Origin of the sequence: Nostoc paludosum FACHB-159, assembly GCF_014698835.1 — a bacterium.
Lineage (GTDB): Bacteria > Cyanobacteriota > Cyanobacteriia > Cyanobacteriales > Nostocaceae > Nostoc > Nostoc paludosum.
Genome location: NZ_JACJTU010000010.1, coordinates 1 through 115343, shown reverse-complemented (window position 1 = coordinate 115343; position 115343 = coordinate 1). Strand labels below are relative to the sequence as shown.

Annotated in this window: 103 protein-coding genes and 3 pseudogenes (1 of these 106 running past the window's edge); 62 read left to right on the top strand and 44 right to left on the bottom strand. The window is 41.6% G+C overall.

The annotated features are described in order from the left end of the window. Positions 1 to 179, top strand: partial view of an S-layer homology domain-containing protein gene (locus H6H03_RS12815; protein WP_190955478.1) — the final stretch only. Its footprint begins 1063 nt before the window's first position; only the last 179 of its 1242 coding nucleotides appear in the window; its start codon lies off the left edge, out of view; it ends in the stop codon at positions 177 to 179. 121 nt (positions 180 to 300) lie between these two features. Here the strand turns inward: H6H03_RS12815 and H6H03_RS12810 are convergent, their stop codons facing one another. Continuing rightward, on the bottom strand, positions 301 to 1650 hold the full coding sequence (locus H6H03_RS12810) for a GAF domain-containing sensor histidine kinase (RefSeq protein ID WP_190955477.1): 1350 nt from the start codon (positions 1648 to 1650) through the stop codon (positions 301 to 303). A gap of 287 nt (positions 1651 to 1937) precedes the next feature. On the opposite strand from H6H03_RS12810, the gene H6H03_RS12805 reads away from it, so the two are divergent. Beyond that, positions 1938 to 2255 carry a DUF3155 domain-containing protein gene (locus H6H03_RS12805; RefSeq protein ID WP_096534956.1) on the top strand — a complete coding sequence of 106 codons (318 nt, stop codon included), beginning with the start codon at positions 1938 to 1940 and terminating at the stop codon, positions 2253 to 2255. Between the two features lie 447 nt (positions 2256 to 2702). On the opposite strand, the gene H6H03_RS12800 is transcribed toward H6H03_RS12805, so the two are convergent. Next, positions 2703 to 3233 carry a cofactor assembly of complex C subunit B gene (locus H6H03_RS12800; RefSeq protein WP_190955476.1) on the bottom strand — a complete coding sequence of 177 codons (531 nt, stop codon included), beginning with the start codon at positions 3231 to 3233 and terminating at the stop codon, positions 2703 to 2705. Between the two features lie 52 nt (positions 3234 to 3285). Beyond that, positions 3286 to 3633: a PadR family transcriptional regulator gene (locus H6H03_RS12795; RefSeq protein ID WP_190955475.1), complete on the bottom strand. Its 348-nt coding sequence runs from the start codon at positions 3631 to 3633 to the stop codon at positions 3286 to 3288. Positions 3634 to 4295: 662 nt separating this feature from the next. Between H6H03_RS12795 and H6H03_RS12790 the strand changes: the two genes are divergently transcribed. From H6H03_RS12790 to rpsN, 6 genes are all read left to right on the top strand, one after another. Continuing rightward, complete coding sequence (locus H6H03_RS12790; RefSeq protein WP_190955474.1) at positions 4296 to 4874, top strand: DUF3611 family protein; 579 nt, start codon at positions 4296 to 4298, stop codon at positions 4872 to 4874. A 244-nt stretch (positions 4875 to 5118) separates the two neighbouring features. Beyond that, positions 5119 to 5319, top strand: a complete 201-nt coding sequence (locus H6H03_RS12785) for a hypothetical protein (protein WP_096534960.1) — start codon at positions 5119 to 5121, stop codon at positions 5317 to 5319. 147 nt (positions 5320 to 5466) lie between these two features. After that, the gene (gene serS, locus H6H03_RS12780; protein WP_190955473.1) at positions 5467 to 6747 is read left to right on the top strand and encodes a serine--tRNA ligase; all 1281 of its coding nucleotides are present in this window, start codon (positions 5467 to 5469) and stop codon (positions 6745 to 6747) included. A gap of 242 nt (positions 6748 to 6989) precedes the next feature. After that, positions 6990 to 8090, top strand: coding sequence for an RIP metalloprotease RseP (gene rseP, locus H6H03_RS12775; RefSeq protein ID WP_190955472.1), 1101 nt, complete (start codon positions 6990 to 6992; stop codon positions 8088 to 8090). A 24-nt stretch (positions 8091 to 8114) separates the two neighbouring features. Then, a complete protein-coding gene (gene nth / locus H6H03_RS12770; protein WP_190955471.1) occupies positions 8115 to 8786 on the top strand; it encodes an endonuclease III in 672 nt (223 codons plus the stop codon). Between the two features lie 210 nt (positions 8787 to 8996). Further along, positions 8997 to 9299 carry a 30S ribosomal protein S14 gene (gene rpsN / locus H6H03_RS12765; protein WP_096534964.1) on the top strand — a complete coding sequence of 101 codons (303 nt, stop codon included), beginning with the start codon at positions 8997 to 8999 and terminating at the stop codon, positions 9297 to 9299. Positions 9300 to 9367: 68 nt separating this feature from the next. On the opposite strand, the gene H6H03_RS12760 is transcribed toward rpsN, so the two are convergent. Further along, the gene (locus H6H03_RS12760) at positions 9368 to 9697 is read right to left on the bottom strand and encodes a hypothetical protein (protein WP_096534965.1); all 330 of its coding nucleotides are present in this window, start codon (positions 9695 to 9697) and stop codon (positions 9368 to 9370) included. Between the two features lie 95 nt (positions 9698 to 9792). Between H6H03_RS12760 and aat the strand changes: the two genes are divergently transcribed. Genes aat through H6H03_RS12745 form a run of 3 tightly spaced genes read left to right on the top strand, consistent with a single transcriptional unit; the run spans position 9793 to position 10819 of the window. Beyond that, the gene (gene aat / locus H6H03_RS12755) at positions 9793 to 10368 is read left to right on the top strand and encodes a leucyl/phenylalanyl-tRNA--protein transferase (protein ID WP_190955470.1); all 576 of its coding nucleotides are present in this window, start codon (positions 9793 to 9795) and stop codon (positions 10366 to 10368) included. 53 nt (positions 10369 to 10421) lie between these two features. Next, positions 10422 to 10604: a type II toxin-antitoxin system HicA family toxin gene (locus H6H03_RS12750; RefSeq protein ID WP_390842243.1), complete on the top strand. Its 183-nt coding sequence runs from the start codon at positions 10422 to 10424 to the stop codon at positions 10602 to 10604. Further along, positions 10601 to 10819 carry a type II toxin-antitoxin system HicB family antitoxin gene (locus H6H03_RS12745; RefSeq protein WP_190955469.1) on the top strand — a complete coding sequence of 73 codons (219 nt, stop codon included), beginning with the start codon at positions 10601 to 10603 and terminating at the stop codon, positions 10817 to 10819. The genes H6H03_RS12750 and H6H03_RS12745 overlap by 4 nt, the downstream gene beginning before the upstream one ends. Positions 10820 to 11036: 217 nt before the next feature. Here H6H03_RS12745 and H6H03_RS12740 read toward each other — a convergent pair whose 3' ends face one another. Genes H6H03_RS12740 through H6H03_RS12730 form a run of 3 tightly spaced genes read right to left on the bottom strand, consistent with a single transcriptional unit; the run spans position 11037 to position 13393 of the window. Next, a complete protein-coding gene (locus H6H03_RS12740; RefSeq protein ID WP_190955468.1) occupies positions 11037 to 11600 on the bottom strand; it encodes a Uma2 family endonuclease in 564 nt (187 codons plus the stop codon). Positions 11601 to 11640: 40 nt separating this feature from the next. Beyond that, the gene (locus H6H03_RS12735) at positions 11641 to 12447 is read right to left on the bottom strand and encodes a DUF3598 family protein (RefSeq protein WP_190955467.1); all 807 of its coding nucleotides are present in this window, start codon (positions 12445 to 12447) and stop codon (positions 11641 to 11643) included. Between the two features lie 43 nt (positions 12448 to 12490). After that, on the bottom strand, positions 12491 to 13393 hold the full coding sequence (locus H6H03_RS12730) for a cell division protein FtsX (RefSeq protein ID WP_190955466.1): 903 nt from the start codon (positions 13391 to 13393) through the stop codon (positions 12491 to 12493). Between the two features lie 212 nt (positions 13394 to 13605). Between H6H03_RS12730 and def the strand changes: the two genes are divergently transcribed. Together def and H6H03_RS12720 are read left to right on the top strand one after the other, a co-directional pair. After that, positions 13606 to 14169 carry a peptide deformylase gene (def, locus tag H6H03_RS12725; protein ID WP_190955465.1) on the top strand — a complete coding sequence of 188 codons (564 nt, stop codon included), beginning with the start codon at positions 13606 to 13608 and terminating at the stop codon, positions 14167 to 14169. A gap of 10 nt (positions 14170 to 14179) precedes the next feature. Continuing rightward, the gene (locus H6H03_RS12720) at positions 14180 to 14383 is read left to right on the top strand and encodes a hypothetical protein (RefSeq protein ID WP_096534973.1); all 204 of its coding nucleotides are present in this window, start codon (positions 14180 to 14182) and stop codon (positions 14381 to 14383) included. 63 nt (positions 14384 to 14446) lie between these two features. Here H6H03_RS12720 and H6H03_RS12715 read toward each other — a convergent pair whose 3' ends face one another. Further along, positions 14447 to 18022 (bottom strand): WD40 domain-containing protein, encoded by a 3576-nt coding sequence (locus H6H03_RS12715; RefSeq protein ID WP_190955464.1) that lies wholly within the window; start codon positions 18020 to 18022, stop codon positions 14447 to 14449. 689 nt (positions 18023 to 18711) lie between these two features. On the opposite strand from H6H03_RS12715, the gene H6H03_RS12710 reads away from it, so the two are divergent. The 6 genes from H6H03_RS12710 to recJ all read left to right on the top strand — a co-directional run bounded on the left by H6H03_RS12710 (position 18712) and on the right by recJ (position 25382). After that, positions 18712 to 18951, top strand: coding sequence for a hypothetical protein (locus tag H6H03_RS12710; RefSeq protein WP_190955463.1), 240 nt, complete (start codon positions 18712 to 18714; stop codon positions 18949 to 18951). A gap of 115 nt (positions 18952 to 19066) precedes the next feature. Then, positions 19067 to 19300 (top strand): hypothetical protein, encoded by a 234-nt coding sequence (locus tag H6H03_RS12705; RefSeq protein WP_190955462.1) that lies wholly within the window; start codon positions 19067 to 19069, stop codon positions 19298 to 19300. A gap of 59 nt (positions 19301 to 19359) precedes the next feature. Continuing rightward, on the top strand, positions 19360 to 20160 hold the full coding sequence (locus H6H03_RS12700; protein WP_190955461.1) for a PD-(D/E)XK nuclease family protein: 801 nt from the start codon (positions 19360 to 19362) through the stop codon (positions 20158 to 20160). Positions 20161 to 20345: 185 nt separating this feature from the next. Continuing rightward, positions 20346 to 20987, top strand: a complete 642-nt coding sequence (locus H6H03_RS12695) for a GNAT family N-acetyltransferase (RefSeq protein WP_190955460.1) — start codon at positions 20346 to 20348, stop codon at positions 20985 to 20987. A 148-nt stretch (positions 20988 to 21135) separates the two neighbouring features. Further along, the gene (locus H6H03_RS12690; RefSeq protein WP_190955459.1) at positions 21136 to 22695 is read left to right on the top strand and encodes a cytochrome P450; all 1560 of its coding nucleotides are present in this window, start codon (positions 21136 to 21138) and stop codon (positions 22693 to 22695) included. A gap of 296 nt (positions 22696 to 22991) precedes the next feature. Continuing rightward, positions 22992 to 25382, top strand: coding sequence for a single-stranded-DNA-specific exonuclease RecJ (gene recJ, locus H6H03_RS12685; protein ID WP_190955458.1), 2391 nt, complete (start codon positions 22992 to 22994; stop codon positions 25380 to 25382). A 208-nt stretch (positions 25383 to 25590) separates the two neighbouring features. Here recJ and H6H03_RS12680 read toward each other — a convergent pair whose 3' ends face one another. Both H6H03_RS12680 and H6H03_RS42000 read right to left on the bottom strand, forming a co-directional pair. Then, the gene (locus H6H03_RS12680; RefSeq protein ID WP_190955457.1) at positions 25591 to 25815 is read right to left on the bottom strand and encodes a DUF6887 family protein; all 225 of its coding nucleotides are present in this window, start codon (positions 25813 to 25815) and stop codon (positions 25591 to 25593) included. Further along, positions 25815 to 25991 (bottom strand): DUF6888 family protein, encoded by a 177-nt coding sequence (locus H6H03_RS42000; RefSeq protein ID WP_390842237.1) that lies wholly within the window; start codon positions 25989 to 25991, stop codon positions 25815 to 25817. The genes H6H03_RS12680 and H6H03_RS42000 overlap by 1 nt, the downstream gene beginning before the upstream one ends. A 516-nt stretch (positions 25992 to 26507) precedes the next feature. Between H6H03_RS42000 and H6H03_RS12675 the strand changes: the two are divergent. Then, positions 26508 to 26780 (top strand): annotated as a pseudogene (locus tag H6H03_RS12675) (DUF4351 domain-containing protein); the annotation flags it as partial. Positions 26781 to 26865: 85 nt separating this feature from the next. On the opposite strand, the gene H6H03_RS12670 reads toward H6H03_RS12675, so the two are convergent. The 4 genes from H6H03_RS12670 to H6H03_RS12655 form a co-directional block, all read right to left on the bottom strand. Further along, positions 26866 to 32040 (bottom strand): WD40 domain-containing protein, encoded by a 5175-nt coding sequence (locus H6H03_RS12670; RefSeq protein ID WP_190955455.1) that lies wholly within the window; start codon positions 32038 to 32040, stop codon positions 26866 to 26868. After that, positions 32016 to 33347, bottom strand: a complete 1332-nt coding sequence (locus H6H03_RS12665) for a P-loop NTPase fold protein (RefSeq protein WP_190955454.1) — start codon at positions 33345 to 33347, stop codon at positions 32016 to 32018. The genes H6H03_RS12670 and H6H03_RS12665 overlap by 25 nt, the downstream gene beginning before the upstream one ends. A 413-nt stretch (positions 33348 to 33760) precedes the next feature. Further along, positions 33761 to 34621 carry an SDR family oxidoreductase gene (locus tag H6H03_RS12660; RefSeq protein ID WP_190955453.1) on the bottom strand — a complete coding sequence of 287 codons (861 nt, stop codon included), beginning with the start codon at positions 34619 to 34621 and terminating at the stop codon, positions 33761 to 33763. Between the two features lie 283 nt (positions 34622 to 34904). Next, positions 34905 to 35132: a hypothetical protein gene (locus tag H6H03_RS12655; protein WP_190955452.1), complete on the bottom strand. Its 228-nt coding sequence runs from the start codon at positions 35130 to 35132 to the stop codon at positions 34905 to 34907. 412 nt (positions 35133 to 35544) lie between these two features. Between H6H03_RS12655 and tatC the strand changes: the two genes are divergently transcribed. The 6 genes and pseudogenes from tatC to H6H03_RS12625 all read left to right on the top strand — a co-directional run bounded on the left by tatC (position 35545) and on the right by H6H03_RS12625 (position 41002). Then, positions 35545 to 36339, top strand: a complete 795-nt coding sequence (gene tatC, locus H6H03_RS12650; protein WP_190955451.1) for a twin-arginine translocase subunit TatC — start codon at positions 35545 to 35547, stop codon at positions 36337 to 36339. Between the two features lie 43 nt (positions 36340 to 36382). Then, positions 36383 to 36718 carry a tRNA-binding protein gene (locus H6H03_RS12645; protein WP_190955450.1) on the top strand — a complete coding sequence of 112 codons (336 nt, stop codon included), beginning with the start codon at positions 36383 to 36385 and terminating at the stop codon, positions 36716 to 36718. A 347-nt stretch (positions 36719 to 37065) separates the two neighbouring features. Continuing rightward, the gene (locus H6H03_RS12640; RefSeq protein WP_190955449.1) at positions 37066 to 38361 is read left to right on the top strand and encodes an AAA-like domain-containing protein; all 1296 of its coding nucleotides are present in this window, start codon (positions 37066 to 37068) and stop codon (positions 38359 to 38361) included. A gap of 145 nt (positions 38362 to 38506) precedes the next feature. Then, entirely contained in the window at positions 38507 to 38917 is a 411-nt protein-coding gene (locus tag H6H03_RS12635) for a hypothetical protein (protein WP_190955448.1), read from the top strand. Between the two features lie 92 nt (positions 38918 to 39009). Continuing rightward, positions 39010 to 39702: pseudogene (locus H6H03_RS12630) on the top strand (AAA-like domain-containing protein); the annotation flags it as partial. 301 nt (positions 39703 to 40003) lie between these two features. Further along, on the top strand, positions 40004 to 41002 hold the full coding sequence (locus tag H6H03_RS12625; protein ID WP_190955446.1) for a WD40 repeat domain-containing protein: 999 nt from the start codon (positions 40004 to 40006) through the stop codon (positions 41000 to 41002). A gap of 72 nt (positions 41003 to 41074) precedes the next feature. Here the strand turns inward: H6H03_RS12625 and H6H03_RS12620 are convergent, their stop codons facing one another. The 3 genes from H6H03_RS12620 to H6H03_RS12610 all read right to left on the bottom strand — a co-directional run bounded on the left by H6H03_RS12620 (position 41075) and on the right by H6H03_RS12610 (position 42148). Further along, on the bottom strand, positions 41075 to 41362 hold the full coding sequence (locus H6H03_RS12620) for a DUF5615 family PIN-like protein (protein WP_190955445.1): 288 nt from the start codon (positions 41360 to 41362) through the stop codon (positions 41075 to 41077). After that, positions 41355 to 41672, bottom strand: a complete 318-nt coding sequence (locus H6H03_RS12615) for a DUF433 domain-containing protein (RefSeq protein WP_190955444.1) — start codon at positions 41670 to 41672, stop codon at positions 41355 to 41357. Before H6H03_RS12615 ends, H6H03_RS12620 begins: the two co-directional genes overlap by 8 nt. A 167-nt stretch (positions 41673 to 41839) precedes the next feature. Beyond that, on the bottom strand, positions 41840 to 42148 hold the full coding sequence (locus tag H6H03_RS12610) for a DUF3067 family protein (RefSeq protein ID WP_190955443.1): 309 nt from the start codon (positions 42146 to 42148) through the stop codon (positions 41840 to 41842). Positions 42149 to 42377: 229 nt separating this feature from the next. On the opposite strand from H6H03_RS12610, the gene petC reads away from it, so the two are divergent. From petC to H6H03_RS12590, 4 genes are all read left to right on the top strand, one after another. Then, entirely contained in the window at positions 42378 to 42917 is a 540-nt protein-coding gene (gene petC, locus H6H03_RS12605; protein ID WP_190955442.1) for a cytochrome b6-f complex iron-sulfur subunit, read from the top strand. Positions 42918 to 43022: 105 nt separating this feature from the next. Then, positions 43023 to 44024, top strand: coding sequence for a cytochrome f (petA, locus tag H6H03_RS12600; protein ID WP_190955564.1), 1002 nt, complete (start codon positions 43023 to 43025; stop codon positions 44022 to 44024). Between the two features lie 181 nt (positions 44025 to 44205). After that, complete coding sequence (locus H6H03_RS12595) at positions 44206 to 44913, top strand: Uma2 family endonuclease (protein ID WP_190955441.1); 708 nt, start codon at positions 44206 to 44208, stop codon at positions 44911 to 44913. A 195-nt stretch (positions 44914 to 45108) separates the two neighbouring features. After that, complete coding sequence (locus tag H6H03_RS12590; RefSeq protein WP_190955440.1) at positions 45109 to 45336, top strand: photosystem II protein, Psb35-related; 228 nt, start codon at positions 45109 to 45111, stop codon at positions 45334 to 45336. A gap of 92 nt (positions 45337 to 45428) precedes the next feature. Here H6H03_RS12590 and H6H03_RS12585 read toward each other — a convergent pair whose 3' ends face one another. From H6H03_RS12585 to grpE, 11 genes are all read right to left on the bottom strand, one after another. Then, entirely contained in the window at positions 45429 to 45626 is a 198-nt protein-coding gene (locus H6H03_RS12585; RefSeq protein ID WP_190955439.1) for a DUF6887 family protein, read from the bottom strand. Then, positions 45610 to 45801: a DUF6888 family protein gene (locus H6H03_RS12580; RefSeq protein ID WP_190955563.1), complete on the bottom strand. Its 192-nt coding sequence runs from the start codon at positions 45799 to 45801 to the stop codon at positions 45610 to 45612. The genes H6H03_RS12585 and H6H03_RS12580 overlap by 17 nt, the downstream gene beginning before the upstream one ends. 74 nt (positions 45802 to 45875) lie before the next feature. After that, positions 45876 to 47465, bottom strand: coding sequence for a glycoside hydrolase family 57 protein (locus H6H03_RS12575; protein WP_190955438.1), 1590 nt, complete (start codon positions 47463 to 47465; stop codon positions 45876 to 45878). A gap of 363 nt (positions 47466 to 47828) precedes the next feature. Further along, entirely contained in the window at positions 47829 to 48398 is a 570-nt protein-coding gene (locus H6H03_RS12570; RefSeq protein ID WP_190955437.1) for a Uma2 family endonuclease, read from the bottom strand. Between the two features lie 132 nt (positions 48399 to 48530). After that, positions 48531 to 49673 carry an IS4 family transposase gene (locus H6H03_RS12565; protein WP_190955436.1) on the bottom strand — a complete coding sequence of 381 codons (1143 nt, stop codon included), beginning with the start codon at positions 49671 to 49673 and terminating at the stop codon, positions 48531 to 48533. Between the two features lie 397 nt (positions 49674 to 50070). Further along, positions 50071 to 51249, bottom strand: coding sequence for a small ribosomal subunit biogenesis GTPase RsgA (gene rsgA / locus H6H03_RS12560; RefSeq protein ID WP_190955435.1), 1179 nt, complete (start codon positions 51247 to 51249; stop codon positions 50071 to 50073). Further along, positions 51246 to 51503 (bottom strand): sulfurtransferase TusA family protein, encoded by a 258-nt coding sequence (locus H6H03_RS12555; RefSeq protein ID WP_099068110.1) that lies wholly within the window; start codon positions 51501 to 51503, stop codon positions 51246 to 51248. The genes rsgA and H6H03_RS12555 overlap by 4 nt, the downstream gene beginning before the upstream one ends. Next, complete coding sequence (gene dnaJ / locus H6H03_RS12550; protein WP_190955434.1) at positions 51503 to 52636, bottom strand: molecular chaperone DnaJ; 1134 nt, start codon at positions 52634 to 52636, stop codon at positions 51503 to 51505. The genes H6H03_RS12555 and dnaJ overlap by 1 nt, the downstream gene beginning before the upstream one ends. Before the next feature lie 405 nt (positions 52637 to 53041). After that, entirely contained in the window at positions 53042 to 53299 is a 258-nt protein-coding gene (locus tag H6H03_RS12545; RefSeq protein WP_190955433.1) for a hypothetical protein, read from the bottom strand. 23 nt (positions 53300 to 53322) lie between these two features. Then, on the bottom strand, positions 53323 to 55281 hold the full coding sequence (dnaK, locus tag H6H03_RS12540) for a molecular chaperone DnaK (protein ID WP_190955432.1): 1959 nt from the start codon (positions 55279 to 55281) through the stop codon (positions 53323 to 53325). Between the two features lie 299 nt (positions 55282 to 55580). After that, positions 55581 to 56330, bottom strand: coding sequence for a nucleotide exchange factor GrpE (gene grpE, locus H6H03_RS12535; protein ID WP_190955431.1), 750 nt, complete (start codon positions 56328 to 56330; stop codon positions 55581 to 55583). Positions 56331 to 56763: 433 nt separating this feature from the next. On the opposite strand from grpE, the gene H6H03_RS12530 reads away from it, so the two are divergent. Next, a complete protein-coding gene (locus H6H03_RS12530; protein WP_190955430.1) occupies positions 56764 to 58776 on the top strand; it encodes a GspE/PulE family protein in 2013 nt (670 codons plus the stop codon). A 63-nt stretch (positions 58777 to 58839) separates the two neighbouring features. Further along, positions 58840 to 59970: pseudogene (locus H6H03_RS12525) on the top strand (type IV pilus twitching motility protein PilT); the annotation flags it as partial. On the opposite strand, the gene H6H03_RS41260 reads toward H6H03_RS12525, so the two are convergent. After that, a complete protein-coding gene (locus H6H03_RS41260; RefSeq protein WP_277927366.1) occupies positions 59967 to 60098 on the bottom strand; it encodes a hypothetical protein in 132 nt (43 codons plus the stop codon). The pseudogene H6H03_RS12525 and the gene H6H03_RS41260 overlap by 4 nt on opposite strands. A gap of 21 nt (positions 60099 to 60119) precedes the next feature. Here H6H03_RS41260 and H6H03_RS12520 point away from each other — a divergent pair, with 21 nt between their 5' ends. Both H6H03_RS12520 and H6H03_RS12515 read left to right on the top strand, forming a co-directional pair. Then, the gene (locus H6H03_RS12520; RefSeq protein ID WP_190955428.1) at positions 60120 to 61343 is read left to right on the top strand and encodes a type II secretion system F family protein; all 1224 of its coding nucleotides are present in this window, start codon (positions 60120 to 60122) and stop codon (positions 61341 to 61343) included. A gap of 200 nt (positions 61344 to 61543) precedes the next feature. Then, a complete protein-coding gene (locus H6H03_RS12515) occupies positions 61544 to 62104 on the top strand; it encodes a hypothetical protein (RefSeq protein WP_190955427.1) in 561 nt (186 codons plus the stop codon). A 205-nt stretch (positions 62105 to 62309) separates the two neighbouring features. Here H6H03_RS12515 and H6H03_RS12510 read toward each other — a convergent pair whose 3' ends face one another. The 5 genes from H6H03_RS12510 to pilM all read right to left on the bottom strand — a co-directional run bounded on the left by H6H03_RS12510 (position 62310) and on the right by pilM (position 68126). Then, a complete protein-coding gene (locus tag H6H03_RS12510) occupies positions 62310 to 62552 on the bottom strand; it encodes a DUF2281 domain-containing protein (RefSeq protein ID WP_190955426.1) in 243 nt (80 codons plus the stop codon). Between the two features lie 163 nt (positions 62553 to 62715). Continuing rightward, a complete protein-coding gene (locus H6H03_RS12505; RefSeq protein ID WP_190955425.1) occupies positions 62716 to 65043 on the bottom strand; it encodes an AMIN domain-containing protein in 2328 nt (775 codons plus the stop codon). Positions 65044 to 65327: 284 nt separating this feature from the next. Continuing rightward, complete coding sequence (locus H6H03_RS12500; RefSeq protein ID WP_190955424.1) at positions 65328 to 66095, bottom strand: pilus assembly protein PilO; 768 nt, start codon at positions 66093 to 66095, stop codon at positions 65328 to 65330. Continuing rightward, positions 66092 to 66868: a PilN domain-containing protein gene (locus tag H6H03_RS12495; RefSeq protein WP_190955562.1), complete on the bottom strand. Its 777-nt coding sequence runs from the start codon at positions 66866 to 66868 to the stop codon at positions 66092 to 66094. Before H6H03_RS12495 ends, H6H03_RS12500 begins: the two co-directional genes overlap by 4 nt. A 151-nt stretch (positions 66869 to 67019) precedes the next feature. Then, positions 67020 to 68126: a type IV pilus assembly protein PilM gene (pilM, locus tag H6H03_RS12490; protein WP_190955423.1), complete on the bottom strand. Its 1107-nt coding sequence runs from the start codon at positions 68124 to 68126 to the stop codon at positions 67020 to 67022. A gap of 237 nt (positions 68127 to 68363) precedes the next feature. Between pilM and H6H03_RS12485 the strand changes: the two genes are divergently transcribed. Beyond that, positions 68364 to 69656, top strand: coding sequence for an ABC transporter substrate-binding protein (locus tag H6H03_RS12485; protein WP_190955422.1), 1293 nt, complete (start codon positions 68364 to 68366; stop codon positions 69654 to 69656). A 36-nt stretch (positions 69657 to 69692) separates the two neighbouring features. On the opposite strand, the gene H6H03_RS12480 is transcribed toward H6H03_RS12485, so the two are convergent. From H6H03_RS12480 to H6H03_RS12470, 3 genes are all read right to left on the bottom strand, one after another. Next, a complete protein-coding gene (locus H6H03_RS12480; protein WP_190955421.1) occupies positions 69693 to 70991 on the bottom strand; it encodes a bifunctional folylpolyglutamate synthase/dihydrofolate synthase in 1299 nt (432 codons plus the stop codon). A gap of 203 nt (positions 70992 to 71194) precedes the next feature. After that, positions 71195 to 71320: a photosystem II protein Y gene (locus H6H03_RS12475; protein ID WP_096535012.1), complete on the bottom strand. Its 126-nt coding sequence runs from the start codon at positions 71318 to 71320 to the stop codon at positions 71195 to 71197. Between the two features lie 310 nt (positions 71321 to 71630). Continuing rightward, complete coding sequence (locus tag H6H03_RS12470; protein WP_190955420.1) at positions 71631 to 72158, bottom strand: gamma carbonic anhydrase family protein; 528 nt, start codon at positions 72156 to 72158, stop codon at positions 71631 to 71633. Between the two features lie 303 nt (positions 72159 to 72461). Here H6H03_RS12470 and H6H03_RS12465 point away from each other — a divergent pair, with 303 nt between their 5' ends. The 3 genes from H6H03_RS12465 to H6H03_RS12455 all read left to right on the top strand — a co-directional run bounded on the left by H6H03_RS12465 (position 72462) and on the right by H6H03_RS12455 (position 76684). After that, positions 72462 to 72971, top strand: a complete 510-nt coding sequence (locus H6H03_RS12465) for a TIGR02652 family protein (protein WP_449289992.1) — start codon at positions 72462 to 72464, stop codon at positions 72969 to 72971. 200 nt (positions 72972 to 73171) lie between these two features. Then, complete coding sequence (locus H6H03_RS12460) at positions 73172 to 73600, top strand: VOC family protein (protein ID WP_190955418.1); 429 nt, start codon at positions 73172 to 73174, stop codon at positions 73598 to 73600. Positions 73601 to 73921: 321 nt separating this feature from the next. Beyond that, on the top strand, positions 73922 to 76684 hold the full coding sequence (locus H6H03_RS12455) for a M16 family metallopeptidase (protein ID WP_190955417.1): 2763 nt from the start codon (positions 73922 to 73924) through the stop codon (positions 76682 to 76684). A 214-nt stretch (positions 76685 to 76898) separates the two neighbouring features. On the opposite strand, the gene H6H03_RS12450 is transcribed toward H6H03_RS12455, so the two are convergent. Beyond that, positions 76899 to 77450, bottom strand: a complete 552-nt coding sequence (locus H6H03_RS12450; RefSeq protein ID WP_190955416.1) for a YciE/YciF ferroxidase family protein — start codon at positions 77448 to 77450, stop codon at positions 76899 to 76901. Between the two features lie 269 nt (positions 77451 to 77719). Here H6H03_RS12450 and H6H03_RS12445 point away from each other — a divergent pair, with 269 nt between their 5' ends. Together H6H03_RS12445 and H6H03_RS12440 are read left to right on the top strand one after the other, a co-directional pair. After that, positions 77720 to 78400, top strand: a complete 681-nt coding sequence (locus H6H03_RS12445; protein WP_190955415.1) for a HEAT repeat domain-containing protein — start codon at positions 77720 to 77722, stop codon at positions 78398 to 78400. A 75-nt stretch (positions 78401 to 78475) separates the two neighbouring features. After that, positions 78476 to 79042, top strand: coding sequence for a phycobiliprotein lyase (locus tag H6H03_RS12440; RefSeq protein ID WP_190955414.1), 567 nt, complete (start codon positions 78476 to 78478; stop codon positions 79040 to 79042). A gap of 648 nt (positions 79043 to 79690) precedes the next feature. Here H6H03_RS12440 and H6H03_RS12435 read toward each other — a convergent pair. Beyond that, positions 79691 to 81214 carry a site-2 protease family protein gene (locus H6H03_RS12435; protein WP_190955413.1) on the bottom strand — a complete coding sequence of 508 codons (1524 nt, stop codon included), beginning with the start codon at positions 81212 to 81214 and terminating at the stop codon, positions 79691 to 79693. 194 nt (positions 81215 to 81408) lie between these two features. Between H6H03_RS12435 and H6H03_RS12430 the strand changes: the two genes are divergently transcribed. The 3 genes from H6H03_RS12430 to H6H03_RS12420 all read left to right on the top strand — a co-directional run bounded on the left by H6H03_RS12430 (position 81409) and on the right by H6H03_RS12420 (position 89663). Next, on the top strand, positions 81409 to 82128 hold the full coding sequence (locus tag H6H03_RS12430) for an MBL fold metallo-hydrolase (protein WP_190955412.1): 720 nt from the start codon (positions 81409 to 81411) through the stop codon (positions 82126 to 82128). A 211-nt stretch (positions 82129 to 82339) separates the two neighbouring features. Then, a complete protein-coding gene (locus tag H6H03_RS12425) occupies positions 82340 to 88705 on the top strand; it encodes an ATP-binding sensor histidine kinase (protein WP_190955411.1) in 6366 nt (2121 codons plus the stop codon). A gap of 142 nt (positions 88706 to 88847) precedes the next feature. Beyond that, positions 88848 to 89663, top strand: coding sequence for a response regulator (locus H6H03_RS12420; protein WP_190955410.1), 816 nt, complete (start codon positions 88848 to 88850; stop codon positions 89661 to 89663). Between the two features lie 97 nt (positions 89664 to 89760). Here H6H03_RS12420 and ctpA read toward each other — a convergent pair whose 3' ends face one another. Continuing rightward, positions 89761 to 91002, bottom strand: coding sequence for a carboxyl-terminal processing protease CtpA (gene ctpA, locus H6H03_RS12415; RefSeq protein ID WP_190955409.1), 1242 nt, complete (start codon positions 91000 to 91002; stop codon positions 89761 to 89763). 514 nt (positions 91003 to 91516) lie between these two features. On the opposite strand from ctpA, the gene petB reads away from it, so the two are divergent. The 6 genes from petB to H6H03_RS12385 all read left to right on the top strand — a co-directional run bounded on the left by petB (position 91517) and on the right by H6H03_RS12385 (position 97245). Beyond that, a complete protein-coding gene (gene petB / locus H6H03_RS12410; RefSeq protein WP_096534690.1) occupies positions 91517 to 92164 on the top strand; it encodes a cytochrome b6 in 648 nt (215 codons plus the stop codon). A gap of 252 nt (positions 92165 to 92416) precedes the next feature. Beyond that, a complete protein-coding gene (petD, locus tag H6H03_RS12405; RefSeq protein WP_096534689.1) occupies positions 92417 to 92899 on the top strand; it encodes a cytochrome b6-f complex subunit IV in 483 nt (160 codons plus the stop codon). 702 nt (positions 92900 to 93601) lie between these two features. Next, positions 93602 to 94051: an ATP-binding protein gene (locus H6H03_RS12400; protein ID WP_190955561.1), complete on the top strand. Its 450-nt coding sequence runs from the start codon at positions 93602 to 93604 to the stop codon at positions 94049 to 94051. Positions 94052 to 94581: 530 nt separating this feature from the next. Next, on the top strand, positions 94582 to 95571 hold the full coding sequence (locus H6H03_RS12395) for a GDP-mannose 4,6-dehydratase (protein WP_190955408.1): 990 nt from the start codon (positions 94582 to 94584) through the stop codon (positions 95569 to 95571). A gap of 10 nt (positions 95572 to 95581) precedes the next feature. Further along, complete coding sequence (locus H6H03_RS12390; protein ID WP_190955407.1) at positions 95582 to 96826, top strand: glycosyltransferase; 1245 nt, start codon at positions 95582 to 95584, stop codon at positions 96824 to 96826. A 47-nt stretch (positions 96827 to 96873) separates the two neighbouring features. Next, entirely contained in the window at positions 96874 to 97245 is a 372-nt protein-coding gene (locus H6H03_RS12385; protein ID WP_190955406.1) for a hypothetical protein, read from the top strand. 173 nt (positions 97246 to 97418) lie between these two features. Here the strand turns inward: H6H03_RS12385 and H6H03_RS12380 are convergent, their stop codons facing one another. Further along, on the bottom strand, positions 97419 to 97850 hold the full coding sequence (locus H6H03_RS12380; protein WP_190955405.1) for a hypothetical protein: 432 nt from the start codon (positions 97848 to 97850) through the stop codon (positions 97419 to 97421). 443 nt (positions 97851 to 98293) lie between these two features. Between H6H03_RS12380 and H6H03_RS12375 the strand changes: the two genes are divergently transcribed. The 10 genes from H6H03_RS12375 (at position 98294) to proB (ending at position 107341) form a co-directional block, all read left to right on the top strand. After that, positions 98294 to 98641, top strand: coding sequence for a hypothetical protein (locus H6H03_RS12375; protein ID WP_190955404.1), 348 nt, complete (start codon positions 98294 to 98296; stop codon positions 98639 to 98641). A gap of 55 nt (positions 98642 to 98696) precedes the next feature. Continuing rightward, on the top strand, positions 98697 to 100853 hold the full coding sequence (locus tag H6H03_RS12370) for a pentapeptide repeat-containing protein (protein WP_190955403.1): 2157 nt from the start codon (positions 98697 to 98699) through the stop codon (positions 100851 to 100853). 128 nt (positions 100854 to 100981) lie between these two features. Further along, positions 100982 to 101470, top strand: a complete 489-nt coding sequence (locus H6H03_RS12365; protein ID WP_190955402.1) for a hypothetical protein — start codon at positions 100982 to 100984, stop codon at positions 101468 to 101470. A gap of 152 nt (positions 101471 to 101622) precedes the next feature. After that, positions 101623 to 101829: a hypothetical protein gene (locus H6H03_RS12360; protein WP_096534681.1), complete on the top strand. Its 207-nt coding sequence runs from the start codon at positions 101623 to 101625 to the stop codon at positions 101827 to 101829. Positions 101830 to 102033: 204 nt separating this feature from the next. After that, the gene (locus H6H03_RS12355) at positions 102034 to 103290 is read left to right on the top strand and encodes a GNAT family N-acetyltransferase (protein ID WP_190955401.1); all 1257 of its coding nucleotides are present in this window, start codon (positions 102034 to 102036) and stop codon (positions 103288 to 103290) included. Position 103291: 1 nt separating this feature from the next. Next, entirely contained in the window at positions 103292 to 103747 is a 456-nt protein-coding gene (gene ruvX / locus H6H03_RS12350; RefSeq protein WP_390842217.1) for a Holliday junction resolvase RuvX, read from the top strand. A gap of 141 nt (positions 103748 to 103888) precedes the next feature. Beyond that, complete coding sequence (locus H6H03_RS12345; protein WP_190955399.1) at positions 103889 to 104461, top strand: DUF3727 domain-containing protein; 573 nt, start codon at positions 103889 to 103891, stop codon at positions 104459 to 104461. Positions 104462 to 104623: 162 nt separating this feature from the next. Continuing rightward, complete coding sequence (locus H6H03_RS12340) at positions 104624 to 105250, top strand: hypothetical protein (RefSeq protein WP_190955398.1); 627 nt, start codon at positions 104624 to 104626, stop codon at positions 105248 to 105250. Between the two features lie 54 nt (positions 105251 to 105304). After that, complete coding sequence (locus H6H03_RS12335) at positions 105305 to 105844, top strand: YqeG family HAD IIIA-type phosphatase (RefSeq protein WP_190955397.1); 540 nt, start codon at positions 105305 to 105307, stop codon at positions 105842 to 105844. 387 nt (positions 105845 to 106231) lie between these two features. Then, positions 106232 to 107341 (top strand): glutamate 5-kinase, encoded by a 1110-nt coding sequence (gene proB, locus H6H03_RS12330; RefSeq protein WP_190955396.1) that lies wholly within the window; start codon positions 106232 to 106234, stop codon positions 107339 to 107341. A gap of 410 nt (positions 107342 to 107751) precedes the next feature. On the opposite strand, the gene H6H03_RS12325 is transcribed toward proB, so the two are convergent. Continuing rightward, entirely contained in the window at positions 107752 to 108696 is a 945-nt protein-coding gene (locus H6H03_RS12325) for an ROK family protein (RefSeq protein WP_190955395.1), read from the bottom strand. A 112-nt stretch (positions 108697 to 108808) separates the two neighbouring features. Here H6H03_RS12325 and H6H03_RS12320 point away from each other — a divergent pair, with 112 nt between their 5' ends. Then, positions 108809 to 109042 (top strand): hypothetical protein, encoded by a 234-nt coding sequence (locus H6H03_RS12320; RefSeq protein WP_190955394.1) that lies wholly within the window; start codon positions 108809 to 108811, stop codon positions 109040 to 109042. Positions 109043 to 109053: 11 nt separating this feature from the next. Here H6H03_RS12320 and H6H03_RS12315 read toward each other — a convergent pair whose 3' ends face one another. After that, positions 109054 to 109806 carry a Mut7-C RNAse domain-containing protein gene (locus H6H03_RS12315; protein WP_190955393.1) on the bottom strand — a complete coding sequence of 251 codons (753 nt, stop codon included), beginning with the start codon at positions 109804 to 109806 and terminating at the stop codon, positions 109054 to 109056. A 958-nt stretch (positions 109807 to 110764) separates the two neighbouring features. Here H6H03_RS12315 and H6H03_RS12310 point away from each other — a divergent pair. Next, positions 110765 to 111742, top strand: a complete 978-nt coding sequence (locus H6H03_RS12310; RefSeq protein WP_190955392.1) for a sucrase ferredoxin — start codon at positions 110765 to 110767, stop codon at positions 111740 to 111742. A 159-nt stretch (positions 111743 to 111901) separates the two neighbouring features. Here the strand turns inward: H6H03_RS12310 and H6H03_RS12305 are convergent, their stop codons facing one another. Further along, a complete protein-coding gene (locus H6H03_RS12305) occupies positions 111902 to 113491 on the bottom strand; it encodes a helix-turn-helix domain-containing protein (protein WP_190955391.1) in 1590 nt (529 codons plus the stop codon). A 1055-nt stretch (positions 113492 to 114546) separates the two neighbouring features. Between H6H03_RS12305 and fdxB the strand changes: the two genes are divergently transcribed. Then, positions 114547 to 114840 carry a ferredoxin III, nif-specific gene (gene fdxB / locus H6H03_RS12300; RefSeq protein WP_190955390.1) on the top strand — a complete coding sequence of 98 codons (294 nt, stop codon included), beginning with the start codon at positions 114547 to 114549 and terminating at the stop codon, positions 114838 to 114840. Positions 114841 to 115343 lie beyond the last annotated feature (503 nt).

Below are 115343 nucleotides of genomic sequence, written 5' to 3'. Positions count from 1 at the left end.
CGGTATCTGCCGTCACAGGCGATCGCGCCATCGCCACAGAAGAAGTCTTAGGTGGTGCAGGTATCGGTGCGTTGATTGGTCTATTCTTCGGTAGAAATAGTGTTGACTTAATCGCAATTGACCCAAATACCGATTTACAAATGACAATCAATCAAAATTTGTTGGTTTCACTAAGGTAGTTAGGAGTGAAGAGTTATGAGTTATGAGTTGAAGATAGTAAAAAGTTAGGAATTAAAAGTTTTGACGAACCAATTAAAGCAAAGGTTTAATTCTCAACTCCTAACTCCTAATTCCTAACTCCTAACTCTCAACTTGAGGTAACCAAATAATAAATGTAGTTCCTGGTCTACTAGGTGAAGTTAATTTAGAGTTGATTGCAGGGCTGAAAACCTCGATTTCGCCCTGCATTTGTTCGATTAACTGTTTAGCGATCGCTAACCCTAGACCTGTACCGGGAATTTCTGTTTGCGCTTGTACGCCCCGGTAATGTCGTTCTCCAAGATGCTCTAAATCTTCAGGTGGAATGCCAGGCCCGTTGTCACTGATAACAATTCCTTGAAGATTACCTTTTTGTTGCCCAGCTTGAATCACAATTTTACCACCACTAGGAGTGTATTTCAATGCATTATCGATGATGTTATTTAAGACTTCTCGTAATGCTTTGATGTTGGCACGTACTAAAGGTAAATTGTGCTTAAATTCGGTTATTAGCTTTAATTTGCGCTCTTGTGCTATTGCTTTAGCTGATATTAATAATGGTTCTAATATATCTGCTACCGAGCAATCAACTGCTTGATCTCCGGTTCCCGGCAATAACAGGGGCGGCTTAGCATCTTTTTGCACAGATGCTTCTACAAATACTTCATTTGGCAGATGTAGTGGTGCTAAATCTGTGTCTGCCAAGTCAATTACTTGCTCAAATTGTTGGAGTAATTCTTGTAGGCGATCGCTTTCTCGCACTATGCTATTTGCTACATCCCGATTAGGATCTGCTGGTCGCAGTCGCTTTAATAAAAGTTTACCAAAAGTCCGTAATGCTGTTAATGGGTTACGAAACTGATGCAATAGGTTATCTAACAAATCCTGCTGTTTTTCTTGAAGAATTTGTTGTTCGTGCAGTTGGTGTTGTAACCATGCTCGTCGCTGATCTAAAATGCAAGCGATCGCTAGTGTTTGGGCTATGTGTTGAATCTGACTTTGCTCGTGTTCATTCCATTCTCGGTCTTTTCTACCAGTTACTAGCAACCCCATCATCACACCTTCATAGACCAAAGGTAAAACAATTTGGTTACCACTCAGTAGATATTCCTCTTGTAAATGAGGCCCAGATGCATCCGGTATCTGAGATTCCGGCGACGAAGTTGAAGATTCCAATCCTGGTGTTAATAACCTTTGGTGATGATTGGGTAGTACCAATGCATTACCAACTCGAAGCTGCTTAGGTAATGTGGTGGCACTTTCCTCTGCTTGCGGTAATAATGCTGTTTCCGGATAAATCATTACAGGAATCAGTTTTGCTTCACCAGAGGGAGTCTCTACCAATTCTTGTGTTAGGTACACAATACTTAAAGTTGCTCCCAGCCCTTGGGCCAGCAGTGCTATTTGCTCTCGGCACAGAGCAAGAAAATCAGAACTGGCAGACATTAACATTTTTTAGCTCTTGCTCAAGATTACAGATTATGAGGCATGATTAAGAGAGGATAGCTAGTTTTTACCTCATTGTTTTAATACAGCTTAACTGAAATCTTCTGAGTGATGTTTTGTACCAGCGGATTATTATGCTTAGAAAATTTTGTTTGATCTATACCTCTAAAGATATTAATTTTATTGGATCAAAAGTTAAAAAACTATTGATTTTTTGAACTAGAACTTCTATAATTACGACGGATTTTGTAGCTATCACTACAATCTATAGCTTGAAAGAGGAGGACAATAGGTTGGCAAGGAGACGCAAAAGAAAAAGTCGTCGTCGTCAGGAAGGACGGCGTATTCTGGAACATGTGCCTCAATATAGCATCGAGAGTGGTGAAGAAAAACCTGTGACAGCAGCGAGAAGGTTCATTCAAGCTGAAGGTATTTTGCCACCGGCACTTCTACTCGTAAAGCGAAACGAACACACCACAGACCGCTATTTCTGGGCAGAAAAGGGACTGTTTGGTGCCCAATACGTAGAGGAAAACCATTTCTTGTTTCCTAGCCTGAGGACTTTAGAGGCTCCTACAGGTCAAGAAACCCTTGCTTTAACTGCTCGATAACAAATTGGTCATCTCAGGCATTGAATGTGGCCCCTGACTATTAATTAACTGGCAAAATTGCTAAGTTTATGCAAAATTTAATTTTTTTTTAGTTTGTAGGTGATTTGCCAGTCAACCTATTCTGGGCACTTGAAAAGCAAATATGTGTCAAACCACGCTAGTTTGCATGGTTTGGTACTTGTCTCTTAACATGCATAAAGGAGTGGATATAGAGCCAAGCGCATCCAAAAGCGCTAGTGAAGTTGCGTTCTTATCCAAATAGATTGGAAGACAAGCTTTGTCAAAGAATTGAAATCAATTCAAAATTTTACCTATAACTTAAGTTACGGATAAAATTGGCAAAGCAGCAGTCTTGATTTCCTCCTTATACTTTTCATTGCTTCAAGAGTAGGTCAGGTCAGAAAGGGAACACCTCATAAGTTAAGAGATGGTCATAAAAACCAACAATTATTCCCCAGCCTTTAACTGTAGAGTCTTCCGTAACTGGGTGAGTTCATCTCGATGGGCAACTACAGTAACCTTACTTGAGGGGGTTTGTTGGCTCTGAGTTGTTTCTACTTTGAGCAAAACCTTCTCAAGTCTTCCAGATTTTTTCCAATAAAAAACACCACTCAAAGGTGACAGTAGTACCAGAGCTAGAATAAACCTACTCAGGTTAGGAAAAAGTAGGTATACCACCAGTGACAGGCAAACAATCCCAGTAGCTGCCAGTAGGGTGAGGAATATAGCTAAGAACCAGCTAGGGCGAACATTACCTTCAAAAGTCACTTGGTTTTGTTCTCGGTCTACCGCTGCCACTCGGTAAGACCGCGATCGAAAATACTCTCTTAATTGAGACATAAAAGCGGCTTCGTCTTGTTCGGATACTAAGTGCGCTGTTTCTGTACGGTCTTTAGTAGAAGCACGAATAAAGAAAAACAGCCCAACCGATAACAACAAAGTTAGCAGCAAGGTAGATGGCAGAATAGGAGTATCCATAACTAATTGTTATTGTTTGACTGGAGGAGACTTATTCATTATCAATTATTCGTTACTTTGTTCGCCCGTTGATGTAGTCTTGCCAAAGAAAAGCTAAATTCTGCGCTGGAACTTGCCATTCTGGAGAAACTTGGTACATCCGCCTGGGCCGTCCCCGTCCTTCGAGTTTTTTCCAATATCCATTAATTGCCCTTTCGTCTTCCAGAAACTTGATTGCACTGTAAAGTACAGTATCCGAAAGCCTATAGGTGGGATATTCAGTTTCTAATCGTTGGATTAACTCGGTGCCGTAGGATTCACCTTCTAACAAAATAGACAGTATGTAACAAACTGCTAATTCCTGACAAAGGTAAGTTGGCGGAGGATTTTCAAAGAATTGATATATATCCTCAAGTTTCATGGTTAGGGAATGGCTAAAAAAATGCCTTAGGGTAAGGTCTACAATCCTCGTAGTCAGTATATACTGCTACTCTAAAATGAGTAATATATAAAGCTACTTAAGCTAGATTTCCAAAGCGAAAACACCAAATGATTACCCACGCCTTTGAAGTTGTGGGAATAGTTCGTGAGTTTCAGGGTACAAGATAGTATGCTCCTACCCAAGCTAAATCAGGTATGGTGAGGAGGGAACAGACAGTGGCAAAGTCACTGTTTTGGTGTTAAGCGATGCCGAGTTTATTAGAACTGCTTAAGCAATAAGATGCCATCGAAGAAATTTTACAGGTAAAATGCTATTTTGTCTGTAGAACTTAATAAACACTTTTTTTTACAGTGATTTTCCCAATGCAAATTTTAAAAATTTAAGCTAAAGGATATGTTTAAGTTCAAACTGCTACGCTTGTAAACACACCTGGGTAGCAAGTATTAATAATTTTGTAGTCTTGAGATCCTCTTGTGCTATCTGGTAAATGTGATAGTAAATTTATCAAAAAAATAGGGCATGGGGCATGGGGCATTGGTCATTAGTTATCTCTCTGGCTCCCTCATCTCCCTCATCTTCCCCATACTTCGGCTCCGCTCAGTACAAGTCTCCCCATCTCCCAATCTCCCTTATGATTTAGTATGTCACAAACTCCCGATGCCCCATCGTCTTCTTCTAATCTCCGGGCAATTGCCCAAACCTTTCGCCTTGCAGGTTGGATTAGCTTTTGGATTCAGTTAGTACTAGGTGTTGTTTCTGGCATAATTGTGCTGCTGTTCGGCATCTTTAGTCAAAGGACTGGCAGCCCTAGTAACAATCCTGGGACTGGCTTTGGTGTATTTTTAGCAGTTTGTGGATTGGTGATTTTAGGTGTGGGGATTTACTTAGCTTACCGTTACACCAGAATCGGTAGGCAACTGGAATCCTCCAATCCCAGCAACCGCCCTCGCAAAAGCGAGACTGTGCAAATATTACGCTTAGGACTGTGGGTGAATTTAGGCGGAACACTGGTGACTCTTTTGGGGGCGCAGGCGATCGTTGGTACGCTGGTAGCAAGATCTATATCTCCCCAAGCGATAACTACCCAATTTTTTGACCCCACTCGAATTATTAGCGGTCTAGATATGCTTGTTGTACAGGCAAACACTAACACTGTCTCAGCTCACTTTGCAGGGCTTGTAGCGTCCCTTTGGCTACTTAATCGCATCAATAAACCCTAGAAAAACGAGTCATTATCAAAAATTTACCTAAAAATCTATACTTCTCTTGAATTATTTTTTGTGTAACCTTCCGTCGTTTTGGAAGGCTATATAGCGAATAATTCAAATGTATTCGTAGTGCTTTTCCGAAATTTTCAAAATACAACGTGAAGACTAACACCAGTTGCTTCTATTAACATCCACCTACAAGGTGATATCTGAACTGTTATCAGATGAAATTAATTTGGATTTGAGGTCTTGCACTATGAAAAAATTAGAAATTTGGAAATTTGGTATACAAGTGTTTTTTAGTACCTTAATGATTGGATTGTGTAGTTCCCTAATATTTATGGAGCGCCAGAATAGCCAAAACCAGGCAGTGTACTGGAGTGGTTTATCCGGTGTACTTGCCTACTGGCTACCTTCACCTGCCAGTGCTGGGGAGTCTAGAAAATCAGAGGATTAACACTAATTTTGGATTTAAATTTTTATTGCCCTGGCAAGATTGGCAGAGCTAAATTTTTATGTTTGCTTTTCTGCTCATGGCAAGGCAAAATCAGTATATGCTGGGGTGTTGGCAGGAAGATAATAGGCTAAAAACTGAGAAAAATCTGTGCTGGATATCAAGCAAATACGGGAAAATCCGCAATTAGTTCAAGAACGATTGAACAGTCGTAGTGGTAAATACGACATTGAACCGATATTACAGTTAGACCGGCAACAACGGGAATTAGAGGGGACGCGTAGTCAACTCCAAGCCCGTAGCAACGAAATTGGGAAAATTGTCGGGCAAAAGCTCAAGTCTGGTATCAATGCTCAAGACCCAGAAATCCAAGCTTTGCGGGATGAAGGTAACTCTGTCAAAGCTAAATTGAGCGAACTAGAACCCCAAGAAAAAGATCTCAAAGCTGAAATTACCCAGCTTATTTTGGCACTTCCCAACTTACCAAGCGACTCTACACCAATTGGCAAGAGTGAAGAAGATAACGTAGAAGTGCGGCGTTGGGGTGATGAGTATATTCCCCAAAACCCGAATATTCTCCCTCATTGGGAAATAGCTGAAAAGCTAGGTATTCTCAACGTTGAGCGGGCTGTGAAAGTTGCCCAAAGTCGCTTTGTGACATTGATAGGCGCTGGTGCAGCACTGGAGAGAGCATTAATTCAATTGATGCTGAGTGTCCATACCCAAGCTGGTTATGTGGAAATTAGTCCACCGCTGTTGGTGAATACCGACTCCTTGACGGCGACTGGCCAGTTACCTAAGTTTGCTGAAGAAAGCTTCAAATGCGCTGATGACGACTTGTGGCTAATTCCTACAGCCGAAGTTCCAGTTACTAATCTTTATCGGGGGGAAATTCTCACTGCTGAAGATTTGCCTCTCTACCACTGTGCTTATACCCCTTGTTTTCGTCGGGAAGCTGGTAGTTATGGGCGCGATATGCGGGGTTTAATTCGCCTGCATCAATTCAACAAAGTCGAATTGGTGAAATTTGTCGAACCCAGCAGTTCTTTTGATGAACTAGAAAAATTGGTGGGGAGTGCAGAATCAATTTTACAGGCTTTGCAGTTGCCTTATCGAGTGATGAATCTCAGTAGTGGGGATTTGGGATTTGCTTCTGCAAAAACATACGATTTAGAGGTTTGGTTGCCTTCTTCTGGCAAATACCGTGAAATTTCCAGCTGCTCTAATACTGTAGACTTTCAGGCGCGACGGGCTGATATTCGTTTCAAAGAGGCGGGGAAGAAAGGCACCCAGTTTGTGCATACTCTCAACGGTTCAGGTCTGGCAGTGGGACGAACGATGGCAGCAATTTTGGAGAATTATCAACAACCCGACGGAACAGTGAAGATACCAGAAGCGCTGCAACCATACTTGGGGCGTGAAGTTTTGTAATTGGGCATGGGGCATGGGGCATTGGGCATTGGGAGTGCTAAGTTGCAAAAAAATTGTAGGTTGGGTTGAACGAAGTGAAACCCAACATAGATATTCGTGTTGGGTTTCGTTCCTCAACCCAACCTACATCTAATGATACTTGTCCCTTTGTCCTCTTCTCATGCCCCACGCTCCATGCCCTATGCCCAATGCCCAATTAGAATGGAGATAACAATAGCTTAATATCTTCACTAATTTGCTTTATGTCAGTTTTAGCAGCGATCGCAGTCTTGGCTGTTCTGATCTTGGTACACGAGTTGGGACATTTTGTTGCAGCACGTTCTCAAGGCATTCTCGTTAACCGTTTTTCTTTGGGTTTTGGCCCAGTTCTTTTTAAGTATCAAGGATCGCAAACTGAATATGCTGTCCGCGCTTTTCCCTTGGGCGGCTTTGTGGGCTTCCCGGATGATGACCCAGATAGCGATGTTCCACCCAATGACCCAAATCTGCTGCGTAATCGTCCAATTTTAGACCGGGCGATCGTCATCAGTGCCGGAGTGATAGCAAATTTAATATTTGCCTATTTAGTACTTGCTCTGCAATTGGGTATTGTGGGTATTCCTGAGAAATTAAACTATCAACCTGGTGTCATTGTACAACCTGTTAATGAAGAATCCATTGCCTACCAAGCAGGAATTAGGGAAGGAGATATTATTCTGGCTGTTAACGGTCAGGAACTTCCTGCTTCTGATAAATCAACCACTTTGCTGACAAAAGAAATTCAAACTCATCCTAATCAGCAAATCGAACTAAAAATACAGCGTGAAAATCAACAACAATCCCTAAAATTAACACCAAAACTGGGAGCTGATGGCAAAGGTGTAGTTGGTGTGGCACTTAGTTCAAATGCTACGGCAGTTTATCGCCGTCCTAATAGTCCTTTTGAAATTTTCGGCATTGCCGCTAACAGGTTTCAACAATTATTTGTGGGAACACTCAGCGGTTTTGGTCAGTTGATTACCAATTTTCAACAAACCGTAGGACAAGTTTCTGGCCCAGTTAAAATTGTCAAAATAGGCGCACAATTGGCTGCTGACAATAGCACAAATTTGTTATCTTTCGCGGCAATTATTAGCATTAATTTGGCGATTATTAACATTTTGCCTTTACCAGCTTTGGATGGCGGACAACTTGCTTTTCTGCTTATTGAAGGTCTGCGCGGTAGACCTGTACCTGCTCGGATTCAAGAAGGTGTAATGCAAACAGGTTTGGTGTTACTCTTAGGACTAGGGATTTTTCTGATAGTGAAAGAAACTACCCAATTAACTAGTCAATTAGAGTGGGTACAAAAGTTACTCCAGTAGAAAGTAGGGAGTGGAGAATTGGCAGTGGGGAGTAGGGAAAAGAAAGTTTTATCTTTAAAGCAACGGGCGGTAGAAATTCTCTCTCGCCTGAAGCATCTTTATCCAGATGCGACTTGCTCTTTGAACTACTCAACACCAGTACAATTGTTGGTGGCAACGATTCTCTCCGCTCAATGTACTGATGAGCGAGTAAATAAAGTAACGCCAGCATTATTTAGTCGGTTTCCTGATGCTGAGAGTTTAGCGATCGCCGACTTAGAAGAGTTAGAAAATTTGGTGCGTTCCACAGGATTTTATCGCAATAAAGCCAAGAACATTCAAGCCGCCTGTCGGTTGATTGTCACCGAGTTTAACTCTGTTGTTCCCAACCAAATGGAACAGTTGTTAAAACTTCCAGGCGTGGCTCGGAAAACTGCAAATGTAGTCCTCGCCCATGCTTATGGCATTAATGCTGGCGTGACGGTAGATACTCACGTTAGCCGCCTGAGTCAACGTTTGGGTTTAACTGAGCACACAGACCCCATCCGCATTGAAAAAGATTTGATGCTTTTATTGCCGCAACCAGATTGGGAAAATTGGTCAATTCGACTGATTTATCACGGTCGTGCCATTTGTAAAGCCCGTTCTCCCGTCTGCGTTGCTTGTGAACTTGCGGATTTATGTCCTTCTGCAAATAAGCCAACGGTCGTAGGGTAGTGTTGGTCAGAGGGAGAGAGAACAGACGCGGGGACGTTAAGACAAAACTCTTCTTCTTGTCCCCCTGTCACCGCTTCCCTCTGTCCCCGTGTCCTCTTCAGTGTTTATGAATTCTAATTTTACAGACCACTGGAGAACACAAGTAATCTAGAATTGAAAAGAAGACTGTAGAATGGAAAATGCTGTCTTTAAATGTAAGTTAGAGAGTATATGGCAAAAAAGAGCATGATTGAGCGCGAGAAAAAACGCGCCAGATTGGTAGAAAAATATGCCCAGAAGCGGGAAGCTCTGTTGGAAGAGTTCAGAACTACAGAATCTCCCCTTGATAAGCTAGAAATTCATCGGCAAATTCAACAACTACCACGGAACAGTGCGCCCAACCGCCGCCGTAACCGTTGTTGGTTGACTGGTCGTTCTAGAGGTGTTTACCGCGATTTTGGGTTATCTCGGAATGTGCTGCGGGAATGGGCGCATGAAGGCCTTTTGCCTGGAGTAGTTAAGTCTAGTTGGTAGTTATTGGTCATTAGTCATTAGTCATTGGTGAATAACAAACGACAATGACAAAGGACAAAAAACAAAAATTATTGACCGCAACACTTATCAATTCCCAGACTTTCTAAGAGTAGATCGCTAACGGCGTTGGCGATCGCAAACTCTCCATAAAAGCTATTGGAAAAATCATACGACTGCATCTCTGTGACAATGGCAATTACCAGAGAACCAAGGTCGTTTTCTCCTTCCATGCGTTGACGCACAAAAATCTGTGCGGCTCGTTGAGCAATCTTTTGGTTAACTGCTTCTGGGATAAATTCTGTATCTAGCCACCGCAGTAGACGTTCTCGCAACCATTCACCTTCGAGTTGCGGATTTTCAGGACGTGGTAGAGTAATTGCTGGAATTGGTTCAGTCATTTTTTTAAACGCAAAGGAACGCTAAGGAAATCGCAGAGAAACGCAGAGAATGATTGTTAGCATCAAATTGCGTTTCTCTAGTGTTTTTTATATTTATGCAATATGATATCGCTGCTATTGTTCAAGGTTATGCTCAAGGCTATTTTCTCATGGCTGATGATAGCGATCGCCTGAGTTGGTACGGAAGTCGCGATCGGACTTTCATTCCTTTGGATGAGAGGTTTCGCTACCCCAAGTCTTTGCAGCGCGTCCTCAATCAAGAACGTTTTAGTGTGGCGATTAATCGGGATTTTCAAGCTGTGGTGGCTGGCTGCGCTAACCGTGAAGAAACTTGGATTTCATCAGAATTACAAGATATTTACTGGCTACTTTACCAGACTGGTTATGCTTATAGTTTTGAAACTTGGCAAGGTGATGAACTAGCTGGGGGAATTTTGGGAATTGTTATTGGTGGTGCTTTCATTGGCGAGTCAATGTTTTACCGCATTCCTGATGGTTCAAAGGTAGCGATGGTTAAGTTGGTAGAAAGATTACGCCAGAGGAAATTTGTATTTTTTGATGCTCAAATGATGAATCCGCATTTGGAAAGATTTGGTGCTTATCGAGTTGGGGATGAAGAATATCAAGGTTTACTTAAGAAAGCATTACACCGTCGTTGTTACTTAGTATAAGTAGATAAAAGTTCATGCCCAGAAAATTCGGGAGTTAAAAGCCCAGATTTCACGTGAAGGATTCGTTTATCTGCCTAAGCGTGAAAGGTAGTCATGAACGTTGGCGACATCCTTTGCTGAGAAAAACATTAACAATTTCGGGCAAGGATGGAGATGATGTGCCAGTGTACCTGGAAAAGCAGTTAGGAAAGTTATTAACTGAACTCCAAGAGTTAAGAGAGGATGAGAATTCATGAATCAATACAGTATGATTATTCAATGGTCTAATGAAGATCAGCTTTTTCTAGTCACTATTCCAGAGTTTAGCGATCGCGTTATTATGCCTTGTACTCACGGCAAAACTCGTGAAGAAGCTATTCGTAATGGCGAAGAAGTGATTGAAATGTACCTCGAAGCTTGGCAATTAGAAGGTGAATCTATCCCTGAACCCAGCACGCTACAAATTGCCTGATTATTACTTTAATATCTTTAAACATAGGAGTGAAAAATAATGTAGAGACGTAGCAATGCTACGTCTCTACAAGGGTTCTGGATAACGCATATTTAATTTCTGGAGATGTCTTTTGAATTGATAAAGTAAATGTTTTAAGTAATAGAATTCTTATTAGATGGTTAGAGCGAACGCCAACTTATCTATAAAATTATTACTGAGAAACGGCGTAACTACATCACTCCAGCAAGCAACTAAATAAACCTTCTACAGTCAGGCTAAAATCTTTAGCAAATTCTGGCACTGGTAACTTTGTTTCTAGTTCTTCGTAGACATTAGTTGCTTCATTTGGCAAGTAAACAAACACAGATTTTTCTTTAGGATCGATCAGCCATCCCATCTGAGTTCCATACTTGAGACAATGCAGAATATTCTTGATAACTTTAGTTTGACTTTGATCGGGAGATAGAATTTCAATTGTCCAATCTGGGGCAATTGAGAAGACATTAGCAATTCCACCATTCTCTTGACGAGGAATTCTGTCCCACATAAACACAGAAATGTCAGGCACAATTGAGCGATTTCCAAATGTACAGCGAAGTTCACAGAAAGCCCGCGCAATTTTTTGGGGTTTTACGATTAAATTAATTGCAGGTGCTAACTCTGTCTGAATCGCGCTGTGTTCTCCTTGTGGCATTGGTTTTTGGATGATAAGCCCATCAATATATTCACTGGCAGGTTCTGTTTCTGGTAAATCCAGGAATTCAGTGAGAGTCAGAGGTTTAGCAGAGGTTTGTACCATTGAAGGTTTCCTTAAAGTAACTCATCAGCCATCCAAACCCTTACACCTTTTGTTCAGTAACTAATGTCAGGCTAACCCATTCGCCTTTGTCGTTATAGCTGCGAATCATCCTTTGGCGGAGGTTTGGTTGAATTAACCAACCCGCTTCTAAAAATAAGGGTTGACGTAATTGCACCTTTAGTGGTGAGGTTGCAGAACTGCCATCGGGTAGCAGTAATACTTGTATCTGCTTTTCGGGATTTTCGTCAAAGAGAATGATGGAACCTTTGATGGTAGCAGTTGAAGTAATTGTGCGTCCTGCAAAAGAAGTACTTTGAATTAATCGCCCAGCGTTATCTAATTCTAATTTTAGAGTTGTAGAGTAAGTATCAGGCGATCGCAAATCCCGATATATTGTCACTGCTTCACCTTGCCATTCTCCTAACAAGTCATCTAACTGCAAAGGTGGACGTTCTGCTGCTGGGGTTCCAGCTAGATGTTCTCGAATTAGAGTTAGTCCGCTGAGATTACCTGTCTTATCAAATAATTGCACCAGACGTAAGCGGCGATTTTCATGAACAAAAGCGAGTTCTCCACCGAATTCGGAAAACGGCCCTATCTGAATTAAACCTTCAGAAAACGAACCATTTTCAAAAAACAGCAAACCTCCTCCCACAGAACTAAATTCTCTAATCAAATCTTGTCCCGAACGGCTCAGAGTTAGGCGCACTTTCTGGCTACCGCTCAACTGTTCTAGGGAAAGACGGCTAGGAGTATCGTTGAGAAGTGTACCTTGGGGAGAAAAATTGGTAAATGAACCTTCCCAGACACCAAGATTTTCTAAAAAACATTCCCACTGCGATTTCATAACTATTTCCTCCTTTGTCCTCTCCTCTACCCATGCCCAATGCCTATCCTTTAGCAAAACGCCTGACAGCAAATAAGCTTCCAATTAATCCTACCGTGGCACCGAAGCTCAAGAGAATTAGAGGTAATAATAAAATTTGGGCTGGAGTAAGTTGTATTCCGTTGGTGATTACTTGAATAAACTCTGGTTGATTGGTTAGCAATTTATGGAGAAATTGTTGAATCAGAGAAATAAAACTCCAAGCGATCGCACCACCGACTAAACCAAAAGCAATTCCTTGTAAAATGAACGGGAGGTAAATCCAAATAGAAGTTGCTCCCACTAATTGCATAATTTCAATTTCCTGGCGTCGCGCCATGACAATCAGGCGAATTGTGGTGGTAGTCACGGCGATCGCTGTTACAGTCAAAATAATTGTAATTGTTAAAGTAATCCAGTTCAAACCCCGGTGCAACTGGGCAATTCGTTTGACTGCTTCATCGACATACTGCACCGTTTCAACTCCCTGTAACTTAGCCAACTGGGTTGCTAAAGTTGGCACAACTTGAGAATTACGCGCTTTCACCTTGATCTCATCAACCAAAGGATTCTCGCCTAGCTGTTGCGTAACGCCTTCAATATCTGAAATTCTCATTTCCTTCACTAACTTAGTCCAGGCTTCCTCCTTAGTAATTGTTTGTATTGCTGTTACCTGTGGCATTTTTGCTATCAGTGGCTCAATGCTTTGAACTTGCATATCCGGTTCGAGATAAACTGATACTTCTAGCTGGCTACCGAACTGGTAGAGAAGTTTTTCGACTTGCCAAGAAGTTTGCAAACTCAAGCCGAATAAAAATAACAATACGGTCACAGTACTGACAGCTGCCCAATTCATCCAACCTCCCCGCAGTAAGCCAAGAAAAGTTTCTTTGAGCAGATAGTCAAGTTTCGTGAGAGATTTCAACACAAATCACCCCAGTCAATAATTCGTAATTCGTAATTCGTAATTCATAATTCGTGATTAGTGATTCACGAGTCAGAATTCAGAATTTATAATTGATAACTCAAAATTGGTGAATTCAGCACTCCCTACTCTCTCATCTCCCCACCTTCCCACTCGCCACTCCCCAGGTTGATAGAATTGAAGTAGGAATTTTCACCATCTAGCCATCAAGACTCATGCCTTCTGAAATTGCTGTCGAGAAAAAAAAGTTAAAAAATCCGCCTTTGGAGCTTCATTATTTAGGCGATCGCGTGCTGCGTCAAGGTGCAAAGCGGATTTCTAAAGTTGATGACGAACTCCGCAAACTGGTGCGCGAAATGCTGCAAACTATGTACAGTAAAGATGGCATTGGTTTGGCTGCTCCCCAAGTGGGAATTCACAAACAATTAATTGTCATTGACCTGGAACCAGACAACGCAGCGAATCAACCTTTGGTGTTGATCAACCCCATAATTAAACAAGTCAGCCGCGACATCTCGGTTGCCCAAGAAGGGTGTTTAAGTATTCCCAACGTATACCTGGATGTAAAGCGCCCTGAAGTCGTGGAAATCGCCTATAAAGACGAATATGGTCGTCCTCAAACTTTAAAGGCTAACGACCTGTTGGGACGCTGCATTCAGCACGAAATGGATCACCTAAATGGTGTGGTGTTTGTAGACCGTGTAGAAAACTCCTTGACTTTGGCCCAGGAGCTATCTAAGAATGGCTTCTCGTATCAAGCGGTCAAACCAGTAGCATAGGGGAATAGTAGTGTATTTAACTCCAAAAAGCGGTTTGTTTCTAGGTGCTTGTTGTGTCAGTGCGATCGCAGCTGTTGGTTCGATTTTTGAACTCAGTTACGGACAACCAGATTTCGGCGTCACAACCACAGCAATTATCCTTGCATTAAGCATTCCACTCACAGGTTTATTTTTCTTTGCCGCAGTGAGGGACGCAAGGGCTAACATGAAATAAGCATCAGGTACATAAAAAAGGTAAACGGATGAACTAAGAATACTAAATTCATCCTTTTACCTTTTATTTTTGTTCTGTATCTTCTACTGCTCCTAAGGCTTTGAGGGTCATTAACTGTGCTGCGGTTAAGCCTGTCACTTTAGCGATCTTCATTCCTTGGTAGAGTTTTGGCGATCGCAGTGTTTTTAAGCACTCACTAGTTTGAATATCCCACAATTTAATCGTCTCATCTTCACTGCCACTAGCCAAAGTTTTACCATCAGGACTGAAGGCTACCGATCTTACCCAACTAGAATGCTCGTGCAAAATTCTGAGGCATTTACCATCACGGACATTCCATAACTTCACTGTCTGGTCTTCACTGCCAGTAGCCAAAGTTTCACCATCAGGACTAAAGGCTACTGACCGTACCCGATTGGTATACTCTTGTAAGGTTTTCAGGCATTTACCATCGCGGACATTCCATAACTTCACCGTTTGGTCTTCACTGCCACTTGCGAGAATCTCACCATCAGGACTAAAGGCGACTGACCAAACCCAATTGGTATGCTCCTCCAAGCTTTTGACACACTTGCCCTCGCAAATATCCCATAACTTCACTGTTTGGTCGTCACTACCACTAGCCAAAGTTCGACCATCAGCACTAAAGGCGACTGACCACACCCGATTAGTATGCCCTTCAAAGGTTATGAGGCAATTTCCGTCAGCAATATTCCATAACTTTACTGTTTGGTCGTCACTGCCACTAGCTAAAGTTTGACCATCTGGGCTGAAAGCTACTGACCGCACTCGATGAGTATGCCCATGTAAAGTTATGAGGCAGTTTCCGTCACGAACATTCCATAACTTCACTGTTTGGTCTTCGCTGCAACTAGCCAAAGTTTCACCATCAGGACTAAAAGCAACTGACCATACTCGATTAGTATGTCCTTGGAAGGTTTTGAGGCACTTGCCGTCACGAACATCCCATAATTTCACCGCTTGGTTTTCACTAGCGCTAGCCAGAGTTAGATTATCAGGACTGAAGGCGACTGAGCGTATTCTATCGGTATGCCCTTGCAAAGTTTTGAAGCATCTCCCATCACGAATATCCCATAACTTCACCGTCTGGTCTTTACTGCCACTAGCCAAAGTTTGACCATCAGAACTGAAGGCAACTGACCATGCCCGATTGGTATGCCCGTACAAGGTTTTGAGGCACTTGCCGCCACCAACATCCCATAACTTCACCGTTTGGTCGTCACTGCCACTAGCGAGAGTTTGACCATCAGGACTGAAGGCTACTGACCAGACACGATTACCATGCCCATTCAAGGTTTTGAGACACTTGCCGCCACCAACATCCCATAACTTTACGGTTTGGTCTTCACTACCACTAGCGAGAATTTTACCATTGGGACTGAAAGCAACTGACCGTACCCAATTACTATGCCCTTGCAAAGTTTTAAAACATTTGCCGTCGCCAACACCCCATAACTTCACCGTTTGGTCATCACTGCTACTAGCGAGAATTTCACCATCAGGACTGAAGGCGACTGACCATACCCAACTAGTATGCCCTTGCAAGGTTCTGAGACACTTGCCGTTACGAACATCCCATAATTTCACTGTTCGATCTTCACTGGCACTAGCGAGAGTTTGATTATCAGGACTGAAGGCGACCGACCTTACCCTACTAGTATGCCCTTGCAAGGTTTTAAGGCACTTCCCGTCATGGATATTCCATAATTTCACTGTTTGGTCGTCACTACCGCTAGCGAGAGTTTGACCATCAGGACTGAAGGCCACTGACCATACTGGGCTGCTATGCCCTATCAAGGTCAAAAGTGATTTACCATCTGCAACTTGCCATAGCTGAGTTTTACCATCAACATCACCCGTAGCCAAAAGTTTTCCTTCAGGACTAAATACTACCGATGAAATACTACCCAAGGTTTCTGCAAAAATCGATTTAGCAAGATTGCAGCCAGTAAAATTAACATCATGCAAATTCACATTTTGCAAGTATGCTTGCCAAATAATTAGACCAGAAAAGTCATAGCGGCTTAAATCAACCTGTAGTTGACAAAGCATATTCAGGACATTTCCAACTGTATAGCCTGGTTCTGGTGGAAATTTTTCTCGAACTTTCGATACAATTTGTATTAATTGATTTTTCAGATCGTTGGAATTTAGAAAAATAGTTTTTAACCTATCTAAAATTGGTTTAAGTATCAAACTAATTTGAGTATTTCTAATATAATCTTTGGCTGTAGCTTCAACGAGAGCATGGCTTTTAAATATTGCAATTTCACCATCAATAATTTCTTGGCAAATATCTTCTAATAGACAGTCTGTTATATACTCCATTACTACAGGTTGGAGTGTGAAAGTAGCAACTGAATTAATTCCTTCTGTAGCTCTTTCAATTAGAGATCGCCGTCGTAAAGATTCTAGGGCTTCTAGTAATTCTCTTTTTGGTAAACGGACAATATCATTTAACAATTTCTCTAAAGAAACAGGGTCACGCTTAATTGCTAACCAATAGACAATTTCCGCTTCTGGCTCTGACAAACGTTCAAATTGCCGATCTAATAAATTACGAGTGTCACCAAAAATTATCTCGCCTTGATTCAGAAAAGCGGCAATATCACCACCAAATAACTCCCGAATCGGCTCACAAACTAACTTTAGTGCTAAGGGGTTGCCTGAATAATTCTCAACTAACTTTGCCCAATCTTGCTTTGAGCCAAATATACCTTTATCTTTAAGAATCTCTTGCCCTTCTATTTCTCCTAAGCCAGCTAATAATAGTGTTCTGACTGGCGATGTTTCTCCCTCTAAAGGAGCAAATTCTTTGGGTTTTTCGCGAGAAGTCAATAGTAAACAACTTTGATGCGCTTCTTCTGCTACACGTTTGAGTAGTTGGCCATAAGCCTCATATCCTTCTCTATATTCTCCGGCACGTAGGATGAAATCTTTGCGGGAGGCATCGCCCCCTTGCAAAATCGTTTCGGCATTATCTAAGACTAAAAGACAACGCTGTTTTCGTAAATATTTAATCAGCAAGGTTATTTGACTATCTACAGTTTCTGGTGAATCAATTTCTTTTTCATCAGATAAAAATACGATCGCCTCAGCCAAGAGTTCTTTGAGAGGTGGGGCATTGCGGAGCGATCGCCAAATCAGGTATTCAAAATCATATTGCACTTCCTCTGCCAGCTTTACAGACAAAGTGGTTTTGCCAATTCCCCCCATCCCCAATAGCGCTACTAATCGGCATTTATCCTGAACAATCCATTGCTTGAGGCGAGACAGTTCTACTCCTCGTCCATAGAAGCTACCACTGATACTAGGTGCTTCACCCCAATCTGGAGGCTTGCTGGCAATGGATTTCACACTCACCGAAGATGCTCGATACTCACTTTCGATCGCTTGCTGTAACTTAGTGAGCTTTCCGGGGCCGACACCCCTGACATGAAATTTTTTATAAACCTCACTTAATCTTTTGCGTACTGCCTCAGGGCTAATTTTCAATTCTTTAGCGATCGCACTTGGCGATTTGTCCTCAACCACACCTAACAACACCTCTAGCTCACTGCTAGATACACCCCGTTCTTGGGCTAAAGCCACGACAAAATCTTGGGGAATCGCACTCATGCTCTCACCAATACAAACTACACTCCCAATGTTAGCTCACTATGTGAGAAATAAATCTCTCAAAAAGGACGGTTATGCGAACTGTCTATACTTACGCGAGAGGCAGGAGACAAGAGGCAAAACTATTACCATTCCTAGCATTAACGCTTGTCATTATGTCCTAACATATCTGGCTACGGCTATGCTATGGTGCTTTTTTGACAATTTTCTCACTTTATACCTTGACTAAGTAACTAAGTTACTTTATAGTGAGTTTAACCTAGTTTATCGAGTAACTTAGTAAGTTTACAGTTAACTCCGTGAAACTTAGTGAGTAATGCCTCGATTCTGAAGTTTGTCAAAAAGGCAAGTATTCCAAGTATGTTGTCATTCTAGGGCTTGATGCGCGTAATCTGCGTTCTGCGCCATCACGAGCATTTAGCGCCTAATATGAATTTTCAAATTGCCATTGCAATTTATCTAAGAGTTAATCGCGTTGAGATTACTTGCCTTCAAACATAAATTCCTTTGACTCAACTGTATTAATCTTGGAGCTTAATTTTCATTATCTAAAAATACCAAGCTAACTCGATTGAGGAGTATCGCTGTAGTTTTCCTTAACTTGCTAGGAGCAATTTTATAACTATTCGCTCCTGAAGTCGGGTATGTGTTGGCTAGCAAGATTCAACTGTCAAAAAAGGACAAAAACTATGAATACCAATCTCAAAAACGACGAAAATCACTTATTTAAGTGGGCTACTAAAGGGCTGAGGTTTTTTCTCTTTACTTTACTTGGTTTAGGAATCGCCTTGGTTCTATCTAAGGTGCTTGGCGCTGTTTCCATTGCAGGCATAATATTATCCGCAGCGTTATGGCAATGGTTGTTTCGGATAGCGGTTATTTTGTTTTGTTTGTTTGCGATCGCCATGATTATTGAATCTTGGCGTTAATTGTTTACTTCTTGATTTAGAAAACAGTACTAATCGAATCTCATGTTGGAACTTAATCAATTGCCTTTGGCTATTTTTTACTTCAGCCAAAGGCTTCTTCAAAGGAGATTATACCATGCCAAACAACAGCAACACCACTCTAAAAGAAACACTTTCCCCTATTTTAGTCATCTTAGTCGCAGGGTCAATTTCTTTAGCAATTATTAACAAAGATAATCACCCTGCATATTTCGACATAGTTAAAATAGCTATGGCCTATAGCTTTGGCTCCATCAAATCCCAGGGAAAAACTAAAGATTCCGAGAAGCAGAACGATCTGGAGAACGATGAGGACGGTAGTAAAAAATAGCTCTATAGAAGTTAAATTTGGAGTGGGTTGTTGTTAAACATTGCTTCTACAATAGAAGGATGCTATCAACTACCACTCAACTACTAAGACTGTCTCAAGGACAACTCAACTTACTAGAAGCTTGTCCGCGTAAATTCCAGCACACTTACTTAGAACAACTTAATTCGCCGACAAATCCCGAACACGAGGAACGGCAAACTTTAGGTAGCCGCTTTCATCTGCTGATGCAGCAGCGAGAAATGGGTTTGCCAATTGATAGTTTCCTCCAAGCAGATCCTCAACTACAAAGCTGGATGGCTGGTTTTGCTGATGCAGCCCCAGAAATTTTAATGTCTGCAACTGACAATCAAACCTTTCGTGAAAGCGAACACTACCGCACTCTGCAAATTCAGAACTATTTGTTGACGGTTGTCTATGATTTATTGATTGCAGATAACCAACAAGCGCAAATTCTCGACTGGAAAACTTATCCGAAACCACCTCATAAGCGCAAGTTAGAATCCAACTGGCAAACACGGCTTTATATGTATGTTTTGGCTGAAACCAGCGCATATTCGCCAGAAAATATTTCCATGACTTACTGGTTTGTGCAATCTGAAGGTAAACCACAAAATATTAAATTTAATTACAATACTACTCAACATATAAAAATAACCAAGAAACTTAACCAATTGTTAAATCAGTTAACTAATTGGTTGGCAGATTACCAAAATAACGTACAGTTTCCGCAAGTGGCGGAGGGTAGTAAAACTTGTGATTATTGTACCTTCGCCAAGCGGTGCGATCGCACGTCAGTCACTGAAGAAACTGCGAACGATCCCTTGCCAAATATTGATAGCATTCAAGAAGTATCGCTATAAAAGTTAGGAGTACAGACGCGATGAATTGTGTCTGTACAAGAGACGCGATTCATCGCGTCTGTACAAGAGTTAAAGGTCAAAATTATTAAATAATCAAGATAATTTATAATGAATAAAGATACGAATTCTACTAAATTAATTCATTCTGAATTCTTCCCATTATACAGTTAAAAATTTAGAAATTTATGTCTAGCTTTGACGAAACTGAAGCGATTTATGTGCGCGAATTAGGAATTGATGACATTTCTCCTGTTTATCATTTGGGAGAAGAGTTATTTACCAGCGATTTATATCCTTATTTATACCGCACCTGGGATGAATGGGAGGTAATTGGACTTTACAATACAGATCCAGAATATTGCCTGGTGGCTGAAAGAGACGGAGAATTAGCAGGCTTTGTTTTGGGAACCATAATTACCAAAGCATCTTGGACTTACGGTTACATTTTATGGTTGGGAGTTAGTCCTAAATTTCAGCGTCGGGGAGTAGCAGACAAATTAGTTGATAAAGTAGTCGCCCGCATGATTGAAGATGGGGCGCGATTTATGCTAGTAGATACTGACCCCACCAATGTTTCAGCATTAAAGTTTTTTAATCGCAAAGGTTTTGGTAATATTCGCCAGCATATTTTCTTGTCGATGAATTTAAGCAAACATGAATATTATGGCAGATTAATTGATTACGAGCACCAAAAAGCAGAAAGAGCAGGTTACAGGCGATCGCGTCCAGCAATTCGCGCCCGTAAACCCGATAGTGCTGCTAATGAAATACTAATTAATCCCCTAGTGAGCGAATCTCAAACCACCGAAGACCAATCACCAATTTAATACAAGTTAGGAGTTAGGAGTTAGGAGTTAAAAGTACCTATCATCTTATTAATATTACTTTCGAGAAATAAAAATAGGCTGAACTAATTGGTAAACAATAAGTTAGTATCTGGGTAATCTGAAGTTTTTGTTAGGCAAAGGCGGATTCATGTTTCAAGACATTACTGCTCAGATTGATTATTCTTCCTCATTTCCATATTTAGCGACAGTCTTAGGCGTTTCTAGCATAACGGGAACACTGGGTTGGCGTTGGTGGAAACAAAAGAATACATACAAATCCCTAGAATCACTCCCTTCTCCTCCCAAACACTGGCTGTTAGGAAATCTTCCGCAAATATTAGCAGCAGTGAAACAGAAGAAATTATTTCTGCAATTTTTTGATTGGAGTAAACAGCTAGGCTCGATGTATGTTATTTGGAATGGCAACTATCCAATTGTCATTTTAAGTAAGGCCAAAGCGATCGAAGATACTATTGTCAATGGGATGAGAGATGGTAGCTTAATTAGAGCTGAGGAAATGCGTAAAATTTGGAACGATATGAGTGGTTCCATTATGATCGGAGAAACTGGCACTGAGTGGCAGTGGCGACGCAAGGCTTGGAACCCAGAATTCAGTTCTAGCAGTCTCTCCAAATATATTGAAATTATTAACCAAGCTTGCGAACAAGTAATTGAGACAGTCAAAGAAACTGCACCGCCAAAAGAAGTTGAGGTAGATCCTCTGTTTGTAGAACTAACAATGAGAGTGATTTCCTCTCTTGTACTAGGAATTCCTGTGAATAGAAACAGTACTAGTCCTGAAGGGCCACCATTGGAAGTTATCAAGCTGTACGAAGCGATGTCTGTTTTAGGCTATCGGTTCCTACGACAAGCTGCTGGCGAGAAGATATGGATGAAATATTTGCCAAGTAAGAATTCACGAGATTATTGGGCAGCAAAGCAATATTTAGAGGAATTTCTGATTCCCCGTGTAGACTTAGCTTTACAGATGAGAGAACAAAACCAGACCGATTTACCACAAGTCAGTCCTTTGTTTAGGCAATCAATGTTAGTCAAAATCGCTGCTAAAGAACCAAAATACAATCGCCAAACATTAATAGCAGAATCTCTTGAATTATTAATAGCTGGTACTGATACAACAGCCCATACTTTATCCTTTGCAGTAGGAGAGTTGAGTTTAAATCAAAGGGTTTTTCAGCAAGCACGGGACATCGTTGACCAAGTTTGGCAAAGCAAAGGCTGTATTAATACAGAAAACCTCAGGGAATTGGCTTATATTCGCGCAATTATCAAGGAGACATTGCGCCTTTATTCAATTGCCTCAGGTTCGACTTCATTGGAGGCTCAACGCGACACTGTAATTGAGGGTCAAGTAATTCCTCGCGGTACAAGAGTATCCTGGTCAATGCTTGCTGCTGGAAGAGATCCTGAAGTTTATGCTAATCCAGAGGTATTTCTACCAGAACGTTGGTTAGACAAGAGTAAGGAAACTAGTTCACTGCCAATGATAGACTTTGGCTCAGGGCCTCATCGTTGCTTGGGAGAGCATCTATCAATGCTGGAATCAACTGTAATGCTAGCATTATTACTTCGCTACTTCGACTGGGAGTTAGTCAATGGCCGTTCTTCTCTAGAACAATTACAGCAAAACCTGTTAATTTATCCGTCCGATAAAATGCCAGTGCGCTTTCGGTTGAGAAATTGGTAGTAAAACTATTTATTAATTTATATATGTGGGTAGGCAGGAGGCAATAGGCAATAGGCAATAGGCAATAGGATTCTAGAAGATTCAGTGTACTGAGTTTTGTTCAAAAATAAAATAGGAGTTTTATATAGAAGATTAAAGGGTATAGAATTTTGTTCAAAAATCAAATACGAATCCTATATATAGCAATCCTAAGTCATGTCTGAAAAAAATCTATTGGCTATTGCCCATTGCCTATTACCCCAAGAATAATTCAAAAATTCTAAGACTTAATTTATTACTTTTCTGACTTTTTTTATATGCCAGAACAACAGTGGAATCTAGCAACAGCAGAACAACCGCCAGAGTGGTTTATTCAAGCGGTGAAACAGCATACGCCTGCATCAAATGGACTGTATGCAGCACAACTGTTGTGGCAACGGGGAATTAAAGAAAAATCACAATTATCAGCTTTTATCAACCATAAAGCTTATCAAGCAGCAAGTCCCTTTGAGTTTGGACAAGAAATACATTTGGCGATCGCCCGCTTACAAAAAGCCCGCGATGGTCATGAAAAAATTGCTATTTGGGGAGATTTTGACGCTGATGGCATCACCTCTACCGCCGTACTTTGGGATGGATTGGGAGAGTTTTTTATCCAAAATATTGAGTTAGTTTATTACATTCCCAATCGTTTAAAAGAATCTCACGGATTAAATAATCAAGGAATTGAAAATTTAGCAAAACAAGGTTGTAAATTAATAGTTACTTGTGACACGGGCAGCACCAATATTAATGAAATTATTTATGCCAAAGAATTAGGTATTGATGTCATAGTTACCGACCATCACACATTACCTGAAGAACGCCCACCAGTTACAGCAATTATTAATCCCCGATATCTGCCAAAGGAACATCAGCTATTTAATCTTTCTGGGGTGGCGGTAGCTTATAAATTGGTGGAAGCACTTTATCAAACTTTGCCGCATGTTCCCCAACATCCATTAGAGGATTTATTAGATTTAGTTGCAGTAGGATTAATTGCTGACTTGGTGCAGTTGAGTGGAGATTGTCGCTATTTAGCACAGTTGGGAATCCAACGCTTGCAAGCAGATTTTCAACAGCCACCGACAGCACGACGACGACCAGGGGTAGGGCGATTATTAGAATTGTGCCAGAAAAGTGGCGATCGCCCCACAGATATTTCCTTCGGTTTGGGGCCCAGAATCAACGCCGTTAGCCGCATCCAAGGCGATGCTAGTTTCTGCGTCGAATTATTAACTAGTCGTGATGCCAAACGTTGTAACGAATTAGCCGAAGTTACAGAACTGGCAAACACTCGCCGCAAATCCTTGCAAAAAGATGTACAAGCCCAAGTCGCACAAAAACTTACTCAATTAGATTTATCAACCACCAGCGTTATTGTCCTCGAAGATCCCCAATGGCCTGCCGGTGTCTTGGGTTTAGTCGCCGGACAAGTAGCACAAGAAACAGGACGCCCGACAATTTTGTTGAGTACTGAGGGACTGGGGACTGGGGAGGAATTTTCCCAATCCCCAGTCCCTAATCCCCAATCACTAGCCCGTGGTTCCGCCCGTTCGGTGAATTCCGTCGATTTGTATCAGTTGGTGAAAGAGCAAGCACATCTGTTGCACCGCTTTGGCGGACATCCCTTTGCAGCGGGCTTGAGTTTGCCTGTTGAGAATATTCCTTTATTTACAGCAGCGATTAATCAGCAGTTACGGCAATCTTTGGGCGGTACAACTCTCACGCCAACGGTGCAAGCAGACATAGTGGTAAGAGTTGCAGACTTGGGGAAAGAGTTATTTTTAGAATTGAAATTGCTAGAACCTTGTGGAATGGGTAACCCTGTTCCCAAATTGCTAATTCAAAACTGCTGGTTTGAAAATAGTTGGCATCGCAATCAGCAAGATTGGCGAGGAAAAAAGGTACAGTACATTAAAACCGAGTTTGAGATTCGGGATGATTCAACTAGAAGTCCCTTTCCTGGTATTTGGTGGGGACACTACAAAGATGAATTGCCCATAGGCAGGTGTGATTGTATAGTTGAACTCGACTACAATACCTTTAAAAAACGCTATGAAATTAGATTAATTGCCGTCCGCCCAAGTGAAAACTCAGCACTCACTACTCAATACTTGCCATTCATCCTCGACTTACGGAATCAGGACAACTCAGCACAAACGCGATTAATCCCGTCTCTAGCTACTTCGGCAGTAATTCTTGAACATTGTCCGACGAACTGGGATGATTTACGTGCATGGTTGCGGCGATGTTTAGCAGCAAGCAACTCAGCGTCTACGATTGATAATCAACAACAACTAGCTATTGCTTGGTCTAAACCCAACCACCAACCACCAAAAGAAATCTGGCGAACCTTGGTTGGGATTGCTAAATATCTCAGTCGTACCAATCAATTAGTCACTCGCGTACAACTTTTAGATAAACTTGGCATTAGCGATCGCACCTTATTTTTAGGAATCAAAGCTTTAAAATATTGGGGATTCACAGTTACAAGACAAGACCGCGATTTGCAAATTACCTGGAATCCCAACAGCATCTCCCAAGCCAATGCTGATGCAGCTGTTACACAGTTTTTAGCCGCCGTCAGCGAAGAACAATTTCAGCAAAATTACTTTGCAGAGGTGCCTTTATCTACCATTGTTGCCATGATTAATAGTCAGTCTTAGGACAACATCGAAAGCCCAAAGCACCCTCAATTGCGGAATATAGGTAAACTCCATTGATCAGAAGTAATACCAATTCACAATTCGCAATTCGCAATTAAATAACTTAGATGTAGCAAGGCTTTCATGGTTTACATTTGTATCAAATTTTTCGGGAAATGGTATAAGGTTTGAGAGCGATAAAAATTTTTGAGGATGCGATCGTTTAGTGTTAGACCCCCGCCTCACCATCATTGTTTGCTGCTTGCATCTGCCGCAGAATTGCCGCTTGAATTTTGGCATCAAAATCGGGATCGTCTACGGTTGTGATTACATTGTGTGGACGATTGCTAAGTCTATCTAAATATGCTCGGAGGGCCATTTTATCCTCGCGATGTCGGAGGAAGTATCGCCTTAACTCGTCGTCAGACATAGCTGCATAATTGACCTGACTCATCAGAACACCTCCCCATCTAGCGTAATTTGGAACTCAAGATTCTCAGTATTTCCAGCCAAGACATACAGGTTGCTAGTTCTGTCATCAATGCACACAAGATGTATGGGCTGAAGCATGATATATGTTAGCCAATAGCTAAGACGATATAGACCTCTGAGTTGGACAGTTGTTGGCATTCAAGGCACTCACTTAATACCCCTCATATCCTATAATACCTGTGTCTTGTAGAGCATCTAAAAAGTTGCTAACTAGGGAAAGTTGGTCAGGTGGTAGTTGAGCTAGCTGCTGTTCCATTTTTTGACATAGTTCGGGCTACGTGATCAAAACCTCGGTATTTTGATCGTCGATCCTATCATCTTCTTAATTTTAACTTGAGTTATTTATCAGACTAGAATTTTTGAGGTGCGATCGCGTCCGTAATCTGCTATAAGCGATCGCGTATCAAACGAGTCGTAGGCAATAAATCATGTTGCTATATCAATCCTAATATAATCATAAAAAATATAAAGTTTTAATATTAAAATCCCGTATAAATACGTAAGCTATTCAGTGGGGTTGCCCTTAATGAATGGTTGCAAGAAAATCCACTTTTGTTAGCAGAGATACCACCACAATTACGATCGCAAGAGTCTAACTTAGAAGTTAGCGATCGCTTGCGCCAATTATCTACTGTATTAAAGAAGTAGTATACGGAGTTTTGGGAAGAATTTAAGCAATTTGAACAGGAACGTAGTATGAGTTACATTACCACAGGCGAGCGCATTGGCTACGAACGCGGACAGCAAGAACTAGTTCTACGGCTACTACAAAAACGAGTAGGAGAGTTACCCGAAGAAGTGAAAAAGCAAGTACAGTCTCTTTCACTGCAAGAGTTAGAAGCACTTGGGGAAGCCTTGTTGGATTTTACAACAATGGATGATTTGCTCGATTGGCTACAACAACATCTCAATCAAACTGAAAATTAGTTGTTGCATTTTTTAAAGTTATCGTTTGAGTCGATGGAGTGCGATCGCTTAACTCAGGTATGATACTTATAAACATTGTTCTCCATCACCTATCAGAACACAAGGCGCGTTCGCTTTTCATCACTTTCTGATTAGTCTGCAAATAATCATGCAGTAAATCGCAACCCCGTGCCAGCAATTTATCCAGTTTGATATCTGCTAAATCTTGGAAAATCACTGTAGCGTTGGCACTTCCTACAGCTAAAGTTTTGCCATCAGGGCTGAAATTGATGCTGGTTAACTCGTCTTTATAACCTTTCAAAGCAATCAGCAACGTTCCATCGCGGTTCCAAATTCTCACTTTGTCATCGCTGGAGGCTGCTAGAGTCTTACCATCTGGACTAAAGCTGACACTGATGAAACTATCACCATCCCCACCAAGATTAGTTAGCAATTCACCTTCTCGATTCCAAATCTTCACTGTGCTATCAATACTAACTGAGGCGAGAATTTGACTATCAGGTGACCAAGCTACCCCATTTACCCGACGGCTATGACCAGCCAATGTTTGTATTAATTTACCATCTTTACTCCATAGTTTCACTGTTTTATCATCACTCGCCGATGCTAGAAATTTGCCATCAGGACTAAAACTTACCCAATTCACTGCATCTTGATGTCCCTGCAAGGTGTTAAGCAGTATACCGTTACGGCTCCAAAGCTTCACTGTTTTATCTTTACTCGCTGATGCAATTACTTGACCATCAGGCGACCAAGCTACACCCAATACTGTATCATTATGACCTTGTAATGTATGGAGCAATTCACCACCCCGACTCCACAACTTTACTGTTTTATCTTTACTAGCTGAGGCAATTATTTTACCATCAGGACTAAAATTAACGCCCCAAACTTGACTTTGATGCCCAGTGAAAGTACGGAACAATTTACCTTCTCGATTGAAAAGTTTTACGGTTTTGTCTCGACTGGCTGCGGCTAAAATGCGACCTCCAGGGCTAAAACTGATACTCGTCACCCAATCGTTGTTATCGGCTTTGGGTTTTCGCAGTAGCACATCATCCCAACGCCAAAGTTTAACGGTTTTGTCGCGACTTGCAGAAGCCAAGGTGCGACCGTCTGGGCTGAAACTAACGCTGTTGACCCAATTATTATGTCCCCTGAGGGTACCGAGCAACACACCTTCAATACTCCAAAGTTTGAGGGTTTCGTCGGTACTTGCAGAGGCGATCGTGTTACCATCGGGGCTGAAACTGACACTAGTAACTCCTGCACTATGGCCTGATAAGGTTCTCAGGAGGTTGCCTTCTAAACTCCACAATTTGATAGTCTGGTCTAAACTAGCGGAAGCTATTGTTTTACCATCAGGCGACCAAGCTACACTTAAAACTGCATCATTATGACCTGGAAAGGTTTTCAGTAACTTACCGTCTCGACTCCAAAGCTTGATGCTGTTGTCAGCACTCCCAGAAGCAATGGTTTGTCCATCGGGTGACCAAGCAACAGCTAAAACCGCACTACTATGTCCCTCTAAGGTTTTGAGTAATTTACCGTCTTGAGTCCAAAGTTTTATGGTCTTGTCTGTACTCGCCGAAGCAATAAGTTGACCATCGGGACTGAAACTCACACTATTCACCACAGCTTGATGTCCTAATAGAGTGGCTATTAGTTTGCCATCCCGATGATTCCATAGTTTCACTGTTTTATCTTGACTAGCCGAAGCAATAACTTGGCTATCGGGGCTGAAACTGATGCTATTGACTACATCTTTATGTCCTGACAAAGTTTTAACCAAGCTACCATCAAAACCCCAGATTTTAATTGTAGTGTCTGCACTGGCTGAGGCAATTAAACGGCTATGGCGGCTAAATATAACACTATTTACCCCAGATATATGCCCGTCGAAACGATTATATTCTCTTACCCCGGAAACCGCTTGATAGAGAGCCGTCAGCACTTGCTCTTTGGTATTGGAATCTACCCAGATTGTTTGTTGTAATTTTTTACCAGCTTTTATACCTTCTTTTAAAGCATCAATACCTTTTTGGGAGGCAAATAAAGCTTCGCTGGATACACTCAGAGTTTTAATCTCGCTATCTATTGCTGTAACTATGGAAACACTTAAACCAAATATCGCCAAGACAGAAGCAGTCAAAGCAATTTTCAAAGAACGATTTAATTTCGCTTCACTGAGTCTTTGTTTTTCTTGACTTTCTGCTAGTTTCGCTGTTAATTCTTTTTCTTTAAGTTCAGCTCGCAATTGCTCAATTTCTAACTGACTTAATTCTTCGCGTTTTTGTAACTCTCGCAATTCTGTTAATAAACCCAATCCCTGTTGCGGATGACTATCTATTAATTTGGTTGGCTGCTTTTTTTGGCTCAGTTCGCTTTTGAGTCGCTCAATTTCAGCTTGACTTTGTTCTACTTTTTGGCGTAGTTGGTTGAGTTGGACTTGTAAGCTTGATTCCTGTTGTTGCAAGTAGCGAATTAAGTCTACTAAATAATCGTGAATTAGTTGATAGCGTTCTGGTACGTCGGGAAAAAGAACCACTAATCCAGAGCGGACTAAAATATCTAAAATTAATTCTAGTTTGCTAGCATCTTCTAACTCTGTTAATTGTGCGGTTAATTCAGCACGAGTTTTAAAAGGTCGATTGTTGCTTTCATCTGTTAATAAATATAAAACCAGTAAAGCTGCTCGTTCATTTTCCGGGCCGCAGTCTTTGATTAGTTCTTTAATATATCGCTCAATTAGTTTGTTCGGTCTATACGGCTGATATTGTTCCAGGGTAGTAATTCGCTCATCTTGAATTTGCGCTCCCACAACTTGCAATTCTATGGGGCGTACTTCTCCAAATTCTGTTGATAAATCTGCAATTAGGGCATCGATTAAAGCAGGCTCTAAATGTAATTGAGAACGCTCTGTCAATTTTTTAATAATCGTTTTTGCATATTCTGGCGAAAAGTTATTTAATTGGTAACGGATATTTTTATCTAGAATATTGTTGTTAATTGCTTCTAGGGAGGAAAGATGTTTAAAATCTAATAAACGATGTAAATAATCTTCTCTTAAAGAAAGAATAACTTTGACAAAAGATATCTGGAGACAGTCGCTAATAAATTTATCAAATGCTTGCTTTTGATTGCGATCGCTATATCCAAAGAAAAATTCTTCAAACTGGTCAAAAATTAAAACTGTAATCAAATGATTGTCAGCATTTTTTTCTAATTGCTGTAAAATATTCACAATGGTGCTAGGCGTAAAAGACTCCGGTAAAACCTCCGGCTCAATGGCTGCTTCTCCTTTAATCTGAGACATGGCCTCACTTAAAGATTTGCCTAATTCCCTAGCCCAATCGCTATAAACTTGCAGCACCACAGGCACCGCAATTTGATCGCCAATAGCTCGATTTTGCAGTGCTGGAACTAAACCCGCTGTTACCGTGGAACTCTTACCAACTCCCGACTGACCGTGAATCACTGTTAACTTTTGGTCAGCACGACTAATTCTGCCAATTAAATCATTAATATCTCGCTCTCGACCAGAAGCGGCAATTTCTAAAGCAACACTGCTACTCCCAGCAGGTAACATTAATGCTGGGTTTGTCGCTTGTCTTTGGGGTTGCAAACGTCCTGCACCAATAAAAGCCCGAAAACCATATTGCTGTTCCACAGAACGGCGTTTTTGACGAATGTAATAAGCTTCTAAATATCGTCCTTCTTCAAAATAAAGCGATCGCAATGTCCGCAACAAGCGAATATAACGATGGGCATCATATTGATGAGCGCTGTATTCTAAAGCTTCTGGCAGTTCTTTTGCTGCCTTTTCTAAATATTCCCGCGCAACTCCTTGTTCGCCTAAATTGCGCTGTGCTTTCGCTAATATTAAATAATAAATTTGCGCCAACAATAAAGGAAATAAGCAGTTATAAGGGTCATGCTGCTTTTGCGCTTCGCCTAATTTCAGTAGTGATACATGTGCTAAAATAGTCGCCTGTAGCCAACGTGATTGCTGTACAGCCACTTGTGCTAGAAAACCGTAGTCACAAGCAAGTTGAATTTGACTACCATAAATTTGATGCAACTCCAAAGACCTTTGAGCAACAATTTGCAATTGTTCCCAGTCGTGGAGGTTTTGCAAAACTTCAGCAAGTTGACCAATAAATTCAGCAACTATATTTACACATCCAGCTATTTGTAAAATATTCAAACATTGCTGAAAATAAGATTTTGCTGCTAACCAATGACGGCGATTTTCTACTTGATTTTGCTCTGCTAAACGACAACAACATAACCCTAGATAAAACAGTAAAACTCCCTGTCTTAAAAATAGAGGAGATGGGGGAGATGGGGGAGAAGAAAATACTACCTCATCCCGCGAAGAAGAGGACGCGGGGACACGGGGACGCGGGGACGCGGAGACATTCTTACTCACCCCGTCCCCGTGTCTCCCTGTCACCGCGTCCTCTTCATTCCCCTGATCTCCCAATTTCTGCCAAATTTGTAAACTTTTCTGGAAATGATTTAAGGCTGGATTGATGCGATCGCTAACATAATTATCTAAGCCAAAAACAAATTCTAAACTCGCGTGCAATTCTGGTTCTAAGGTAATACCACGATCTTGTAATTCTCTGATGGCAAAGTGGAGTTCGTAGTTATGTTCCCAAACTTGCCCTAGAGTAGAATAATTTTCTGCAAATTTCGATGTTTGGGATTGTGCATTATTTTTGGGTAAAACTCTGGCAAACAAAGAATCAGTTTCTTGTTGGAGAAATTGCAGCAACGAACTAGTTGTCATTTCAAATTGAATCGGTGTCGCCGCCCAACTCGCAAAATCTGGTGCTAAACGTACCACTTTTTGCAAAACTTCATCATTCATCCACACAATTATCGGAAATGGATGGCGCTTGCGAAATTCATCACGAATATGATTAATCGACCTTAAGAAATCATCAAGTCCATCCACGGACTCCAAACCCAAAATCATTAACGCTGATGGCGGCTGATTTTCGGTAACTAATTGTAAATGAATAGTTGTGTAAAGACTTCTGGCATTGTGGGGTAAAACTACTTTTTGAATGTGGTATAATCCTGAAGACATTTCTTCGAGTCGCTGCAACATTTCCTCTTGCAAAACTCGATAATTGCAGGATACTAAAACTAGGGAAAATTGACCGTTAGAAAGTGCGATCGCTCTCCCTAAACTCCTCAATGCCCGCTCGTTATTTGCTCTTATATCTACTTGTGATTGTCGTTCAACCATGATTTAAATTTTTGCGTTTCTGCTAAAACCGGGTTGACGGCAAACCAAGCCCCTTCCCGATCGCGGTATTCAAATACAAATAAACTCCGCAATAGAGTGTGGTATTCAATATCACCTCTGACCCTTTGTTGTTGCACCACTTGAAAGATGAGTTCCCATTCATGGGGGTCAATGGCGTTGGCTCGGTAGTCTCGCTGTCTTCTGATCACCAATTCAACACACTCCCGCTCGAAGGGTGGATCTTGTTCCCGCAAACAATCAAACAACAACCCCAACAAGTCGCGCACATGACCACCACTAATCAAACACAACCGATCTAAGGTCTCCAAATTATCAAACACTTCTGTAATTAAGCCTAACCGATCGCTAGGTAAAATGTCGGGAAAAGCCCTCGCTAGCACCATTTGTCGCATCAATGCTAGCCCTTGGGGAAAAATTTCTCCAGAGCGCAAACGCACAGGTATCATCGGTAAAACTTTTGGTGCTACTCCTCCGCCTAAACGATGCTGAAGTTCGGCGCTATCGTTGGAGAAAGTCAAAGCTAGGGGAATAGTATAGACTATATGACAATTTAGTTTGCGTAACTGTTCGCCCCGTTGAATAAACAAGTATTCTGGTAGCGATCGCCCCGATGGTAAAGGTCGAATTGCTACTCTATCCAAATTATCAACAATTACTACCAGCCCTCTTTTTCCCCTGGTTTTAAGTTCTTGATTGGCACGTTCTAATAGTTCTTGATTTATTGACTGCAAAATATTCGCCGTTCGCGGTTCTAAATAGTCCCTTAACCGCCGCCGCAATTGGGGACTTTCTTTGGTTTTAGCTGTAATTTTGCCAATCCCCACAGATAACTCGGCTTCAACTCCCAGTTCAATTGGTGTTTGCAAAAAATCGACAATTTCGCCAAACAATTTGGTAAAATATCTAGGCTTGAGTTTAATTTTCATCGCTTCCAGGCTTTCACTTACCTGACCAGCGATCGCTAATAAAACATCAGTCACATCCACATCTGCCATTTCTAAAACGTGGGTGGACTCAAAATAAACTACATGAAATTGCTGCACTTCTAACTCAGCTTTCAAACGCAACAATTCCGTTGATTTACCGCAGCCAAGATGTCCCGTAAAAAGCTGACAAGTTGGTGAATCTGGAGAGATGCGAGTGATGGTGCGCTGTAATGCCTCAATGATTTTGCCACCCCGCACCGCTGCAAAATCGATATAATATCGGCGATCGCTTGCATCTCCTATCATTAGAGGTCTACTTGGATTGCAAGCCTGATAAAATCTTTCTAAATCTAGGAGCATAACTAATCGAGTTCATTCACGAATAGGGATGACAAAATTTATTTTTGGGAATTTATCAGTTAATTTAAGTACATCTGGCTTAAATTACTAACAAAATTAGCCGCATTTCGGTTGATTTTTCCGATATACGTTTTTTGTAGCACACTGCAATGGTGATATTTGATTTTAACTAGGCAAAAATACTACTATAAGTATAAATTGCAAAAAGTTTCAATATTAAATAAGCTACTCTTATCAATATTAAAAATATCCGACACAAAAAAAGTACTATTAAGTACAATTTTGTAGTGTTTGTGAATATATAGCAATCCTATTTGATTAGTGAGAATTCGTGGTATAGAGATCCCCGACTCTTTAAGAAACCGGGGATTTAATTTCCCTGAGATTAAATCCCAAATCCCAAATCGTATAATCTACAAACCCATTGAATATAAAATTAGGCGATCGTGGAGCTTATCGGGCAAAATATGTTTTAGCACAGCTTGGATTTTGGCATCTTGTCCAACGAGATAGCGTGTCTTTGGTTGTTTTGCAGTCAGCGCGTGGACAACAGCTTGAGCAACAATATCCGCAGAAATTCCTCTAGATGCAATCGTCTGCATTTTGTGACGTACAGTATTCATCGCCTGACCGTAAAGATTTAGTGCCGATTCTGATAAGCTATCTTGTCCGATGTCAGCTTGAGCCAGGGATTTATTCCAAATAGGCGTAGCGATGGAACCAGGTTCAATAATTGAAACTGAGATTCCCCACGGTTTTAACTCCATACGCATCACATCAGTGAGTGCTTCCAAAGCAAACTTTGAAGCATTGTAAGCACCCAAAAACGGGGTAGAACTTCTACCAGCAATCGAACCCATATTCACAATTCGACCGCGACCTTGGCGTAATAAACCAAGAAATGCTTGTGTTACTGCTAATTGTCCAGTGACATTAACATTCATCTGATGTTGAAATTCAGCGATCGGTAATAATTCTAAAGGGCCTGGGACAGCAATTCCAGCATTATTTACTAAACCTAAAATTCCAACATCACCCACTGTATTTGTTACCTTATCAACTACAGAAGCGATGGATTCAGCATCAGTAACATCTAAAAAAATTGGAATCAGCCTTGGTGAAGCTTTTTGTTGGAGTGTTTGAGCATCAATGTCTTGACGCACACCAGCAAAAACAGAAAATCCCAATTGGTCTAAAAGTAAAGCACAGGCCTGACCAATTCCTGTTGACGCTCCTGTAATCAGGACTGTACCTTGATAATTTTCTGTAACCATTAGTTTTTTTGATTATGAAACTGCTGTAATATTTCTCTGTGTGTCCTAATTGTGAATTAAGCTAATGCGCTTAGATGTTGTATTTTTTCTTGAAGACCGTCATTAATCATTAGTAAAAAATAAATGACAACCTCACAAGTTAATCTGCAACTTAAATGCATAACAGCTTAGTAAGTAGGTAGACATAATTAAATGTAAAAGGCAAAAGTTTAAAACCCCGATCAAAACTGGCTTTTCCCTTATGCCTCCTGCCTCCTGCCCCCTGCCCCCTGCCTTCTACTTATCAATCCTTGCAGATACCAGAGCGAAGACAATCTTCGGTTTGGTCATCTCTAGCCGATATATCCCACGGCAATATACCTGAGGGAGCATTTGTACTGTAAACCATCAGAGCAGCTATGTTAGAAAGCTGGTTTTTGACAATTGACACATTACTATAAACATTGCCTAGCTCAGCATTGGATAAATATATGGGCAATGCCATCAGACCAATGCAAATTGTCCGGTTCATACAACCTCAGCTAAAAATTTCTGATTACGCTAAACTTAGATGCCACCTTGATGAACCGGAGTTGAAAAACTGAGCATTGTATATTGATGTTGTGTTGAGTTACTCAGTCCTACTAGCCGCAGAGACGTGATTTACAAATTATCGGTTCCACCCTATTTTAGGTTAGGCATTGCCCACAAGATGGCTTCCTACTAACTTATGCACATCTAACCCCAAAAAACAGGACAAAAAACTCGCAGTACTCAAAAACATATCTTGGTGGCTGCGATCGCCGGATAAAATAGTTAACAATGCTGAGTAGAGAGTGCGGGAGATGCCGAGATGCCGAGATGAAGTAGAATAACTCCTAACTCCTAACTCCTAACTCCCAACTCAGCACTCAGTTGAAAATTGTTGCCTACTAACTGGACTCATGACGCCTTCACAAGACGTAGATACTGTAACCGTTCCTGATATAAATACAGAAGCAGATGGCAACTCCGAAACAGATCCTTTAGATGAGTTGCCGGGTGAAGTCGAAATGTCACTTTTCGACCACCTAGAAGAATTACGACTGCGAATTTTTTATTCGCTGATTGCTGTAGCAATAGGTATTATCGGTTGTTTCTTTGCCGTTAAGCCCATTGTCCAACTACTTGAGGTTCCAGCACAAGGAGTCAAATTTCTTCAACTTGCACCTGGAGAATATTTCTTTGTCTCCCTCAAAGTCGCAGCTTACACTGGTGTGGTACTTTCTAGTCCTTTCATTCTTTACCAAATTATCCAGTTTGTGCTTCCTGGACTGACTCGCCGCGAACGCCGCTTACTAGGGCCTGTGGTTTTAGGGTCGAGTGTTTTATTTGCAGCAGGTTTAGTATTTGCTTATTTACTTCTGATTCCCGCAGCTTTGAAATTCTTCATCAGCTATGGAGCAGATGTAGTCGAACAACTTTGGTCAATTGATAAATATTTTGAATTTGTGCTGCTACTTTTATTCAGCACTGGTTTAGCATTTCAAATTCCCATCATTCAACTATTACTCGGTAACTTGAATATTGTCTCCTCCGAGAAGATGGTTTCAGGTTGGCGTTACGTGATTATGGGAGCAGTTGTTTTAGGAGCCGTTCTCACACCTTCTACTGACCCCCTCACCCAAAGCCTTCTAGCTGGTGCAGTCCTGGGACTTTACTTTGGGGGCATTGGTTTAGTAAAGCTGACAGGAAAATAGCGATTCGCTCTACCCAATAAAAAATTAAAATCTTAACTCAGCGATGGCACAAGTTAGTTTTGAAGATTTTGACAAAGTAGAAATTAATGTTGGTAAAATCATCAAAATTGAAGAATTTCCTAAAGCTAAAAAGCCAGCTTATAAATTGTGGATAGATTTTGGCGATTTGGGCATCAAAAAATCTAGTGCCCAAATTACAAAACTTTATCAACCAACTGAATTAATCGGTAGATTAATATTAGCCGTAACTAACTTTTCACCCCGTCAAATTGCCGATTTCATCTCCGAAGTTTTAGTTTTGGGAGTAGTTCTAGATGATGGGGAAGTTGTGTTAATTCAGCCAGATAGAGATGTACCCCTCGGCAAGAGAATTTCGTAGCATATTTTAGATCATAAACTTTTTTATATTAACAAAATGTAATTCCAAGTCGATAAATTTGTGCATAAATATAATGCTTTGTGACCTGGAATTGAAGTTAATGCACATTTACATGTAATTTGTATAAATACAGCATATTTCAAGTGAAATACACTATCTAGGTCTGCTAGCTAGTCACACAGACTATTCTAATTCTGACTCCTGTTAGCGCAGCGGGGCGTAGCCTATTCTGAATTCTGCTGTATATTTTTGTGTCAAATCGCTCACGAAAACAGTTGAGCTAAGCTTTTTGTGCAAAAAAACTCACAAATAGAGCGATCGCTTAAATCTTAGCTAGGATTAGTGCCATGAAAAAAGAAGAGTTTGATGCTGCCTTTGAAAAGATTACAAAAACACAAAGGATGGTTTTAAAGTCATTTTTAGCTGGGAAGACAGATGAAGCGATCGCCCAAAGCCTAAGTCTCAGCGATTCATCAACTGTTAGGCGACATATAGCCAAGATCTGCCGAGAATTTGAGTTCAAAAATCAGGAGGGAGAGCATTTTTCTTATCGTCAGGAATTGATTGAACTATTTGCTCATTTCCGTCCCGACTTAGTTAACCCTAATTTATTAACAGGAGTGCAATTAACCCTAGAATTCCCAGAAGGCCAAATACCTGTAAATTCTATTTTTTATATAGAACGTTCGACTATTGAATCTGATTGTTATCAAGAGATTTTTTATCCCGGTACTTTGATTCTGATTAAAGCACCAAAGCTGATGGGCAAAACATCACTACTGACTAGAATTATGGCTCATGCGGCACAACATGATTATCGTACAGTGCAGTTGAATTTGAGATTAGCAGATAAAGCCATGCTAACCAGTTTAGATAACTTTTTACGTGGGTTTTGTCAAATGGTTAGTCGAGAATTACAACTAGAGGATCGGGTAAATGAATACTGGGATTTAGAGCTTTTGAGTAGCAATTATAATTGTACATCTTATTTTGAAGAGTATTTACTACCTCAGATAAACTGTCCTTTGGTTTTAGGATTAGATGAGAGCGATCGCCTGTTCCATTATCCAGAAATTGCTCAAGATTTTTTTGGACTTTTGCGACTTTGGCATGAGAAATCAAAAAATCCTAATATTTGGCAAAAACTCCGATTGGTAGTAGTGCATTCTACCGAAGTTTATATTCAGTTAGATGCAAATAAATCTCCATTCAATGTGGGAATGCCGATAAATTTGCCAGAATTTACTCAAGCAGAAGTGCAAGATTTAGCATCGCGTCATCAATTAAATTGGCAGCAAAATCAAGTTGAAAAACTGATGGCAATGGTAGGTGGGCATCCTTATTTAGTGCGACTTGCAATGTATTATATTAAGCGTCAGAATTTAACATTAGAAGATTTTTTAGCAACAGCCGCAACTGACGAGGGAATTTATAGCCATCATCTCAAGCGATTATTAATCAATTTACAAGAAGACGTGGAATTATTTGAATCATTCAAAGCATTAATTAACTCTACTTCAGAGTCAGTGCAATTGGAGCGTTTTCAACTTTATAAATTATATGCTATGGGACTAGTGAAATTTACAGGTGTAAAAGTGCAACCCAGATGTGATTTATATCGGCGTTATTTTAGCTATGAGTAAATCCAAATATTTTTCTTCTTATAACAAACTGCCAATCATACCTAAAGCACCAATATTTTAAATATCTCAACTGGACTGATATATGAACTCTATTCACTTAATTTTATTACATACTGCCTTGAGTAACCTAATAATAAATATAGGCTTGTCTTACTTAATCTCTAGACGAACAAAGCCAGACGAGCCAGACATGGAATTTGTAGTTCTTCAACCAAAACCTAAATCACCAAGCGGTGCAGCAGGAGCTATTGCTATTCCTGAATTAGACGAACTTCAGCTAGTTCGTCAACTTTTGGCAGAACTTTGCGAATCATATCGTAACTCAAATATACCTGAGTCAGAAAAAAAGGCTGCTGTAGATCAGGCAATTCATATATTAATACAAGGCTTAAAGAAAGAAGAACCAAATTTAAAGGCGCGATTAGTAAGGGCTACTTACAGCAATAATTCATTTCACCTCAAAAGATATCTGAGTTTCCAATCTAATCATTTTGTTGAGATGACATTAGATGAATTCCGAGAAATAGTTAGCAAGGAATCTGATAGCGAAGTGTGAGTAAAATCTATGATTGTTAATCAGGAAATTCAAACTCATATCTGTCATGTCATCTTCCAATTATCACTAATACTATAATTGAAAGTTTCAAAATGGAATATAAATATCAAGTAGGCGGAAGTCTTCCTGTAAATGCACCTAGCTATGTGACACGAAAGGCAGATCAAGATTTATATAATGCTTTAAAAGCAGGTGACTTTTGTTATGTTTTGAACTCGCGCCAGATGGGTAAGTCGAGTTTGCGAGTCCAAACAATGCAACAATTAATTGCAGATGATATTGCTTGCGCTTTTATTGATTTGACAGAGATTGGTATTCAAAGTGTAACGCTAGAAAAGTGGTATGCAGGTGTTATTGCTAGTTTGGTAAGTAGTTTCAATCTATCAGAAAAATTTAACTGGCGGAGTTGGTGGAAAAAACATGAATTAATTTCACCTGTACAGCGATTGAGTGAATTTATTCAGGATGTGTTGTTACATTATGTTGATAAAAATATTGTCATTTTTGTGGATGAAATTGATACGGTTCTCAGTTTAAATTTTCCCATTGATGATTTTTTTGCCCTGATTCGAGCTTGTTATAATAAGCGAGTCGATCGCCCCGAATATTATCGTCTTACTTTTGCCTTATTAGGAGTAGCAACTCCCTCCGATTTGATTCAAGATAAAAGCCGTACACCCTTTAATATTGGTAGAGCGATCGCCCTCGATGGTTTTAAACTAAAAGAAGTACAACCATTAGCCCAAGGTTTGGCAGGAAAAGTTAACAATCCCCAAGCTGTATTGTCAATTAGCAGTAGTAATTTGGGCAAGTACAACCCTGCAAAAAGCCCAAAAAGATTTAAAAGAAAATCAAATTGTCACCAGACTAGAACGAGAGGGAAAGAACGTTGAACAACAGTTTAAATTTTCGCAGTTAGATACATTAGTTTCTACGATGCGAGCAGCACAAGAATTAAAAGACATTGTTAGTGACAATCTTTCTTTTGAGGAGTACCCTACCACTACCCCCACTCTGTCTTTGCAAACAGTTCTTGATCGAATACAAGAAAAAAATTACATTAAGTCCAACATTTCAAGTTTTCAAATGGTTCGTTTTAGCTCTGATGGTAAGCTGATAGCTACTAGAGAACATGACAATATAATAAAATTATGGAATTTTCAAGGACAACAGATTACTTCTATTGCAGCTAAAACATCTAACTTTAGGTTTAGTCCTAATAACAAGCTGTTAGTTATAGCTGAGAAGGATGGAGTAAGTCTGTGGAATCTTCAAGGAAAACGGATAGCTTTACTTCCCACCTATAGTAACGATTTCAGATTTACCGACGATGGTAAACTGTTAGCTACTAGAAATGACGCTGAAGTGCGCTTATGGAACTTTCAAGGACAACAAATAGCTGAATTTTCAACTCGTTCTGTTACTGAGAATTTTGATAATTTTAGATTTAGTCCTGACGGTAATTTATTGGCTAATTTTGAAGAATATAAAAGCAAAGTACAACTATGGAATCATCAAGGACAAAAGATAGCTGAATTTTCAGTTATTGATAACTCTATTAAAGATATGAAATTTAGTCCCGATGGTCAGATGTTAGTTATTGTTGGCTCTGAACAAGTAGGGCTTTGGAATCTTCAAGGACAGCAAGTAGCTACATTGCCAACTGGTGATGTTCAAAATTATGGATTTAGTCCCGATGGTCAAATGTTGGTTATTGTTGGCTCTAAAAAAGTAGGACTTTGGAATCTCCAAGGACAGCAAGTAGCTACATTTTTGACTGAATCTGCTGATATTCAAATTCAAGATGTTAAATTTAGTCCTGATAGTAAGCTATTAACCTTTATTGGACGTGACAAAGTATGGCTAGTGAACGTTCAAACAAAGCAAGTAATTACATTTCCAACTGGCAATATTGCATCTAACAATTGGGATTCTAATTATCAAATCAAGTTTAGCCCCGATGGTAAAAAGTTGGCTGTTGTTGTTAGCCTTGATACAAATAACTTTCAAGTTCAGGTTTGGAACCTCCAAGGAGAAAAAATAGCTGAATTACCGACTGGAGAGAGGATCTCAATCTCTTGGTAAGCTAGAGACAACTGCGATCGCTTGCTTTTATAAATACTCTAAACGATTGTGCATTTCTTCAGCATCTATTACTTACCAAACTAATATTAACCCCTGCAAACTTTCTCCAATAGATTTACTTTTTTGTGAACAGTAAACAATACCTGGATGAAAAAATCCTGTATGATGTAGCCTCAAAAAATCCGTATCTTGGGTAAAAATAACTCTATTTTGAGAAATGGCAAATTCTAATTGTTGTTCATCGGATTGTCCTATCATTCCTTGCTCTGGAGTAGTGGTGACATCAATACCACGTCTTCGCAATCCATTAGCTATCGCAAGAGTTATATTTTCATCTAAATGAAATTTAATCTTAGCCATGCAAGCGACGCTTTAATTTTTCTGCCAATAATGATGGATTTTGCTCTTGTAGCTGACGAGCAAATTCTTCATCAGCAGCAATTTGTTGACGAATTTCTTCTCGATGATCGTGATAATATGCTAAGGCTGCATAAATATCAGCTAAGCTAATACTTGGATAATGATAAAGAATTTCATCGGGTGACATTCCCATTTGTTCGTGCCAGATGACAATATCCTGAACTCTAATGCGGTGTCCGGCAATCCTGGGTTTTCCTCCACACACATCAGGAGTAATTTCGATGTGTTCTTTGATAACAGGAATCAACATAATGTTTTTTGGCTAAAAGTTATTTTCTACCATTGTATTTTATCTGTATAAATCCCTATGTATCTTTGAGATACCAATCATTGCAGCTACTCTGTTGGTAAGCAAGAGACAACTGCGATCGCCAATCAAATAAGTATTATAAAGTACTAAATAATTAAGTAAAAAACTCATAAAATCCATTCAGAAGCGCGTTCGCCCAAATCTAGAGGAATACTAACAGCTTTGCCGAGTCGGGGGCGATCGCGTGTTTGGGTGATAAACGTTTGCACTTGTGCCGTTCCACCCAAAGCATGAAGATAATTAGCGATGCTATCAAGATGCTCTTGGTACTCTGCCTCAGTTAAGGGAAAAGAAGCTTGCTCCAGATATTTCCACATAACTTGTAAAAATATCTTGCCCTGTGCCCGCCGAAACTGGACATCGTAAGAGTATCCCCACTTCTCAATCAGCAGTTGACGTAATTCCTGTCCTGTCATAGCTTTTCTCAATCAGATTTTACATTTAGTTATGATGTTAAGTTCCGTAACTCCAGTATGATAAGGATATAAAGAAATGTAATGCTAACAGAAAAGATGCTAAACATATCTTGGAACCGAGAAGTATGGCATCGTCGTAAGCGTTAGCATTTCGACTTAGACAAGAGTTGCTCAAGTACAAGTACTCCTGTCAAAATGCTTAACAAAATACACAAAGAGCGCGTAGATTATGGCTCAATTTTCGGAATCAGCAGACGTGCCAGATATGGGGCGTCGTCAGTTCATGAATCTGCTCACTTTTGGGACTGTCACTGGAGTAGCTCTGGGTGCATTGTATCCCGTTGTCAAGTACTTTATTCCACCAGCTAGCGGTGGTGCTGGTGGTGGAACCACAGCAAAAGACGAGTTGGGTAACGATGTCAGTCTCGCCAAATTTCTCGAAAACCGTAACGCAGGCGATCGCACTTTAGTTCAAGGACTCAAGGGTGACCCCACCTATATTGTGGTAGAAAACAAAGAAGCCATCAAAGATTATGGCATTAATGCTATCTGCACCCACTTAGGTTGTGTTGTCCCTTGGAACGTTGCTGAGAACAAATTTAAGTGTCCTTGCCACGGTTCTCAGTATGATTCAACTGGTAAAGTTGTTCGAGGCCCAGCACCACTGTCTTTGGCTTTAGCCCACGCCAGCACAACAGACGACAAAATTGTCTTAAGTCCTTGGACTGAAACCGACTTCCGCACCGGCGATGCACCTTGGTGGACTTAATAATTTTGTCCTTAGCCATTTGTCTTTTGTCCTTTAACTAATGACCAATGACTAATGACTAATGACTAATGACTAATGACTAATTCAATCATTGTCCTTATAGAGATGAGAAATGCTTCTGTAACAGCGAGGTTAACTCGCAGTGCTAGAGCAATTGTAAAAACATTGCTCATAGCGATCGCCACTGTGACATTCTACTTCACTAGCGATCTCGCCCTTCCCCAATCTGCTGCTGCCTATCCATTTTGGGCACAGCAAACCTATCCTGAAACCCCCCGCGAACCAACCGGGCGGATTGTTTGTGCGAACTGTCACCTAGCAGCCAAGCCGACAGAAGTGGAAGTTCCCCAATCGGTGCTACCTGACACTGTGTTCAAAGCTGTAGTGAAGATTCCCTACGATACCAGCGTTCAGCAAGTTGGTGCCGATGGTTCTAAAACTGGCTTAAACGTCGGTGCTGTGCTAATGCTACCCGAAGGCTTTAAGATTGCTCCCGAAGACCGCATTTCCGAGGAGCTTAAAGAAGAAATCGGCGATACTTACTTCCAACCCTACAGCGAAGAGAAAGAAAATATTGTCATCGTCGGCCCATTACCCGGCGAACAGTACCAAGAAATCGTCTTCCCAGTTCTTTCTCCCAACCCCGCAACCGACAAAAACATCCACTTTGGTAAATATTCAGTTCACGTAGGTGGTAATCGCGGGCGCGGACAAGTTTATCCCACCGGCGAAAAGAGCAACAACAACGTTTATAATGCTTCCGCTACTGGCACAATTACTAAAATTGCCAAAGAGGAAGATGAAGACGGTAACGTCAAATATCAGGTTAACATCCAACCTGAGTCTGGCGATGTTGTCGTTGATACAGTTCCCGCAGGCCCAGAATTGATTGTTTCCGAAGGACAAGCTGTTAAGTCTGGTGATGCTTTGACCAATAACCCCAACGTCGGTGGATTCGGTCAAAAAGATGCAGAAATCGTACTGCAAGACGCTGGCAGAGTCAAAGGTTTAATTGCATTCATCGCTCTTGTAATGCTGGCTCAAGTTATGCTAGTGCTGAAGAAGAAGCAGGTTGAAAGAGTCCAAGCTGCTGAGATGAATTTCTAAATTCTTTGCTAAATTATTCATTGTTTATCAGACAGGCATTTTGCCTGTCTTTTTTAACTTTATTGACACAAAGCCAGGAAATTTGGGGCTAAACTGCTAGTAAAATTTGAGTCTAATCATGGCAACTAGATTTTAAGCGATATTATTGACTTTAGCCCTAGTTGAGTTTAGGTATCCGTCCATGACAGCCTCAGTTGAGTATATCCCTGTTACCCCAATTGAATACCCAGATGAGGATGGCAAGCCAATAGCTGAAGGTGATTTACAGCGCAAGTGTCTTGTATACGCTACCACTGTGCTGGATATTTATTTTCAAAATCATCCAAATGTATACGTCGCTGGTAATTTATTTATCTATTACGAAAAAGGTAATCCAGAATCAGTTGTCGCACCAGATGTATTTGTGATGTTTGGAGTAGAAAAATATGACCGACGTTCTTACAAAACCTGGGAAGAAAACGATAAAATCCCAGATTTCGTTCTAGAGATTACCTCAAAAACCACCCGTACCAAAGACCAAGGTGCAAAGAAAGGAATCTACGCCTTTCTAGGGGTACGTGAATATTTTCAGTACGATCCTACAGGCGATTATCTTAATCCTCAACTCCAAGGTTTACACTTGGTCGAAGGTAATTATTTCCCAGTGACAACAAATACCCTACCAGATGGTACAGTGTCCTTACCCAGTCAAGTTTTGGGGCTAGAGTTGCGCTTGGAGAGAGGAAAACTGCGTTTTTACAATCCAGCTACGGGTCAAACACTCCTAACTCATGAAGAGGAAGCAGTTGCACGACAAGCCGCAGAAGAGGCTCGACAGCAAACGGAGCAAAAGGCGCAAAGATTAGCTGCTAAACTCCGAGAATTAAATATTGACCCAGATAGCCTCTAACATAATAGTTTCATAATAGTTTGGCGTTACTCCCATCTTATTGTTTGAGTCAATACTCACCACTTGGTACTGTTCAGTGTGGAATACCGTACTTAGTCTATCGGCATACACACCCGTGGATAGATTGCAACTTTTATTTTGTTAAAGTTATATTTATTTACATAAAGTTACAAAACTTAAAACTGAGGTTTAACGATGACTATAGTAATTGCATTAGCGGTTGTGGGTTGGGTAGCTGTTTCAGTTTTAGGCTCTTTGGCTTATTTCTTGGGAGAACAAAGCAAGCCTATCCACGAGCGTAACTGGCGTTCTGAGTCTTTTGAAAAGTTGGCTAAGTCCATCACTGGCTTGGATATAGACTACACAAAACGTACTCCTGCTTATGCCATAGATGCTTACAGCAGCCGCAACCTGCCCCAATAACAATAAAGGCAGCTGACTAGAATGTGCATAAAATATTAGGGTGGGTAAATAACACCCACCCTACTGTTGCTTAGTTAACTTGAATAATAATTTCAAAGTTCTCCATTAATCTTGCGCCTGATGATTTCCATCTGGGCTTGCATATCTGCTTCTGTTAAAGGCATAGGATAGCCTTTAGAATTGGGGTCACGTTTGCTCATCAAAAAACGTAGAGCTTCAATGTCTTCGCGGTTTTCCACTACATAAGCTCTCAATTCTTGAAAAGTCATTTGCTCATAATTCGGGTTCATTGACAAAATCCCATTCGCCATTGGGATAAACAATAATCTGAAGTTCATCCGCAGATAGGATATAAACTTCTCCGCTTCTGTCGTCAAATCGAAATAAACGGATATCTTTGTACAGATTTGACAACATTTGACAAACCCGTACACAGGCTAAGGCTTGTTCTGTTGTTGGTAAAATACTTGTACTGAGCTTTGCCGAAGTAAACGCTCCTCACTATTAATAATATAAGGCGGGCATTGCCCACCCTACTACTACAACGGACGATAGACGCGATAGTTGATGTTAGGGAAGATATTATCCATGACCTCGACTTTTTCGAGCCAACCGCTGTCAATTTTGCCAACTTTCACGTCTTCGTAGAGCTTATTAAACCTCATTAAGTGCGATCGCGTCCTTCTTACTGCGTATGGTACCATCGTTCCCGTCCGCATAATAAAAGCCCAGTCAGAAGATTGTGCTAATAACAATTCCCGCGCTGCTTGATTTAATGCTCGCCACCCCAATTCATCTTCTGGTTCCAAGTGAGATATTTCAATCATTCGCTCAGCGGCTTTATGCAAATGTGGATAAATCCAGGCGTTTGTTTCGTTCAACCAATACTCGTGGAAACCTTTAAAACCCCAACTTGACTGGGAAGGACGACATACTTGCTGTACTGGATGCGATCGCAGATAATCTGCCAAGTGGGTCATCGCATAGGTTCCTTGGTCATACCACGACTTACGGAATAGAAAATCAATGAACCAAGGGCCTTCATACCACCAATGTCCAAATAACTCGGCATCATAAGGTGAAACGATAATCGGTGGGCGTTGCATTATACCATAAAGATGTTCCGATTGCCGCTCCCGGTTATACATAAAGTTAGCGGCATGTTCCGCTGCCTTTTCCCGCGCCCAATAAGGGTCATAGAGTGCTTTATCTGATAGCCCTAAACCACGCCCAGTAATTTTGTGATATTTAATGCCCGTGTTTTTGCGTTGACCATTGGGCATAATGTAGGGCTTGATGTACTCATATTCTGCTTCCCAGCCCAAATCTTTGTAAAATTCTCGATATTCCGCCGCTCCAGGATAGCCAACTTCAGAAGACCATACCTGTTGAGAAGATTCATGATCTCGGCCAAAGGCCGCAACACCAGTTTCTGTGAAAATCGGGGCATAAGTGCCAAAGCGTGGACGGGGACGGGCGTAAAGAATGCCATGTCCATCGGTGAGGAAATAGCGTAAACCAGCATCTGCCAGCATTCGCTCTACACCTTCATAGTAGGCGCATTCCGGCAACCAAATACCTCTGGGTGCTTGTCCAAAGGTTTCCTGATAGTGTTCGCAGGCTACCTGAATTTGCGCCCACACTGCTTGTGGATACATTTTCATTAACGGCAAATAGCCGTGGGTAGCACCACAAGTGATAATTTCCAGGTTATTACTGTCTTGGAACTGCTTAAAAGCTGTCACCAAGTCACCGTTGTAGCGTTCCCATATTTGACGGGCTTCATTAAATTCAGTGGCGTAATGTTCCGCTAAATAACGAATATGTCCGTTGTGGACATTACGCTCAGCTTCCAGTTCTATAAGTTCTTCTAGTTGGGCTAAATGGGCGTCATAGCGTTCTTGCAGCAGGGGGTCACGAAGCATCGACACTAGAGGTGGTGTCATACTCATCGTGATTTTAAAGTCGATACCGTCTCGCTTTAAGCCTTCAAATACTTTCAATAACGGGATGTAAGTTTCTGTGATGGCTTCATAGAGCCATTCTTCCTCCAGCACATAGTCACTTTCTGGGTGACGAACGAAGGGCAGATGTGCATGAAGGACAAGCGCGACATAGCCAATAGCCATAATGATTTTGGGGTGGTACTTGTAAGTTGAAGGTGGAGGGGGTTGCCAGAAATTAACAATATTTTAAGACTTTATGGGGATCGTCAGTTAGGTTTATAGGAGTTTTCAATTAATTTAAAAGCTTTGTACCAATATTTGAACTCGTGGGCATTCCTTTTCTGGTTGTGGGTTGGCTTGTTGCAGTATAAAAATCGAGTTTCTCAGTTACACTCCTTTTGTGAACTTTCTGCCTTTGGAGTTTAAGAATTATTTTTTAGCCGAGTTCTCTTAGTATCTTCCTCCAGAAGAATTTTACTTTTGCCTTGTTTGCTGAAGTTGACTTTCAGAAGCGATGCCTACGGTTTTTGCTAGCCTAGGCCAAAATTATACAAAAAAGCGCTGAACTCGAACGCTAAAACCTGGCAAAAGTGGTGATGTGATTTCGTCATCAGCTAACAAAGTTGCTATCAGTTTTAATTGGGCAGTTTCTCGGCGATAAACTTCTAACTGCTGTAATTGCCAATTTGCAATCCAATATTCTTGTACTCCTGTGGATGAGTAGAGTTTGAGTTTGGCCTCTCTGTCTCGACGTTCGTTGATTGTCCCGGGAGAAAGCACTTCCACAATGAGTTCTGGCGCTCCTCTCAAATGTCCTTCATCATCTAGCAACTGTGCTAAACGCTCATTACCGATCCAAACTACATCGGGTATGACATTATCAGCATTTGTAAAAATTATCCCAGGAGTTGCGATAGATTCACCTAGCTTACTCGACCGAGACCAAATTTCTAATTCAAAATAAATATTACCGCCAGTTCGCTGATGTCTCCAGTGAGGCGCTCTAGTCACAAATAATTCTCCGTCAATAATTTCATACCGCTTCCATTCATCAGTAGCGAGTAATTCTAAGTCTGAGGTTGTCCAACGGACTCCATCGAATATTGTTTGGTTCATAGGACTATTTTTCCACGTCTAGTTGAGAAATAAAATTCTATTTTCCGAATATTTGTTCGGGGTCAATACCCGCGATTCACGGCAAAATTATACTCTCAGGTGTATCTTTTACTTCAAGGGGCGACAAGCGAGTTAAAGAGCTTGCTGTATAAGCTTCATAGCCCTTAAACCTCGCTGATAATATGCTTGCTTATTGCGACTGAAACCGACCAGTTCCTCGACCCATGCTTGACACCCATACCAAGCAACTATCCAATTGAAACCATATAAACCTATCCAGAAATTACTGTGACGCTTCTGATTTCTATTTTTTTCTTCTTGGCGACAAATATATGATTCTTGTTTTTGAAATTTAGTTCTTTGTCCATGTAACCAAGCACTGGTCATAGCCAAAGCGATTAATAAAATCAAACGCACAAGTCTATCAGGACTGGCTTGAGAACTTTCCAGATTATAACCGCCAGTTTTACAGTCTTTGAACATCGCCTCAATCCCAAAACGTTGAGCATATATTTTGAGAGCAGTGTTCAAATCAGGCAAATTAGTTAATAAATACCAAGCTTCTTTGTCTTGTTTCCCTTTGTACTTCCTCTTCCAATAAACAGCCAAATTGAACCAACCAAAACCTCGCTTTTGAGTCACCTTAACATTTGTGTAAAATTGGCGGACACCTGGATAAATCTCAATGTTACTTAAAGGTTGAAATTTTTGCCTTTTCTCCCGAAAAGTCGTGTCCTTCTTTTGACGTAATACAAAACCTATGTTCTGCTTTTGGAGCCATTGTGCTAGTTCTACGCTGTGAAATTCCCTATCTCCAATAATTACTAACTTGTACTTTTTTAATAAGCGGATTACTGGACGTAATACTTTTTGCTGTTCTTCTAGGTTACTACTACCATCTTTCTCTAACAAACACCAATATATAGGCCACGCTCTCTTTTGGTAAATTACACTAACCATCAACACGTTGTTTTCTCTCCACTGTGTTCTATCCATCGCAATGGTTAATTGTGAACCCACTTTAAAGTGTTGATTAATTATTGCTTCAATGATAGGAAACCATAACAACACTACACTCAATGCATTTTGTGTTAAAAACCTTTGTAAATGCCGCCTCCGACTGTTTTGTTGTATTGGTAATGGTAGTGTTGCTGCCAGTCTTTCTATCTTCACTTGTTTTTGATTTTGTAGCAACCACACCAACATCTTTAGGGTGATTAACTGTGCTTTATTCAGGTATTTTTCTAAAAAGTTTTGGTAGAATGATGCCAACATTATTTATGACGGTCTTAATCAAATTACGAGACCGTTCTTTTTTACCATTAAACTGTACCCTACAGGTAGCTGCTTAATAACTGTACAGTTCATTCTCAATAAGCACCTAATTTTTTCAAGGGGTCTGTGCCTCTCAAACCTTTATTTGGCTTGCTTTAGAGGCGATTGTCGCCCCTTGAAATCTTTTACACTAGGAGTGACGCCAACGGTCTGAGACATACAAGACCATATTTTTATTTGTATCTAAGTAGAAGGACTCAATGAAACTAAAGTTCGTAGTATGGGCTTGAGCCATTAAAACGTCTGTTAAGAGCGATAAATCGCTTACTACGAACAAAGCTCCAATCTTACATTTAATTATGTCTACCTACTTATGCTATCGTGACAGGTTATTGTGTTACTCTTCGCTTTCTTGATACAGCTGTTGCAAGTCCTGTAACTGAGTCTTTCGGGAAACACGGCGATATTTTTTAGTTTCCAGTTTGGGTTCGTATTGACTCTGCCCTTTACCTTTAGTTTTTAACTTGAGAGTGGATTCCGGATCGGCTTGTTGGTGAAGTTGTGTTTGACGAGCGATCGCTGCATCCAAAAATTCTAAATAATGTTCGTATCTTTCCCAGTCTCCCCGCACTGCACACTCAGGTTCATCGCGGTGCAAACAATCGCTAAATCGACAGCTAGCAACTGCTAACCTCTCTCTTGCTTCTGGAAAATAATGTACTAATTCCTCTGGGTTACAATCCATGTCCGGCTGATTAAAACCCGGAGTATCTGCTAATAAACCACCACTGGGCAATTCAAATAATTCTACATGGCGGGTAGTATGACGACCGCGAGCTAATTTGCCAGAAACCTCCCCCACTCGCAGGTTAGCGTTGGGAATTAGCCAATTAATCAGGCTAGATTTCCCCACACCGGAAGGCCCAGCAATGACAGTAATTTTATTGCTGAGATAGCTGGCTGCTTGGTCTATATTTATGCCATTTTTGACGCTGATAAATAACGGTTGATATCCCCAACCCAATAGGCGATCGCTAATTTGCTGTTGTTCCTGTTGTGAAATTAAATCGCTTTTATTCAAGCATAAAAGCACATCCAAGCCAGTAGACTCAGCCTTAATCAAAAACCGACTCAATTGATAAGGTTCCAAAGGCGGATCGGCTACAGCAAATACTAATAAAATTTGGTTAACGTTGGCGATCGCTGGACGATCTAATTCACTTTCGCGGGGTAAAACCTCAGCAATTGCTCCTCGTCCTCCAGCCCAATCTGGCTCTTCTACAACAACGCGATCGCCCACCATCACTTGTTGTCCGATTTTTTTCAGCCGCGTTCTACGAGTACAGAGGAGGAGGGGGAGATGGGGAGACGCAGCGACAGAATTCTCTGTATTTGCGGAAGTTGCGATCGAAGGAATCTCGATTTGAGACTTTTCTCGATCTCTCCGTGTCTCCGTGTCCCCGTGTCTCCGTGTCTCCGTGTCTGTCACATCCAGCTGTACCCGATAAAAATTAGCCTGCACAGCTAGTACAGTACCCAATAACTGTCCAGTTGCAGCAGAAGTTTCCGCCATCATTGGTTATTAACTGGGCGACGCACTAACAGGGAAAAATAACTACTACAATCTGTAATTTTTTCCACCTGATAACCTGCCATTGTTAAACTATCGGGAACCTGCTCAATCGGTTCTCCTGGGTCTAGCCATACTTCCAGTAAACCCCCCAACGGCATTTTCTCTAAACGTAGTTTTGTCCGCACGAAATTAATTGGACACGGGGTGCCGCGTAAATCAAGTTGAGCATCAGGAGTTGAAATAGAAGATGACTTCATTACTTAAACAGATTTCCCAAGAATCCTTCTAGACCGCCTTTGCCAGTACGATCTCCTTTAATTTTAGCCAGCTTCTCCAGCAATTCCCTCTCCTCTGGGGTTACCTTGTTAGGAATATCAATTAATACTGTCAGCATATGATCGCCCCGACTTACGGGATTTCCTAATCTTGGTACACCACGATTTTCCAACTTCATCACTGTGTTTGGCTGGGTTCCCGCAGGAATGATTAGTTCCACTGGCCCGTCTACCGTATCGACCTCTAAGCGACAACCTAAAATTGCTTGCAAGTAACTAATTTTGATTTCCGAGAGAATATTGATGCCATCTCGTTGGAATTCCTCGTCTTCATTAACGAACAAGTAAACATACAAATCCCCAGGTGGGCCACCACGTTGACCTGAATCACCTTCATTAGAAATCCGCAAGCGTGTGCCATTATCCACCCCAGCGGGAATGGTGATTTTGAGTTTCTTTGTTACTTGATTTGCGCCCTTGCCATCACAGGCATCACACTTATCTTCAATTACCATCCCTGTCCCATTACAAGTGGGACAAGTTGAGACTTGAGTGAAACTACCGAAGGGTGTTCTCGTAACACGACGGACTTGACCCGATCCGCTACAAGTTGAACAAGTGCGTGGACGCGTTCCTGGTTTTGCACCAGAACCGCTACAAACTTCACAATTTTCTAAATGGGAAATGCGGATTTCTTTTTCACCGCCAAATACTGCTTCCCGAAAGTCTAACTTCAGGTCTAGCCGCAGGTCATCACCTCGCGCGGGGCCGCTGCGGCGTCTTTGTTGTTGGGCTGGGCCACCCATACCCCCAGCAAAGCCACTAAAAATACTTTCAAAGATGTCGGCAAAGCCACCCATATCGCCAATATCTTGGAAGCCTGCACCAGCTCCACTTGACACACCCTCTGGACCAAAGCGATCGTAACGAGCGCGAATTTCTGGTTCAGAGAGTACCTCATAAGCGCGGTTAATTTCTTTAAAGCGTTCCTCCGCCCCGGCTTCTTTGTTCACGTCTGGGTGATACTTCCGGGCTAAACGGCGGTAAGCTTGTTTGATTTCTTCTTTGTCGGCGTCACGAGAGACACCCAGGATTTCATAATAGTCGCGGGCCATATAGCAAAGGTAAAAGTTAGAAGGAACAAAGCAGGAGGCAGTAGAACGTTACGGTTACTTGCTACCCTACAAAAAGGCGTTTTGCCTAGAAAGCGTCTTTAGGAGGGCGGCTTGCCGGAGGACAGGCAGAAGATAAAATTAATTTTTGTTAATAATTGATTTTACCCTTTACCCTTTACAAAAATCACCGACAAATCTTGAGCAACAGGCCTTTCCTCGTGGGAGACGACAAAAATTACAGAAATAGTTGCAAACAGAGAAAATCCCTGGTCAAACTTCTGACTGCCGAGTTTGCTGTCTCTTTTACAATTGTGCTACGTAGGAGAGGAAAACCCCGCCCATCAACCAGAGGGGCTAGCCGCACCATCAGGTGTGGAAAACCACCCATCTGCTTTGGATCGCATCTCAACTAGCACACCGTTTAGCCCACAGTAATTTGCTTCTACAATCTAGCAAACTGCTGGGATTTTGTGAAACTTCGCTAAATTTAGCATCAATATATATAGATATATTAAAGTGTTTGAATAAAAATCTCAAAATTGGGCATGGGGCATTGGGCATTGGGCATTGGAATGCTGTTAGCGGTAGCGGGGCGTTTAGCCCGTACTGAGTGAGGAGTGAGGATTTTATTATTCTTCCTTGACCCCATGCCCCATGCCCCATGCCCTATACCCAATGCCCAACTTTTAATCTATCGCTTCATAATCAGCTTGTGCGGTACTTTCTTCGTCAAAATCAAAGTTGAATTGCGGTATGAGTGTGCCGTTCATAGCTGAGTCTATTTCTGGGGTAAACACACCAGCTGAAGGTTCGCCAATTTCGTCGGTTTGGCTGTTAGCTCGGTTGTACACATCGGCGCCAATGGCAAACAAGGTTTGTTGGAAGTCGTCTAAACGCTGCCTAAATTCCGCTGTGGAGATGGTGGAGTCAATCATTGCAGCTTGGAGTTGTGCGACTTTTTCACTAGCCAAGGTTTTCATCTGCTCGCCGATAAAGTTTCCGTTATCCTTGATGGTGGATTCGTAACTGAACAACAGGTTATCTGCTTGGTTTTTGAGTTCAACCAGTTCTTTACGTCTCCTGTCTTCTTCGGCAAACAATTCCGCCTCTTGGCGCATCCGTTCGACTTCGTTATTACTTAAACCACCTGTATTAGTAATCCTGATACTTTGTTCTCTACCTGTGCCTTTGTCTTGCGCTCCAACCTTGAGAATTCCGTTGACATCAATTTCAAAAGATACTTCAATTTGCGGTACACCGCGGGGTGATGGGGGAATTCCTGCTAGGAGAAATTTACCAAGACTTTTATTATCCCGTGCCATTGCCCGTTCACCTTGGAGGACGTGAATTTCCACCGAGGTTTGTCCATCAACTGCTGTGGAAAATATTTGTGACTTGCTAGTGGGAATTGTGGTGTTGCGTTCAATGATTTTAGTGAATACTTCACCCAAGGTTTCAATCCCTAAAGATAAGGGAGTGACATCCAATAGTAAGAGATTATCGACTTCACCACCCAATACCCCTGCTTGGATAGCAGCTCCTAGTGCTACAGCTTCGTCAGGATTGATAGAGCGATCGGGAGCTTTGCCATTGAAAAATTTTATCAGTGCATTTTGGACTGCGGGAATGCGGGTAGAACCACCTACCAAAATAATCCGATCGATGTTTTGTGGTTTGAGATCTGCGTCTTTAAGGGCTTGGATCATCGGTTCGATGGTAGCTTCGATTAATTGCCCTGAAAGTTCTTCAAATTTAGAGCGGCTTAGTTCCATCTCCAGATGCTTGGGGCCGCTTTCATCGGCGGTGATAAAAGGCAAATTGATGGAGGTATTGACCATACTGGAGAGTTCAATTTTTGCCTTTTCCGCTGCTTCCCGTAGGCGTTGGAGTGCCATCTTATCTTGGGAAAGGTCAATTTTTTCCTGCTGCTGGAAGCGTTCGATCATCCAACGCACGATCGCATTATCAAAGTCATCTCCACCCAAGTGGTTGTTACCACAAGTTGCCTTAACTTCAAAAACACCATCCCCAAGTTGCAGAATCGACACGTCGAAAGTGCCTCCTCCCAAGTCGAATACTAAAATTAACTGCTCTTGCTCTTGTTTATCTAATCCGAAAGCTAAAGCCGCGGCAGTTGGTTCATTGATAATTCGCAGGACTTCCAATCCAGCAATAGTACCGGCATCTTTAGTTGCTTGTCTTTGGGCATCTGTAAAATATGCTGGTACGGTAATCACTGCCTGGGTGACAGTTTCGCCCAAGAAGTTTTCCGCATCCTGCTTGAGCTTTTGCAGGATCATGGCAGATATTTCTTGTGGTGTAAAATTTTTTGAGCGAATTTGAACATCAACGGTATCATCTCGACCTTTGACACAGTTGTAGGGTACGCGATCGCGTTCTACTTCAGTATCTTCCCAACGCCGACCGATGAATCTTTTAATACTGTAAATTGTGTTTTCGGCATTGGTTACCGCTTGGCGCTTTGCCAGTTGACCGACCAAGCGATCGCCACTCTTGCCAAATCCCACAATACTTGGAGTAGTTCGTCCACCTTCAGAATTGGAGATCACAAGTGGTTGACCGCCCTCCAAAACTGCGACGCAACTGTTAGTAGTGCCTAAGTCGATCCCAATAACTTTTCCCATATTTGCCAGTATTTTTACTGAGTTTTTATGCTGTAATTATGATGTCGCGGATTAATTTTTGTTACTCCGAACCAAGGCTAGCTCAAAACTTCAGCATCTAGAAATGGAGAATTGGGCATGGGGCATTGGGCATTGGGTATGGGGAGTGCTGAGTTAAAAATTATTCTCCTTGTCCCTTTGTCCCCTGCGCCCCCTGCCTCCCCTGCTCTCTCATCCCCCTGATTTTCCAATACTCAGTAATGATGCTCGCCTCTGCTACAAACCAGGCACTTTTGGTCAGCGAGGCGAGCGGTTACAGTTTAACTGTTGGCTGGACTCGACTGATCGTCTGGTGTGGCAGGTGTATCTTCCTTGGGAGCAGCTACTTTGACCATTGCATGGCGCAGCACGCGATCGCCCAAGTAATATCCGCGCACTAACTCTTCTAACACTGTTCCTTCAGGATGTTCATCCGTAGGTTCCCGCATTACTGCTTCGTGCAGGTTGGGATCGAATTCTTGACCTTCAGGGCGCATTGGTGAAACACCTAAGCGTTTGAGGGTATCTACTAATTGTTTATAAACACCTTGGTAACTTTTATGGATGGTCATTTCGCCTTCAGATTGCGGTTTGAGGTGCGATCGCGCCCGCTCAAAATTATCGACCACTGGCAGCAACTCCAGAATCGTGTTCCGCCTCATCTGCACCTCTAGTTCTTCTTTTTCTTTACTAGTGCGTTTGCGGTAATTCTCAAAATCAGCGGCAATCCGCATATATTGAGTGCTACGTTCTTCTACTTGTGCTTTGAGAGACTCGATTTGTTGAGTCAGTTCTGCCAAAGCTGCTGTTTGTAGTTCAGCTTTCTCACTGGCAGCGACGCCATTTTCTCGATCAAGAGTAGCCGTATCCGCCGTTACATTGGTTTGGGCTGCCACTTGCTCATTAACTTCGCTGCCAGATTCATTGGAATTGATTGGGGCTGGGGAGTCGCTTTTCATTGCTTGCTTTACCTCTGTTGGTTCACCCAATTGCTGGCTTGTATTGTTTATCTGTTTATTTTCATCCATCATTGTCTACTGATTCCAGATGCTTTTTATGGCAGTAAATCCCCATAGCTTGCAACTGTCGTCATTGACGACTTGCAACTGAGGCTGATTTTATTGCCAACAAGTTCCTGGAGTGATGTCACCGTCATCTTATTGTGACAAATGGTGAACACGCTAGTTGAAACACTCCTAGTGCGGTAACCCGAACGAGTAGCGTAACTCTAGTAGTAAGTATTTTGCAAGAGTGGCGCTGAATCTGATTTGCCCCTCATCTTATTCATGGATAGGGTTTTTAATGAGTTACTACTTAAAATTTAACGATTTATTCAATATTCTGATTCCTTCAAAAGTTTTAAGTATTGAGTCACCGAAGAGGACTTTTTTAGTAAATGAGAATTCTGTGTCACATGCTGGGAATACTCTAACCAGAGGTTTTCCCAAATCAATTGCTCCCTTTATGACTCACTCGTCACCACAACGGCGCAGTACCGCTCTAACTACCAGAACAGAGTTTTCGCCCTTCGGCAACAAGCTAGTGCAATCTGGCTATGTTAATACCGAACAGATGAGACAGGCACTAATTGAAAGCCGTAAATCCGGTAGACCGCTAACGGAAGTATTAGAGTCAATTACTGGCCAACAACTATCACCCGAACTGCTCAGGCAATACAAAAAACAACAGCTATTTGAACTAAAAATACTCTACGGTGTTGAGTTCCTAGATCCGGAAGTCAACTCCTTTGGCGGCACGATGGTGGGTAATCTGATTGATACCCTGATTCCAGTCGATATCTGCCGTCGCCATCGTTTGGTGCCACTTTCCAAACACGAAGACCAAACCCCGCCTTCAGTTTTAGTGGCGATGGTTGCTCCAGATAATCTGGAGGCTTGCGATGACCTGAATCGCATCTTGCGCCCCCAAGGCTTGGCATTGCAGCGTATGGTGATTACACAGGAGGATTACCAACAGGTAATCAACCAATATTTGGATGACCTGGCTGTTCGACAAAAGCATCTAGAACGAGAAAGCTCTACAGATATTAGTCAGGATTTAGAAAATCTCGGAAATCTCGACATTGAAGATGCCCCTGAAGAGATGGAGGCGGATTTAGGGGCAGCGATGAAGGGCGCTGAAGATGCCCCAGTTATCAACCTTGTCAACAGAATTCTAGCTAAAGCTTTACATGAAAAAGTTTCCGATATTCATGTTGAACCACAAGAAGAAAACTTACGCATTCGCTTCCGTAAAGATGGAGTGCTGCGTGAAGCTTTTCCCGTGATGCCGAAAAAAATCATTCCAGCTGTGACAGCCCGGTTTAAAATTATTTCCAATTTAGACATTGCTGAGAGGCGTCTACCCCAAGATGGACGCATCCGGCGGATGTTTGAGGGACGCAAAGTAGACTTCCGTGTAAATACCTTACCTAGTCGCTACGGGGAAAAGGTAGTGCTGCGGATTTTGGATAATTCCTCTACACAACTTGGATTGAATAAGTTAATTACCGATCCTGAGACTTTGCAAATTGTCCAGGAAATGGTGAGCCGTCCCTTTGGTCTGATTTTGGTGACTGGGCCCACTGGTTCCGGTAAAACAACTTCGCTGTATTCGGCACTTGCGGAAAAGAATTCTCCGGGAATTAATATCAGTACTGTGGAAGACCCGATTGAATACAGTCTTCCAGGGATTACTCAAGTACAGGTGATTCGGGAAAAAGGGCTGGATTTTGCTACGGCTCTGCGGGCTTTCTTGCGACAAGATCCTGATGTGTTACTAGTGGGTGAAACACGGGACAAGGAAACAGCAAAAACAGCGATTGAGGCTGCCTTGACTGGTCACTTAGTATTAACCACCTTACATACCAATGATGCCCCAGGAGCGATCGCTCGTTTGGGAGAAATGGGAATTGAGCCTTTCATGGTTTCTAGTTCTTTAATTGGCGTTTTGGCTCAACGTCTGGTGCGGCGGGTATGTTCTGAATGTCGGATTCCCTACACTCCGACAACTGAGGAATTAGCACGTTACGGCCTATCAGCTTCCCAAGATGTAGAACTCACCTTTTACAAAGCTAACACTCTGACATTAGAGGCGATCGCAGAAGCCAAAACCAAAAATCAGCTTTGCCCAGCTTGTAATGGTGTCGGCTACAAAGGGCGTTGTGGCGTTTATGAAGTCATGCGAGTCACCGAAAACCTGCAAACCCTAATCAACGAAGAAGCACCCACAGAACGCATCAAGGAAGTGGCGGTAGAAGAAGGGATGAAAACCTTGCTGGCTTACAGTCTGGACTTAGTACGCCAAGGTGCCACCACCCTAGAAGAAGTAGAACGCGTGACCTTTACAGATACTGGTTTGGAAGCAGAGTTAAAAGCCAAACGCAAGACAGGTCTTACCTGCCGGACTTGTGATGCCACATTGAAACCAGAATGGCTAGATTGTCCCTACTGTCTGACACCTCGTTTTCAAGATTAGTCATTGGGCATGGGGCATTGGGCATTGGTCATAGACAAATAACAAACATTAAAAGGAAGCAAAACTATGGAAATGATGATTGAAGACTTGATGGAGCAGATGATTGAAATGGGAGGTTCAGATCTGCATTTATCCGCAGGTTTGCCTCCCTACTTCCGCATCAGTGGCAAACTTACTCCCATAGGTGAGCATGTGTTGACAGCAGATCAGTGTCAAAGGCTGATTTTTAGTATGCTCAACAATACCCAGCGTAAAACCTTAGAGCAAACCTGGGAATTAGATTGTTCTTATGGTGTTAAAGGACTGGCTCGCTTCCGGGTGAATGTCTATAAAGAGCGTGGTGCTTATGCTGCTTGTTTACGGGCATTAAGTTCTAAAATTCCTAACTTTGAAAAATTAGGTCTGCCAGATGTAGTGCGGGAAATGTCCGATAAGCCCAGAGGACTAATTTTGGTGACAGGCCCTACGGGTTCTGGAAAAACAACAACCCTAGCGGCAATGATTGACTTGATTAACCGCACTAAAGCAGAGCATATATTAACAGTAGAAGACCCCATTGAATTCGTTTACGAACCAATTAAAAGCTTAGTTCACCAACGCCAATTGGGTGAAGATACTAAGAGTTTTGCTAATGCTTTGAAAGCAGCTTTACGGGAAGATCCAGATATTATTCTGGTTGGGGAAATGCGGGATTTGGAAACGATTTCCTTGGCGATTTCCGCAGCAGAAACAGGACACTTAGTATTCGGTACGCTACACACTAGTTCTGCTGCACAAACTGTTGACCGGATTATCGACGTTTTTCCCCATGAAAGACAAACCCAAGTGCGGGTGCAATTATCAAACTCTTTAGTAGCAGTATTTAGTCAAACATTAGTTCCTAAGAAAAATCCCAAGCCTGGCGAATATGGTCGGGTAATGGCTCAAGAAATTTTGATTGTTACTCCAGCTATTTCTAACTTAATTCGAGAAGGCAAAACATCGCAAATTTACTCAGCTATTCAAACGGGCGGTAAATTGGGTATGCAAACTCTGGAGAAAGTTTTGGCTGACTATTACAAAGCAGGAACAATCTCCTTTGAAGCAGCAATGTCTAAGACTTCCAAACCAGATGAAATCCAACGTCTCATTGGTACTTCAACACCACCACCAGCAGGTGCAAAACCGGGAGCCGGGGCTGTTAAAGCACATTAGACTAATGGCGACTGGTGACTGGGGACTAGGGACTGGGGACTGGGGAGTGTGGGGGGAAAGATTTCTTCCCCATCCTCCCACACCTCCCAATGCCCAATGCCCAATGCCCAATGCCCAACAACTAACAACTATTTTGAATTTGTTTGTTTATGCCAACATTTGTTGCTCGTGTTCGGGATTCTCAAGGAAAATCTCGAACAGAAAAAATTAGTGCCGAATCCTTGGCGCAAGCTCGTACTAGTCTCAGAGAACAAGGTTTTGTAGTCCAAGAACTTAAAGAATCTAAAGGGTTTCAAGCAGGGCTGGATATAAAGAAAATCCAAAATTCCTTTGTGAAAGTCTCTGTTAAAGACAAAGCAGTTTTTTCCCGTCAATTTGCCGTTTTGATGAATGCCGGAGTTGCGATTGTTAGAAGTCTGGGGGTACTTTCTGAACAGTGTAGTAATACTAAACTCAAACAAGCTCTCGTAGAGATTAGTAACGATGTTCAAACTGGAATGAATCTTTCAGAGGCAATGCGGAAGCATCCTGAATGCTTTGATGGATTATATGTGAGTATGATTCAAGCCGGCGAAGTTGGTGGTGTTCTAGACGAAGTATTAAATCGTTTAGCTAAGTTGTTAGAAGATGTTGCTCGCTTACAAAACCAAATTAAATCAGCATTATCTTATCCAACGGTCGTGGGTTTTATAGCAGTTGCTATCTTTCTCGGTATGACCATTTTTCTGATTCCCGTTTTTGCGAAGATTTTTACAGAAATCGGAACTGAATTACCACCTCTAACTCAATTTTTGATGGATGCTAGTCTCTTTTTGAGAAGTCCTAAAGTTTTCGGGCTTATCGGTGGACTTGTAGGATTGAAAATTGCCTATTCACGATACGCTAAAACTCCTGTTGGCCGCCAAACAATCGATCGCCTTTCTCTTAAAATGCCTTTATTTGGTGACTTGATTCAAAAATCTTCTGTTGCACGTTTTAGCCGGACTTTTGGTTCTTTGACTCGTTCAGGTGTGCCAATTTTAACTTGCTTGGAAATTGTCCGAGATACATCAGGAAACCAAGTAATTGCTAATGCTATAGATGCAGCCCGCGTAGAGATTCAACAAGGAGGGATGATTAGCATTGCTTTGCAAAGAGATAAAGTTTTTCCGGCTATGGCAATTCAGATGATTAGTATCGGTGAAGAAACTGGAGAATTAGACGGAATGTTGATGAAAGTTGCTGACTTCTATGAAGATGAAGTTGAGCAAGCAGTAAAAGCACTTACCAGTGTTTTAGAACCAATTATGATTTTGGTTCTAGGGGGAATGGTTGGTACAATTTTGTTGGCAATGTATTTACCGATGTTTAAAGTATTTGAAAAACTGGGATAAGGGATTAAGAGTTAGGAGTTAAGAGTTAGAAGTTAGGAGTTAAGAGTTAGGAGTTAAAGCTCTCAATTTTTGATTTTTAATTTTTAAATAATTAATTTTATCCTTAACTCTTCAACTCCAACTGTAAACTAACTAATTTTATTCTTCACTCCTAACTCTCCACTCCTAACTCTCCACTCCTAACTTCTAACTAATTTATTATGACTATGCAAAAATCTCAGTACGAAGCGAGCTTGGCAGAGTACAGTAATCATCAGGCTGCGATCGCGTTACTAAAACAACACCGTCCCTACTTGGAAATGATTCCCAGTCTACGGCGTCCAGATGACAGTGTAATCTCTATCCCTTTACCAATTGTTCGTCTTCGTCAAACTGCTACAACAGTTTCACAAACAATTTCTCTGCCTTGCGATGTAGCAATTTTGATGTGCGATCCAGAGTGGAAAATTAAAACTGGAGTAGAGATTTTAATCTTTATTCATCGTCCCCATGAAGACTTTTCTGATTTGTTAGGACGCTGGCGACAATCCCAAGTTATTTTAGACAATGATTATGAATGGTTGATGCCTCTCCGCCACAGCCATATTTTGAGCGATGGAGCTAATAGCATATATCCTTTATTTGTCGTTTTTCCTGAGACCTCAGAACGCATCCAACGGGGTCTTGTAGGAGCAGAACTTCCATTTATTATGCAGGCATCAAATTTCTTATTTGAGGAGAATTCTACAGACGCTTTTTATCGAGAAGCTCCACCAGCTTAATCATAATTAGCTATAGGGCGATCGCGAACTAACTGGACTTGAGACTAAAGGCGATCGCCATGCAATAAAATCTTAGCAATTAATCAAAAATAGAGACTATATTATAGCAGTTCTCAATCACATAAGGTACATAAATTTGTAGGGGCGCATAGCTATGCGCCCCTACTGTGTAACTTACTAGAATGAAAAATACAATAAGTTATTTTCATTCTTCTCTACTCTGTAGCCCGCCTGTGCGACTGGCGAGTTCTTTTTCGATTTCATCTTCATCTAATAAATGTTTACCAGAAGCAACAATCCTAGTACGAATTTGCTGCAAACGTTCTCCCAAAGGATTTTTATTTACAGTGTTTTTCAAACTAAGGAATTCAATAAAATCTAAAACTTCTTCTTGTTTTTCCTCTGAAAGAGAATGCCACTTTGTTAATAACTCTTGTTCTCTACTCATTAGTATTTACCCACTACTATTACTACTTCTATTGTAATTAGGTATTTTTATTCTAGAATGACATTTAATTCTACTGGGGAACAAAAAGATCCCCGACTTCTTCTTTAAGAAGTCGGGGATCTGAGCTTTTGTTAAAAGTGACTCAGCTTGTACATTATCTTTCTTACTGACCACTGGGAAGCTTCAAGCCTCGACGCTCAAGCATTTGCCGAACCTGTGGGCTAGGAGTGTAATTATAACCGTAGGAGGAGTTCTCAGAATCATCCATAATTTGAGGTGTGAGCAACACAATTACCTCATTCCGTTGGTTGGATCTGTTTGTACTTCTAAACAGCGAACCAATCAAGGGAAGATCGCCTAAAATAGGAATCTTGGAGACAGTTGTTCGGTCTGAATCTTGAATAATCCCTGAGAGAATTAGCGTCTGACCATCACGTAAGCGAATCAAGCCAGAATTTAAAGAACGTTCAGACACCAAGAATATTGTTTGGTCATTACCTCCAACATTCAACACAGCGGAAGATTGGGGTGCTTTAACAACGGGAGCTACTGATAAAGAAACAAAACCATTGTCGTCAATTCGCTCAATTTTAACAGCTAGGGTTAAACCCACATCTGTCTTTTCCGCTGTAACCGTTTGTATAGAGGTACCATCACCACGAGTGGTTTCGCTCTTAACGTTTCCTATAACTTCCTGTGTCAGCTTGACATTAGCCTGCTGACCTTCTTGCACAATTAAGGTCGGGTCAGTCAAAATCTTAGCGTTACCGTTTGTAACCTGAGCTTGCAAGCTAGCAAGAAAGCGTCTGGGGAATTGATATAGTGTTGGCAATTCAAATGTATAGGTAGGAGGAGTTCCAGAACTGTTACCAGATGCTGGAGTTCCTGGGGTAAATGCTGTAATACCCGCTCTAGTAGGATCGGAGCTAACACCGGCAGTACCCGTAACTGCATTGGCATTTTGTGGGTTGTTCAGAAAAATATTCGAGCTACTAAGTGGATTAGCCGTTGTTGGTGTACTAGTTACACTATTTGCCACTTCAGCACCTGTAGCTGGTCTAGAACCACCAAAATTCAGAGTTGCCGCACCACCATCATTGCTAAAGTAGTTGTTTCCAACCCCAAAAGAAAAGCTAGTGTTGTAGTCTTGGGTATTCAAGAGGTTAACATCGATAATCTTGACGTTGACTACCACTTGACGACGGCGGATATCCAGCTGAGTTAGTTGAGCCATTGCCATCTCAACTAATCTAGGAGGCCCAATTAAAGTTAGAGAATTGGTGCGCTCGTCTCCTAATGCCTGTAAACCTCTGAGTAATGGGCTAGAGTCTGTAAAATTAACACGTTGAGTTTCAACTCTGCTTTCCGTGGTCGTCTGAGTTTGGGTGATAGGCGCAACTCCAGTTCCCACAGGAACAGCACTAACGCTGGTAACTTGTCGCTCACGACTGACAGCGCTTTCCGCCCCCAAGCCCACCAAGAAATTCAGGGCGACTCCGACTGATACCTGATTGAGTCTCAGACTACGCATAACCATGTCACGCGTCGCATTGGGTAGTTTTGGCCCTACGAACACTGTGCGACCACTGCGGTTAGCTTCTAAACCACTCAGGCGCAAAACGTAGTTAAACACATCTTGCACTGGCTCATTTTCAATATCTAACGAGATTGTTTGAGAGGTTGCTTGTCCACCAGCACCTTGCTGACCTTCACTTCCTGCATAAGCCAAATTCAAACCAGCCGCACGGGCAAGCAATGACAAAACTTCACGCACCGGTGCATCTCGTAGTACTAAACGGGGTACGCGTTCTTGTGTTGCTAAGTCGATGGTGCTAGGAGAAGCATCGGTGGCAGAAATCGCAATATCTCCCACTGGTGGGGCAACGGCTCTCGGTAAGAAAGGTGGAGCCTGACTCAGAGGTTGACCCGGCCCAGCTGCTTGTGCTGGTTGTCCGTCGATGGTGACTTGGGGGTTGGGAACGAGAACGTCTGGCTTTTGACCTGTTTGGGCGGGAGTAGAAGCAGGGGGCGCTGTCGCTGTGGATGTTGGCGGTGTTGGTGTTGGTGCTGATGCAGTGGTGCCAGCAGATGGGCTAAAGCTGAGTGTAATTCCATTTGGCGATCGCACTACCGGTTCGCTGCCAGGTACATTATTGCTGCCAGTTACCGTCACCCGAACACTATTAGCATCAAGTTGATTAACCTCTACCGAAGCAATTCCCGGTGCTGGATTATCTTGACGGAAAGTATTACCTTGTGGTAGGCGTAATTGAGTGTTAATAATGTCTGCAACTAAAGCCTTACCTCTTTTAGTAGTAAAAACTTGTGGGCGCGACCCTGAAGAAGTTTTTAAAACAACGCGAACTCCACCATTAGCTTGATTTAACTGTACATCAGTAACTTGAGCAATTTGCGCCCAAACTGGTTGAGCTGCCAAAAATACAAAAGCAGCAGTGCCTAATATAAGACTATTACCGTGAACCTGTTTCACAGTTCATTCCTCACCTAAATAAAACCTTGTTTAGAATCAATTTTTGAGTAGTTAGTTATGAGTGCTGAGTTTAAAAAATGAGAAGTTAGGAGTGAGGAGTTAGGAGTGAGGAGTGAGAAGTTAGGAGTTAGGAGTTAGGAGTGAGAAGTTAGGAGTTCATAGTAGCTTGTAACTCATAATTCATAACTCATAATTCATAATTCATAACTCATAACTCATAATTCATAACTCATAATTCATAACTCATAATTCATAACTCATAGTTCATAACTCATAATTCATAACTACTTTTTCGGGGCAGCTTTAGCTGCTGCGGCTGCTACTTGTTCTGGACTAAGTGGCATCAATACCTGTAATACGAATGATGTATTAATCCCTGGTGGCCCTACCTGCACGGGTGTTTTATCTGTTGGGGATCTTGACTCAGCTGGAGCTAAAGTTGATTGATAATCTTTAACTATCAACAAAGGCTGTAAACGCTCAATATTACGAATTATCGATTGCGTTTGTTCATAGGTTCCCGTAATTTCGGCACTGATACTACTGCGTTGCAGCTTACCGTCAACTAGTTTTCCTAGACTTCCATCGATTATCGGTTCTGGTTGTTGGGAAACTGGCAGAAACTTCTTGAGTTTGGCTCTGACTCCATTAATGGGAGTTTGAGCATTGCCAGATTCAACTAAGCGGTTCAAATCCAACAGCAATGTATCTAAACTTTTCTCATTAGCAAATAAGCCTAAAACTTGAATTTTTTGCTGTTTTGCCTGTGCTTGTTCCTCTTTAACTTTGTCAATCTGTTTGATATTAAGTTTCTTTTGGTCTATTTGCCCTTGGAGTTCCGAGACTTTTGCTTGCTGTTGCTGATAGCTTTCCCAAGCTGGCATCAACATATTTAATGCTATATAACCTGCTCCCGCTAAACCAATTACCCCTACCAAAATACCAATGATTTTTGGTGTGAAAGCTATGCCAAATAGTACCGGATGCGCTGGGGTTGCTGCGTCGAATTCTCCGGCTTGGTCGGCAAAATTTAAATCATCACTCAGCGTCATTTTGAAATGACTCCCGTTTGTTGCATACTACGAATTCGAGCTACTAGTCCCACTGTGCCTTTTTTCTCCAACTCCCGAATTAATTCCGAAGCAGGAACATCATTCATGGCAGATTGAATGGTGTATTTAACGACTTGTGGAGGCTTAATTGTTACACCAGGAGCTGATTGAGCTGCACCTGGTTTTATAGGAGCATCTACTAAGGTTGCCGTAATAATTCTGCTTTCTGAAGACTTCAAGAACTGGGACTGTTGCAAGCTCAATAAAAAATCATTGACATCGTTAAAAGAACGAGCCAATCCGGTAATTTCTAATCCTCCCGCTGGATTATTTGGGGGTTTACCTTCCGCCACAGCAATAGGTGGAATTTGCCGGATACTCTCAATTTGCACTGCTGCGGGAATGCGATCGCGTAAATCTTGCAGCATTGCTGACCAAGGCCGAATCTGATCGAATACAGTGACTAAAGCTTGGGTTTCCCCCTTAATTGCGGTCGTCTCGGCTTTGATTTTATTCAAGTTTCCGATTTCTGTATCTAGCCTCTTGCTTTCCTGATCTAGCTGTGCTATTGTGCCATCTAGCTCAACGATCTTCCCTTGCAACAACCACCAACCAACTCCCAATAAACTTGGCAAACCTAGACCAAGTGCAACTCCCACATATATTGGTGTTAAATTCCCTCCAGGAAGGCTAAGGGCTACTTTTCCCTTTTTCTCAGGCTTTTTCTGATATGCTGGGCGGTCTTTAAGAAAGTTCACATCCAAACTGTACATTTTCTCACACCAACTAGAGATAAATATTATGGTTTGAGAATTCTCAAACAGCGCGATCGTCAAAACAGACAATCCAAAATTTCACCAAAGTTTCAAAAGGGCGATCGTCAAAACAGACAATCCAAAATTTAAAATCTAAAATCCAAAATTATTACACCTCCCGCATTCCTAGACCAAGTACGACTGCCAACCCAGAACGTTGTACTTGTGGATATTTGTCACTGTCAACTTCCAAAGACAAAGCACCGATTGGATCTATTTGGACAGTTGGCAAGCTTAATCGTTGGGTAAAGAATTCATCAAGCTGTTGGAGTCCACCTCCAGGGCCAGCTAACAAAATCTGTGCTACTTCCAAATTTTCACTTTGATTGAGGTAAAAATCGATGGAACGGCGCAGTTCATCTGTTAGTTCGCCCAATACTCTCAATATCGCTGCCATACCAGGATTGAGTTCGGTGACGCCAGTTTTGCCGCCGTCTATGGGAGTTGGGGTAATGACCATCCCATATAACATTTCCATATCTCGTGATGCAGGTAAGCTCATTGCCCTAGCGAGGGCAGTTTGCATTTGATAAGTTCCTATGGGTACCGTGCGGGAAAATTGCGGTACGCCGTTAACGATGATGGCAATTTCTGTGCTGTCGAACTCTATATCAACTAGTACTGCTGCTTCTTGCGGGCCAAATTGTCGCAATTGGTCGCGAATAGTCCGAATGAGAGCAAAACTGTTAATTTCTAAAACATCGATTTGTAATCCTGCTTGCTCGAATGTACTGATATAGGTATCTGTTACCTCCTTGCGGGTGGCAACTAAGAGTACCTGTACTTTTTCAATGCCATCTTCATCTACAAAGTACCCAAGTTTCTGATAATCTACATCAGCTTCTTCACGAGGATAGGGTAAATACAGACCTGCTTCATGGTTTAGTACCATTTCCCGCAGTTCTTTGTCATCTAACTCTGCTGGCACCGGTATCAGACGGACGATAGAATCTCGCCCTGGTACACCGGTTGCAACATGAGAAGCTTTGATTTTGCTTTGGGCTAGCGCTTCTTGAATTAACTGCGCCATTGCTGGGGGGTCGGTGATTTGACCATCAGTAACTATACCTTCGGGAACCGCTACTGATGTTAAGGTTTCTATTTTCAAACCTTGACGCTGCTTGCGTAGCTGAACTACATTTATTCGTTCAGGAGCAAGTTCAATACCGATCCCTTTATTTGATTTGCCAAACAGACTATTGAAGCTTTTCACCACAGTTGTGCCCGCTGGACTGCTAAATTGAATTGGGTACTGGGGATTGGGGATTGGGTATTGGGTACTGGGTATTAGGGATTGAAAAATAGTATTTTTAATCTTATTCCCTAGTCCCCAATCCCTAGTCCCCAGTCCCCAGTCCCTAGTTATCTCTACTACTGGTAATTGATTTACCCTATAATCTCGTCAATTCTGCATAAGATTTTCACCACGAACAAGCGTAAAAATACTGGGAAGATGATTCAATTGCGAAAATTTAAACAACTTACTGCTTTAGTACTGCTTGGCTTGTTAACTAGTTGGATTGTAAGTTGTGGTACAGGTGGTACAAATACAAAACAAACTACTTCAGGAGTAGCAACTGTTGAGTTTTGGACGATGCAACTGCAACCTCAATTTACTGACTACTTTAAAAGCCTGATTACGAATTTTGAATCGCAAAATCAAGGTATAAAGGTTAACTGGGTCGATGTACCTTGGGCAGCAATGGAGAACAAAATATTAACAGCTGTCTCCGGAAAAACGCCACCTGATGTTGTTAACCTCAATCCCGGTTTTGCTTCCCAACTTGCGGGACGAAATGCTTGGTTAGATTTGGACACAAAGGTGCCAAATGATGTACGTTCCTCCTATCTACCGAATATCTGGAAGGCAAGCACGCTTAATGGTAAGAGTTTTGGAATTCCTTGGTATCTCACCACAAGGTTAACCATTTATAACACTGATTTATTAAAACAGGCAGGTATAAATAAAGTACCTACAACCTACGCAGAATTAGCACAAGCAGCGCAACAAATTAAAGATAAGACTGGGAAATATGCCTTTTTTGTGACATTTGTACCGCAAGATTCTGGAGAAGTGCTGGAATCTTTTGTGCAAATGGGAGTGACTTTAATAGATGACCAAGGTAAAGCCGCGTTTAATTCGCCACAAGGAAAAGCAGCGTTTCAATATTGGGTAGACTTGTATAAAAAAGGTTTGCTGCCTAAAGAGGCTTTGACCCAAGGACATCGACACGCGATCGATTTATACCAATCTGGAGAAACGGCTTTTCTAGCTTCTGGGCCAGAGTTTCTCAAAGCGATCGCTAATAATGCCCCGAAAATTGCTCAAGCTTCAGAAATAGCACCCCAACTCACCGGCGACACCGGCAAGAAAAATGTCGCAGTGATGAACATAGTTATTCCCCGTGACAGCAAACAACCAGACGCCGCCGTGAAGTTTGCTTTATTTGTCACCAATGACGAAAATCAGTTAGCCTTTGCAAAAGCGGCAAATGTTCTACCTTCTACAATCAAAGCATTGTCTGACAGCTACTTTAAAGATGTTCCAGCTAATGCTTCAACAATAGAAAAGGCGCGAGTTATCACTGCCAAACAACTGCAACAAGCAGAAATATTAACTCCTACTTTGAAGGATTCTAATAAATTGCAAAAGGCAATTTATGAGAACTTGCAAGCAGCGATGTTAGGCGAAAAAACAGTAGATAAAGCTGTAGAAGATGCCGCGCAACAGTGGGACAATAGATAAATTAATAATTCGTAATTCTTAATTCGTAATTCGTAATTATGATTTACGAATTATATTGGTGGCTGCTAAAAAATTTCCTACTAAATAAAGTGAACCACAGACAACGATTAAATCGTCTTTGGTGGCGGTTGAGGTTGCGGTTTCTAGGGCGGTGAATAAGTCTGGATGTATTTGGCGATCGCTTAATTGTGGACAGACGTTGTAAGCTAGATTGGCTAGTTCGTCTAAATTAGCAGAAGTTCGACCAGGCCAAGGTTCTACTGGTATTGGGACTAAAAAAAGGCGATCGCCTGGGCGCAATAAAGCAGCAAAAATATCGGCATGATCTTTATCAGCAAACATTCCCATTATCCAAGTTACGGGTTTGCGTTTTACTGCGTCTAAGCTATCAACATAGTGGGACAGAACTTCGGCTGCGGCTGTGTTATGGGCGCCATCAATTAGTAATTTATGGTTTTTCCAACTAGTCCATTGCATCCGCCCCGGCCATTTAGTTTTCGCCATGCCGTTAATTATGGCTGCTTCCGAAATCTGCCAACCTTGTTGTTGGAGAATCTCTAAAGCAGCTAAAGCCAAAGCTGAATTATTTAACTGAATTTGCCCCGCTAACGGCAAAGGATATTGTATAAATTTTGAATTTTGAATTGTTTCATACTCCGCCCAGCCTGTAGCGATTTGGCGGGCGGGTTGAGGCGTAAAAATGGGGCATTGTAATTCTAAAGCACGCGATCGCACCACGTTTTCGGCATCTGGTGGCAACTGTCCAACTACAACAGGACACCCCGGTTTGAGAATACCTGCTTTTTCTCTGGCAATGTCAGCAACGGTGGGGCCTAATTGTTGCCAGTGTTCCCGGCTGATGGAAGTGATAATCGTAACCAAAGGTTCCAAACAAACATTGGTAGCATCCAAGCGCCCCCCTAATCCCACTTCTACCACTGCGACATCGACTTTAGCTTGGGCAAAATATAACCAAGCTGCGGCGGTAATTACTTCAAATTGAGTTGGCGATGGTTCATTGGGAAGAATCGCAGTTTGTACTTGTTGGAATAATTGGTTTAATTCTTCAGAAGAAATTGGTTGTTCATTCAGACAAATACGTTCCGTCCAATCAACTAAATGGGGGGAAGTGTAGCGCCCTGTACGATAACCCGCCTCAGTAAGTACCGAGGAAAGATAAGCGCAAACTGAACCTTTGCCATTAGTGCCAGCAACGTGAATTACTGAGACATTGTGATGGGGATTGCCAAGATTCGCCAAGAGATTGACAATGCGATCGAGTCCGAGATGGACGCCAAAGCGTTGAAGAGGTTGAATTACAGAATCGATATCCACAAGGAGGTGAGTGGGGGATGAGGGGATGGGGAGATGGGGGGACAAATCAATTCAAAATTCAAAATTCAAAATTCACGCATTAAAGAACTTCTGCCTTCTGCCTTCAATGCCCAATGCCCAATGCCCCATGTTCAATATGAATAAAACCGACTGTCTTAATAAAAAGAAACAGTCGGTTGAAAATAAATGATATCAAGCCTAAGTTAGGCTTCTCTATCCAAAAAGCCTTGAATTTGTCTTAAAGCCGCAGCGCCAATATTAAACACTGCCCAGCCAGCGGCAATAGCAATTGGAGCTAAAACGATCGCTAAACGAAAATCGATATCCATATCTAGAACCCCTCTTTTAAGAAGAAATTAAAGTTTTGTCAACTGCTCTCATTTTTATTTTTAGCTGAAGTGGGCAATTTTTCCTAGCTTATATGTAAAGAATGTTTAAATTATTGGTATTGGGCATGGGGCATTGGGCATTGGGCATTGGGCATTGGGCATTGGGCATTGGGCATTGGGCGTTGGCAGTGGTGAGTGATGACTGTTAACTGTTGACTGAGGAGTTATTCTTCTTGTCTCCCTCATCTCCCCATGCCCTATGCCCTATGCCCCATGCCCCATGCCCCATGCCCGCCCCATGCCCCATGCCCTAATCCTTACCAAAGCCAATATCAGTACCTTTACCTGCATGAACTAAAGCTAACTTTTCGTAACGCTTGGCGTGTTCTATGAGTTCTGCGGCTTCAACTTCTGTTACTTGGCGTTGTACTTTGCCAGGAATACCGACAACCAGGGATAAGGGGGGTATATTTTTAGTGACTACTGCGCCGGCGCCAATAATGCTACCAGCACCCACTCTTACACCATCTAAAATCACTGCGCCAATGCCAATCAAACTTCCACGCTCAACGTAAGCAGAATGTACCACAGCACGATGCCCTATGGTCACATGATCTTCTATGATTGTGGGAAAACCAGGATCGCAATGTAAAATTGCGCCATCCTGAATATTCGTGCATTCGCCAATGTCAATGCGTTCAACATCTCCCCTAACTACTGCCCCGTACCAAATGCTTGCTCCTGCTGCTATATTTACCGAACCTATAACAACAGCGTTGCCTGCAATGAAGGCAGCTTGAGAAAAATCGACAGATGTCCAGTAAGAAGCGGTAGACACGATAGAATATTAATATGGTACCCAGGAACACTGGAGAAACTCCAACCTTTGAGGCTGGTTGCAAAACCAGGATATCACAGCATCAAGCCTCTAAATTGACGAGTGCTGAATGCTTAACGAAGTAGTAATGAGTGTTGAGTTACAGGAGAGTTTTTCATGAAAAACTTAAAAACTTATAACTCAGAACTTACTAGTTAAGTTAGCAGTGAGGAAATATCCCAAAGTGGTGGAGTCGAAGTGTATAACCCAACCTACTAGTGCCTAGTGCTGGTAAAGCAAAATTATGTTTGTACGCACTTCATGATGAATCCAGGCTTGCAGTACCCAATATTTGGCCCTGAAATACAGTGTCCCCACTGTCGCCAGACTATTCCGGCGTTGACACTAACAGATACCTATTTATGTCCGCGTCATGGCGCTTTTGAAGCTAACCCGAAAAATGGAGAGTTAATCCATTTACAATCTGGGCGTCACTGGCGGAGGTGGAATAATGAATGGTATAGACAGCATACTCATCCTGATGGTATCCGCTTTGAAATCCATGAAGCATTAGACAAGCTGTATACCCAAGGCTATCGAGCAACACGAGTTATTATTGCTCGACGCTATCAGGAATTGATGAGTGGCTACTTAGAACGCAGTACTCCTTGGCGGTCTGGACAGCCAGAAGCATCAGCCGCGCGACTCTACGGTTTACCCGTAGAGTTTAGTCCTGACTCTCCAGAAGATCCCTGCTGGGAAGTTATTAATTTTGACTTGGAAAAAGAACCTGGCGTCCCTGTACGCTACCCTTATTTCAGGTTATTTGAGTAAAGTTAGGAGTTAAAAGTTAGGAGTTAAAAGTTAGGAGTTAAGAGTTAAAAGTTAGGAGTTAAGAGTTAAAAGTTAGGAGTTAAATTGAATTCATAACTCATAACTACTAACTCACAAGTTATAACTACTAACCCACAACTCCTAACCCCTAACTGACAACTCCTAACTTTATTCATAACTGGCAACTTCTAACTTTTGTTATGCACCACGCTTCTATTCGGACGGCTAATATTCATCGAGCGATCGCTTTCTACGAACATTTGGGGTTTACAATTTCAGAACGCTTTACTACAGGCTACACGCTAGCTTGTTGGATGGAAGGATTAGGGGGCAGAATTGAACTGATCCAAATTCCTGAACCAAAACCAGCCGCAGATGCTTTTGCTGATGAACATTATGTGGGATATTATCATCTGTCTTTCGACTTAACTGAGATAACACCAAATTTACCTAGCTGGTTGACAAATTTACAAGAACGTGTATTGAAAACAGAAGAATTGGAACCGTTAAAGGTATTATTAGAACCGACACAACAGCAAATAGGCGATCGCATTTATGAAGTTGCTTTTATCGCCGATACTGATGGCTTACCTTTGGAATTTATTCGCGTTTTAGCAAAAGTTCCATAATTTAGTTTTTTTGATTAATTTTGTTGCTGATATAGCAGGCAAAAGGCAATAGGCAAAAGGCAAAGAAAGTCTGTGAATGTAGGAGTTTTGTGAGTGGTTTATAATATATTAAACTATGCTTGAGCTTTTATATATTTTTTATGGTGTTGTCGAGGAAAGAGATTTATTTGCCAAATTCAACTTATATCGTCCTGCAAAATAAGACTAATTTAAAAAATAAGTGTGACAGCTAAATTCAGAAAGCTATCTAATAGAAATAAAATCTAAAATCTAAATCTAAAATCTAAAATTATTAAGTCTTGGTTGCTAGTAAAAATAATAATGGCCTCAATACTGACAGAAAACGTCCGCAAGACACTACTGGAAAATGGTCTAATTGTCCTCACCAAAGAAGTGCATACTGCGCCAGTGGTAACGGTGCAGGTGTGGTATAAGATTGGTTCGCGCAACGAAGAACCGGGAGTCAATGGTATTGCTCACCAATTGGAACACATGATGTTTAAAGGCACAAAAAATCGTCCAATTCAATTTGGACGTTTGTTTAGTGCTTTGGGTAGCGACTCTAATGCTTTTACCAGCTATGACCAAACTGCATATTATGGTACTGTCGAACGAAGCAAGCTCAAAGCACTTTTGGTGCTGGAAGCCGACAGAATGCAAAATTCCCAGATTGAATTAGAGCAACTAGCAAGTGAAAAGCGGGTAGTAATTTCAGAATTGCAAGGTTACGAAAATAGTCCAGAATATCGCCTCAACCGCGCCGTAATGCAAGCAACGTTTCCCAATCATGCCTATGGATTGCCTGTAGGTGGTATGAAGGCAGATGTTGAAAAATTTGAACTTGAACAAGTAGAAAAATATTACCGCAATTTTTACACTCCTGATAACGCCGTTTTAGTAATTGTTGGAGATTTCCAAACTGCAAATACTTTGGAAATGGTTAAAGAAGTGTTTGGAGAATTAGGAAACAGCGCATTGGGCATTGGGCATGGGGCATTGAAAGATGAGGGGGACAAGGGAGACAAGGTAGACAAGGAAGAATTTTCTCCCCCCTCTGCTTCATTTCCCTCACTCCCCAGTCCGATAATATTGCGAGAACCAGGCGTAGGGAGTTTGTTACAGGCGGTTTATCCGTTACCAGATGTAAATCAACCGGATGTACCAGCGCTGGATGTGATGGATTATATTTTGACTGAAGGGCGAAATTCTCGTCTTTATCAGGCTTTGGTAGAATCAGGTCTGGCTCGTGAAGTTACAGCATCAGTTACCAGTTTGCGGGAATTTGGCTGGTATGAGGTGTTGGTGACCGCTGCATCTAAACAAGATTTGAAAAAAATTGACTCAGTGCTGAGTAGTGCGATCGCCAATGTAGCAAAAAAAGGTGTGACATTAGAAGAAGTGGAACGAGCCAAAACTCAATTAACAGCAGATGTCATTTTGAGTAACCGTGATATCACTTCTCAAGGAATGCAATTAGGTCATGATGAAACCACTGCTGATGACTATCGCTATACAGACCGCTATTTAGCAGCTGTGCGTTTGGTGAAGCCAACGGATGTTGTCGCTGTAATTAACAAATATTTGACAAAAGAAGCACGTACAGTCGGCTTTTTTGAACCAACTCAACAGCAAACAACAGAAGTTGCTGAGAAACCAGATTTAACCCAAACTACAGAAAATTTTTCTGCTGTTGCACCTGTGCTTGTTAGTGAAGTGGTGAAGTACTTACCAAATGTAGATTTGGTAACAGATGCGCCGCTTGCTGTCTTTGGCATTAGCGTTCGCGCAACGTCTCCTCAAGAAGCCGAAGACATCGCCCAAACACTACCACAGCAATTCCAATTTGACAACGGACTGCGACTATTATTGTTAAGCGATCGTAGCACTCCTACTGTTACCCTAAGCGGCTACATTCAAGCGGGAACAGAATTTGATTCAAATGAGCAAGCTGGACTGGCTGCTTTTGTGGCAGAAAATTTGCTTAGTGGCACAAAAACGAAGGATGCCTTAACAATTGCCAAAACCTTGGCAGAACGAGGTGCAAGTCTCGACTTTCATGCCTACCCTGAAGGTGTGCAGATTGAGGGTGATAGTCTAGCACCAGACTTGCTAATACTCATCGAAATTTTGGCAGATGTTCTCAAAAATAGTACATTTCCAGTCAAAGAATTAGAACTGCATCGCCAACAAACTTTAACAGATCTGCAAATAGAATTAGATGAACCGTCAGAAGTAGCTAAAAGAATATTTGTTCAGTCAATTTATCCGCAAAAACATCCCTTACACACCTTTCCTACAGAGAAGAGTTTACAGCGCATTAAACGCCAGGATGTTATTGATTTCAAAGTCAAACATTATCGTCCTGACACAACGGTGCTAGTACTAGTGGGAGATTTTGAGGTAGAGTCAGTGCGATCGCTCATCGAGTCGAAGTTTGCTGACTGGGAAGTTAGCACTAAACCACCGACCTTAAAATATCCTACAGTGTCGCTGCCAGAAAAAATAGTCAGTGTTAACCGAGTCTTAGCAGGTAAAGCCCAAGCTGTGACTTATATGGGTCATACTAGTATTAACCGTTACGATCCTCGGTTTTATGAAGTTTTGGTATTGAATCAAATTTTGGGAGGCGATACCTTATCCAGTAGACTAGGAACAGAAGTGCGCGATCGCCAAGGTTTGAGCTATGGAATTTATAGCTACTTCCTAGTCGGTAAAAATGCGGGGACATTTTTAATAGAAATGCAAACTAGTCCTGAAGATAGCACCAAAGCGATCGCCAGTACCCGTCAAATACTGCAACAAATCCATCAACAAGGCGTCACTGCGCTAGAAGTAGAAACAGCTAAACGCACCCTCATCGGCAACTATAATGTCTCCTTAGCAAATCCAGAGGAATTAACAGATACAATTCTGATGAATGAAGTTTACGGACTAAAACAAGTAGAATTGCACTCCTTTGCTCAAAAAATCCAGCAAGTCACCATTGAGGAAGTCAATCAAGCAGCGCGGGAGTTAATCCACCCAGATAAAATCGTAGTTGTCACTGCTGGGCCTGTTGTCTTGGCAAAGCAAAGTATTAGGTAATCAGTTCTCTTAATACAAGTTTGAAACAGATCCAAATCCAGAAACCCTTGTAAAATCTGGATTTCTTAATTTTGAATTTTGAATTCGTATAAGCGATGCTCTTTTTTGAGTCGTGGTTGATTCAAAACAGTGCTGATGGAACAATAACAAAAGCAAGGCAGTGGTGACCTTGCTTTTGTTATATCTCACTCCAGTGCATCAATCCTACAAGAGATTAACGAGACCGATTACCACTTGAACTTTCAGCAGATTTGGCTTCTTGAAGTAAGTGCGGTAGATGTTGCTCAATCTTTTGGGCTGTCTGTTCTTCCTGTTGTAAGTTCTGCTGTAGCAGTCGCACAACTTCATTTTGCCCCATCTGTTCAGCACCTTTAATCAAGCCGCGATAGCAAGCAATTGCCAGTTGTTCTACCTTAGCCTGCGCTCCTGCCATTCCTAGCTCCACAATTTTAGGATTATCAGCAGCCAGTAATGTTAACTTTTGGGCATCGCTAATTAGGCCAGCCGCAGCGTCACAAGTCACCCGCTGTGGTTGCTGTCCCAAGTTGCTGAATACTTGCTCCAAATTTCTAATTTGCTGCTCGGTTTCCCGAATATTGGTTTCGAGCAAGGACTTCAATTGGTTATGTTGACTATACTGCCACATTAGCTGCTGAGCTTCCAAAAAGCGATGTTCAGCATCGTATATTCCACCAAGTTCGTAGACGAACTTATCGCGCAAGTTTGTGATTTTTTTAGTGCCTGGACGTTCGCTAAGTTGAACCATTGTGATTCTCCTAAAGGTTAAGGGTGTATTTCACAGTCACTCCCCTAACCTACGTCCCCTATCAAGTCTTCTCGTCATACCTCAGGCACAGCTAAGTGTTAAATCTAACTGCTAAATTCTATACATAATCTCCCGGAAATTAATATTTATTTATTTTTGACTCATAATTTAGCCATTTTGTAAAGTCGCCAAACCCTACTTTGTGATGGCGACAGGCTGATGAAGGGATCGGATAAATTAAGATAAGTAAAGAAAACGTTTTGAACCAAATGACAACTTTAAGCTTAGAAGAAATTTCTACTCAGTTAGAAAGTCCTGATTTGCGCGATCGCATGGTAGCCCTTGCTAATCTGCGTCACGTTTCCCCTGAGGATGCAGTACCTTTGATTAAAAAAGTACTAGACGACGAATCTTTGCAACTGCGATCGATGGCGATCTTTGCCCTTGGAGTCAAGCCTACGCCAGAATGTTATTCAATTTTGGTCAGAATTCTCGAAAACGATCCAGATTATGGTATGCGTGCTGATGCCGCTGGTGCTTTAGGATATTTAGGTGATGTCAGAGCTTTTGAGGCACTCTCACGGGCATTTTATGAAGATACTGATTGGTTAGTACGCTTTAGCGCAGCCGTATCGCTAGGTAATCTTAAAGATCCGCGTGCCCGTCAACTTCTGCTACAAGCCCTCGATAGCAAAGAAAAAGTATTGCAAGAGGCTGCAATCTCGGCGCTTGGAGAAATTAGAGCCGTTGAGTCTGTTGATAGTATCCTGCGGTTTGCTCAATCAGATGATTGGTTTATTAGGCAACGTCTAGCAGAAGCTTTGGGCAATCTTCCCACTCCCAAGAGCGTCTCAGCGTTGAAATACCTGGAAAAAGACAATCATTACAACGTTGCTGAGGCAGCAAGAATTAGCCTCAAGAGGCTTGAGGAAATAGGTAATCAAGCTTAATATTAAAGCCTGCTGCTACCTTTTAATAATAATTAAGTGGGAATTTTTGCATTTTGATGCAGGGTAATTTCATTCATGAATATTGAAGAGTTTTTTCAGTTAAGTGCTGGTAAATGGTTTTCTCATCGTACTATTCATCATTTAGCTTTGAATCAATCTGAACATGGCAAGTCAGACACCATTATCGAGACACTACCAGCAGATCACCCAGAAGTAAGCAAATTGTGTCAACAGTACGAAATTAATCCTAGTTCCGCCTCCTGTGCTCTCAAAGTCACCTGGAACGGCACAATGGAAGGGGAGCAAGTAAAACATAGCGGTTCAACCGTCTTAGTTTCAGTACCCGATACCGATAATCCGGCTCAAGGCAAGTTACTCAGGCAGATAGTTGATGCCCAAAAAACTCTAGTTCCCGGACGCTATCAAATAGATAGTGATGGTGCTTTGACTCTAATTACAGAAGATGAAACCATCAAGTCTGAGGAGCGTCTGTGGTTTGCTAGCCCCAATTTGCGGATGCGAGTAAATGTCTTAAAGCGCTCTGGTGGGTTTAATATTACTTCCTTCACTTCTGAAATTCGCTTGGCTGGCTTTCCACCTGCTGCGAAGACTTCTGAGGCAGCTAAGTCAGTATCGAGTTAGTTTTAATACAAAATGCTCCCCCTCTCTCTGGGGGATTAAATATTTTTCCTCGGCAAAACCTTCACTAATCACGAAGGTTTAATTTTGCCTTCAAGGTGATGAATTAGAGCCAAACCTGTGAGTTTATGGAAAATCTTGGCTAATAAAATAGGCTCAAGTTTTTGAAGAACAAATTTTATCGTTTCGTAGAATATTCAAAACCATAGCAACAAGCCTAATACCAATTCTCCGTGAAGATGCACTTTATTTTTAAAACGTAGACGCGCAGCAGCTTGCCGCAGGCTACCGCCTTCGCGTTGGCGAAGCCTCTCGTAGAGAAGCGTCTCGTAGAGAAGTACGCCAAGTAAAGAGCAAGAAGAGAGATTAAATTATTTAGTGCAAGTTTATAGAGAATTGGTATCAATAGCCTTTTTTGCCCCGATGAATCTGGTGTTTGTCCGTGGCATGGGGACGAGCTGCGTTTCGCTACAGACCCCCATTGGCAGCATCTCAATTTGTTTCACGAGTATTTTGACGGCGATACTGGTCGGGGCTTGGGAGCAAGTCACAAACTGGTTGGACTGCGCTCATAGCTCGTTTAAACATTGGCAATCGCATTAACATTCCGATTTCTGGCAGTCGTTAATTTGTGTTTGAAGGGTCTGTTATTTAAATTTGCAAAAGGTTGGCGATCGCCTGCGGCAATGGTAAAACAATAACAATCAACAAAGCCATTGAAAATAATCCCCAAATGTCACGTTTATTATCCAATTCAGTGACATCATTCAGCGCAGGTTCATCAACCAATGGCATAAATAATAGGATAATTGCCCACAACAAAAATTCTTCTCGAACTAAAGAAAGTAATAGTAACAAAACGCGAGCAATTTGACCAATTACAATTGCCGTTCTTTGTCCAAACATTGCATGGACAATGTGACCTCCATCTAATTGTCCCACAGGCATTAAATTTAAAGCGGTGACAACTAATCCTAAGAAACCGGCTACTGCCAGTGGATGTAAATCAAGAGCCGATTTTGCTGTTAATTGACTTCCCAAAGCTAACTTTGAGAGTAGCGCTAATAAAATAGAATACTTGGGATTGAGGGCATCGGGATTTAAAAGTCGGGTTTTTTCAGTCAGAGCAACCACATCAGAATGAGCCAATCCCCAAATTAAAATCGGTAACGTGACCACAAAGCCCGCAAGGGGGCCAGCAATACTAATATCAAATAAAGCTTTGCGGTTAGGAATCGGACTACGCATTTGAATAAATGCACCAAAGGTTCCCAAGAAAAAAGGCACGGGAATAAAGTAAGGCAACGTCGAGCGAATATTGTAGAATCTAGCTGTTAAATAGTGTCCGAGTTCATGAGTGCCCAAAATTGCCATTAGTCCTAAAGCATAGGGCAAACCTTGGAGGAGAACATCAGGGCTAAATAGATTTTTCAGAAAAGATCCTATTTCCGATGTTTGTGGGAGAGAAACGCCAGCAATTTCCACTCCAACCAAAGTAGTAGTTAACAAAGTGGCGAAAAGCAGTAAAAGCGCTAATCCTGGTCGAGTTAAATGTTGTTGGTCGCGTTGTGGTGTATCTGTCTGTTTAGTAGCTTGAGTGTTAGGAACCAGTACAAAGAAAGGTTTGCCATTGAAACCTTCTTGAAAGATTAGGAGAAAGCGATCGCCAAATTGTGCTTCAATATTAGCCTTAATCTGTTGGTAAGCATTGCTAGCTTTAGTTCGCAACTGACCGCGACAAATAACCGCTTGTGGCCGATACTCAATATTTTGGACGTAATATACAGACCAAGGAAAACAATTTCGTAGTTGAGTTTCTTCTCTTGGTTCAATTGGACGCACTGTTGTTTCTGCGGTAGGCTGTGTAATTGGCTGTGATTCTGAGGCTTGGGCTTGGGCTTGGTCGGTCTGTGTATCTGGTGGTACTCGACGCCCCCATTGAAACAATATCCAGTAAAACAGTATACAGATAAATAAAGACCACATAAACAACCCTACTGGCGGAGGTTGTTTCGCCCCATACATCAGCATCCATCCAATCAACAGCAATGCTGGTGTCATTAAAACCAACCACAACAACCATACTGGCGTCCGGGTGATCTGAGCGACGCTGTGCTGCACCATTAGATAAGTAGCTAGCCCCAGTAGGAGGAGAAACAAAAACCAAAATTCCATATTATTTTCAGTAATTTTGACAAAACGCCTCACCAGTAGCTTTAGCACCATCGCCTTAACTACAAGGTAGACCTCAAACCCTAATTTTTTAACCAACCGTTAACATTGCTAGTTAACGCTTAAGTTTCAATCTTTGAGAATTTTTACACTCTAACCAGATTATCCACAACTCCTCAGTTTCGGTTCTTTACATTATGTCCCCTTCACCTCAACAGCCGAGTCGCACAACCAACCCACCACGGGCTGTGTTCCCGAACGCAACTTCTAGCGAAGATTCTCTAAAAATCAACTTCGCACAAGAGAGCATTTTTGCTTTCCCACCCAATCGGGACACATTAGGGGGAACCTCTTATTTTATTGTAAGAAATGAAAGCAATATCCTCATAGACTGCCCTAGCCTAGACCAAACAAATCAAGATTTTTTAGCAGGGCATGGGGGCGTAAGTTGGTTATTTCTGACCCATCGAGGCGCTATTGGCAAGACCGCTGAATTTCAGCAAATTTTTGACTGCAAAGTCCTAATTCAAGAACAAGAAGCTTATTTATTACCAGGCTTAACCTTAACTAGTTTTAGCCAAGAATTTACTATTGATGCAGAAACACAAGTGATTTGGACACCAGGTCATTCTCCCGGTTCATCTTGTCTATACTACAGTCAACTTGGAGGTATCCTGTTTTCCGGTCGCCATTTACTCCCCAACCAGCAAGGTAAACTAGTACCATTACGGACAGCAAAAACTTTTCACTGGCCGCGACAAATTAAGAGTCTTCGGTTGTTACTAGAACGTTTTACACCAGAAACTCTTCAGTACATTTGCCCCGGAGCTAATACAGGTTTCTTGAGAGGCAAGCGTGCCATAGATGGAGCTTACCAACACCTCGCCTCTCTTGATTTACAAGCTTTGCTGTCTTAAAAATAGTAACTGAGGTATTGGAAGATGAGGGAAATGGGGAGGTAGGGGAAAAGGTTAAAGGGTAAAGGGTAAAGGGATAAATTTAACCTTTCCCCCTTACCCCTTTCCCTTTCCCCCTTCCTAATGCCCCATGCAAATTTTCCCATATCTGTTAACCAGGATGCTGTCTAGGGAATTCTAAGCCTGAGACAAGGAATTCTAGTAAAAATTTATGAGCGCAAAAGTTGTTGAAACTATAAATATCGCTAGCTACGAGATTGTGGAACAACTTTATTCAGGTTCTCGCACTCAAGTATATCGGGCAATACGAGAATGCGTAGGGGCAGCTGGCCGCAGGCATCGCCAGCCAGTTGTCATCAAGCTCTTAAAACGAGAATACCCGACTTTTAGCGAATTAGTACAGTTTCGCAACCAATATGCGATCGCCAAAAATTTAGATATTCCTGGCATCATCAAACCCTACAGCCTCGAACACTATCACAATGGCTATGCCCTGGTAATGGAGGACTTTGGTGGTGTTTCTCTACGCCAATTTACTTGCTCAAAACCACTAACATTACAAGAATTCTTACCCATTGCCTTGCAACTGCTAGATACTTTACACCAGTTGCACCAACAGCGCGTCATTCACAAGGACATTAAACCAGCCAATATCCTAATTCACCCTGATACCAAACAAGTCAAACTGATTGACTTCAGTATTGCCTCGCTCTTACCAAGGGAAACCCAGGAAATTCAGAGTATCAATGGACTCGAAGGGACGCTAGCGTATCTATCGCCAGAGCAAACTGGGCGGATGAATCGAGGTATTGACTACCGCAGCGACTTTTATTCATTAGGTGTGACATTTTTTGAGTTACTGAGCGGACAACTGCCTTTTACATCCGACGAGCCAATGGAATTAGTGCATTCCCATATCGCTAAACAGCCCAATTCCATCTGTGACCTCAACCCGGAAATGCCTTTAATGCTGGGAGAGATTCTTAGTAAGCTGATGGCAAAGAACGCTGAAGACCGCTATCAGAGTGCATTGGGACTGAAATATGATTTAGAGAGATGTTGCCAGGAATGGCAAGCAACAGGCAAACATACCTGGTTTGATTTAGCACAGCACGATATTAGCGATCGCTTTCTCATAAGAGAAAAACTCTACGGACGAGAGCAAGAAGTCCAAAGTTTGGTAGAAGCATTTGGCCGAGTTGCCAATGGAGCAGTCGAGTTGATGTTGGTGGCTGGTTTCTCCGGTATTGGTAAAACTGCGGTGGTGAATGAAGTACATAAGCCGATTGTCCGCTGGAGTGGTTATTTCATCAAAGGTAAGTATGACCAATTCAACCGCAACATTCCCCTGTCTGCTTTTGTCCGAGCTTGCCGCGATTTGATGACACAATTACTCAGTGAAAGCGACAGTCAACTCCAACAGTGGCGAAATAAAATTCTGTCTGCTTTGGGTGAGAATGGGCAGGTAATAATTGATGTGATTCCGGAATTAGAACAGATTATTGGCAAACAACCGCCTGCGCCAGAACTATCAGGTAGTGCCGCACAAAACCGCTTCAATCTGCTGTTTGTCAAGTTTATTCAGGTGTTTGCTACAAGGGAGCATCCGTTGGTAGTGTTCCTAGACGATTTGCAATGGGCAGATTTAGCATCCCTGAATTTGCTGAAGCTGTTGATGGATGAAACTTTGAACGGCTATTTATTCATTATTGGTGCATACCGCGATAACGAAGTATTTGCAGCTCATCCCTTAATGCTGACGCTTAAAGAAATTGAGAAGGTGGCCGCAGTAAACACTCTAACGCTGAAGCCATTAAATCAGGCTGATGTCAATAGTTTGATTGCAGACACATTGAGTTGCTCGACAGAAGTTGCCCTGCCGTTGACTGAACTAGTTTATCAAAAAGCCAAAGGCAATCCGTTTTTTACAACTCAGTTTCTCAAGGCATTACATGAGGAGGGGCTAATTAGCTTTGACCCCCCTCAGTCCCACGCCAGTTGCTACAACGGGGGAGACCCCAGCAACGCACTGGCTCCCCTTACTAAGGGAGGAAGACAAGGGGGGTGGCAGTGTGATGTGGCAAAAGTGCGATCGCTCGCTCTCACCGATGATGTTGTTGAGTTTATGGCAATTCAACTTTTAAAGTTGTCGCCCAACACTCAGGAAGTTCTCAAATTAGCAGCCTGTATTGGGAATCAATTTGATTTAACTACATTGGCGATCGTTTATCAAAAGTCTCAGACAGAAACCGCTACGGATTTGTGGAAAGCATTACAAGAAGGACTTGTGATTCCCACCAATGAAGTTTACAAATTTTATCAAGATTCGTCATTAGCCATTGATAATTTACAAACAAATAATAGCGGACAAAAGACTGTTTATAAATTTTTGCACGATCGCGTCCAACAAGCGGCGTATTCTCTGATTCCAGAGGAGCAAAAACCAGCAACGCACCTGAAAATTGGACAACTGCTGCTTAACAATACAAAAGCCATAGAAATAGATGAAAATTTGTTTGAGATTGTCAATCAACTCAACATTGGTAAATCTTTGATTATTGAGCGAACGCCACAAATAAAAATCGCTGAACTCAATTTACAAGCAGCACAAAAAGCTAAATCTGCCACAGCTTATGCAGCTGCTTATCAGTACTCAACTACAGGTATTGCTTTACTAAATTTTTCTCCATCTCCAGATGAGTATTGCTGGCAAACACACTACGACCTCACCCTGGCGCTGCACGAACTAGCAGCAGAAACCGCATACCTAAGTGGTGATTTTGGGCAGATGGAGCAATGGGCAGATATTGTTATGCAACAGGCAAAGACTTCTGTTGACAAAATGAAAGTTTATGCTGTTAAAATCCAAGCTTCTATGGCACAAGTCAAAAAGCTAGAAGCAGTCAAAATTGGATTAGAAGCTTTACAACTTGTGGGAGTAACCATACCAGAATCACCGGAACCTTCAGATATTCAACAAGCACTCACTCAAGTTGCAAGCAATTTGCACAGAAAGAATATCGAAGAATTGATTAACTTACCATTGATGACAGATATCGAGCATCTATGTGCTGCAAGGATCTTAGCCACTATTGGCCCTGCTACTTATCAAGCTGCACCGATACTATTTCCATTGGTGATATGTGAATTGATGAACCTATCAATCGACTATGGTAATTCACCTTTCTCAAGTTATGGTTACGCTTGTTACGGTATCCTTTTAAATGCAGTATTTCAAAATATTAAATCAGCTTATCAAGTTGGAAAATTAGCCTTAAATTTAGCAGAAAAATTCAACTTTCCAGACATCAAAAGTTCTACATTCTTTGTGGTGGGAGTTTGTATAGCTCATGGCAAAGTTCATGTCAAAGAAACGTTACCAGTTCTTTCGGATGCCTTCCAAAGTGGTCTAGAAGGTGGCAATTTTATATTTGCTACCCATGCTGCCATACATAAATACCAGCATACGTATCTGATGGGACAAGAATTGACAATAGTTGCCCAAGAAATGGCAACTATTAGTGATATCCTATTCCGACTCAAGCAAGAAAATGCTTTAAGCTTTCATCAAATATTTCAACAATCAGTGATGAACTTGCTAAATTACTCAGAACATCCATGCATTTTACAAGGTGAAGTCTACAACGAAAAAACAGCTTTACCAAAGCTTCTAGATGCTCATGATAGAACTGGGCTGCATCACTTTTATTTCAACAAACTTATTCTTTGCTACTTTTTTGGAAACTATCTACAAGCCCAGGAAAATGCACTGCAAGCTGAACAGTATTTAGATGGAGTGCCAGGTCTTTTGGTTGTACCAGTATCTTACTTCTATGATTCTTTGGCGCACTTGGCAATTTATCCATCCCTAGCAGATTCGCAACAAATAAACGTCCTGAATCGAGTCACGAATAATCAGGAAAAGATGAAACAATGGGCGACTGATGCGCCAATGAATTTCCAACATAAATTTGATTTGGTAGCAGCAGAACAGTATCGTATTCTGGGTAACAAAGCCGACGCAATGGATTATTACGATCGCGCCATTTCTCTTGCTAAAGAACACGGTTACACCCAAGAGCAAGCACTTGCCAACGAACTAGCCGCTAAGTTCTACCTAGATTGGGGTAAAGGGCGCATTGCCCAAGAATACATGACCGAAGCTTACTATGGCTATGCTCGTTGGGGCGCCAAAGCCAAAGTCGCCGACTTAGAAAAACGCTATCCCCAACTACTCGCCCCTATCCTCCAGCAAACCCGTTCTCCCCTCTCCACTTCTGAAACTATCTTCAACTTAGGAACTGTCACCTCCATTAGTTCTGCCACTTCCAGTAGCAGCAGCGTCTCTGTCGCTTTAGATTTAGCTGCCGTTCTCAAAGCTTCCCAAATTCTTTCCGGGGAAATCGAACTGGAAAAACTACTCTCCACATTACTGCATATTCTCATCGAAAATTCCGGAGCCGAGAAATGTGTCTTGCTGCTGTCCCATGAAGAACAGTTGATGGTGCAATCCGTCACTTATAGTGATTTTTGCCCAGTGCTGCTGAAGCCACAATTTTTTGAAGACAGCGAGGATGTGCCGGTAAGTCTGATTAATACTGTCAAACGCAGCTTACAACCTACGGTAATTATTGATGCTAGAGTACACGGACAATTAACTAATGACCCCTATATTCAGCGACAGCAGCCCAAGAGTATTTTGTGTAGCCCGATTTTGCATCAGGGTAAGTTGCTTGGTGTATTGTACCTGGAAAACAATTTAGTGACTGGAGCCTTTACCAACGATCGCGTCGAACTATTAAACTTACTTTGCGCTCAAGCTGCCATTTCCCTGGAAAATGCCCGACTTTATGGAAATTCGCAGAACTATGCCCAACAATTGACACAATCTCTAGAAAAATTACAGGCTAGCGAAACCCGTTTTCAAAATTTGGCAAATAATATTCCTGGTATGGTGTATCAATTCCGTTTGGAGGCGGATGGTTCAACTTCAACGCCCTACGTTAGTTCTGGTTGTTTTGACTTATATGGGTTAGAGCCAGAATCGGTGATGGCGGGGATACATAGCCTTTACGCTATGCATCATCCTGACGATGACCCAGCTATTACACAAGCAACGATCTACTCTGCTCAAACTTTGACACCTTTTGAACAAGAATGGCGGATTATCCTACCTTCAGGAACCGTGAAATGGATTCAATCTGCTGCTCGTCCAGAGCGACAAGCCGATGGTGCAATTGTATGGGATGGAGTAGTAATTGATATTAGCGATCGCAAACAGGCCGAAGCATCTCTAGCCAAAGAACGAGAATTCTTGAATGCCATTATTCACAATATTAGCGATGGGATTGTTGTTTGTGATGCCAGTGGTAAATTGACTCTATTTAACAAAGCAACTCGTGAGTTTCATGGCTCACCACTAGAATCGTTACCAGCAGAACAATGGGGAGAACACTTCAATCTCTATCAACCTGATGGGCAGACACCCCTATCAACCACGGAAATTCCTCTGTTTCGCGCCTTGCAAGGGGAAATCGTCGAAAATGCCGAAATGGTAATTGCACCGAAGCATGGCTCTAAAAGAATTTTGTTAGCCAGCGGACAAGCGATAGTTGATGCTGCGGGTAACAAAATCGGTGCGGTAGCTGTGATGCGAGATATTAGCGATCGCAAACAATCAGAACTTGCTTTGCAGCAAAAATCAGAAGATTTAGAACAAGCTCTCACTAATTTGCAAAACGCCCAATTACAAATTATCCAAAGTGAAAAGATGTCTGCTTTGGGTAATTTAGTTGCTGGTGTCGCTCACGAAATGAATAATCCTCTTGGTTTTATTGCCGCCAGTCTCAAACAAACTAAACCTACTATTGCCGATCTTGTTCAACATCTCAGACTCTATCAAAAAAGTCTACCCAACAAAACTGAAGAAATTCTTAACCATGCAGAAGAAATCGACTTGGATTATACCTTAGAAGACTTACCCAAAGTAATTGATTCCCTGACGATCGCGTGCGACAGGCTAAAAAATATTAGCACCAGTCTCCGCACTTTCTCCCGTGCAGATCGAGATTACAAAGTTTCATTTGATATCCACCAAGGTATTGACAGCACAATTTTAATTTTGAAACATCGTTTGAAGGCTAACGCACAACGCCCTGCCATTGAAGTATTAACTGAATATGGTAATTTACCACAAATTGAATGTTTTCCAGGGCAATTAAATCAAGTATTTATGAATATTTTAGCCAATGCTATTGATGCCTTAGAAGAATCAAATAATGGACGCAGCTTTGAAGAAATTCAGCTAAATCCTAATTTAATTAAAATTACAACTTTGCTAGAAAATCACTGGTTGAAAATTATCATTTCTGATAATGGTAAAGGAATGAGCGAAGAAGTAAAACAAAAGATTTTTGACCATTTATTTACTACAAAAGCTGTTGGTAGAGGAACGGGATTGGGATTGGCGATCGCTCGTCAAATTGTGGAAGAAACTCATAATGGCAACTTGAACTGCAATTCTGTATCGGGACAAGGAACAGAATTTGTGATTAGTTTACCAGTTAAAGCAGATTGACTTTATCGATGCTGGCTTTGTGGAAGATTTAACGGCGCGAGTCAAGTCTAATCCAGCCATACAGGCGAATTTGACAAAACTGCAAATGGCGAAACTATTCTTTACGGTTATGCCCCAATTACCAATCTCCAGGGTCGGGTGAATGGATTTTTGGTGGTTGAACTGTGCCAGTTCTGTAGTTCGCCAGGAATATACGTTAGCGGCATTTGCTCTGGTAAATTTTTTACCTGTATTGTTAGTGACTGTGATTTTAGTGCGTTGGCTATCGCGATCGCTGGTTGTGCTACCAGTGTTACAACTTAATAGCGCCGCCAAACAATTGACAATCGGCAACTGGAATGCAACTCTACCGAGCGATCGCACCGATGAACTCGGAGAACTTTCTGCATCCTTCAACAGTATGGCCAAACAGTTGCAAACCTCCTTTGCCACCTTAGAACAAAAGGTAGAAGAACGGACGCTAGAACTAGCAGAAGCAAAAGAGAAGGCCGATACTGCGAACCAAGCCAAAGATTGGGCAACAACTCCACGAACAACCGAGCAAGGAAAGATTATAGGGTTTGAAGGCAGTCAGCGTCAGGTGGTGGTAGTAGATGACCGTTGGGAGAATCGGTCAGTTTTGGTGAGTTTGCTGGAACCTTTAGGCTTTGCAGTGATGGAAGTCAGCAATGGTCGAGAAGGATTGGCAAAGGCAAAGGAAATTCATCCCGATGTGATTATTACAGACTTGATGATGCCAGAAATGAATGGCTACGAGATGTTGCGAGAGTTGCGGCAGATTCCTGAGTTAAAGCATGTTCCAGCGATCGCTTCTTCGGCTAGTGTGTTTTTGGCTATTTTTGGTAAACAGCTTCAGATATGTAGGAAGATGTTTGAAATTATGCCAGTATTGTCAAACAAGGGAAGAAAGAGAAAAACCTTTTGCCCCAGTCGTCCCCACTTCTCCTTGTCCGCTTAAGTAAATAAAACCGCAGTTTCACTTTGCGATCGCCGCGCTCATTTTCGCTACCTAAAAAAGTACTTCTACAACCAAATCAGGTGCAACAGTAAAGTTTTTAAGTTTTTCCCGCCACAACCGAGTTTTCATTCAATAGTTCCAGTGCTGCTTGATATTGCAGATCCGCAGTTGTGCCAATCTGTTCCCGGTTTAGGGGTGTTTGGGAAATCACCTTATCTGGCTTAATACCCAGTTTGTTAATATCCCGATGTTGAGGAGTTTCATACTTAGCAATTGTCACTGCCAAACCTGAACCATCTGATAATTCAAACAAAGATTGAATTAAGCCTTTGCCAAAAGTCGTTTCCCCCACAAGTTGGGCACGCCCATTATCTTGGAGTGCGCCAGCAAGAATCTCACTAGCACTAGCAGTTCCTTGATTTACCAAAATCACCAAAGGATCGTCGGTTAAGGCAGGCCCAAACGCTTCAAAACTACCTTGAATGCCTTGTCGGTTAACAGTGTAGACAATTGTGCCGGATTCTAACCACAAACGGGCGATTTCTATTCCGGCTTGTAATAACCCACCAGGATTATTTCGCAAATCTAGAATGTAGGCAGCAGCTCCTTTTTTTTCTAGACTAGAAATAGCGTTTGCCAATTCCGTGGAGGCGTTGGCATTGAATTGAGTCAGACGAAGGTAGCCAATGGGCGTACCCTGGCCAGAAACACGCAATTCGGAAACCACAGGATTAAGAGTAATGCGATCGCGCGTCAGTCTAATTTCCGTCTCTGGCTCTCCATCTCGTTCGATGAGGAGAGTGACAAGGCTACCAGTCGGCCCGCGCATTTTTGTCGCAGCTTCATCCAGAGTCAAATTTTCAGTGGGAATGCCTTCAATTTTGAGAATGCGATCGCGTGGTCTAATCCCTGCTTTCTCCGCTGGTGAACCTGCTATGGGAGCCACTACTTCGAGCTTACCAGTTTCAGCATTGAGAGCAATTTGCAATCCCACCCCCGTCAACTCCCCAGAAGTATTTACCTGTAAGCTGCGGTACTGCTCTGGGTCTAAAAAGCGGGTAAAAGGATCGTCGAGGCTCTTGAGCATCGTCTGAATGGCTGTATAAGCCGCATTGGAATCGCTAAGCGGTTTATCGAGAACTTTTTGCCGGACTAACGCCCAATTTTGATGGTTAAACGTCTCATCCAGATAAGTCCGATTGACGATTCGCCAAACTTCAGAAACCAGCTTTTGTTGTGCTGTCAAAGCCAGTGCTGGCTGGGTAATTATACCCAAAGACAAGCAAAACGCCATTAGCAGTGAAAATCCAACTCGAAAAAATTTGTTCATGAACCCCATTATCAATTCCACCTCAACCCAAATTGCCTAGAAATGCCCTGTTGTCCTGTTGTTGATGAAATCTATCTCTCGATTATGTTACTTTTTTTATAGAAGTGGTGCATTCTTCTCATCAACTTGTTTACTCAACTGATGCAGTTCATCCCACTCAGCAAACGATAAAATCTACTTTGTGTCCACCATTTTCTGTGTTGGAGCATAAAGAGATCGCAATACATTCCATCTTTACAGAGTGTAAAGTTTCTGAAAACTCTTAGCACTCTGAAAGCTGACAAACAAAAAGTCCCCTTTACTAAAATCCCAAAATTGCTAATTGGGAGAGAAGTCACGACTCGGCGGCTTTTAGAAAGTCCGCAAAGGGTTATGCTGCTACTCTAAGCTGTGGCATCTGGTGAGGGAATGCCTAAAGCCGAACTTGTAAGATGCCGAAGCTTGAGACCCTGAAAACTTTCGTCGCCGATTTAGAACTTCGGAATTTATCAAACGCAACCGATTCTTAGGAACTTGAGATTGTATGGCCAACGTTTACGACTGGTTTGAGGAACGCCTGGAGATTCAAGCGATCGCCGAAGACGTTACTAGCAAGTACGTCCCTCCCCACGTCAACATTTTTTACTGTCTGGGTGGAATTACCCTGACTTGCTTTTTGATCCAGTTTGCTACTGGATTTGCCATGACGTTCTACTACAAGCCAACAGTCGCTGAAGCTTTCTCCTCAGTTCAATACATCATGAATGAAGTGAACTTCGGTTGGCTAATTCGTTCCATCCATCGCTGGTCTGCCAGCATGATGGTATTGATGATGATTTTGCACGTCTTCCGGGTTTATCTGACTGGTGGTTTTAAAAAGCCCCGCGAATTGACCTGGGTAAGTGGTGTCATCCTGGCTGTAATTACCGTTTCCTTTGGAGTTACTGGCTACTCCCTGCCTTGGGATCAAGTTGGCTACTGGGCTGTGAAAATCGTTAGCGGCGTACCAGAAGCAATTCCCGTGGTTGGTGTTCTGATCTCCGACCTATTGCGTGGTGGTTCTAGTGTCGGTCAAGCAACATTGACTCGTTACTACAGCGCACACACCTTTGTTTTGCCTTGGTTAATTGCAGTCTTCATGCTGTTTCACTTCTTGATGATCCGCAAACAAGGTATTTCTGGGCCTTTGTAATCTCAAAGATTAGCAAAAGGCAACATTTGTCAGTTTCCAGATCGAGTTGTTTGTTCTAAACTTATGAAACACAAGAAACTAATTCTACATAAGTTACAAAAAACAAACACTTGCATCCCAAGCCGAAAGCTTCAGGCACCCTCGAAGCGGCTGACCGCAGGCGAGACACAACGCCGCTTGCTAGGGTTGCTTGATAGCCGATAGCTTTCACAAATGCTTTAATTAAACTTAAGCAGGAGAGCACATTTAAAAATGGCAACACAGAAAAAACCTGACCTCAGCGATCCCAAGTTAAGAGCCAAACTGGCTAAAGGTATGGGTCACAACTACTATGGTGAACCCGCTTGGCCTAATGACCTACTTTACGTTTTTCCCATTGTAATTATGGGTTCCTTCGCTGCAATTGTGGCTCTAGCTGTGCTAGACCCCGCCATGACAGGCGAACCAGCAAATCCTTTCGCCACACCATTGGAAATTTTACCAGAGTGGTATTTGTATCCAGTGTTCCAAATTTTGCGATCGCTTCCTAACAAACTTTTAGGAGTGTTAGCAATGGCTTCCGTACCCTTGGGACTAATCCTCGTTCCTTTTATTGAGAACGTCAATAAGTTCCAAAACCCCTTCCGCCGTCCAGTTGCAACCACAGTGTTCCTATTTGGCACCCTTGTTACCCTGTGGCTAGGTATTGGTGCTGCCTTGCCATTGGATAAATCTTTAACCTTGGGACTATTCTAAAATTAGTCACCATAAAGTGCTTTGACGCCTGTGATTTTTAAGAGCATATGCAGATGTGCTTTGAAAAAAGAAACAGGCGTCAATTTTAATAGTCCAGCTTGAATCTTGGATTTCACGTTTTGGGTAGTAAAGCGTCAGAATTGGGTATAAAAGAGTCAAAATTCAGAATTGATAAGGAATTTAGTATGATTGATCTAGTCATTCATTAGAATCTTTTTTTGGTTCTTGAACTCTTGTGACTCTGTTTTTGTGTAGCATCCCACTTTGAAGTTTCAAGCTAAGGAAGCCTTAGATGGAACTTCCAAAATCTCAAATCACTAAAAGTCAATGATTAGATTTTGGATTAACCCCAACCACTGTGGATAGGGGCTTAAAAATTTTAAATTTTGGATCGAAGGATTTGTTTAGCCGACTAGCGGCGCGGTATGTAACTTGCTTCTTTGCAAGAGTATCGAAATAATTTTTAATCTAAAATCTAAAATCTAAAATCTAAAATTGGCACGGTCAAGAAATACAAATACTTTTCACTTAGCTCTCACGTAAGTTGCCAGTTTTAACCCTCGAATGCCAAAATTGTTCATGTTTTGTATTTTGTTACGCAGAATATGTCAATTTAGATTTTTAGATGCCAGAAAAATTTTGCAAAAAGGGCAAAATTTAATCACTAGCAACTTGGGTTTACTTTCATTCAAGTCACAGTTAATGCTTACCGTAGTGCAGCAAGACCATCTGACGGTTAGGAGCGAACTCAGCCTCTTAGACGACGTGCAAGAATGGTTTGAGCAATTTTTTCTTCAACATTTGTCTAAACTTGGCTGGCCACAAACTCAACTCGAACGTCTCAATTTAGCATTAGCAGAAGGCTTTACCAACGCTGTTCGTCATGCTCATCATGCTTTGCCACCGGAAACAACCATTGATATTGACGTTTATCTGTGGGTCGATCGCCTAGAGATTAGAATTTGGGATCACGGAAAACCTTTCAATCCAGATGCAATCCCAGAGCCAAAGCCAGGTAGTCTGATAATAGGCGGATATGGATGGTTTCTCCTCCGGCGCTTGGCTGACCGTGTGGTGTATGAACGTGGTGCAGATGGTAGAAATTGTCTGCTGATTGTCAAATATTCTACAAAAGTACAAAAGTCAAAGTGAAGCATTCTTAAGCATAAGTAGAGGCAAAAATGCTTTTGATACCAATTTGATATTTTGTGAAAAGTACGTAATAATTGCTTGTCTTAGTCCGTTAGAGCGATACCTCTGCAAAAGGTAAGAACGAACATGGCGTTTGTTACCTTTTTATTTTCACAAAACCCTTCTCAGTGGTAATGCCAACATGAGTTTTGGCGTATCCTAAGCTATCTGTTTACGAACATATGTATTATCATAGCCAGTAATTGCTTAATTAAACGCTTATTTGATTGACACAAGTATACTACTTTTTCAAGAATATATGAACTAATGTAATATTTTTTTCCGTGAAATTGCTTAACTATTATATTTTTTTGGTAAAAATAAAAGAGTATTCTTGTATAAAAATAATTATTGAATGTAGTAAAGATAGCATTCGAGTTATAGAAGCTACCTTGTTAAGATTTGTCAGCAGTGTTGAGAGTCTTATTTTTGTTCTTCAACAAGTGCCATCTAGTGCTTAATAGAGAGATAGAATACATAGGGGACAAAATATGACTAAAACAGCCCTAATTACAGGAATTACTGGCCAAGATGGCTACTATCTCAGCCATTTGCTGCTTAACCAGGGTTACCGAGTTGTAGGATTAGTACCCCCACACCGACAGCCTAATTTGACAAAATTAGGAACCCTGGCAACTCAAGTAGAAATTTTTACAGTTGATTTAAGGGATAGTACGGCACTGTTGACGGCTGTTGAACAACTGCGTCCCCAAGAAATTTATAATTTGGCAGCTCCGAGTTTTGTACCAGATTCTTGGAACGACCCTTTGGGCACTCTAGATCTGATAACTGGTACAGCGACTAGGCTCTTAGAAGCAGTGCGACACGTTGGTTTGTCTACCAGATTCTATCAAGCCAGCAGTTCAGAAATGTTTGGCGATGTTTTCTCTTCGCCTCAAGATGAGGAAACTCCTTTCCGTCCGAAAAATCCCTATGCTGCGGCCAAGATGCACGCCCATTGGACAATGGTGCATCACAGACAGCGCTATGGACTCTTTGCCTGTAGCGGAATTTTATACAATCACGAGTCTCCACTACGCGCACCTCAGTTTGTTACACGCAAAGTTTCTTTAGCAGTTGCATCAATTAAATTGGGTTTTACTGAAACCTTAGAAATGGGTAACCTAGATGCCAAGCGCGATTGGGGTTTTGCAGGGGATTACGTAGAAGCTATGTGGCGTATGTTGCAGGTAGATGAGCCAGAAGAATACGTGATTGGTACAGGTAAGCTACACAGCGTTAGAGACTTAGTAGCTACAGCCTTTGAGTCTGTGGGATTGGATTGGCAAAATCATGTAATTATAAATACTAATTTATTACGACAAGACGAGCATTTTCAACTAGTTGCTAACCCTAGTAAAGCGAAAAGAAACCTTGGCTGGGAACCACAATTAAGCTTTGAAGAACTTTTAGAAACAATGGTAAAAACAGATTTAGAACGATTAGAAAGCGGTGCCATCGCCCCCTTGCCAAGAGTGTAAATAACTAAACATGCTCATTAATACAGTGACAGAAAACCTAAAGCTAGGTAATAAAGTTAACAAAAAAACTAACCACGTCTTCGTGTTCTTAGAAATTTTTGCTCGCGAAGGCGGTATTCAATCATATATAAAAGATATTTTTCGAGCTTATCTAAAATTAAATCAAGGCTATAAGGCGGAAGTCTTTTTGCTGCGAGATAGTGCGAATTGCTTAAATTCTTTTGAAGACGAAAATTTAAAATTTCATTACTTTAAAAATAGCTCTCCCCAGATGGGAAGAGTCAAAATGGCAGCAGCCTTACTAAAGTGTCTATTGCAAAACCGTCCGCAACAAGTTTTCTGTGGTCACATTAACTTAGCAGTATTAATCCAAACCCTTTGCCAACCCTTGGGAATTCCTTACACCGTATTAACTTACGGTAAAGAAGTCTGGGAACCACTGAAAAATCAAGAACGCCGTGCCTTAGCATCAGCAGCAGGAATTTGGACAATTAGTCGCTACAGCCGCGATCGCGCTTGTATTGCCAATGGTCTAGACCCCAAAACCATCCAGATGATGCCTTGTGCAATTGATGGGGATAAATTCACCCCTGGTGACAAACAGCCAGAATTAGTTGAAAAGTATGGCTTAACTGGTGCTAAGGTCTTAATGACAGTGGCGCGGTTATGGTCAGGGGATATTTATAAAGGCGTGGATGTCACGATTCGCGCTTTACCACAAATCGCCGAGGTTTTCCCAGAAGTCAAATATTTGGTAATTGGTCGTGGTGATGACCAACCGCGATTAGCTCAACTTGCTGCATATTTAGGTGTGAGCGATCGCGTTGTGTTTGCTGGTTTCGTCGCCACAGAAGAATTAATGGAACATTATCGCCTTGCTGATGCCTACATTATGCCTTCTCAAGAAGGCTTCGGCATCGTTTATTTAGAAGCAATGGCTTGTCAAGTACCTGTATTATCCGGTGACGACGATGGATCGGCTGACCCCTTACAGGATGGTAAACTCGGATGGCGAGTACCACACCGCAATCCTGACGCTGTAGCAGCAGCTTGTATAGAAATGCTGCAAGGTAATGACCAACGGTGTGATGGCCAGTGGCTACGAGAACAAGCGATCGCTTTGTTTGGCTTAGATGCGTTCCAACATAAGTTACAACACCTGCTTCTATCCTCAGTTTTAAGTCCCAGTGACAAATCACTAATGACTAATGACTATTGTACAGATGCGATTAATCGCGTCTCTACTAATGACTAATGGCCAAAATCGCTATCCTAGAAGGAGAGCAGGACGAAATTTAAAAAATGAGCTTTAAGTCATTTCAATTGAATCTTTTAAATCTCCGACCCTGGCTCACTCTGCTAGCAGTTACTTGGTTGCTAGCATCGCTGGGCTTGGGTTGGTTGGTTAATTCGTTGCTAATTATTGTTGGGTTGCTCTTGTTGGCACCCATTGTGGCTTTCTTTGGTTTGCGTTGGTGGTTGCAACGTAACTTGGTTGCTGACCAGTGTCCCGTCTGTAGATATGAATTTACAGGTTTAAATAACAGCCAGGTGCAGTGTCCTAACTGTGGTGAGCCGTTGTTAGTACAAAATAGTCATTTTCAGCGCTTGACGCCAGCAGGCACTATTGATGTTAAAGCAGTTGAAATACCAACTCAATCATTGGAAGATTAGTCATTAGTGATTAGTTATTCTCAACTAGCAAAGGGCAAATGGCTAAAGACTGGGCTGCTATATAGCTTATGAAATTGCACAGTTAATCATAAGGTTCTTTGAGTGCTAACGGTTAACTGTCAAAAGTCAACAGCCAACAGAAAAAAAGGTGCTGCATTAGATCCAAAGGCAGCTTATTTTTTTTGTTGCGAAATTGAAAGGATGTAGTTATACTGTTGCCCAGAGAGATCTCCTACATGTAGCGAATATATTCCTGCCTGCCAGTAACCAGAAAGTTCTGGCTTGCCTCCTGAGTAACTATCTGGTTGTACGCAAAACTTTCCTCCAGGCCCGTCAATCAACAGTGTTGGCTTACCTTGGCTCTCTACTGTTAATCGTAAGTAAGGCAGTGACTCCTTGACTTGGATAATTTGATTGGGTGCAGTGGTGATATTGCCACAGTTGCTTTTCACAGATCCCCCAGACTTTCCATTTAAAATTAGCGGATCTGGTTGCAGATTCCGATTAATTTCTATATTTGGTGTCTGTGCTAAATTAGCCTCAGTGAAAATCAAACCGATCGCTAAAATTGTAGGAACAATTGTCAATAGACTAAAAGTCTTCATTTTAATCAATGCTCCAGATTTTTCTAGAGCAATATAGTTATATATACTCTGAACATAATAGACGACAGCAATTACTACTTTGTTCCAAAAGCTGCCGTATCTTTTAATACTCCTAAACTGAGGATTGTTTATAGAATTTAGAAAAGTCTGGGCTATAAATGTATGGTGAATGAATTGATTTAATCAGTCACTATTAATGTGGAAGATTTAGCACTTCATCATTGTCTCAAATTTGTACTAATGATATTTTTGACATTTTATAGCAGTAATAGCACTAGGTGTAGAAAGCAGGCTGGAAAATAACAAGAAAAAAACATAATTTCTCCCTGCTGATAAAGGTCTTACATACACAGACATTAGCTAAAATCACTAACACAACCACCAAAATAGATTTTGGTTGGTATGTTGTTGAATAAGTGTCCTAGCTGAGGTAGAAAAAATAGATGAATCCTCAAAGAGAAGAAGACTTGCAGCGTCGCCTCAATAAGCTAGAGGCAGAGATTAATTCTTCACCACACGTGGTTCCTCAATCACCAGAAGAACAAAAACAGACATTTGAGTTTAGCTTCGCTAACTTCAATTTGCAACTGGAGCGATTTCGGATCTGGTTTGGCAATTTATCAGCTACAAAAAAGCTGGTATTTTCGGGTGTAGCAGTGCTGTTAGGCTTGGCGATAGTGCAAGCTGTGTTTAAACTGGTTGCATCTGTAATCAGTCTGGCACTTTTAGCAGTGTTAGTGTATGTTGGATACAAATTTTTTGTGTCTAGTAGCTTTCAACGTAAGCAATAGTCTATTTTAATTTTGCCAATCAAGGCCTAGAAATAATGTCAAAGGGAATTATGCAATGACAACACCAACTGTGAGGAGAAGTAATCAATCTGGGCAGTCACAAGAACCGGAAAGAGCCAATTCGCTAATGTTAGCCAGCAGGCGTTTTGCTGCTTGGGCTGCTGAAATCACACTAGTGGTTACCAGTGGGTTGATTCCCTTTGGCATTGGTGTCTATGTCGATTCGAGAAGCGATTTGAATCGAGTGCCGCTCAATCCTGTGTTGGTAACAACGGAAAGAGCGATCGCTAGACCATTGGCTCTGCCTGTTAGTTATGGTATCCGTAACGTAGCCTGGCCCACTAATTTTTTGTGGACAATAGCTTTATTAGCGCCTGTAACTCTTTCCTGGTGGCAATTGTATTTACTGGCTAAGACTGGTAGCACAATTCCCAAACGTTGGTTAGGAATACGGGTTGTCAACGAGCAAGGAGCGCCCCCTGGTTTAGGAGCAGTTGCCATTAGAGAAGGAGTCGGTCGTTGGACTGTACCTGTTTCTATCGCTTATCTGTTGTGGCGTTATAGCTTTGCTTTTCCGAATTTAGGATTATTCACTTTTTTGGCTGTGTTAATGGTGCTCGGTGAAGGAATAGCTTTACCGTCCCGGCGGGGAGGGCGTCGCGCTCTGCACGATCGACTCGCAGGTACTTACAGTATAGATGCGACTCGCCCTTCTTCACTCTTAGCTAACAGACAAGCTCAGTCTGTTGGGGATAGCGACCAACCAGCACAAGAATGGCAAGAGGGAAATGAAGAATTAGCCGCCGCTGCACCAACTAAGACACCTCGTCTATGGCGGCGGATACAGCAAAATCCCAATCTGACTTTGTTTGGGGTAGGGCTAACGAGCATGACTGCTGTGTTGGCAACTTTAATAGGAACTCAAGTTTATATCCAAGTTCAACAATCCCAGCGAGCAACCAAGCAAATCAACGGGCAACAGTTCCTGGAACTTGTCAAACAATTAAGTCCCGACTCTGGGGCTACCACTGAACAACGTCAAAGTGCAATTTTGGCATTGGGTGGTCTCAAAGACCCACAATCGATTCAATTTCTGGCGGATCTCTTGGTGAAGGAAACCAACCCCAGCCTCGTGGATACGATTCAACAAGCTTTGACAAGTGTCGGCCCCAAAGCCATCCCCGAATTAAAAAATAAGAATCAGTTTCTGGTGAGCGAACTAGAGTCTTTGAGCAGCGGTGCAACCCCAGAACGAGAACTCCGCCAAGGAAGGCTACAAAGAAATCAACGGACAATCAATAAAATTCTGTCTGTTTACAGTGGAAAAATCGAGGGTGTTGACCTGAGTCGCATCCAATTAGGTCAAAGCGGTACTCCAGGTAGTTCCTTATTCAACTTGGTACTAGATGGTATTGATTTGTCAGGAGTTAAATTAAAATCTGCAAATTTGAACCAAGCCAATCTTAAGGCCGCCCGCTTTCGGGGTATGGGTGAGGATGGGCGCTGGGATACCTTCGATGATGTGATGGCTGACTTAAGTCAAGCTCAGTTGCAGCAAGCTAATCTGACTGATGCCAACCTCAGCCGGGTGATGATGAACCGTACCGATTTGAGCCGCGCTACCCTTAACAGAGCCAATTTATCCAACGCCCGTTTATATGAGGCTAAGCTCAACAGCACCCAATTAGTGGGAGCCGATCTGCGAAATGCAGTCTTGGAACAAGCCAGCTTAACTGGAGCAGATTTAGGTGACGCTAAGTTGAACGAAGCGAATTTGTACGCTGCGCGTTTAGGCCGCGTCAGTGCCATAGGAACACAATTATCCTTTGCCAATTTAACTAACACCGATTGGGAAGGAGCAGATTTATCAGGGGCGTATTTGGATCGGGCGAATCTCAGCAATGCCAACCTGAGCGCCACTCGTCTAACTGGGGCTGTTTTGCGTTCTGCTCAGATGGAAAACGCTAACTTGCAAAATGCTGACCTCAGTCTTGCAGATTTACGGGGAGCGAATGTAGCAGGAGCAAATTTCCAAGGAACAATTCTCGCTCCTAGCAAACAAGATCCAGCCGATCAATTTGTCCAAACTCCAGACTTAGGCTCAGTATCCGCCGTAGTCCAAGGTGTTGATTTTTCTCAAGCCAAAAATTTAGATCCCAAGCAGCTAGCGTATATTTGTACACAAGGTGGCATTCATCCTCGTTGCCCGTAAAATGGAATAGGGACTGGGGACTGGGGACTGGGGACTAGGGACTGGGGAAGAGTTTTCCTAAGCTAATGCCCAATACACCATACCCAATGACAAACGACAAATGACACATTGGTGTGAGGAATTGGGCTATGAAATATGTTCCATATTCGCTTTCTGTTTTGGGGGCTGGCTTGGTCTTGAGTTTAGCGATGAGTGGTAAACCAGCACAGGCTCAAGTAGCGTATGGCAGTTATATTGGTATCGGCCCGGCTATTGGTATTACTGATGGCGTGCAAATTGGGGGGGTGATAGCTGGGCGTTACAAGCTTTTGGAAGCACCAATTTCTCTGCGTGCCCAAGTTTTAATTGGTAATGGCACGGCAGTTGTACCAACGGTTTCTTATGATGTGCCTTTGAATTGGCAAGCTGATGCTTATTTGGGTGCAGGATTGGTGTTTGCTGGTGATTCCTCTCCTGTGGGTGATAAAATTAGTTTTGCTTTACAGCCGGGAATTGATTATATGATTCCGAATAGCAATACTGTGCTTTTTGGTAACGCCATCATCGCTTTTGATGCTTACCGTGATAGTGGTGGTACAGCTATTTCTGTGCAAGGTGGGATTGGTTTAAGATTTTGATGGGTTGGCGTTGGCGTAGCCCGTCGTAGAGATGGCTATCTCTAAAGAAGCGTTAAAGTTCATTGCAAACTAAGAAGTTAGGCCACACAACGTGATAATTTTTGATGATGTCCAGAGACAGCAAAGGATTAACACAGGAGAACACAGTGGCAATGGAATCCAATTTCTTAACGGATGCGATCGCAGATGAAATGAATCAAGATTTCAGTGAATATGTTGCTAACCTACAACTACACATGACTTTGCAAGCTCGTAATCTTGTTCCACCCTTGAAGCAAACACTCTTCGATAGCCGCCAGCAACTACTCCATCAAACCCAAGCCCACTTTGAAAAGCTAGTTTCTCGACAAGGCTTATAAATATACACATACTTTAATCAAAATTCAAATAAAATAAAGGCAGATGTTGTCGAGTTAATGCCAATGGCATTCTCACAAAGTCTGCTTTTTCTGCTTTTTTAAGTATTAAGTTACTAAAATCACCCTTTTGGCGCAATAGTCAAGAGGAGAAAGTAGTTAAGATGATTGCAGCAGTTACGGCAAAGAGCAGTTAGTTAAGGCTAAATGGCGGCTCGAATTAAAATGACTTCATTACTTCCCCGAAATCTCAGCGTTGTCATCCGACCACTCCAATACCGCGATCTGGACGGAGTTGAACGCATAACTCAAGAGTCATTCGCAGCCCTTACTCCCAAGGGAGCCAATTTTGCCATCAGCCAGATGCAGTGGTTACGTCGCTGGTATGGATTACTCAAATTTTTGAGTTGGTTCCCTAACCCGCTACAGTATCGCCTCTGTGCTTATGTAGCAGAGCAAGGGCGGATGCTTCTAGGAATGATTCAAGTGTCACCTTTTAACCGCACACGCAGTACTTGGCGGATCGATCGAGTGCTACTAGAACCTAGTGGCGATAAACAAGGAATTGGCTCGCAGCTTTTGCGTCATTGCTTTGAATCGATTTTGGAAGCTCGCACTTGGCTACTGGAAGTTAACATCAATGACATAGAAGCGCTGGCACTGTATCGACAAAATGGATTTCAGCGTCTGGCAGAAATGACATATTGGGAAATCGAGCCGGAATTACTGGTTGAATTGGCGCAAGCAGAGCCAGATTTGCCCAACCTTTTGCCAGTGAGCAATGCTGATGCTCAGTTGTTATATCAGTTAGATACGGCATCGATGCCACCTTTGGTGCGTCAAGTTTTTGACCGCAATACCCGCGACTTTAAAACCAGTTTGTTCGGTGTTTTAATGGATGCCGTCAAGCAATGGGTAACCAAAACAGAAGTAGTCAGTGGTTACGTGTTTGAACCGCAACGCAAAGCTGCCATCGGCTATTTTCAGGTGCAACTTGATCGCAAGGGTGAAGTCCCCCACGTTGCTACGCTGACGGTTCACCCGGCTTACACCTGGCTGTATCCAGAATTACTATCTCAACTAGCTCGGATTGCCCAAGATTTTCCTCAGCAAGGCTTACAATTAGCTTCCTCAGATTATCAGGCAGAGCGAGAAGAATATTTAGAGCGAATTGGAGCAAAACGTATAGAGCATACGCTAATTATGTCTCGCTCTGTGTGGCATAAGCTACGGGAGTCAAAATTCGTCTCCTTAGAAGGAATTCAGTGGACTGATATGCTACAAGGTCTACAACCGGCTCGCAAACCCATACCAGGCGGCATGTCGTGGGTACAACCACCAAAGTCACCATCGTCAGATAAACCACAGCCAAGCAAATCAGAACCGATTAATTTTTCGGTAAAAAACACTAGCATGGAAGCATCACCGATTCCCGAATCGCCAGATGCACAGCAGGAGAAGTAGTGTGATACCCCAAGAGCAAGCAAAACCGTTTATTTCAGCTTTGGGATTAGATTACGGTCGCAAGCGCATTGGTGTGGCAGGATGCGATCGCACGGGTTTAATTGCCGCGGGGATCGCTACAATCGAACGTACATCTTTTGAGCAAGATGTCGAGCAAATCCGGCAAATAATTAATCAACGCCAGGTGCAAGTCCTGGTTATCGGTTTACCTTATTCAATGGATGGCTCGCTAGGATTTCAAGCGCATCAAGTCCAAAAGTTTGCTAAAAGACTTGCCAAAGCGCTGAATTTGCCTGTGGAATACGTAGATGAACGATTGACTTCATTTCAAGCAGAACAACTGCTAATAGCTGAGAATCGCTCTCCATCACGCCATAAAGGTTTAATTGACCGCAAGGCAGCCTGTTTGATTTTGCAACAATGGCTGGATATGAAGCGTGCTAATTCCCACATTTGAGTGGGGGCTATTGAGTATTGATACCTTTTAACATGATATTCTGAAAACTATTACCCAGCATTTGAATTTACGTGTAAAGCTATTTGATAGCTGAACGATTTCCAAAGTTGCTGGTATTTATTAAAGTTATAAATTTTGACCATGTTTTCCTCTGAATTTCCTGAAGAAAATGATAACGCTCATGCCGGTTCCATCACTTTGACTGATGAAAAAGGGCGATCGCTCGAATGTTACATAGAGCATACCCTAGAGGTAGATGGGCAAGAATACGTTTTACTTCTTCCTGTAGACTCACCTGTAGAAATTTTTTCTTGGCAAGGTGAAGATGAGGAAGAAGAAGCAGTTCTTGTAGAAGATGACGCCATTATTGAGCAAATTTTTGGCACCGCTCAAGCTGTATTATCCGAGCAAAACTTGACACTGAAGAATACAGCTTATGCTCTGACAGTTGCAGGTGATTTACCACCAGTTGAAGAATCAGAACTCTTCACTTTAGAAATCGAAGACGAAGAAGCAGATTTAGAACCAGAGCAATTACAGCTATTGGCTAGCTTCTATGATGAACATCAGGAATATGCAATCTATACACCTCTAGATCCCCTATTGTTTTTTGCACGAATATCAAAAACAGGCGAACCTGAATTACTTTCTCCAGAGGAGTTTCGTCAAGTACAACCGCTCCTAGAAGAACATCTTTTTAATGAAGTAGAGTAAAATCGAACGTTAAAGCTGTCTTGAAATTAGAGTTAACTGTTGAGTGATGACTAGGAAAGAAATATTTTTCTGCCCTTGTTGTGTGATTTATCATATCACCGTCTAGCTGTAAAATAGGACATTGGCCAATCTAAAATACCAAATTGCTATGAGGTGCTGAAAATGGCTTATAGCGATTTTACATTAAGTAAATTTAAAAAGTCATTCAGCATCAGCATTGATGAAGAAACTGATTTGTGTGGCAATATAGAACCCCTACAGCCAAGCGATAAACTCACAAATACCTTAGAAGAAACCACAGAATTGGCTTTAGCAATTAATACTGAAAAAGCTCGTTCAGAAATGATTATTACACCAATTTTATTGGAGGTAAGACGTAGGGCTAATTATCCAATTAGTTTATTTTCTGGAACAGATTTTAATGTAGATGCAGAGAAAGGTCTGAATGGTTATTGTGATTTTATTATCAGTCGTTCTAAAGAACAACTAACAATTAATGCGCCTGTGGTAATTATTATTGAAGCAAAAAATGAAAATATTAAAGGTGGATTAGGTCAATGTGCAGCAGCAATGTTGGCAGCACAATTGTTTAATCAACAGGAAGGAAATGAAATTAAAAAAATTTTTGGTGCGGTAACAACAGGAGAGATTTGGAAGTTTTTGAAGTTAGAAGCAAACGAGATATTTATTGATTTGAATAATTATTACATCAAAGAGATAGATAAAATTTTAGGGATTTTATCTCAAAGTGTTCGTGGGGATATTCCAGGATGGAGTTCGACTAACTAAACTTTATTAGGTTATGCTCTTTTGTCTGGAGCTATTTACATTTGCCTGTTGACTATGACCTGGAACAATCTTTTACAGCCTGACTTAATTTTAGAAGGTTCTGTGTTAAACCTAACACCGGACATTATCCAACAGTACGGACTCAAGGGGCTGGTGTTGGATGTGGATGAAACTTTAGTACCCTTTAGAGTGGGGGCAGCTTCCCCAGAACTAGAAACCTGGGTAGAGGAAATCCGTGCTTGTACTGCATTGTGCTTAGTGAGCAATAACTTGAGTGAAGCCCGAATTGGTGGAATTGCGCGATCGCTTAATTTACCTTACTATTTGGGTGCAGCTAAGCCTTCCCGACGTAAAATTAGAGCAGCACTGCAAGCAATGAATTTACCAGTGCATCAAGTCGCGATGGTAGGCGATCGCTTGTTTACTGATGTTTTAGCAGGTAATCGCTTAGGAATGTTTACCATTTTAGTTGAACCGATTATTCATCCAGACGCCGCTCTGCGCTCTCATCCTGTCCGAAACTTTGAAGTTTGGGTATCTGAAATACTCGGAGCGTCTATTACCCCCAAGAAAAGTAAAATTCACAAAACTTAAGAAATCGTCAGGAAAATAAATCTAAAGAAATGATTAAGGAATCTTACTAGAATCCAAAAATCGGGGATCATAAGTATTAATAACATGGAGTCAGCTAAATAAGACTCTAGCGCATACTAAATAAATATAAACTCGTAAAGCGTCAGCGTTCACTTATAGAACTCCTGGCGCTTTACAAATTGGGTATGGGGCACTTGTACTGAGCGCAGCCGTTGGCGCAGCCTCTCGTAGAGAAGTATGGGGCATAGGGCATAGGGCATTGGAAATTAGGTATTACGTATTAGATATTAGATGCAGATATTTTTTTTTAGTTTTTGGATTTTGGACGAAGAAAAAATCTAAAATCTAAAATCTAAAATGTAAAATTCAATAACTCCTAACTTTTTGATGCCACTAACGATTGTTGTCAAAATCGGTACTTCCAGCCTCACCCAACCAGAAACGGGACAATTAGCACTTTCTACCATCGCCACTTTGGCGGAGACACTGTGTCATTTAAAACGCCAGGGACATCGGGTAATTTTGGTTTCTTCTGGTGCTGTTGGGGTGGGTTGTGCGCGGTTAGGCTTAACTGAACGTCCCAAAGCGATCGCTCTTAAACAAGCTGTAGCAGCAGTTGGTCAAGGGCGATTAATACGTGTTTATGATGATTTATTTAATACATTACAGCAGCCGATCGCTCAAGTATTATTAACTCGCAGCGACTTAGTACAGCGTAGCCGCTATCTCAACGTTTACAATACTTTTCAAGAATTATTGGCATTGGGAGTGATTCCCGTAGTAAATGAAAATGATACCGTAGCAGTAGAGGAGCTAAAATTTGGCGACAACGATACACTTTCAGCCTTGGTTGCAAGTTTAGTAGAAGCCGATTGGTTATTTTTACTTACCGATGTCGATCGCCTCTACTCAGCCGATCCGCGTTCCGTACCAGATGCGCGACCCATCGCTTTAGTTGGTAGCATTCAAGAACTAGTTCAATTACAAATACAAACAGGTTCCCAAGGTTCTCAATGGGGTACCGGCGGTATGGTGACAAAAATTTCAGCTGCCAGAATTGCGATCGCGGCTGGAGTGCGGACTGTAATTACCCAAGGACGATTTCCTCATAATATACAAAAAATTCTCCAAGGTGAATTGATTGGAACGCATTTTGAACCGCAACCGGAACCAACTTCTGCGCGTAAACGTTGGATAGCTTACGGACTTGTACCTGCGGGAAAATTGTATTTAGATGAAGGTGCGATCGCTGCCATTTCTTTAGCTGGAAAATCATTATTAGCAGCTGGAATTAAATCAGTAGAAGGAGAGTTTGACACACAAGATGCAGTGCAATTGTGTGACACTAATGGTCAAGAAATTGCCAGAGGGCTTGTGAATTATAACAGCAATGAATTGCAAAAAATTCGCGGATATCATTCACGAGAAATTTCCACAATTTTAGGCTACGCTGGCGCGGAAACTGTGATTCATCGGGATAATTTGGTTTTGACTTAAGATATAAATAAGTAACTGCTAACTGGGAGAGTGAACAACCAGAATTAGATTTATCCTGCCTCAATCGTTGTCTGTTGTTGTCGTCTCCCTTGGAAGCGCTTAGAGAATTTCGCCAGGGAATTCAACAATAATAGTCAGGTTAAACGATTAGTAATTTTTCAATTTAAGTAACATGGTGTAAAAAAACCAAAATATATAACGAAAAGTAAAGTTGCTTGAAAAGCTTTTTCCTCCTGCCGACGCTCGCGGACTCGCTCTAAGCGTACCCCTACGGGGAAGCAAGCTACGCGCAGCGTCTCCTAGAGAAGCCATGCCGCAGGCTTTACGCTGCGCTATCCTGCCGCCTGCCTTCTGCCTTGTCATAACGACAATTTTCAACACTGACTTACTTAAACCACATTCTTAACTTTTTAAGCCATCCCCATTTCTGCTAAAGCCACAGCCCCCCACAACGGTGCATCATCACCCAACGCCGCGGATACAACTTCAAAATCAACTTCCGGTAAAGCCGTCTCCCGCGCTACCTGTCGCACCACCCGCCAAAAATCCTCCCCCGCCTTCGTCACGCCACCCCCCAATATAAAGCGCTGCGGATTCATCAAATTCGCCACATTCCCAATACCCACACCCAGCGCCCAAGCAGCCTTGTGCAGAATTTCTTTAGCCACATCATCTCCAGCAGCCGCCGCTTCACTTAACAGCTGTCCTGTAAGTAGCTCTAAATTATTGTCTACCAAACCTCTCAAAATTTCCCCACCTTTGCGGGTTTTCAAAACTTCCCTAGCGTTTTGCGCCATATAAGGCCCCGAAGCCAAACGTTCCACACATCCCCGCTTCCCACACAAACATATCGGCCCAGCAGGATCTACAACCACGTGTCCAATTTCACCAGCCATTCCACCTACACCCCGCCAAGGCTGGCCGTTGAGTATCCAACCACCACCCACGCCGGTGCTGACAGTTATATAAAACAAGCTATCGTAACCCTGTCCCGCACCAAAGCGATGTTCCCCTAAAGCAGCAACGTTAGCATCGTTATCGACACCAACACTTACACCAAACTCGTCTTCCAATAGGTTTTTGAGGGGAATATTTTCCCAGCCAGCGACATGATGAGATAGTCGCACCGTTCCCGTGGAAGCATCTACAGGGCCGCCAAAGCTAACACCGATCGCACTTGGTTTTGTATCTTGTAGTAAAGAGTAAATCAGCGATCGCATTATTTCTAAATCAGTGTTCGCATTTGCATTCTCTGGTGACAGGCGGCGTTCATAACGTAACCACTTTCTCGAACCGATGTTTACTAATGCAGCTGCTAATTTCGTTCCGCCAAAATCGAGAGCTAAAATTGTCATGCTTTTTTGTACTCCTTTTAACATCATTAGTACATACAGTTTCTTTCTCAAGAAAGATGTTTGCACTCAAAGTAAATTCAACACTAAAGAAAGCTGTATAAATTAACAACTCATGACTTCCGAACAATCAAAACCGCTCATCGATTTCTCTGAGGCTAAAGAACCTCCTCGCTCTCTCAATCTAGAAGAAGGTAAGGAGGCGACTCCCCTTGAACCAGAAGAAATTAGCAAAGATATCGAGGAAGATCCCATTAGTGATGATTTTAATCGCCAACAGGGAACTACAAAAGATGTTGGAGCTACTGCCAATATTCCAGGTGCAAGTGGTATCTCATTGGAATTATGAAAATTACTGACTTACTCATCTGTTTTTGAGTCAAGTACTCCATCAATAAACTGCTGCAATCGTTCATAATGTGAACCTTTCCAATAAATGCGATCGCAACTTTGGCAGCGCTGGAATTCCTCAACCTGCGATCGGACATTTTCTGGTATTTGTTCAATAATCGATTGCTTATCTACAGATTCTAATAATCCATTGCAGCGCAAACACCTTTTAAATGGCGAAACTAATTTAAATAAGTCGAAGCGCTGCAATACTTCCAAGATTTGTTTTTCGGGGTTAGTATTTCTCACATAATACCCATACCTGACCAAACTACGCATTAATAATCCCTTATCACGAGTTAAGAGAATCCGTGTTTGGTTGTAAGATATCTTTGCTAATTCCTCATCCTCGTAATCATTGCGGTATAAAGTATCAAAGCCTAAAAGTCTTAGAGATGTTGCTAGTTTACCTAAATGAATATCTAAAACAAAACGAATATTACTCAGTGGTTCTGGTAACAAATAAACACTTGGTATAATATCACTCCTACTAGAAATTGGATAAACGTTGACAATATCTCCATCCGCAACGATGTAAGAAAAATCTACATATTCATCATTAACTTTTATAAAATCAACTTCTGGATGAGGAACGCCCAACGACTCGATGGTGTCCTTAATCGAGGCTGTCTCCTCAAAAGAATGGGAAATTTTTACTTGTTTTTGATGCCGTGGTAAAAAATGATTCAATTCTGCATGAAAGTAGAAGTATGCGATCGCCATAGCTACAAATCTTGGAATTAGTCATTAGTTAAAGTTGCTAGGGACAATTATGCGCCCTCAAGACAGTTGTCACAATTGAGAAAAATTATCTATTATCTAAAAAGGTTCTAGTAACACCTCCTACGATGAAATGCCTATTTACACTAATTTAACCAAGCTCTTGGAGACAAAAAACTGTAAAGAAAATATAATAATTGTCAAGTACTTGCATTTATTATTGACTTCAGTTACAGTCAAGGCATATACCTAAAATCAAATCCTCATGTGATTTTCAGGAAACTAAATCGGGTAACAGGGTAAATACTAGGTTTGTTAATGCTGATATTAGTGATGCTGCTAAATAACCAGTCACTAGTGTCAATCGTTAACATATCGCGGATGTAGTGCAGGTTACTAGAGCATTTACAGCTCAATTAACTATTTGGCATTGCTAAATCTAGGAATGTTCTTGTGGGGTAAGGGTTTTGCTCGCTTTGAAATAGAAAAAGCGGGTGATATCTTAGGTTGGGCAAGGCTAGCGAATGTATCGCTCCCAGTCGGCTGACTAATCCAAGGCTAATTACTTTTATTTTTCTACAAATATTGAGAATAATTTGCAATATGTATACCTAGATAGATACATAAAAATATTTGATTTTGCTAGAAAAAATTAAGTTTACAAAAGCCCAGTTTCAGTAAGGGAAAATTTATGAAATACCAAATAACAATAAAACTAAATACAAAATTAATGCTGCTGCTACGGAAAAATGTCTCTTGACACTGTTTATCTCTATTGTGGAGAATTGATTAATTGCCACCATATTAATCAACGATGATGTTATGAAGTGGCTACCTAGTTGTAACTGGGAAATGCGTATTGTTCTTTTTTATTTCCTTGAATCAAGGATATTGTAGCGAAGAACACAACTGTAGTGACCAACACATTTTGTCCATAAAATACATTAATGAGTATAGTTAGATGAATACCTTTTTTTGTTCTGATTATTCACGGCAAGCAGGGGAAGATATTATTGGTAGCGCCACCAATTACCAAACTTATATTTTAGTTGAGTGCCCTCCGCCTTGGACATCAGAAGCTTTTAATTCTAAATGGGTGGCTGAGAATTTGAGGATTTTAATAGAGGAAGTCAAACGTGCTAAACTACCGATTAGATTCCTCTTAATTGCTAATGATTTATCACATAAAGTCAACCAAACTACACTTTTGATTTATCAAAAGAAAGAGGGGTTGAATAATGGATATCATAAACAAGAATTTATACTACCTAATATTGATCAGGTAGCACCAGTGGTGCAAAAATGGTTATGGGGTATCGGCTCCAATTCTGAAGTTGAAGCTAGTGCAACTAGAGATATTTTAGTATGTACCCACGGTAGCCATGATAAGTGCTGTGCGAGATACGGAAATCCCTTTTATTTTCATGCTACAGCGACTATTTCAAATTTGGATTTAGACAATGTGCGGATTTGGAAATCATCGCATTTTGGTGGACATCGATTTGCGCCAACAATTATAGACTTGCCAGATGGAAGATATTACGGCAATGTCGATCTAGATTCATTCAAATCGATTTTGACTCGTACTGGCGATATTCAATGCTTGAATAAAGTTTATCGAGGTTGGGGAATTTTGCCTCCCGCACTTCAAAGTTTGGAAAAAAAACTAATCCTCAGTGAAGGATGGGATTGGTTTAACTACAAAGTTGCAGGCAAAATCTTAGAACAAAGTTTAGACAATAATACGATTCTAGGCGAGCTAAGTTTTGAAAATACTTCTGGTTCTCTCTACGTTTACCAGGCGAAACTTATCAAAGATACAACCAAGACTCAAAAACTTAAAAGTTCATGCAATGCTGCACAAGAGTCAGTGATTACTAAGTATACTGTAGCTAATGCTTGGCTGACTTCTAGTAAGGTAATGACTTATAGTGCATAAACAGAATTCAGAATTCAGAATGCAATTAGTGTGAGATTTAGACTCGCTACTATCTTACAAAGTACGAATTGTTGATTTAGAGACGTAAAATTTTACGTCTCTACAAGAGTTTTGGTTGTAACTCATTCTGAATTCTGACTCCTGAGTTCTGAATTCTTCTTAAACCATATTCAAGACTTTTCGCAATAGTGCTTGGTCTTCTAATTTGGCTTTTAAACGACCATTTTCAATATCTCGAATCCAGCTTTGGCTTTTACCTGTAAGCTTGGCTAATTCTCTTTGGGAAAGGTTCAAATTTTTTCGCGCTTCCAAAATTTGTTCGCCCAGCAAATCGCCTGTGGTTACAGACTTTCTTTTATTTTTAACAGTTCGCCGCTGCTTTTTGTGTGATTCTGAGATTTGTTGTTCCCATTCTGGGGGTAGTTCAAAAGCCAAAATCCGCGCATTCATTAGCAGATTCCACTTACCACGAGGGCCTGTATCTGTGAGGCGAGTTTCGGCACCGCCGTCATTAGTCCAAAATTCTAATGCTTCATCTGGATCCTCGGGAATATCCATTAACTTGGCCCACAAAGGTTGAATTTCTGGTGGGTAGGTAACTGGATCGAAGATTGGTTTCATTCCATAATGATTGAGAATTTCCAAATCGCTTTCAAAAGTTCGTAGTAGGCGTTTGCGTTCTTCGCGTTGTCTTGATGCAACGCCGACTTTTTCTTCACCGTAAGCAATACGCAGCAAAGTAGGAACAGTGATGCGTTGTTCTTTGCCCATTTTGGTTTTGAACAATAACCACAACATGAGTCGGACTGCTCCTTCATGTTGCTGCCAAATACTCATAACTGTGGTTAGCAGGGTTTTGGGAAGACTGCCATATTGATAGAAGGCGGTTCGCTCTTTACATGCTTGTTTGTTTAAGAAATATTGCGCCCAAATACCGGCTTTGACTTTAAAAGTTAGCCCAATCAGATACTTGCATCCGAGAGCGTCTTCTTGAAAGTGTTGCTGAATGTCCACTAAGTGCCATAAACGGGTTTGTGTGACAGAAAATCCGTTAACTCGGCCTTGTTGGGGCCAGTTGATGGAGATAATCAACGAGCAAGCTTGCTGGACAAGATTTTTCATTAAAGCTAGCTTGGCAGCTTTGTTTAAGTCTTTGCGTTTCTCCATCCCCAAATATTTTTCGATTTGGCGCTCATCGATCGCAAATTCTTGTTCCCAAGGCCGATCTAAAGCTGTGGCGTAAGCCGCAAAAATGAGATGTATGCAAGCGGCTCTAATATCCAATCCCTCAATTGCAGTTAAATCTGTTGCCTTATCGTTTACCTTAAATGGATCTTGGATGTGAAAAGCGATCGCTCCTTTACCTTGGTTGACTTGTCTCTTATAACATAAGTAACCTTCTTCGTCGGTTTCCCAATTTAAGGATGTGCGCTGCGCCAGTACATTGCAAGCTTCCCAAATAGCGATCGCTGAAGCAAATGGATTATTCTTTCCGTTAGAAAACAAGTCTAAACTGGTAGCATCTCTCGGCTCAACTTTGCATCTCCCCTTTTTCGCCTGCCAAGGAATGGGAGAATTAGTTGGGCAAGCAATTACACATTGTGGCTCTGGATAATAACCCTCACAATTGTTACAAAGACAAGGATCGATCCAATATTCATTATCTTCTATTTTGATTGCACCCGTAGGACATTGGGGGCGGCAATTATCACATCCAACGCAACTTTTGTTAGGAATTGTATAAGGCATCTGGCTCTCTTCCCACTCTAATCGTTGAGATGTCTGGCTCAGGTCTCCCCTGGATGAGTCCTGTTTATTCATCACTCGCTACCACATTATCTTTCTGGAGAGAATAATCTTTTCTCACCCTCAGCTAAGACACATATTCACTTTATCTGGTTGTCATTTACGACCAATGACTAACAATCAATGACTAATGACAAACTTAACCAGAGAATATGTAACTTGGATGCATTCTACTTTCACTAACTCCCCACATCCATATGCTTGACTTTGCATCCAACTTGAAAGCTATTTAAAGCTTTGAAACCGAGCCTAATATTACTTCTTTATTAAATATACATTTCATAAATTAAATAATTAAGTTGTTCGTAATGAGCTTAGGAAAAATTCTTAACATTTATTTAAATATGTACTGACTGAACATTTCAGCTTTAACCGTGAAAACTTACCCAAAGTATTTTGAGCCAACATTTAACTTTATGACAATTTCCTGCGATTTGATTTATTAATAATTTTAATATTTAATACCTGATTGGATTCTGCCACAAAAATTACACTTCTTTTACAATTAACTCTGTTTCATTGAGTGAACTCAGGTACAAACAATAATATTTTATTTGTCAGCATTTATCTAGATTTTTAAATAGAAACTAAATCGTAAATTGTTGCTTTCAAAAATACATATTGCACATATAGTAATGTTATTAATAAACATTATTTTTGGTATATACAGATACTTTTTGTATATATTTATGCGCTTAAAAATCAAAATATTTGAAAAATAATATCATCACGTTGAGTTCTATTGATTATAAATACTAGCTATTTATCAGTTTCCTTTAGTAGTGGCGTACAGTTGTGTACCCTTAATGGATGATAATTGTTAGCAATAAATTTCATCTATAAAATCTCAATTCACAAATGATGGAAATTCTAGTTTAAAGTCATCGAATTTTGATGACAAAAAATTAATTATTGAATATCAAAAAGAGAAAATATTAGGATAATATAATGATTAAAGTAGAAACAGTTTGTAAGGCAAAATTGCTGAGGATTTATTCATGGCACAACTAACAGGTTTGACTTTTGGTGGTAAAACATGGACACCGAAATTTGCTCAAGAAATTGACAAAGATAAATGTATCGGCTGTGGCAGATGTATTAAAGTATGCGGGTACAATGTACTAGGTTTGAAGGCACTCAACGAAGAAGGGGAATTTGTAGAAGACGAAGATGATGAAGAAATTGAACGTAAAGTAATGGCAGTTAGTAATCCAGAAAACTGTATTGGTTGTGAAGCTTGTTCGCGGATTTGTCCCAAGAATTGCTACACCCATGTTGCATTAAACAATTAAGGTTTTTGGAGTTAGTGATATTGTTGTTCGTCCAAGGAGGCACTGTTTGTAGAAACGGCAAATACACCAAGCAAGGTAACTAGAGGGTAATGTATATATTTACTTGAGCTAAGTAAATAGTTCATAGTAGACAAATGCGTAAATCGTAAGATGTTAGTTATTGACAAATTTAAACTTGCTGTTAGTATTGACCGAACGATATTAAGACTAACAGTGTCCTCTGGAACAACTAGCTTTTCTGGAAGTAGTTAAAGAGTGCTGAGTAAGAAGTAATAAGTAAGAAGTAGTATTTATCAATCTTCCCACTCAGCACTTACTACTCATACATAATTTGATGCATAGTAGATATAATTTTAATTTTTACTCAGCACTGTTTGGGTGGCTTCCTTGGCAAAACCCGGATTTCTCACAAAGATATAAAAAAAAGGGGTCAAAAACTGCGAAAATGTATATAGGATAAGCATTTCAGCAGTTATTAAGCATGACCCCAGCATTTACAGATC

Coding starts and splice junctions, on each gene's coding strand:
- H6H03_RS12440 (WP_190955414.1), top strand. CDS start 78,476: ATGAATATTGAAGAGTTTTTTCAGTTAAGTGCTGGTAAATGGTTTTCT.
- H6H03_RS12615 (WP_190955444.1), bottom strand. CDS start 41,672: ATGTTGATTCCTGTTATCAAAGAACACATCGAAATTACTCCTGATGTG.
- H6H03_RS12360 (WP_096534681.1), top strand. CDS start 101,623: ATGGAATCCAATTTCTTAACGGATGCGATCGCAGATGAAATGAATCAA.
- H6H03_RS12305 (WP_190955391.1), bottom strand. CDS start 113,491: ATGCCTTATACAATTCCTAACAAAAGTTGCGTTGGATGTGATAATTGC.
- H6H03_RS12325 (WP_190955395.1), bottom strand. CDS start 108,696: ATGACAATTTTAGCTCTCGATTTTGGCGGAACGAAATTAGCAGCTGCA.
- aat (WP_190955470.1), top strand. CDS start 9,793: ATGCAATATGATATCGCTGCTATTGTTCAAGGTTATGCTCAAGGCTAT.
- H6H03_RS12570 (WP_190955437.1), bottom strand. CDS start 48,398: ATGAACCAAACAATATTCGATGGAGTCCGTTGGACAACCTCAGACTTA.
- H6H03_RS12515 (WP_190955427.1), top strand. CDS start 61,544: ATGACTATGCAAAAATCTCAGTACGAAGCGAGCTTGGCAGAGTACAGT.
- H6H03_RS12590 (WP_190955440.1), top strand. CDS start 45,109: ATGACTATAGTAATTGCATTAGCGGTTGTGGGTTGGGTAGCTGTTTCA.
- def (WP_190955465.1), top strand. CDS start 13,606: ATGCCTTCTGAAATTGCTGTCGAGAAAAAAAAGTTAAAAAATCCGCCT.
- H6H03_RS12520 (WP_190955428.1), top strand. CDS start 60,120: ATGCCAACATTTGTTGCTCGTGTTCGGGATTCTCAAGGAAAATCTCGA.
- H6H03_RS12530 (WP_190955430.1), top strand. CDS start 56,764: ATGACTCACTCGTCACCACAACGGCGCAGTACCGCTCTAACTACCAGA.
- H6H03_RS12645 (WP_190955450.1), top strand. CDS start 36,383: ATGGCACAAGTTAGTTTTGAAGATTTTGACAAAGTAGAAATTAATGTT.
- fdxB (WP_190955390.1), top strand. CDS start 114,547: ATGGCACAACTAACAGGTTTGACTTTTGGTGGTAAAACATGGACACCG.
- petD (WP_096534689.1), top strand. CDS start 92,417: ATGGCAACACAGAAAAAACCTGACCTCAGCGATCCCAAGTTAAGAGCC.
- H6H03_RS12430 (WP_190955412.1), top strand. CDS start 81,409: ATGTCCCCTTCACCTCAACAGCCGAGTCGCACAACCAACCCACCACGG.
- H6H03_RS12320 (WP_190955394.1), top strand. CDS start 108,809: ATGACTTCCGAACAATCAAAACCGCTCATCGATTTCTCTGAGGCTAAA.
- H6H03_RS12790 (WP_190955474.1), top strand. CDS start 4,296: ATGTCACAAACTCCCGATGCCCCATCGTCTTCTTCTAATCTCCGGGCA.
- H6H03_RS12510 (WP_190955426.1), bottom strand. CDS start 62,552: ATGAGTAGAGAACAAGAGTTATTAACAAAGTGGCATTCTCTTTCAGAG.
- H6H03_RS12640 (WP_190955449.1), top strand. CDS start 37,066: ATGAAAAAAGAAGAGTTTGATGCTGCCTTTGAAAAGATTACAAAAACA.
- H6H03_RS12400 (WP_190955561.1), top strand. CDS start 93,602: ATGCTTACCGTAGTGCAGCAAGACCATCTGACGGTTAGGAGCGAACTC.
- H6H03_RS12340 (WP_190955398.1), top strand. CDS start 104,624: ATGGCTTATAGCGATTTTACATTAAGTAAATTTAAAAAGTCATTCAGC.
- rsgA (WP_190955435.1), bottom strand. CDS start 51,249: ATGATGGCGGAAACTTCTGCTGCAACTGGACAGTTATTGGGTACTGTA.
- H6H03_RS12810 (WP_190955477.1), bottom strand. CDS start 1,650: ATGTTAATGTCTGCCAGTTCTGATTTTCTTGCTCTGTGCCGAGAGCAA.
- H6H03_RS12495 (WP_190955562.1), bottom strand. CDS start 66,868: ATGTACAGTTTGGATGTGAACTTTCTTAAAGACCGCCCAGCATATCAG.
- petB (WP_096534690.1), top strand. CDS start 91,517: ATGGCCAACGTTTACGACTGGTTTGAGGAACGCCTGGAGATTCAAGCG.
- H6H03_RS12595 (WP_190955441.1), top strand. CDS start 44,206: ATGACAGCCTCAGTTGAGTATATCCCTGTTACCCCAATTGAATACCCA.
- H6H03_RS12695 (WP_190955460.1), top strand. CDS start 20,346: ATGTCTAGCTTTGACGAAACTGAAGCGATTTATGTGCGCGAATTAGGA.
- H6H03_RS12785 (WP_096534960.1), top strand. CDS start 5,119: ATGAAAAAATTAGAAATTTGGAAATTTGGTATACAAGTGTTTTTTAGT.
- tatC (WP_190955451.1), top strand. CDS start 35,545: ATGACGCCTTCACAAGACGTAGATACTGTAACCGTTCCTGATATAAAT.
- H6H03_RS12390 (WP_190955407.1), top strand. CDS start 95,582: ATGCTCATTAATACAGTGACAGAAAACCTAAAGCTAGGTAATAAAGTT.
- rseP (WP_190955472.1), top strand. CDS start 6,990: ATGTCAGTTTTAGCAGCGATCGCAGTCTTGGCTGTTCTGATCTTGGTA.
- H6H03_RS12565 (WP_190955436.1), bottom strand. CDS start 49,673: ATGTTGGCATCATTCTACCAAAACTTTTTAGAAAAATACCTGAATAAA.
- ctpA (WP_190955409.1), bottom strand. CDS start 91,002: ATGGGGTTCATGAACAAATTTTTTCGAGTTGGATTTTCACTGCTAATG.
- H6H03_RS12365 (WP_190955402.1), top strand. CDS start 100,982: ATGAAATATGTTCCATATTCGCTTTCTGTTTTGGGGGCTGGCTTGGTC.
- H6H03_RS12795 (WP_190955475.1), bottom strand. CDS start 3,633: ATGAAACTTGAGGATATATATCAATTCTTTGAAAATCCTCCGCCAACT.
- H6H03_RS12445 (WP_190955415.1), top strand. CDS start 77,720: ATGACAACTTTAAGCTTAGAAGAAATTTCTACTCAGTTAGAAAGTCCT.
- H6H03_RS12450 (WP_190955416.1), bottom strand. CDS start 77,450: ATGGTTCAACTTAGCGAACGTCCAGGCACTAAAAAAATCACAAACTTG.
- H6H03_RS12545 (WP_190955433.1), bottom strand. CDS start 53,299: ATGGGGCATGGGGCATGGGGTCAAGGAAGAATAATAAAATCCTCACTC.
- petC (WP_190955442.1), top strand. CDS start 42,378: ATGGCTCAATTTTCGGAATCAGCAGACGTGCCAGATATGGGGCGTCGT.
- H6H03_RS12500 (WP_190955424.1), bottom strand. CDS start 66,095: ATGACGCTGAGTGATGATTTAAATTTTGCCGACCAAGCCGGAGAATTC.
- H6H03_RS12425 (WP_190955411.1), top strand. CDS start 82,340: ATGAGCGCAAAAGTTGTTGAAACTATAAATATCGCTAGCTACGAGATT.
- petA (WP_190955564.1), top strand. CDS start 43,023: ATGAGAAATGCTTCTGTAACAGCGAGGTTAACTCGCAGTGCTAGAGCA.
- H6H03_RS12460 (WP_190955418.1), top strand. CDS start 73,172: ATGCACCACGCTTCTATTCGGACGGCTAATATTCATCGAGCGATCGCT.
- H6H03_RS12715 (WP_190955464.1), bottom strand. CDS start 18,022: ATGAGTGCGATTCCCCAAGATTTTGTCGTGGCTTTAGCCCAAGAACGG.
- H6H03_RS12395 (WP_190955408.1), top strand. CDS start 94,582: ATGACTAAAACAGCCCTAATTACAGGAATTACTGGCCAAGATGGCTAC.
- H6H03_RS12465 (WP_449289992.1), top strand. CDS start 72,462: ATGAATCCAGGCTTGCAGTACCCAATATTTGGCCCTGAAATACAGTGT.
- H6H03_RS12370 (WP_190955403.1), top strand. CDS start 98,697: ATGACAACACCAACTGTGAGGAGAAGTAATCAATCTGGGCAGTCACAA.
- H6H03_RS12345 (WP_190955399.1), top strand. CDS start 103,889: ATGTTTTCCTCTGAATTTCCTGAAGAAAATGATAACGCTCATGCCGGT.
- H6H03_RS12740 (WP_190955468.1), bottom strand. CDS start 11,600: ATGGTACAAACCTCTGCTAAACCTCTGACTCTCACTGAATTCCTGGAT.
- H6H03_RS12315 (WP_190955393.1), bottom strand. CDS start 109,806: ATGGCGATCGCATACTTCTACTTTCATGCAGAATTGAATCATTTTTTA.
- H6H03_RS12385 (WP_190955406.1), top strand. CDS start 96,874: ATGAGCTTTAAGTCATTTCAATTGAATCTTTTAAATCTCCGACCCTGG.
- H6H03_RS12660 (WP_190955453.1), bottom strand. CDS start 34,621: ATGGTTACAGAAAATTATCAAGGTACAGTCCTGATTACAGGAGCGTCA.
- H6H03_RS12800 (WP_190955476.1), bottom strand. CDS start 3,233: ATGGATACTCCTATTCTGCCATCTACCTTGCTGCTAACTTTGTTGTTA.
- H6H03_RS12310 (WP_190955392.1), top strand. CDS start 110,765: ATGAATACCTTTTTTTGTTCTGATTATTCACGGCAAGCAGGGGAAGAT.
- H6H03_RS12710 (WP_190955463.1), top strand. CDS start 18,712: ATGAATACCAATCTCAAAAACGACGAAAATCACTTATTTAAGTGGGCT.
- H6H03_RS42000 (WP_390842237.1), bottom strand. CDS start 25,991: ATGCCAACAACTGTCCAACTCAGAGGTCTATATCGTCTTAGCTATTGG.
- H6H03_RS12485 (WP_190955422.1), top strand. CDS start 68,364: ATGATTCAATTGCGAAAATTTAAACAACTTACTGCTTTAGTACTGCTT.
- H6H03_RS12680 (WP_190955457.1), bottom strand. CDS start 25,815: ATGAGTCAGGTCAATTATGCAGCTATGTCTGACGACGAGTTAAGGCGA.
- H6H03_RS12665 (WP_190955454.1), bottom strand. CDS start 33,347: ATGCTCCTAGATTTAGAAAGATTTTATCAGGCTTGCAATCCAAGTAGA.
- H6H03_RS12475 (WP_096535012.1), bottom strand. CDS start 71,320: ATGGATATCGATTTTCGTTTAGCGATCGTTTTAGCTCCAATTGCTATT.
- H6H03_RS12355 (WP_190955401.1), top strand. CDS start 102,034: ATGGCGGCTCGAATTAAAATGACTTCATTACTTCCCCGAAATCTCAGC.
- rpsN (WP_096534964.1), top strand. CDS start 8,997: ATGGCAAAAAAGAGCATGATTGAGCGCGAGAAAAAACGCGCCAGATTG.
- H6H03_RS12455 (WP_190955417.1), top strand. CDS start 73,922: ATGGCCTCAATACTGACAGAAAACGTCCGCAAGACACTACTGGAAAAT.
- H6H03_RS12690 (WP_190955459.1), top strand. CDS start 21,136: ATGTTTCAAGACATTACTGCTCAGATTGATTATTCTTCCTCATTTCCA.
- H6H03_RS12335 (WP_190955397.1), top strand. CDS start 105,305: ATGACCTGGAACAATCTTTTACAGCCTGACTTAATTTTAGAAGGTTCT.
- H6H03_RS12700 (WP_190955461.1), top strand. CDS start 19,360: ATGCTATCAACTACCACTCAACTACTAAGACTGTCTCAAGGACAACTC.
- H6H03_RS12575 (WP_190955438.1), bottom strand. CDS start 47,465: ATGGCTATTGGCTATGTCGCGCTTGTCCTTCATGCACATCTGCCCTTC.
- H6H03_RS12745 (WP_190955469.1), top strand. CDS start 10,601: ATGAATCAATACAGTATGATTATTCAATGGTCTAATGAAGATCAGCTT.
- H6H03_RS12435 (WP_190955413.1), bottom strand. CDS start 81,214: ATGGAATTTTGGTTTTTGTTTCTCCTCCTACTGGGGCTAGCTACTTAT.
- proB (WP_190955396.1), top strand. CDS start 106,232: ATGCCACTAACGATTGTTGTCAAAATCGGTACTTCCAGCCTCACCCAA.
- H6H03_RS12760 (WP_096534965.1), bottom strand. CDS start 9,697: ATGACTGAACCAATTCCAGCAATTACTCTACCACGTCCTGAAAATCCG.
- H6H03_RS12585 (WP_190955439.1), bottom strand. CDS start 45,626: ATGAACCCGAATTATGAGCAAATGACTTTTCAAGAATTGAGAGCTTAT.
- H6H03_RS12555 (WP_099068110.1), bottom strand. CDS start 51,503: ATGAAGTCATCTTCTATTTCAACTCCTGATGCTCAACTTGATTTACGC.
- H6H03_RS12735 (WP_190955467.1), bottom strand. CDS start 12,447: ATGAAATCGCAGTGGGAATGTTTTTTAGAAAATCTTGGTGTCTGGGAA.
- recJ (WP_190955458.1), top strand. CDS start 22,992: ATGCCAGAACAACAGTGGAATCTAGCAACAGCAGAACAACCGCCAGAG.
- H6H03_RS12625 (WP_190955446.1), top strand. CDS start 40,004: ATGGTTCGTTTTAGCTCTGATGGTAAGCTGATAGCTACTAGAGAACAT.
- H6H03_RS12380 (WP_190955405.1), bottom strand. CDS start 97,850: ATGAAGACTTTTAGTCTATTGACAATTGTTCCTACAATTTTAGCGATC.
- grpE (WP_190955431.1), bottom strand. CDS start 56,330: ATGATGGATGAAAATAAACAGATAAACAATACAAGCCAGCAATTGGGT.
- H6H03_RS12655 (WP_190955452.1), bottom strand. CDS start 35,132: ATGAACCGGACAATTTGCATTGGTCTGATGGCATTGCCCATATATTTA.
- H6H03_RS12420 (WP_190955410.1), top strand. CDS start 88,848: ATGGATTTTTGGTGGTTGAACTGTGCCAGTTCTGTAGTTCGCCAGGAA.
- H6H03_RS12610 (WP_190955443.1), bottom strand. CDS start 42,148: ATGACAGGACAGGAATTACGTCAACTGCTGATTGAGAAGTGGGGATAC.
- H6H03_RS12620 (WP_190955445.1), bottom strand. CDS start 41,362: ATGGCTAAGATTAAATTTCATTTAGATGAAAATATAACTCTTGCGATA.
- dnaJ (WP_190955434.1), bottom strand. CDS start 52,636: ATGGCCCGCGACTATTATGAAATCCTGGGTGTCTCTCGTGACGCCGAC.
- H6H03_RS12705 (WP_190955462.1), top strand. CDS start 19,067: ATGCCAAACAACAGCAACACCACTCTAAAAGAAACACTTTCCCCTATT.
- H6H03_RS12375 (WP_190955404.1), top strand. CDS start 98,294: ATGAATCCTCAAAGAGAAGAAGACTTGCAGCGTCGCCTCAATAAGCTA.
- dnaK (WP_190955432.1), bottom strand. CDS start 55,281: ATGGGAAAAGTTATTGGGATCGACTTAGGCACTACTAACAGTTGCGTC.
- H6H03_RS12670 (WP_190955455.1), bottom strand. CDS start 32,040: ATGGTTGAACGACAATCACAAGTAGATATAAGAGCAAATAACGAGCGG.